The 114,725-nt window shown below is 63.2% G+C and carries 98 protein-coding genes, 1 tRNA gene, 6 rRNA genes and 1 riboswitch (2 of these 106 cut by a window edge); of the genes, 52 read left to right on the top strand and 53 right to left on the bottom strand.

The features are described from left to right. The 3 genes in view from ACSSVG_RS13095 to ACSSVG_RS13085 are tightly spaced (at most 10 nt apart) and all read left to right on the top strand, a layout consistent with a single transcriptional unit that may run on beyond the window. On the top strand, positions 1-140 hold the final stretch of the coding sequence (locus ACSSVG_RS13095) for a rhodanese-like domain-containing protein (protein WP_231338514.1). Its footprint begins 271 nt before the window's first position; only the last 140 of its 411 coding nucleotides appear in the window; the start codon falls outside the window, past its left edge; its stop codon occupies positions 138-140. Then, entirely contained in the window at positions 141-1,349 is a 1,209-nt protein-coding gene (locus ACSSVG_RS13090; protein ID WP_231338513.1) for an O-succinylhomoserine sulfhydrylase, read from the top strand. 10 nt (positions 1,350-1,359) lie between these two features. Beyond that, entirely contained in the window at positions 1,360-1,833 is a 474-nt protein-coding gene (locus ACSSVG_RS13085; protein ID WP_492415142.1) for a hypothetical protein, read from the top strand. Here the strand turns inward: ACSSVG_RS13085 and ACSSVG_RS13080 are convergent. Together ACSSVG_RS13080 and ACSSVG_RS13075 are read right to left on the bottom strand one after the other, a co-directional pair. Continuing rightward, complete coding sequence (locus tag ACSSVG_RS13080; RefSeq protein ID WP_492415141.1) at positions 1,820-3,016, bottom strand: glutamate--cysteine ligase 2; 1,197 nt, start codon at positions 3,014-3,016, stop codon at positions 1,820-1,822. The genes ACSSVG_RS13085 and ACSSVG_RS13080 overlap by 14 nt on opposite strands. A 62-nt stretch (positions 3,017-3,078) precedes the next feature. Continuing rightward, positions 3,079-4,602: a UDP-N-acetylglucosamine 1-carboxyvinyltransferase gene (locus tag ACSSVG_RS13075; protein ID WP_492415140.1), complete on the bottom strand. Its 1,524-nt coding sequence runs from the start codon at positions 4,600-4,602 to the stop codon at positions 3,079-3,081. Positions 4,603-4,812: 210 nt separating this feature from the next. Between ACSSVG_RS13075 and ACSSVG_RS13070 the strand changes: the two genes are divergently transcribed. Both ACSSVG_RS13070 and ACSSVG_RS13065 read left to right on the top strand, forming a co-directional pair. Beyond that, complete coding sequence (locus ACSSVG_RS13070; RefSeq protein WP_231338509.1) at positions 4,813-5,757, top strand: DUF6973 domain-containing protein; 945 nt, start codon at positions 4,813-4,815, stop codon at positions 5,755-5,757. A gap of 125 nt (positions 5,758-5,882) precedes the next feature. Further along, positions 5,883-6,233, top strand: coding sequence for a hypothetical protein (locus ACSSVG_RS13065; RefSeq protein ID WP_492415139.1), 351 nt, complete (start codon positions 5,883-5,885; stop codon positions 6,231-6,233). A 30-nt stretch (positions 6,234-6,263) separates the two neighbouring features. Here the strand turns inward: ACSSVG_RS13065 and ACSSVG_RS13060 are convergent, their stop codons facing one another. Next, positions 6,264-6,998 carry a siderophore-interacting protein gene (locus tag ACSSVG_RS13060; RefSeq protein ID WP_492415138.1) on the bottom strand — a complete coding sequence of 245 codons (735 nt, stop codon included), beginning with the start codon at positions 6,996-6,998 and terminating at the stop codon, positions 6,264-6,266. A gap of 101 nt (positions 6,999-7,099) precedes the next feature. Here ACSSVG_RS13060 and ACSSVG_RS13055 point away from each other — a divergent pair, with 101 nt between their 5' ends. Continuing rightward, entirely contained in the window at positions 7,100-9,223 is a 2,124-nt protein-coding gene (locus ACSSVG_RS13055; RefSeq protein WP_492415137.1) for a penicillin acylase family protein, read from the top strand. Positions 9,224-9,261: 38 nt separating this feature from the next. Further along, the gene (locus ACSSVG_RS13050) at positions 9,262-9,861 is read left to right on the top strand and encodes a GNAT family N-acetyltransferase (RefSeq protein ID WP_492415136.1); all 600 of its coding nucleotides are present in this window, start codon (positions 9,262-9,264) and stop codon (positions 9,859-9,861) included. Between the two features lie 86 nt (positions 9,862-9,947). Here ACSSVG_RS13050 and ACSSVG_RS13045 read toward each other — a convergent pair whose 3' ends face one another. Genes ACSSVG_RS13045 through ACSSVG_RS13035 form a run of 3 tightly spaced genes read right to left on the bottom strand, consistent with a single transcriptional unit; the run spans position 9,948 to position 12,951 of the window. Next, entirely contained in the window at positions 9,948-10,742 is a 795-nt protein-coding gene (locus tag ACSSVG_RS13045) for an energy-coupling factor transporter transmembrane component T family protein (RefSeq protein WP_492415135.1), read from the bottom strand. Beyond that, complete coding sequence (locus ACSSVG_RS13040) at positions 10,739-12,331, bottom strand: ABC transporter ATP-binding protein (protein WP_492415134.1); 1,593 nt, start codon at positions 12,329-12,331, stop codon at positions 10,739-10,741. The genes ACSSVG_RS13045 and ACSSVG_RS13040 overlap by 4 nt, the downstream gene beginning before the upstream one ends. Further along, entirely contained in the window at positions 12,331-12,951 is a 621-nt protein-coding gene (locus ACSSVG_RS13035) for an ECF transporter S component (RefSeq protein WP_492415133.1), read from the bottom strand. Before ACSSVG_RS13035 ends, ACSSVG_RS13040 begins: the two co-directional genes overlap by 1 nt. Before the next feature lie 76 nt (positions 12,952-13,027). Further along, positions 13,028-13,164, bottom strand: a riboswitch (TPP riboswitch). 233 nt (positions 13,165-13,397) lie between these two features. Here ACSSVG_RS13035 and ACSSVG_RS13030 point away from each other — a divergent pair. Beyond that, complete coding sequence (locus ACSSVG_RS13030) at positions 13,398-14,090, top strand: NUDIX hydrolase (protein WP_492415132.1); 693 nt, start codon at positions 13,398-13,400, stop codon at positions 14,088-14,090. 36 nt (positions 14,091-14,126) lie between these two features. Continuing rightward, positions 14,127-14,387 carry a DUF4235 domain-containing protein gene (locus ACSSVG_RS13025; RefSeq protein ID WP_231338500.1) on the top strand — a complete coding sequence of 87 codons (261 nt, stop codon included), beginning with the start codon at positions 14,127-14,129 and terminating at the stop codon, positions 14,385-14,387. 85 nt (positions 14,388-14,472) lie between these two features. On the opposite strand, the gene mnhG is transcribed toward ACSSVG_RS13025, so the two are convergent. From mnhG to ACSSVG_RS12995, 6 genes are read right to left on the bottom strand one after another with little or no spacing between them, the layout of a single operon-like run. Beyond that, a complete protein-coding gene (mnhG, locus tag ACSSVG_RS13020) occupies positions 14,473-14,865 on the bottom strand; it encodes a monovalent cation/H(+) antiporter subunit G (protein WP_231338499.1) in 393 nt (130 codons plus the stop codon). After that, positions 14,855-15,133 (bottom strand): MrpF/PhaF family protein, encoded by a 279-nt coding sequence (locus ACSSVG_RS13015; protein ID WP_159708190.1) that lies wholly within the window; start codon positions 15,131-15,133, stop codon positions 14,855-14,857. Before ACSSVG_RS13015 ends, mnhG begins: the two co-directional genes overlap by 11 nt. Beyond that, positions 15,130-15,696, bottom strand: coding sequence for a Na+/H+ antiporter subunit E (locus ACSSVG_RS13010; protein ID WP_231338498.1), 567 nt, complete (start codon positions 15,694-15,696; stop codon positions 15,130-15,132). The genes ACSSVG_RS13015 and ACSSVG_RS13010 overlap by 4 nt, the downstream gene beginning before the upstream one ends. Then, positions 15,693-17,276 (bottom strand): Na+/H+ antiporter subunit D, encoded by a 1,584-nt coding sequence (locus ACSSVG_RS13005; protein WP_231338497.1) that lies wholly within the window; start codon positions 17,274-17,276, stop codon positions 15,693-15,695. Before ACSSVG_RS13005 ends, ACSSVG_RS13010 begins: the two co-directional genes overlap by 4 nt. Next, a complete protein-coding gene (locus ACSSVG_RS13000) occupies positions 17,273-17,773 on the bottom strand; it encodes a Na(+)/H(+) antiporter subunit C (protein WP_354227402.1) in 501 nt (166 codons plus the stop codon). Before ACSSVG_RS13000 ends, ACSSVG_RS13005 begins: the two co-directional genes overlap by 4 nt. Beyond that, positions 17,770-20,787 carry a Na+/H+ antiporter subunit A gene (locus ACSSVG_RS12995; protein WP_492415131.1) on the bottom strand — a complete coding sequence of 1,006 codons (3,018 nt, stop codon included), beginning with the start codon at positions 20,785-20,787 and terminating at the stop codon, positions 17,770-17,772. The genes ACSSVG_RS13000 and ACSSVG_RS12995 overlap by 4 nt, the downstream gene beginning before the upstream one ends. A 202-nt stretch (positions 20,788-20,989) precedes the next feature. Here ACSSVG_RS12995 and ACSSVG_RS12990 point away from each other — a divergent pair, with 202 nt between their 5' ends. The 3 genes from ACSSVG_RS12990 (at position 20,990) to ACSSVG_RS12980 (ending at position 24,147) form a co-directional block, all read left to right on the top strand. Then, positions 20,990-22,393, top strand: coding sequence for an MFS transporter (locus ACSSVG_RS12990; protein ID WP_231338494.1), 1,404 nt, complete (start codon positions 20,990-20,992; stop codon positions 22,391-22,393). Between the two features lie 66 nt (positions 22,394-22,459). Then, positions 22,460-22,942: a cation:proton antiporter regulatory subunit gene (locus ACSSVG_RS12985; protein WP_089596429.1), complete on the top strand. Its 483-nt coding sequence runs from the start codon at positions 22,460-22,462 to the stop codon at positions 22,940-22,942. 5 nt (positions 22,943-22,947) lie between these two features. Beyond that, the gene (locus tag ACSSVG_RS12980; RefSeq protein ID WP_492415130.1) at positions 22,948-24,147 is read left to right on the top strand and encodes a cation:proton antiporter; all 1,200 of its coding nucleotides are present in this window, start codon (positions 22,948-22,950) and stop codon (positions 24,145-24,147) included. A gap of 82 nt (positions 24,148-24,229) precedes the next feature. Here ACSSVG_RS12980 and dcd read toward each other — a convergent pair whose 3' ends face one another. After that, positions 24,230-24,805, bottom strand: coding sequence for a dCTP deaminase (dcd, locus tag ACSSVG_RS12975; protein WP_011776299.1), 576 nt, complete (start codon positions 24,803-24,805; stop codon positions 24,230-24,232). A 140-nt stretch (positions 24,806-24,945) separates the two neighbouring features. Here dcd and ACSSVG_RS12970 point away from each other — a divergent pair, with 140 nt between their 5' ends. Next, a complete protein-coding gene (locus ACSSVG_RS12970; protein WP_492415129.1) occupies positions 24,946-26,895 on the top strand; it encodes a CAP domain-containing protein in 1,950 nt (649 codons plus the stop codon). Positions 26,896-26,899: 4 nt separating this feature from the next. Here the strand turns inward: ACSSVG_RS12970 and ACSSVG_RS12965 are convergent, their stop codons facing one another. Continuing rightward, positions 26,900-27,343 (bottom strand): SRPBCC family protein, encoded by a 444-nt coding sequence (locus tag ACSSVG_RS12965; RefSeq protein WP_231338491.1) that lies wholly within the window; start codon positions 27,341-27,343, stop codon positions 26,900-26,902. 262 nt (positions 27,344-27,605) lie between these two features. On the opposite strand from ACSSVG_RS12965, the gene ACSSVG_RS12960 reads away from it, so the two are divergent. From ACSSVG_RS12960 to ACSSVG_RS12940, 5 genes are all read left to right on the top strand, one after another. After that, positions 27,606-29,060 carry a M15 family metallopeptidase gene (locus ACSSVG_RS12960; RefSeq protein ID WP_253464734.1) on the top strand — a complete coding sequence of 485 codons (1,455 nt, stop codon included), beginning with the start codon at positions 27,606-27,608 and terminating at the stop codon, positions 29,058-29,060. A gap of 79 nt (positions 29,061-29,139) precedes the next feature. Further along, a tRNA-Gly gene (locus ACSSVG_RS12955) sits at positions 29,140-29,210 on the top strand. A 158-nt stretch (positions 29,211-29,368) separates the two neighbouring features. Next, entirely contained in the window at positions 29,369-29,830 is a 462-nt protein-coding gene (locus ACSSVG_RS12950; RefSeq protein ID WP_492415128.1) for a nuclear transport factor 2 family protein, read from the top strand. A 106-nt stretch (positions 29,831-29,936) separates the two neighbouring features. Then, complete coding sequence (locus tag ACSSVG_RS12945; protein WP_011776304.1) at positions 29,937-30,071, top strand: hypothetical protein; 135 nt, start codon at positions 29,937-29,939, stop codon at positions 30,069-30,071. Further along, positions 30,068-31,225, top strand: a complete 1,158-nt coding sequence (locus ACSSVG_RS12940) for a N(5)-(carboxyethyl)ornithine synthase (protein ID WP_231338488.1) — start codon at positions 30,068-30,070, stop codon at positions 31,223-31,225. The genes ACSSVG_RS12945 and ACSSVG_RS12940 overlap by 4 nt, the downstream gene beginning before the upstream one ends. 68 nt (positions 31,226-31,293) lie before the next feature. Here the strand turns inward: ACSSVG_RS12940 and ACSSVG_RS12935 are convergent, their stop codons facing one another. Beyond that, positions 31,294-32,679, bottom strand: a complete 1,386-nt coding sequence (locus tag ACSSVG_RS12935) for an MFS transporter (RefSeq protein WP_231338487.1) — start codon at positions 32,677-32,679, stop codon at positions 31,294-31,296. A 166-nt stretch (positions 32,680-32,845) separates the two neighbouring features. Here ACSSVG_RS12935 and ACSSVG_RS12930 point away from each other — a divergent pair, with 166 nt between their 5' ends. Then, positions 32,846-33,700, top strand: a complete 855-nt coding sequence (locus ACSSVG_RS12930; RefSeq protein WP_024818365.1) for a LysR substrate-binding domain-containing protein — start codon at positions 32,846-32,848, stop codon at positions 33,698-33,700. Here ACSSVG_RS12930 and ACSSVG_RS12925 read toward each other — a convergent pair. Further along, positions 33,697-34,629 carry an SDR family oxidoreductase gene (locus ACSSVG_RS12925; RefSeq protein WP_492415126.1) on the bottom strand — a complete coding sequence of 311 codons (933 nt, stop codon included), beginning with the start codon at positions 34,627-34,629 and terminating at the stop codon, positions 33,697-33,699. The genes ACSSVG_RS12930 and ACSSVG_RS12925 overlap by 4 nt on opposite strands. Positions 34,630-34,696: 67 nt before the next feature. Here ACSSVG_RS12925 and ACSSVG_RS12920 point away from each other — a divergent pair, with 67 nt between their 5' ends. After that, the gene (locus ACSSVG_RS12920; RefSeq protein ID WP_231338485.1) at positions 34,697-35,053 is read left to right on the top strand and encodes a metalloregulator ArsR/SmtB family transcription factor; all 357 of its coding nucleotides are present in this window, start codon (positions 34,697-34,699) and stop codon (positions 35,051-35,053) included. Positions 35,054-35,213: 160 nt separating this feature from the next. Continuing rightward, on the top strand, positions 35,214-35,987 hold the full coding sequence (locus ACSSVG_RS12915) for a sugar phosphate isomerase/epimerase family protein (protein ID WP_492415125.1): 774 nt from the start codon (positions 35,214-35,216) through the stop codon (positions 35,985-35,987). On the opposite strand, the gene ACSSVG_RS12910 is transcribed toward ACSSVG_RS12915, so the two are convergent. Together ACSSVG_RS12910 and ACSSVG_RS12905 are read right to left on the bottom strand one after the other, a co-directional pair. Next, positions 35,984-36,763: an alpha/beta hydrolase gene (locus ACSSVG_RS12910; protein WP_492415124.1), complete on the bottom strand. Its 780-nt coding sequence runs from the start codon at positions 36,761-36,763 to the stop codon at positions 35,984-35,986. The two genes, ACSSVG_RS12915 and ACSSVG_RS12910, sit on opposite strands and share 4 nt — an antisense overlap. Further along, the gene (locus ACSSVG_RS12905) at positions 36,760-37,797 is read right to left on the bottom strand and encodes a LacI family DNA-binding transcriptional regulator (RefSeq protein WP_492415123.1); all 1,038 of its coding nucleotides are present in this window, start codon (positions 37,795-37,797) and stop codon (positions 36,760-36,762) included. The genes ACSSVG_RS12910 and ACSSVG_RS12905 overlap by 4 nt, the downstream gene beginning before the upstream one ends. Positions 37,798-37,993: 196 nt before the next feature. Here ACSSVG_RS12905 and ACSSVG_RS12900 point away from each other — a divergent pair, with 196 nt between their 5' ends. From ACSSVG_RS12900 to ACSSVG_RS12885, 4 genes are all read left to right on the top strand, one after another. Further along, a complete protein-coding gene (locus ACSSVG_RS12900; protein ID WP_492415122.1) occupies positions 37,994-39,163 on the top strand; it encodes a Gfo/Idh/MocA family protein in 1,170 nt (389 codons plus the stop codon). Then, positions 39,163-40,377 (top strand): dihydrodipicolinate synthase family protein, encoded by a 1,215-nt coding sequence (locus tag ACSSVG_RS12895; RefSeq protein WP_231338481.1) that lies wholly within the window; start codon positions 39,163-39,165, stop codon positions 40,375-40,377. Before ACSSVG_RS12900 ends, ACSSVG_RS12895 begins: the two co-directional genes overlap by 1 nt. Further along, a complete protein-coding gene (locus tag ACSSVG_RS12890) occupies positions 40,374-41,216 on the top strand; it encodes a sugar phosphate isomerase/epimerase family protein (RefSeq protein WP_231338480.1) in 843 nt (280 codons plus the stop codon). Before ACSSVG_RS12895 ends, ACSSVG_RS12890 begins: the two co-directional genes overlap by 4 nt. A gap of 1,266 nt (positions 41,217-42,482) precedes the next feature. Then, positions 42,483-42,656: a hypothetical protein gene (locus tag ACSSVG_RS12885; protein ID WP_231338479.1), complete on the top strand. Its 174-nt coding sequence runs from the start codon at positions 42,483-42,485 to the stop codon at positions 42,654-42,656. 4 nt (positions 42,657-42,660) lie between these two features. Here ACSSVG_RS12885 and ACSSVG_RS12880 read toward each other — a convergent pair whose 3' ends face one another. The 5 genes from ACSSVG_RS12880 to ACSSVG_RS12860 all read right to left on the bottom strand — a co-directional run bounded on the left by ACSSVG_RS12880 (position 42,661) and on the right by ACSSVG_RS12860 (position 46,182). Beyond that, positions 42,661-43,110, bottom strand: coding sequence for a group II truncated hemoglobin (locus tag ACSSVG_RS12880; protein ID WP_492415121.1), 450 nt, complete (start codon positions 43,108-43,110; stop codon positions 42,661-42,663). A 78-nt stretch (positions 43,111-43,188) separates the two neighbouring features. Further along, positions 43,189-43,413, bottom strand: coding sequence for a hypothetical protein (locus ACSSVG_RS12875; protein WP_253464757.1), 225 nt, complete (start codon positions 43,411-43,413; stop codon positions 43,189-43,191). 5 nt (positions 43,414-43,418) lie between these two features. After that, positions 43,419-44,498 carry a YihY/virulence factor BrkB family protein gene (locus tag ACSSVG_RS12870; protein ID WP_492415120.1) on the bottom strand — a complete coding sequence of 360 codons (1,080 nt, stop codon included), beginning with the start codon at positions 44,496-44,498 and terminating at the stop codon, positions 43,419-43,421. A gap of 90 nt (positions 44,499-44,588) precedes the next feature. Continuing rightward, on the bottom strand, positions 44,589-44,921 hold the full coding sequence (locus ACSSVG_RS12865; RefSeq protein WP_253464762.1) for an ABC transporter permease: 333 nt from the start codon (positions 44,919-44,921) through the stop codon (positions 44,589-44,591). A 55-nt stretch (positions 44,922-44,976) separates the two neighbouring features. After that, positions 44,977-46,182, bottom strand: a complete 1,206-nt coding sequence (locus ACSSVG_RS12860) for an ROK family transcriptional regulator (protein ID WP_231338473.1) — start codon at positions 46,180-46,182, stop codon at positions 44,977-44,979. Between the two features lie 143 nt (positions 46,183-46,325). Between ACSSVG_RS12860 and xylA the strand changes: the two genes are divergently transcribed. The 7 genes from xylA (at position 46,326) to ACSSVG_RS12825 (ending at position 55,209) form a co-directional block, all read left to right on the top strand. Continuing rightward, entirely contained in the window at positions 46,326-47,513 is a 1,188-nt protein-coding gene (gene xylA, locus ACSSVG_RS12855; protein WP_231338472.1) for a xylose isomerase, read from the top strand. 89 nt (positions 47,514-47,602) lie between these two features. Then, positions 47,603-49,033: a xylulokinase gene (locus ACSSVG_RS12850; protein ID WP_492415119.1), complete on the top strand. Its 1,431-nt coding sequence runs from the start codon at positions 47,603-47,605 to the stop codon at positions 49,031-49,033. Between the two features lie 69 nt (positions 49,034-49,102). After that, positions 49,103-50,086 (top strand): LacI family DNA-binding transcriptional regulator, encoded by a 984-nt coding sequence (locus tag ACSSVG_RS12845; RefSeq protein WP_253469123.1) that lies wholly within the window; start codon positions 49,103-49,105, stop codon positions 50,084-50,086. 209 nt (positions 50,087-50,295) lie between these two features. After that, positions 50,296-52,017 carry a ribulokinase gene (gene araB / locus ACSSVG_RS12840; RefSeq protein WP_492415118.1) on the top strand — a complete coding sequence of 574 codons (1,722 nt, stop codon included), beginning with the start codon at positions 50,296-50,298 and terminating at the stop codon, positions 52,015-52,017. Beyond that, positions 52,014-52,721: an L-ribulose-5-phosphate 4-epimerase gene (locus ACSSVG_RS12835; protein ID WP_231338469.1), complete on the top strand. Its 708-nt coding sequence runs from the start codon at positions 52,014-52,016 to the stop codon at positions 52,719-52,721. The genes araB and ACSSVG_RS12835 overlap by 4 nt, the downstream gene beginning before the upstream one ends. A 59-nt stretch (positions 52,722-52,780) precedes the next feature. Next, a complete protein-coding gene (araA, locus tag ACSSVG_RS12830; RefSeq protein ID WP_492419200.1) occupies positions 52,781-54,316 on the top strand; it encodes an L-arabinose isomerase in 1,536 nt (511 codons plus the stop codon). Further along, entirely contained in the window at positions 54,313-55,209 is an 897-nt protein-coding gene (locus tag ACSSVG_RS12825) for an aldose 1-epimerase family protein (RefSeq protein WP_492415117.1), read from the top strand. Before araA ends, ACSSVG_RS12825 begins: the two co-directional genes overlap by 4 nt. A gap of 80 nt (positions 55,210-55,289) precedes the next feature. Here ACSSVG_RS12825 and ACSSVG_RS12820 read toward each other — a convergent pair whose 3' ends face one another. Beyond that, positions 55,290-56,306, bottom strand: coding sequence for a LacI family DNA-binding transcriptional regulator (locus tag ACSSVG_RS12820; protein WP_492415116.1), 1,017 nt, complete (start codon positions 56,304-56,306; stop codon positions 55,290-55,292). Positions 56,307-56,432: 126 nt separating this feature from the next. Here ACSSVG_RS12820 and ACSSVG_RS12815 point away from each other — a divergent pair, with 126 nt between their 5' ends. The 7 genes from ACSSVG_RS12815 to ACSSVG_RS12785 all read left to right on the top strand — a co-directional run bounded on the left by ACSSVG_RS12815 (position 56,433) and on the right by ACSSVG_RS12785 (position 64,733). Beyond that, positions 56,433-56,840, top strand: a complete 408-nt coding sequence (locus tag ACSSVG_RS12815; RefSeq protein ID WP_231338466.1) for an L-rhamnose mutarotase — start codon at positions 56,433-56,435, stop codon at positions 56,838-56,840. Further along, complete coding sequence (rhaI, locus tag ACSSVG_RS12810) at positions 56,837-58,003, top strand: L-rhamnose isomerase (protein ID WP_253464776.1); 1,167 nt, start codon at positions 56,837-56,839, stop codon at positions 58,001-58,003. The genes ACSSVG_RS12815 and rhaI overlap by 4 nt, the downstream gene beginning before the upstream one ends. Before the next feature lie 3 nt (positions 58,004-58,006). Then, positions 58,007-60,043 carry a bifunctional aldolase/short-chain dehydrogenase gene (locus tag ACSSVG_RS12805; protein ID WP_492415115.1) on the top strand — a complete coding sequence of 679 codons (2,037 nt, stop codon included), beginning with the start codon at positions 58,007-58,009 and terminating at the stop codon, positions 60,041-60,043. An 8-nt stretch (positions 60,044-60,051) separates the two neighbouring features. Next, the gene (locus ACSSVG_RS12800) at positions 60,052-61,572 is read left to right on the top strand and encodes a rhamnulokinase (RefSeq protein WP_492415114.1); all 1,521 of its coding nucleotides are present in this window, start codon (positions 60,052-60,054) and stop codon (positions 61,570-61,572) included. 173 nt (positions 61,573-61,745) lie between these two features. Then, positions 61,746-63,098: a sensor domain-containing phosphodiesterase gene (locus tag ACSSVG_RS12795; protein ID WP_492415113.1), complete on the top strand. Its 1,353-nt coding sequence runs from the start codon at positions 61,746-61,748 to the stop codon at positions 63,096-63,098. Between the two features lie 92 nt (positions 63,099-63,190). Further along, positions 63,191-63,622: an aspartate 1-decarboxylase gene (gene panD, locus ACSSVG_RS12790; protein ID WP_024818390.1), complete on the top strand. Its 432-nt coding sequence runs from the start codon at positions 63,191-63,193 to the stop codon at positions 63,620-63,622. 184 nt (positions 63,623-63,806) lie between these two features. Then, entirely contained in the window at positions 63,807-64,733 is a 927-nt protein-coding gene (locus tag ACSSVG_RS12785) for an AEC family transporter (protein WP_492415112.1), read from the top strand. Between the two features lie 23 nt (positions 64,734-64,756). On the opposite strand, the gene ACSSVG_RS12780 is transcribed toward ACSSVG_RS12785, so the two are convergent. Together ACSSVG_RS12780 and ACSSVG_RS12775 are read right to left on the bottom strand one after the other, a co-directional pair. Next, positions 64,757-67,393, bottom strand: a complete 2,637-nt coding sequence (locus ACSSVG_RS12780; protein WP_231338460.1) for a trehalase-like domain-containing protein — start codon at positions 67,391-67,393, stop codon at positions 64,757-64,759. A gap of 106 nt (positions 67,394-67,499) precedes the next feature. Further along, complete coding sequence (locus ACSSVG_RS12775) at positions 67,500-68,489, bottom strand: LLM class flavin-dependent oxidoreductase (RefSeq protein WP_492415111.1); 990 nt, start codon at positions 68,487-68,489, stop codon at positions 67,500-67,502. A gap of 281 nt (positions 68,490-68,770) precedes the next feature. Between ACSSVG_RS12775 and ACSSVG_RS12770 the strand changes: the two genes are divergently transcribed. Continuing rightward, on the top strand, positions 68,771-69,769 hold the full coding sequence (locus tag ACSSVG_RS12770; protein WP_492415110.1) for an ABC transporter substrate-binding protein: 999 nt from the start codon (positions 68,771-68,773) through the stop codon (positions 69,767-69,769). A gap of 81 nt (positions 69,770-69,850) precedes the next feature. On the opposite strand, the gene ACSSVG_RS12765 is transcribed toward ACSSVG_RS12770, so the two are convergent. Next, a complete protein-coding gene (locus tag ACSSVG_RS12765; RefSeq protein WP_492415109.1) occupies positions 69,851-70,780 on the bottom strand; it encodes a threonine/serine dehydratase in 930 nt (309 codons plus the stop codon). 79 nt (positions 70,781-70,859) lie between these two features. On the opposite strand from ACSSVG_RS12765, the gene ACSSVG_RS12760 reads away from it, so the two are divergent. Together ACSSVG_RS12760 and ACSSVG_RS12755 are read left to right on the top strand one after the other, a co-directional pair. Next, positions 70,860-71,309 (top strand): GNAT family N-acetyltransferase, encoded by a 450-nt coding sequence (locus ACSSVG_RS12760; RefSeq protein ID WP_492415108.1) that lies wholly within the window; start codon positions 70,860-70,862, stop codon positions 71,307-71,309. A 63-nt stretch (positions 71,310-71,372) separates the two neighbouring features. Then, a complete protein-coding gene (locus tag ACSSVG_RS12755; protein WP_492415107.1) occupies positions 71,373-72,590 on the top strand; it encodes an FG-GAP repeat domain-containing protein in 1,218 nt (405 codons plus the stop codon). Here the strand turns inward: ACSSVG_RS12755 and ACSSVG_RS12750 are convergent. Genes ACSSVG_RS12750 through ACSSVG_RS12715 form a run of 8 tightly spaced genes read right to left on the bottom strand, consistent with a single transcriptional unit; the run spans position 72,587 to position 80,047 of the window. After that, a complete protein-coding gene (locus tag ACSSVG_RS12750; RefSeq protein ID WP_492415106.1) occupies positions 72,587-72,748 on the bottom strand; it encodes a hypothetical protein in 162 nt (53 codons plus the stop codon). The two genes, ACSSVG_RS12755 and ACSSVG_RS12750, sit on opposite strands and share 4 nt — an antisense overlap. Beyond that, complete coding sequence (locus ACSSVG_RS12745; RefSeq protein ID WP_492415105.1) at positions 72,745-74,091, bottom strand: NtaA/DmoA family FMN-dependent monooxygenase; 1,347 nt, start codon at positions 74,089-74,091, stop codon at positions 72,745-72,747. The genes ACSSVG_RS12750 and ACSSVG_RS12745 overlap by 4 nt, the downstream gene beginning before the upstream one ends. 10 nt (positions 74,092-74,101) lie before the next feature. After that, positions 74,102-75,160 (bottom strand): LLM class flavin-dependent oxidoreductase, encoded by a 1,059-nt coding sequence (locus tag ACSSVG_RS12740; RefSeq protein ID WP_492415104.1) that lies wholly within the window; start codon positions 75,158-75,160, stop codon positions 74,102-74,104. Beyond that, a complete protein-coding gene (locus ACSSVG_RS12735; RefSeq protein WP_492415103.1) occupies positions 75,157-75,984 on the bottom strand; it encodes a DUF1684 domain-containing protein in 828 nt (275 codons plus the stop codon). The genes ACSSVG_RS12740 and ACSSVG_RS12735 overlap by 4 nt, the downstream gene beginning before the upstream one ends. Then, positions 75,968-77,134, bottom strand: a complete 1,167-nt coding sequence (locus tag ACSSVG_RS12730) for an LLM class flavin-dependent oxidoreductase (RefSeq protein WP_492415102.1) — start codon at positions 77,132-77,134, stop codon at positions 75,968-75,970. Before ACSSVG_RS12730 ends, ACSSVG_RS12735 begins: the two co-directional genes overlap by 17 nt. Beyond that, positions 77,131-78,132, bottom strand: a complete 1,002-nt coding sequence (locus ACSSVG_RS12725; protein ID WP_231338449.1) for an ABC transporter substrate-binding protein — start codon at positions 78,130-78,132, stop codon at positions 77,131-77,133. Before ACSSVG_RS12725 ends, ACSSVG_RS12730 begins: the two co-directional genes overlap by 4 nt. An 8-nt stretch (positions 78,133-78,140) precedes the next feature. Beyond that, positions 78,141-79,085, bottom strand: coding sequence for an amino acid ABC transporter ATP-binding protein (locus ACSSVG_RS12720; RefSeq protein ID WP_492415101.1), 945 nt, complete (start codon positions 79,083-79,085; stop codon positions 78,141-78,143). Beyond that, positions 79,082-80,047: an amino acid ABC transporter permease gene (locus tag ACSSVG_RS12715; protein ID WP_200846924.1), complete on the bottom strand. Its 966-nt coding sequence runs from the start codon at positions 80,045-80,047 to the stop codon at positions 79,082-79,084. Before ACSSVG_RS12715 ends, ACSSVG_RS12720 begins: the two co-directional genes overlap by 4 nt. A 289-nt stretch (positions 80,048-80,336) precedes the next feature. Between ACSSVG_RS12715 and ACSSVG_RS12710 the strand changes: the two genes are divergently transcribed. The 4 genes from ACSSVG_RS12710 to ACSSVG_RS12695 all read left to right on the top strand — a co-directional run bounded on the left by ACSSVG_RS12710 (position 80,337) and on the right by ACSSVG_RS12695 (position 85,701). Further along, on the top strand, positions 80,337-82,274 hold the full coding sequence (locus tag ACSSVG_RS12710; RefSeq protein WP_492415100.1) for an FAD/NAD(P)-binding protein: 1,938 nt from the start codon (positions 80,337-80,339) through the stop codon (positions 82,272-82,274). Between the two features lie 57 nt (positions 82,275-82,331). Then, positions 82,332-82,850: a GNAT family N-acetyltransferase gene (locus tag ACSSVG_RS12705; RefSeq protein ID WP_492415099.1), complete on the top strand. Its 519-nt coding sequence runs from the start codon at positions 82,332-82,334 to the stop codon at positions 82,848-82,850. A 9-nt stretch (positions 82,851-82,859) separates the two neighbouring features. Then, positions 82,860-84,557 (top strand): helicase HerA-like domain-containing protein, encoded by a 1,698-nt coding sequence (locus ACSSVG_RS12700; protein WP_492415098.1) that lies wholly within the window; start codon positions 82,860-82,862, stop codon positions 84,555-84,557. Between the two features lie 115 nt (positions 84,558-84,672). Further along, positions 84,673-85,701, top strand: a complete 1,029-nt coding sequence (locus tag ACSSVG_RS12695) for a hypothetical protein (RefSeq protein WP_492419199.1) — start codon at positions 84,673-84,675, stop codon at positions 85,699-85,701. 169 nt (positions 85,702-85,870) lie between these two features. Here the strand turns inward: ACSSVG_RS12695 and ACSSVG_RS12690 are convergent, their stop codons facing one another. The 3 genes from ACSSVG_RS12690 to ACSSVG_RS12680 all read right to left on the bottom strand — a co-directional run bounded on the left by ACSSVG_RS12690 (position 85,871) and on the right by ACSSVG_RS12680 (position 90,493). Beyond that, complete coding sequence (locus ACSSVG_RS12690; RefSeq protein ID WP_492415097.1) at positions 85,871-87,844, bottom strand: NHL domain-containing thioredoxin family protein; 1,974 nt, start codon at positions 87,842-87,844, stop codon at positions 85,871-85,873. Continuing rightward, entirely contained in the window at positions 87,844-90,081 is a 2,238-nt protein-coding gene (locus ACSSVG_RS12685) for a bifunctional copper resistance protein CopD/cytochrome c oxidase assembly protein (protein WP_492415096.1), read from the bottom strand. Before ACSSVG_RS12685 ends, ACSSVG_RS12690 begins: the two co-directional genes overlap by 1 nt. 124 nt (positions 90,082-90,205) lie before the next feature. Continuing rightward, complete coding sequence (locus tag ACSSVG_RS12680) at positions 90,206-90,493, bottom strand: HU family DNA-binding protein (protein WP_011776355.1); 288 nt, start codon at positions 90,491-90,493, stop codon at positions 90,206-90,208. A 496-nt stretch (positions 90,494-90,989) separates the two neighbouring features. Between ACSSVG_RS12680 and ACSSVG_RS12675 the strand changes: the two genes are divergently transcribed. After that, positions 90,990-91,979: a patatin-like phospholipase family protein gene (locus tag ACSSVG_RS12675; RefSeq protein WP_492415095.1), complete on the top strand. Its 990-nt coding sequence runs from the start codon at positions 90,990-90,992 to the stop codon at positions 91,977-91,979. 77 nt (positions 91,980-92,056) lie between these two features. Here ACSSVG_RS12675 and rrf (ACSSVG_RS12670) read toward each other — a convergent pair. The 4 genes from rrf (ACSSVG_RS12670) to ACSSVG_RS12655 form a co-directional block, all read right to left on the bottom strand. Then, positions 92,057-92,173 (bottom strand): 5S ribosomal RNA (gene rrf, locus ACSSVG_RS12670). 144 nt (positions 92,174-92,317) lie between these two features. After that, positions 92,318-95,462: ribosomal RNA gene (locus ACSSVG_RS12665) — 23S ribosomal RNA — on the bottom strand. Between the two features lie 550 nt (positions 95,463-96,012). Beyond that, positions 96,013-97,532, bottom strand: a 16S ribosomal RNA gene (locus ACSSVG_RS12660). Together the 16S, 23S and 5S rRNA genes form the textbook arrangement of a ribosomal RNA operon. Positions 97,533-98,006: 474 nt before the next feature. Further along, complete coding sequence (locus ACSSVG_RS12655) at positions 98,007-98,957, bottom strand: RNA polymerase subunit sigma-70 (protein WP_492415094.1); 951 nt, start codon at positions 98,955-98,957, stop codon at positions 98,007-98,009. A gap of 91 nt (positions 98,958-99,048) precedes the next feature. On the opposite strand from ACSSVG_RS12655, the gene ACSSVG_RS12650 reads away from it, so the two are divergent. Further along, a complete protein-coding gene (locus ACSSVG_RS12650) occupies positions 99,049-99,420 on the top strand; it encodes a nuclear transport factor 2 family protein (protein ID WP_492415093.1) in 372 nt (123 codons plus the stop codon). A 127-nt stretch (positions 99,421-99,547) separates the two neighbouring features. Here ACSSVG_RS12650 and rrf (ACSSVG_RS12645) read toward each other — a convergent pair. From rrf (ACSSVG_RS12645) to rpmB, 8 genes are all read right to left on the bottom strand, one after another. Next, positions 99,548-99,664 (bottom strand): 5S ribosomal RNA (gene rrf, locus ACSSVG_RS12645). 144 nt (positions 99,665-99,808) lie between these two features. Then, positions 99,809-102,953 (bottom strand): 23S ribosomal RNA (locus tag ACSSVG_RS12640). A gap of 550 nt (positions 102,954-103,503) precedes the next feature. Then, positions 103,504-105,023 (bottom strand): 16S ribosomal RNA (locus tag ACSSVG_RS12635). Positions 105,024-105,724: 701 nt separating this feature from the next. Continuing rightward, positions 105,725-106,924 (bottom strand): IS110 family RNA-guided transposase, encoded by a 1,200-nt coding sequence (locus ACSSVG_RS12630; protein ID WP_492415046.1) that lies wholly within the window; start codon positions 106,922-106,924, stop codon positions 105,725-105,727. 324 nt (positions 106,925-107,248) lie between these two features. Next, positions 107,249-108,448: an IS110 family RNA-guided transposase gene (locus ACSSVG_RS12625; RefSeq protein WP_492415046.1), complete on the bottom strand. Its 1,200-nt coding sequence runs from the start codon at positions 108,446-108,448 to the stop codon at positions 107,249-107,251. 465 nt (positions 108,449-108,913) lie between these two features. Then, a complete protein-coding gene (rpsN, locus tag ACSSVG_RS12620; RefSeq protein ID WP_011776360.1) occupies positions 108,914-109,219 on the bottom strand; it encodes a 30S ribosomal protein S14 in 306 nt (101 codons plus the stop codon). Positions 109,220-109,223: 4 nt separating this feature from the next. After that, entirely contained in the window at positions 109,224-109,391 is a 168-nt protein-coding gene (gene rpmG, locus ACSSVG_RS12615; protein WP_003798558.1) for a 50S ribosomal protein L33, read from the bottom strand. Next, entirely contained in the window at positions 109,391-109,627 is a 237-nt protein-coding gene (rpmB, locus tag ACSSVG_RS12610) for a 50S ribosomal protein L28 (RefSeq protein WP_011776361.1), read from the bottom strand. The genes rpmG and rpmB overlap by 1 nt, the downstream gene beginning before the upstream one ends. Positions 109,628-110,022: 395 nt before the next feature. Between rpmB and ACSSVG_RS12605 the strand changes: the two genes are divergently transcribed. The 3 genes from ACSSVG_RS12605 to ACSSVG_RS12595 are packed head-to-tail and all read left to right on the top strand — an operon-like array spanning position 110,023 to position 112,767. Next, positions 110,023-111,483, top strand: a complete 1,461-nt coding sequence (locus tag ACSSVG_RS12605) for a ferredoxin reductase family protein (RefSeq protein ID WP_492415092.1) — start codon at positions 110,023-110,025, stop codon at positions 111,481-111,483. After that, complete coding sequence (locus ACSSVG_RS12600; protein ID WP_492415091.1) at positions 111,480-111,992, top strand: FMN-binding protein; 513 nt, start codon at positions 111,480-111,482, stop codon at positions 111,990-111,992. Before ACSSVG_RS12605 ends, ACSSVG_RS12600 begins: the two co-directional genes overlap by 4 nt. Further along, entirely contained in the window at positions 111,976-112,767 is a 792-nt protein-coding gene (locus tag ACSSVG_RS12595) for an FAD:protein FMN transferase (RefSeq protein ID WP_492415090.1), read from the top strand. Before ACSSVG_RS12600 ends, ACSSVG_RS12595 begins: the two co-directional genes overlap by 17 nt. Here the strand turns inward: ACSSVG_RS12595 and ACSSVG_RS12590 are convergent. Next, positions 112,764-113,528 (bottom strand): SGNH/GDSL hydrolase family protein, encoded by a 765-nt coding sequence (locus ACSSVG_RS12590; protein WP_492415089.1) that lies wholly within the window; start codon positions 113,526-113,528, stop codon positions 112,764-112,766. The two genes, ACSSVG_RS12595 and ACSSVG_RS12590, sit on opposite strands and share 4 nt — an antisense overlap. A 53-nt stretch (positions 113,529-113,581) precedes the next feature. Beyond that, positions 113,582-114,061: a MarR family winged helix-turn-helix transcriptional regulator gene (locus tag ACSSVG_RS12585; protein ID WP_091463442.1), complete on the bottom strand. Its 480-nt coding sequence runs from the start codon at positions 114,059-114,061 to the stop codon at positions 113,582-113,584. 69 nt (positions 114,062-114,130) lie between these two features. On the opposite strand from ACSSVG_RS12585, the gene ACSSVG_RS12580 reads away from it, so the two are divergent. Beyond that, positions 114,131-114,418 carry a YciI family protein gene (locus tag ACSSVG_RS12580; protein ID WP_159708912.1) on the top strand — a complete coding sequence of 96 codons (288 nt, stop codon included), beginning with the start codon at positions 114,131-114,133 and terminating at the stop codon, positions 114,416-114,418. On the opposite strand, the gene ACSSVG_RS12575 is transcribed toward ACSSVG_RS12580, so the two are convergent. Then, a protein-coding gene (locus tag ACSSVG_RS12575; RefSeq protein ID WP_492415088.1) for an SGNH/GDSL hydrolase family protein crosses the window boundary here: on the bottom strand, positions 114,394-114,725 show its end. Its footprint extends 493 nt past the window's final position; only the last 332 of its 825 coding nucleotides appear in the window; the start codon falls outside the window, past its right edge — the gene reads right to left on this strand; its stop codon occupies positions 114,394-114,396. The genes ACSSVG_RS12580 and ACSSVG_RS12575 overlap by 25 nt on opposite strands.

The following is a 114,725-nucleotide window of genomic DNA, read 5'->3' as shown; positions in this document are numbered from 1 at the left end:
CCGCCATCGCTGCAACGCAGGCCGGTTTCACTGCCTACAACGTCCTTGAGGGCTTCGAAGGCGAACCGGACCGCTACGGGGAGCGCACGGTCAATGGTTGGAAGAACCGTGGCCTGCCGACGAATCTGGGGACCGAGTAAGTGACGTTCAATCCCGACGCCGCCGGCTGGAGCCCTGACACCCAGGCCGTCCGCGGCGGCCTTGACCGCACAAATTTCCAGGAAACGGCCGAACCCGTGTTCCTGAACTCCGGCTTCGTTTACGAATCCGCCGCAGCTGCCGAACGGGCCTTCACCGGTGAGGACGAACGTTTCGTCTACTCCCGCTATGGCAACCCTTCCGTGGCCACGTTCCAGGAGCGCTTGCGCCTGCTCGAAGGAACCGAGGCATGCTTCGCCACCGCGTCCGGTATGTCCGCAGTCTTCACCGCCTTGGGTGCGCTGTTGGCTGCCGGTGACCGCGTTGTTGCTGCCCGCTCCTTGTTCGGATCCTGCTTCGTGATCCTGAACGAGATCCTCCCGCGGTGGGGCGTCGAGACCGTTTTTGTGGACGGCCCGGACCTGGACCAGTGGCGTGAGGCCCTCTCGGAACCGACCACCGCGGTCTTCTTCGAATCGCCGTCCAACCCCATGCAGGAGATCGTCGACATCGCTGCCGTCAGCGAACTGGCGCATGCCGCAGGGGCGACGGTCGTCGTCGACAATGTCTTTGCCACTCCCCTGCTGCAGCGCTGCGGTGAGCTGGGCGCGGACGTGATCGTCTATTCCGGCACCAAGCACATCGATGGCCAGGGACGTGTGCTCGGCGGCGCGATCCTGGGCACCAAGGAATTCATCGATGGCCCGGTCAAGCAGCTCATGCGACACACCGGTCCTTCGCTTTCCGCCTTCAACGCCTGGGTCCTCACCAAAGGCCTGGAGACCATCGGGCTGCGCGTAAACCACAGCTCGGCGTCCGCTTTGAAGATCGCGGAGTGGCTTGAGCAGCAGCCCGCCATCAGCTGGGTCAAGTACCCCCTGTTGAAGTCACACCCGCAATACGAGCTGGCCGCGAAGCAGATGAAGGCCGGCGGTACGGTGCTGACGTTCGAGCTGCTCCCTTCCGCGGGACGTTCTGCCAAGGATTCCGCGTTCGCGCTGCTCGATGGCCTCCGCGTCATCGACATCTCCAACAACCTTGGCGACTCCAAGTCCCTCATCACCCACCCCGCCACCACCACCCACCGGGCCATGGGTCCGGAGGGCCGCGCGGCCATTGGACTCAGCGACGGCGTCGTCCGTTTGTCTGTGGGCCTGGAGGACGTGGACGACCTCATCCTGGATCTGGAGAAGGCCCTCAAACAGGTCTAGCCTTGCTGCCATGAGCGGGAACCATCCCTATCGCCGTGCCGGAGCGGTCATCGTTGCCGGCACGGTGGTGTGGTTCGTTGGAATCTCGCCGGTCTCCCGCGTCTACATCACCCCGGACGACGCCGAACGCCTGCGCATGCTGACAGCCAGCCAGCGCAGCTGGATTGCGGGGCAGCACCTGACCGCTGTGGGAACCGTCGCAGTCCCGGAGGGACTCGCCTACCGCCGGGGATCCAACACGCCGTTCCTCACGTACTCCGCGCTGCACGTTGTGGCGTTGGCAGCTCTCGGCGGGAGCCTTCTCTCCCTGCCCGTCCAACGGTGGATCGGTGTCACGGCCGCGGCCAGCGCACCTGTCTATGGCGCCATCCTGGTAGCTAAGAAGGACATCCCGCCGCTCTTCTTCTACTTGGTGGAGGGACTGACCGGTGCCTACCTGATGACATGGGAGGAATCCGAAGCCGACAAGCCTAGGGCCGCCTGACCCGGGTCAGCATGGGCGCCGGCTCCCTACGCGCGTCAGCGGCGCAGCCGCGCACCGTCAGCTTCGCAGCATGCCCGACGACGGCGGCCAAGGCTTGGTTGGTGGGCGGACTGCCCGGCTGGCTTTGCCGGTCCCGCTGCCTTTTGTTGTAACGCACCGCGGCTTCGCGTTGCTCATGGGCCCCGTTGCCTCGTTCAAGCAAGGCCGAGATCCCCGCTTTGACCAGCTCCAATTCGCTGTGGTCATCCAGGACCGGGCTCACGTAGTCCACCAGCGCCCACACAACCTCCGACGCCGGCCGGGGACGGAAATCACCGAAGTCCAGGAGATCTCCGCGCAGCCCTGAATTACTGGCTTGCCAGCTCGCCATCCGCAGGAGTGCCGTGGGCACCGCTGTGGGCTCAACTCCGTCGAGCATTTCCAAAGAAGCCGTCTCCACCAAAGCCCGCACCAGCACGGCAATCAATGCCGCGTCTTCGGCGCGGAGGCAGACATCGGCCACGCGGACCTCCACGGTGGGGTGGTTCGTGGAAATGCGGGCGTCAAAGTAGATCATGCCCTCATCCAGGATGACGCCTGTTTCCAGGAGTCGTTTCACGATGCGTCGATAGGCGGTGAGCGAACCGAAAATGGCCGACGGTCCGGAAGTGGGCCACCGGTTCCATGCCTGCGTGCGGTAGCTGTCGAAACCTGTAGGAAGTCCGCGCCAGTACGGCGAGTTGGCGGTGAGGGCCGTGAGCACAGCAAGTTTGTCGCGGATGTGGTCCAGCACCACCACGCCTTCCTCGGGTGACTCCACTGACGTGTGGACATGGAATCCGCACGTCAGTTGTTCCGTGGCAATGATCCCGAAGCGATCCAGCATCGCGGCATAGCGGGGATGAGGAGTGGTGTGCGTGTTCGAGGCCAAGGGAGACGTGGCGATCGCGGCCACCCGGGCTCCGTGCTGGCGGGCGGTCTCGTTGGCCATTGCCCTGCCTCGGTGGATCTGCTGCAGGAGCTCGGTGTAGCTGTGGCAGGGACGGGTCTGGGTTTCGATTTGCTCCAGCTTGAGTTCGTGGCTGAGGCCCGTGGCGGTTGTGGGCTCTTCGTGGCCTGCCAGCAGCGCATCCGCGAGGGCCAAGGGCTCGCCCGTCACAGGATCGACGATGAGCAGCTCTTCCTCAACCCCGAAAGTCCGCATGCTCCATTCTGCGCCCGGCGGCCGGTGGAGGACAGGGCCTGCATGCCTCCACCGGGTGGAGCCTAGTCCTGGAAGTACTCGATCTTCGCGCCGATGGTGTTCAGTCGCTCGGCCAGGTCCTCATAGCCGCGCTCGATCACGTAGATGTTGCGAAGTTCGGAGGTTCCCCTGGCTGCCAGCATCGCCAAGAGCAAGCAGGCGGCAGGGCGCAGGGCCGGCGGGCAGCCGATTTCCGCGGCACGCCACTTGGTGGGCCCGTTGACGTAGATCCGGTGCGGATCGAGCAACTGAACCTGGGCGCCCAGCTTGTTGAGCTCCGTCAAGTAAATGGCACGGTTCTCATAGACCCAGTCGTGGATCATGGTCTGGCCCTCGGCATTGCCCGCAATCACGGCGAAGAACGGCAGGTTGTCGATGTTCAGGCCCGGGAATGGCATGGGGTGGATCTTGTCCTGCGGTGCGCGGAGCTCGGAGGGCTTGGTTGTGACGTCCACCAAGCGTGTCCGGCCGTTGCGAGCCATGTACTCACCGGAGATTTCGAGGTTCTGGCCCATCTGCTCCAAAGTAGCGAGCTCGATTTCCATGAACTCGATGGGAACCCGGCGGATGGTGACCTCGGAGTTGGTGACGATGCCTGCGGTAATCAGGCTCATGGCCTCGATGGGGTCCTCGGACGGGAAGTACTCAATATCGACGTCAATGGCGGAGCGTCCGGTGATCTTCAGCGTCGTGGTTCCGACGCCGTCAATCGCCACTCCAAGCCCCTGCAGGTAGAAGCAGAGGTCCTGGACCATGTAGTTGGGGCTGGCGTTGCGGATCACGGTGGTACCTTCGCGGTGCGCGGCGGCCATGATGGCGTTCTCGGTAACGGTGTCACCGCGCTCGGTCAGGACGAAGGAACGGTCATGGGCGTCAGCCGGAGGCGCAGAAACAGCGTAGAAGCCGGACTTCGCTTCAACCTCAAGTCCGAACTGGCGAAGCGCCTGCATGTGGGGCTCCACGGTCCGCGTGCCGAGGTCGCAGCCACCGGCGTAGGGCAGCAGGTATTCGCTGGTCTCGTCCAGCAGCGGACCGAGCAGCATGATGACGCTGCGGGTGCGTCGGGCGGCATCGACGTCCATTGATCCAAGATCCAGGACCTCGGGGCGGCGGATACGGAGATCGCTGCCGTTGAGCCATGTACATTCCATGCCGATGGAGGTCAGTACCTCGACGATCCTGTTGACTTCCTCGATGCGTGCCAAGCGGCGCAGCGTGGTGGTGCCACGGTTGATCAGGCTCGCGCACAACAGTGCGACGCCTGCATTCTTACTGCTGTTGACGTCCACTTCGCCCGAAAGGGTTCGGCCACCCTCGACGCGGAGGTGGGTCATCTGCGGCTTGCCTACTTTGACGATGGAACGCCCGAAAATGGCCTCGAGCCGTTCGATCATCCGGAGGCTCAGATTCTGTTTACCTTGCTCCATCCGGGCGATTGCGCTCTGGCTGGTTCCCAGCTCGGTAGCCAGCTGCCCCTGCGTCCACCCTTTTTCGCCACGGGCGTTGCGGAGCAGAAGGCCTACGTGTTCAGCGGTAGGTTGAGTCATATCCAAGAAATATCACAGGTGAGCTAGAACTCTCGAACAAAACGCCGTTTGAGCGGCTAACGTCACACCATACCCGTGCCGTGAGATATAGGGCTCGACGGCGGCCACTCATCGCAGGTGAACGCTTTCCCTCAGTCGCCATCGGGCAGTAGTACCCATTGCGGTCCGCGGAGCAATACCAAACCATGGAGGGAAAGCTCAGGGGGAAACATGCCTTTCTACGGCGCCGACGTCGACCAACTCAAAGCACTTTCGAAGGCTTTGGCCAACGGTGCGTCACTGCTGACCAGCCGGGCCCGGGAGCTCGACTCGTTGATCGCCCAAGGCATGACCGGCCAAGGCGGCGGTTGGCAGGGCCAGGATGCCAAGCGTTTTGCCGCAGATTGGCAGGGCCGCCTGAGGCCGTTGCTGCAGACAACCACGCGGGGCCTGGAAGAGGCGTCACAGTCCGTGCTCACCAACGCCGACCAGCAGTCCTCCGCATCCACGGAAGGTGCGGGCAGCGAGGCCACCACCAAGACCACCGCGGCCAATCCGAACCCTGGCCAGCCCACACCGCAGGAAATCCTGGACGAATACCAGGTCAGCGACGCGGAGACCACCAAGTGGCCCGGAGACTGGGATCCCCTGCGCTTCGTCGTTGACCAACGGGAGGTCACCGAGAAGGAAGCGGAACTCCTCAACGGCTTGGGTCCTTTCGAGATGAACGCCTTCAAAGACATTCATGATGACGCTTTCAGCACTGCCGATGACCGCTTCCCCAGCGCCGATCGCAACGATGACCAGAACGACGCCTTCCGCCACGCGTACTGGAACGCGCTCATGGTCAAGGAGTTCGGCGCGGACTGGGCGGAGGACTACGCCACGGCGCACGAGCAGCTCCCCGGCAATCCTGCGCCCCGCGAAGCCATGGATCTGTACAACAATGAGGTGGGCCGCAATGTGGCCATAGCCAACCCGGATGCCAGCGCTGAGGAGCTTGCGGATTTGATCGAGGAAGCCGTGAACAACGGCGACACCGTGGTGGTGGGGCAGGACCTGCTGCCCCACCCGTCCAATGAGGTCCCCATGGACCAGACCGGCGACGCCAACAACGCCGAGCCCGCCCCGGGCGAGGATCCGGAGTTTAACGACGAGTCGAGGACCACCTCATGAGGTTCCCCCACCAAACACAGGCACGACGACGGCCGAGGACTTCCGCCGGCCGCGCCACCCTGGCAGGCTTGCTCACCGTTATCCTGGCCTGCGCCCTGGCCGCCTGTTCACTAGGAGGATCTGTCATGCCCGAATCGAACGAGAAGCTCAATAACCAGGTGCTCGAGTCCGCGCAGAACGGCACAACCTTGAAACTGGCTGACGCCACGGACTTCGAGTGGGACCAAGCGGGTTTCGTAACGGAGGGAACGCCGGCCAAGGACATCGAAGCAGCATTCGGGGAGCCCCTGACCAAGGAGAACCGCTACACGGCCTCGCCCACGTTGTTCGTCTTCCTGAAGGACGGGAAGGTGGCCAAGGCAATCCGCATCGTCCCGGATGCTTTTTTCGGCGCTGACGCACAGAAGAAGTACGGCCGGGACGTGGTCCTCACCCCACCGGAGGGGAAAAAGGGCTTCCTCAACTGGCGCGAGTAACGCCTGAAGGCCGCAGAAACGCTGCGATCCCTAGACGCGCCAGTACCCCAGGGCATCGATCCGGTGTTTGTCCACGCCCAGCGTCTTCCGCAGGTGTTTCACGATTGCCCGGGTGCTGGAGGCTTCGCAGGCAATCCAGAAGAAGTCGCTATCCACGGAAACAGTCTCCGTAGTGAGCGCCCCACAGACCTCCTCCACCAAAGCGGCACCGTCGCGTTTGCGTGGAATCCAGGTGACGACGTCGGAATCCGACGTCCGCACTTCAAGCGAGGGGTCGGCGTCGTGCTGGTATTCAAGCCAGGCACTCACCGGAGCCCCGCCCGCCGCAGAAAGCTGCCGCTCGTCCAGCAACGAATTGATGGCCGGGATGGAGGCGGGGTCGCCCACCACCCAGATCCGGCGCGGAGTCGGTTGCGGGAAGGTGAAGGAACTCCCCTGGACGGTGGCATCGATGGTGTCGCCGGCACTGGCGGAACGGGCCCAACCCGCCGCAACACCGTTATGCATCGCGAAGTCCAGGCTGAACGTGCCTGCCGCCGGGGAGGCATTGACCAAGGTGTAAGCGCGCTGGTGTGCCTTGCCGGAATCGTCGAACCACAGCCGGATCCACATGGTGGGATGCAGGCCGCTGCGCTCCAGGAGGCCGCCGTCGCGGACGTGGACGCGGAGGAAGTCCGGGGTGATCTCTTCCTTCCCTGTGACTTCCAAGGTGAAGTCCTTGGCGCCCATGACTTTGAGGACGACGCCTTCCCAATTGCGCTTCAAGCAACACTCCTTCACGAACGGCCACGATTTGTGAACGGGGCCAAAGCCATTTATCTTGAGCTTAAGTAAGCCTAACCTAAGCTCGAAAGCGGCCAGAGATTATGACGCCTGCCCCGACGCACAATTCCGCCCCGGCAGGCGGCCCCGGAATCTACCGAGACTCGTGGGGAATCCCGCACTTGTGGGCCGATTCCGCCGACGACCTTGCTTTCCTCCAGGGCATGAATGCGGCCACTGACCGCTCCTGGCAGATCGAACTGGAACGGTGGCGCTCCGAGGGACGCACCGCCGAGGTGCTGGGCACGGATGCGGTGGTATGGGACAGGTTCGCCCGCCAAGCCCGGCTTGACGACACCGCGCGGCGCTGCTTTGAAAACCTCGATGCCGCCACCCAGCGTTGGTGCGGACAGTATGTGGCCGGCGTCAACCAGGCCCTGGTGGACGGGCTCCGCGGCGGCCCCGAGTTCGACGAGTCCGCCAGTACCCCGGAGCCATGGAATCCGTGGACGCCGATGGGTGTCTTCCTGGTGCATCACATCCTCTTCTCAACGTTCCCCAACAAGCTCTTCAGGGCCCACGTCGCGCGAACGCTCGGCGATGAAGCCGTGAGCCTGTTCAGCATCGAAGCCCCGGTCTGGTCTGGCAGCAACGCATGGGCCGCGCACGGCTCGACCACGGCCAGCGGCCTCCCCCTGATCGCAGGCGACCCCCACCGCCTCATGGAACTCCCCGGCGTGTACCAGCAACTTCGGCTGGCCTGCCCGGAGTTCGACGCGATCGGCTTCGCATTCCCCGGCGTTCCCGGCCTCCCGCACTTCGCGCACACCGGCCATACTGCTTGGGCAATCACCAACGCCATGGCCGACTACCAGGACCTCTTCGAGGAAGAACTGCGCCGGGTCACCGATGCGGGCGGCGAGCGCGTTGAGGCGCGTGGAGCGGAAGGCTGGGAAACCGCCGTCGTCAGCACCGAAACCATTGCCGTCCGCGATGGCGAGGCGGTGACCGTCGAGGTCATCGGGACGGCGCGCGGTTCGGTGATCTCTGAAGCGTCCGACGGCGACGCCCTGAGCCTGCGTTTCCCGGCCCGGGTTGAAGGGCGGCTGGGTTTCGAGGCCCTCCTGCCGCTACTGCGGAGCCGGAGCGTCTCCGACGTCGAGGTCGCCTTCGATGCCTGGGTGGAGCCGGTCAACAGCGTGGTGGCCGCGGACGATTCCGGGGCCGTACGGCACTTCGTTGCCGGGCTTGTTCCGCAACGAAATCCCGCAAACCGTCGCCTCCCGGCTCCGGCGTTCTCCGCACGCAATGAGTGGGACGGCCAGTATGTGATCCTGCCCCGCACCGAGGTCCAGCAGTTTGCGGTGAGCGCGAACGACCGCGCGGCGGGAGGCGGCGACGCCGTAGCCATGGAGTTCGCGCCGGCGCACCGGGCCTTGCGGATCCGCGATTTGCTGGAGGCCGCCCCGTCCGGGACCTTGACCGTGGATGACATGCAGGCTATCCACACGGACACCTCGCTGGGTCCGTGGCCATTCTTCCGGTCACTGCTTGAAGGGATCGATGCCGACGATTTGTCCCGTGAGGCCAAGGTGTTGCGTTCGCAGCTGTTCGAGTGGGATGGCCGCATGGATGCCGGGAGCCACCGCGCTGCCGTTTTCGCAGCGTGGCGGGGCGCGTTGGTACAGCGCCTCGCGCGGCACTCCGCCCTTGCTCCGCTGAACGAGCCCACCGGCTACTCCCCCTTGTTCGGGCCGTGGTTGTCCGTGGTATCCCGCGTTGGTTTTGCCCTGGAGACCCTCCTGCTCCGCGGCTCAGAGCTTGGCATCAACGTTGGCGTGGAAGCTGCGGCCGGGCTTGAAGACGTTGCGTTGGAGGAAGCCATGCTCAATGGCTCTACCTGGGGCGACCGGCACAAGCTCCTGCCCGTTCACGTCCTCCCCGGCGCCCTCGCGTCATCGGCACCAACGGCCGACCTGAGCGGAGACACCGGGTGCGTCCTCTGCACCGAAAGCCTCCCCGGAGTAGACGACCGAAGTTTCCGTGGGCCCGTGGCCCGTTACGTTTGGGACCTGTCCGATCGGCGAAACAGCCGATGGATTGTCCCCTTCGGCGCCTTGGGTACGCCGGACCACCAGCATTTTGCCGACCAACTCCCCCTGTGGACCGCCGGGCAACTCGCCCCTGTGGTCACTGACTGGTCGGCCCTGGCCAAAGACATTCCCTAACCAACCCCGTTCACCGCATCAGCCCCCCGAAGGAAATCATGACCACCACCACCGAGGACTACTCCGTCCGTACCACCGTCTACTCAGAAGACCTCGAAGGATGGGGTGAGCTGCGCCTGGTTCCGCTGGTTCCCGGCGAGGACATCGACCTCATCTTCGAGTGGGTTACCCAGCCCCGCGCCAAGTTCTGGGGAATGACCGAAAACTCCCGTGAGGAAGTCCTGGGGATCTACGAGTTCCTTGACTCGTTGGAGACCCACCACACGTTCCTTGCCGTCCTTGACGGAGAGCCGTTGGCACTCTTCCAAACGTACGAGCCCCTGCACGATCCCGTCGGCGAGGCCTATCCCGCCCGGGAGGCCGACATCGGCATGCACTTGCTGCTCGCTCCGGCCACGCGGCCCATTCCGCACTTCACGCCAAAGCTCGGCACTGCCCTCATCCAGTACATGTTCACCTTGCCGGGCAAGGACCGGATCGTGGTGGAGCCGGACTCCCGCAACGCCAAAGCCCTGCGCCGCCTGGAAGCCACCTGCTTTGAGCTGGGACCCATCATCCAGCTTGCGGAGAAGGAGGCCCAGTTGGGGTTCCTGACACGGGCAGGCTTTGACGAGATCCAGGAACAGAAGGCTCCCTAGTCCCCCATCACACAAGGCGAAGTGCCGCCGGCGCCCCCAACAGGCCGGCGGCACGCTTGTGCCCAGCTCGTTAGCGCGTGAAAGCGCTAGCGCCAGACAAAACTCCAGGTTCCAGCGCCTACAGCCGTGAGCACTGCACCCGCTGCGATGATCACACCGCCAAGGACCACCCAGGCGTCCAGCATCGAATACGTGGATTCGCGCGCCCACGTTCGCTGACCTCCGCCGAAGCCGCGCGCTTCCATGGTTACTGCCAGCCGCGAAGCCCTCCTTACGGCCTGGACCAAGAGCCCGAAGCTCTGGCCCAGCATGGCCTTCAGCCGCTGGAGCGGGCTGCCCTGCGAACCCACGCCGCGGGCACGGCGGGCCATGCCGATGGTCTGCCACTCCTCCGCCATCAGGCCCACCAGCCGCATTGCTGCCAGGGAGCCCAGGACAAAGCGGTGCGGCAGCTTTGCTTTCTGCGCCAGCGCATCGGCCAGGTCAGTCGGATCCGTGCAGGTCATCAGCAGGATCGCCGGGAGGGCAATCGCCAAACCGCGCAGCATGAAACCCAGCCCCAGCTCCAGGGAACCTTCGCTGATGGACCAGAGTCCGACGTCGAGCAGTACAGCGCCGCTGTCCGCCGCCACAATCGCCGTGCTCCAGCCGCCGATCGCCGCCGCGATGATCAGGGGCCAGGCGCGCTGCCACAAGAGCCGCAGGGTAAGCCCGGCCAGCGGGAACAATGCCAGTTCCGCAACCAGCGCCGTGGACGCCGACACCCAGTCGATGGACAGGGCCAGTACCAGGGAAATCAGGAAAACCGATACGAACTTCGCCAAGGGGTTTGCACGCGTCAGCAGGGCATGGTTTCCGCGGATGTTCAGTGCGTCCCTCATGCCGCACCCGCTTCCTGATGCGCAACATTGCCCTGTGCCACAGGTCCCAGCCGCAGCTCCGTTCCCCCGAGTACTGCACTGAATTCCTGGTCGTGGGTCACCGAGACCACTGCCGTTCCGGCGTCCAACAACTCCGAAAGGAATGACGCCAGCTCAGCCCAGGTGTTGGCATCCTGGCCGAATGTGGGCTCATCCAGCACCAGGACCTTCGGATGCGCCGCCAGAACCGTGGCCACCGAAAGCCGCCGCTTTTCCCCACCGGACAACGTGTAGGGATTGGCGTCCACAAGGTGCGTCAGCCTCAGCCGCTCCAGCAGTTCATCCACGCGTTCCTCGCCATGGCCCAGATGCTTGGGGCCAAACATGAGCTCGTCCAGGACCTTGCCCGTGACAAACTGGTGCTCCGGTTCCTGGAACACCGTCCCGATGCGGGAAATCAACTGGTCAGCTTTCCACGTGAACGGGTCAATACCCGCCCCCTCGGAAAGCTCGACGGCGGCACTCACCGCACCGTCCACCGGCGCCAAAAGGCCGGCCAACGTGAGAGCGAAAGTGGATTTGCCGGCACCGTTCGGTCCCGTGATGGTCAGGGCCTGGCCAGCCCTGACCTGTGCGCTGATGCCCGTTTGCACGGGAACAGGCGGGATGGTCTTGAAGCCTTTGCGCCGCGGTTTTTCCCGGGATACTGCGAGGTCCTGGGCTGCCAGGAGAAGCGTGGAAGTCTGGGGCCGGTTCTGCCGCGTCCGGGTTGCCGGAACGTATCCCGGCACCCACACGCCAGCCGCCATCAGCATGGTGCGTGCCTCGGACAGGACCTGCTCCGGAGGGCCGTCCAAGAGGACTCCGCCCGCGGCCTGCCCGGCGCCCGCAGCCGCGCTCGACCCCGCCACCGACCCTGGCTGCAGGACCACGATCCTGTCCACCAGGTCTTTCCACACAGAAACGCGGTGTTCCACCACAACCAGGGTGGCACCGGTCTTATCGAGGCAGCGCTTCACCGCATCACGGACCTCCAGCACACCCGCCGGATCCAAGTTGGCCGTCGGCTCGTCCAACAGGATCAGCCCGGGTCGCATCGCCAAAATGCCCGCAAGCGCAAGCCGTTGCTTCTGCCCTCCGGAGAGTGCCGCCGTTGGGTGATCCAGGGCCAAACCGCCGCCGGCAGCGGTGCGCAGCCCGACGTCGTCGAGCGCTTCATGGACGCGGGACCAGATCTCGTCCCGCGGCACGGCCAGGTTCTCGGCGCCGAAGGCGACGTCGTCACCCACGCGGGAGAGGACCACCTGGGTTTCGGGGTCTTGCTGCATCAGGCCGGCGCGGCCACGCTGTTCGCGGGGAGCAACGCCGTCGATCAGCAGGGAGCCGGTCTCGTCCGAGTCGTCTTCCTCATCACCCAGCACGCCGGCCAAGGCATGCAGGAGGGTCGATTTACCGGCGCCCGAAGGACCCAGCAGCAACACCCGTTCGCCAGGTTCGATCCGAAGGTCCAGACCCTCAATGGCAGGCTGGGCCCGGCCGGCATGCCGCCACCCCCAGCCCTCGGCTGAGATGGCGGCAGGCCTGACCGTGCCGCTTTGAGTCGCGGACATCAGCTGAAGACTGGCTCCGAAGCGGCCTTGCGCGACGCGAAGGAGCTCAGGACGCCGGTCTTCGCCAGGCCGCGGGTGGCGACCCAGGACAGTGCGCCTGCGATGATCGCGCCGGAAATGGTGGTGAAGCTGATGTAGGCAAGCTTGTCGATTGCCTCGTACGCGATGTTCCAGCCCCACGGAAGGAAGGAGTCGTTCAGGCCGCAGAAGAGGCCTGCGCCCGCGCCGGCGAGGAGGGCCGTGGGCAGGTTGAACTTCTTGTAGCGGAAAGCGGCGAAGATGAGCTCGGCGCCGAGTCCCTGCAGGACTCCGGAGATCAGCACTGTGGTGCCGTACTGCGAGCCCATGATGAGCTCACCGGTGGCAGCGACGGCTTCGCAGAACAACGCTGCGCCCGGCTTGCGGATAATGAGCATGCCCAGGACCGCGGGGATCATCCAGCCACCGGCGATCAGGCCGGTGAGGGGAGGGTACGTCGCGTTCAGGGGAATGGATACCAATGCAGCGCCCTGGGACCAGGCCCAGAAGATCACGCCGCCGGCGATGGCGATCAGAGCCGCCACAACGATGTCTACAACACGCCAGTTATAACTGGTCTTCTTCACGTTTACCGTGGTCATTTTCTGCCTCCTGAGGTACAGGAGGGGAAAGTGCTACCCGGATTCTCCAGCCGGCCTGCGCCGTCCGGATCCGGACACTCTGAGAAGCTCGACTCCCTTGCGCCGGTACTAACCGGATCAGGTTCGAGGGTCTGCGGCTGTCCGCACTCTCAGCGCCCTCGCGTCTCCTGCATCTCTGCAGGGTCCGACGGCGGCGCTCCCCTGTCGTTATCAAATCTGCCCTGATGGGCGGGTTCAGTTTACACCTGCGTCCATGGCGGGCGCTGGCCCGTTGCCCGCCTATGGTCACAATCGGATCAGCGCGCCCCGGGCCGGACGCGTTCCAGGCGTGCGTTGCGAGGCCCGCCCTACACCCCTCCCGCCGGTTTTGGCCTGCACACCAGGCCCCACAACGAGACCTGAGAGAATGATCCAGCAGACTCGACCGCGGCAAAGGGGCATATCTCATGACGGACCTACCCAAGCAGGATCACCCCGCAAGCGACACCACGGCGCCGGAACCTCGCCTTGCCGCCAGCGTCATCCTGCTCCGCAACGCCCCCGGCGGTCTCGAAGCCTTCGTCCAGCACAGGGTCAGCACCATGGACTTCGCTGCCGGAATGGTGGTGTTCCCGGGAGGCCGGGTGGATGCTGCGGACACGTCCGGCTGGGACTACCCCGCGGAGCTGCTCCAACACCACGCGGCCCAGTGGCGCCAAAGCTCCATAGGCGCTAATCCTGCGCAGGCGACCACGAGCGCGGGTACGGTCCTCACAGCCGCACTCCGGGAAGTCCAGGAGGAGGCGGGCCTGAGCATCCACTCCGCCGACCTCCGTCCATGGGCCAACTGGGTCACCCCGACGGACATGCCCAAGCGCTTCGACACCTACTTCTACATCGCCAAGCCTGCGCCAGGGGCTGAGCCCCAGCACCAAACCACTGAGGCCTGGCAGTCTCTGTGGATGCCAGTGGACGGAATTCTGGCGGCAGAGGCGGCCGGAACACTGAAACTGATGCCGCCCACCTATTACCTGCTGAAGGAAATCGCAGGGTTCGGCTCAGTGGAAGCGGTGTGGTCCGCGGAGCACACCGTCGTTCCGGTGCTCGCCCCGGTGGGTTCCATGGCCGCGTTCCTCAAGGAACGGGAAAACCGCCGGTAACAGCGTCCGCCCGGCCTTTACGGCTAGGCTGGGGACATGAACCTCTTCTTCAAGCTGCTGGGTACCGGAGTGAGCCTCGGAGCAGGCTTCGTCGGAACCAAACTCGTCAATAAAGGGTGGGAAAAGGCCACTGGCAACAAGCCACCCACAGGCAACGATGACTTGGAGACGAGCCTGCGCTCGGCCCTGACATTCGCCTTGATCTCTGCGTTCGTGAGCACCCTCATCCAGGTACTCGCCAGCCGCGGGACGCAGCGTGCCATCGCCCGCTTCGCCAAATCCAAGGACATCGTCTAGGCACCACCCGGACAACATGCAAGCGCGGGGCCACCATCAGTGGCCCCGCGCTTTTTGCCTATCAGTCGTTCAGATGAGCAGCCGTTCAGCGGTCGTTGCCAGGCTCTTGCCCGGCGGCCGCCCGTTGAACCACTGCCTCGAGTTCATCTTTGGTGAGCATCTCGCGGTGACCGTGCTTGGTGCGGTAGGCGGAGCGACCCACCATGTGGGCAGAAACGGGCGCCGTCAGCAGCTGGAAGATCCATGCCACCAGCAGGACCGGCCACACCCACCAGGTGCGCATCTGCAGGCCTATGGCGGCAAGCATGAGGAACAAACCCAGTACCTGCGGCTTGGTGGCAGCGTGCATGCGGCTCATAAGGTCCGGAAAACGGAGCAAGCCGATAGCAGCACCCAGGGACATCAGGGCGCCCACCACCAGGAACACGGCGGTCACACCATCGATCACGACATCGACGCCGGTGGGATCAGGACTCATTGTTCTGTTCCCTCCGCTCCGCCACAAACCGGGCAACTGTCACCGATCCGATAAAACCAATCACGGCCAGGGCTACCAGCAGCATCAGGTTGTTGAGGTGCCTGTTCATCGCCATGTCGATCGCGAGTGCAGCACCCAGGATTGCGAGCAGGACGTCCGAGGCCAGCACTCGGTCCAGCAAGGACGGGCCGATGGCTATGCGGACGATCGCACCTGCGGCAGCCAGGCTGAGGATTACAGCCGTGACCACGAGAATGGTTTCCTTCATCGCGTTGCCCCTTCCATTCCCGGACGTATTTCGGCCTTCAATGCTTCGACTTCTTCGCGCGTGCCCATGATCCTGATCAGCCGCGCTTCGATGGTTTGGACTTCGTCGCGAATTTTGTCGATGTCCGCTTCTTCATAGATGTTGAGCGCGTGCAGGTAGAGCGTGGATGTCGACCGGTCCACCTCCACCACAAGGGAGCCCGGTATCAGCGAGATGACGTGCCCGGTGGCCGTCACCATCAGGTCCGAATGGCTCCGCAACGGGACAGCGACGACGGCGCTGCGCACCTTGGGACCTTTTGCCACAGCCAGGAACAGGACCAGGAAGCTCGCTGCCACCACTTTGGCGAGGAACATCAGCGCGAAGGGAATGGCGCGCAGTATGTTGAACCGGCCGCTCAACTCCACGGGCGGGAGGTAGAACAGCTTGGCTACCAACACGGCGATCAGGGCACCGAACAGGAGGTTGCCAGGGCTGAAGTCCCGCCACAGCGCACCCCAGACGATGACCAACCAAATGAGCAGCGGCAGCTCGGTGCGGAACGAAATCGGTTTGCGGCTCATTTGGAACCACCCGTCTGCACTTCATCCGGTTGCGCAAGGGGCGGCACCTCAACGGAATCGCCCAGGACGGAGTGGATATAGGCCGAGCGGTCCAGCATGATTCCCGCGGAACCGTCCGCCACCCGGAAGAGCGGGCCGGCGAAGACCGTCAGGGCGACGCCGAACACCACAAGGCCTGCCGTCGAGCCGACCATGGTCCGCGGCAAAACCCCTACGTTGCCCGGGGTCTGAAGCACGGGATCCGGGTACTCAGCGTCCTCGGGCTTGCGCCAGAAGGCCCTGTTCCAGACACGGGCGATGGCCAGCAGCGTCAGAAGGCTGGTGACCACGCCACCCACCACCAGGGTGATGGCCAGGGGTGTTCCCAGCTCCACGCCGGCCTGCAGGAGGCCCAGCTTTCCCAGGAAGCCCGAGAACGGTGGAATGCCCGCGAGGTTCATTGCCGGGACAAAGAACAGCAGGGCAAGCAGCGGTGAGAGTTTGGCCAGTCCACCCAGGCGGTCAATGGAGGAGCTTCCGCCCCTGCGTTCTATGAGACCTGTGACCAGGAACAGGCTGGTCTGCACGGTGATGTGGTGGGCAACGTAGAAGACTGCAGCGCCCAACCCGGCAACCGAACTCATCGCCAGGCCAAACACCATGTATCCGATGTGGCTCACGAGGGTGAAGGACAGGAGACGTTTGATGTCGCTCTGGGCCAAGGCACCCAATATGCCCACCACCATGGTCAGTAATGCCACCACCATGAGCGGAACATTCAGGGTGTCCCCCGGGAACAAGAGTGTCTCCGTGCGGACCATGGCGTAAACACCTACTTTGGTCAGCAACCCGGCGAACACGGCAGTGACAGGAGCCGGCGCGGTGGGATAGGAGTCGGGGAGCCAGAAGGACAACGGGAACACAGCTGCCTTGATGCCGAAGGCCACCAGCAGCATCACGTGCAGGAGGTTTTGGGTGCCTTGGTCCAGTTCGGCCAGTTTGATGGCAAGGTCGGCCATGGTGATGGTCCCGGTGGCCCCGTAGATCATGGCGATGGCAATGAGGAACAGCACGGACGACACCACGGAAACCACAACGTAGGTGACCCCGGCGCGGATGCGTGGTCCTGTCCCACCCAAGGTCATCAGGACGTAGCTTGCCGTCAGCAGGATCTCGAAGCCTACGTAAAGGTTGAAGAGGTCGCCTGTGAGGAAGGCATTGGACACGCCGGCCACCAGGATCAGGTAGGTCGGGTGGAAGATCGAGACAGGTGCTTCCTGGTCGCCGTCGGCCATGCCCTGGCCGGTCGCATAGATCAACACCGCGAGGCTCACCACGGTGGAGACAACCAGCATGAGCGAGGAGAACTGGTCCACCACCAGGACCACACCCCACGGCGGCAGCCAGCCGCCAAGCGTGACTGACGTTGTGCCGCCATCCCACACTGACATCAGGAGCAGGCATTCGAGCAGAAGTGTTGCACTCAGGATGCCGATGCTCACCACGCGCTGCGCGGTGTGGTGCCGGATCAGCAGGAACGCCAGCGCGGCACCCAGAATCGGTAGGAGGACAGCTAGCGGCGACAGGTTTGCGAGATTCACGCGCTGCCTCCTTCCTGGTTTGGTGCCTTGCTGGGGGTCTCGGTGGCTTCGGGGTGAGTGTGGTCCGAGGTATTGGCAGGGGTGACGGCGAACTCCGAGGTTTCCAACGGCACAATGGCGTCGTCCTCGGCGTCGAAGCTCGGCGTCTCGGCAACGCGGCGGTCCTCAAGGTCGTCCTGGATCTCGTCTTGCCTTGCCAGGACCCAGGTCCGGTAGATGATGCCCAGCATGAAGGCCGTGACTGCGAAGGAAATGACGATCGAGGTGAGGATCAGCGCTTGCGGCAGAGGATCGCTATAGGCGTCCGGGCTGGTTTCCTTGGTGAACAAGGGCGCCAACCCGGCGTATCCGCCGGTGGTCAGGATCAGGATGTTGGTGGCGTTGGCCAACAGCATCAAACCCAACAGCACCCGGGTCAGGCTACGCTCCAGGATCAAGTAGATGCCGCAGGCGTAGAGGACGCCCATGACGATCAGCAGGGTCAGGTTGATGCTCATGCGGTACCTTTCCCGGACGCAGCGGATTCAGCGGCTTCTTCGGCAAGATCGGCGTGCCCGGCGGCATCTTCCTCTGCGAGGGGCGCCCCTTGGCCTTCAAAATGCTCATCGATTTCGGCACCGAGGCTGCGGAGGACGTCGAGCGCCAGGCCCACCACCACGATGTATACGCCGATGTCGAAGATGGTGGAGGTGACAAATTTGACGTCCCCGAAGACCGGCAGCCAGAACTCGATGATCGCGCTCTGGAACACCTGTCCGCCGAGGAAGAGCGGCACCAGGCCCGAGGCGGCCGCCGTCGCAAGTCCCGTCCCCAAGAGGGTTCCGGCACTGACTGTCGCTGCTTCGCTCAACTCGAACCGACCGCCCGCGAGGTAGCGGATTGTCAGGGCGAGTCCCGCGGTCAGGCCGCCTGCGAAGCCACCGCCTGGGAGGTTATGGCCAGCGAGGAGCAGGTAGATGGAGAAGACGATCATCGAGTGGAAGATCAGCCTTGTCACCACTTCGAAGATGATGGAGCGTCGTTCGGGCGCCAGCGTGCGTCCTGCCACCAGCCACGCGTCGCGGCTGACGTCAGTGAACTTTTTGGCCACGGCCAGCGTGGCACCGTCCCGGGAGTCACGGTCGACGCCGGTGCGGCGCCCCACGCTGCCTTCCGGCACTGCCTCTGAGGTCTTGATGCGGTCGCCACGGCTGCGGACGAAAATCAAGCTGGCGACACCGGTGGCGGCGATCGCGAGGACTGAAATCTCCCCGAAGGTATCCCAGGCGCGGATGTCCACGAGGGTCACATTGACCACGTTCAGGCCACCGCCGCCTTCGTAGGCCAGACGCGGGAAGTCCAGTGAGATCGGCGTGGCTACGCGGGCACCCATGGCGTAAATCGCCACGAAAATCATGGTGATGCCGAAGGCCGCGCCGATGATCACCCGGATGACCCGGAGCCTGCCGCCTGTCCGGTCCCTCAGCTCAGCGGGGAGGCTGCGCATGGCGAGGACGAACGCCACCAGCACGATGGTTTCCACCAGCATCTGGGTCAGCGCAAGGTCCGGAGCGCCCTGCAAAGCGAACATGAGGGCAATGCCGTAGCCGGTCACGGACACCATGAGCACAGCGAGGAAACGCTTGTTGGCTCGGACGGCGGCCAAGGCGCCCACCACAATTCCTGCCCCGGCAACCATCTGCAAAGGGGAGTTCGGGTCGATGAAGTAGATGCCTTCCGGCAGTGGCTTGTTGGCCGCGATCAATGCCGCCAGCGGCACCGCGAAGGCAACGGTCAGGATCACCGTGAGGTAGAAGTACAGCGAACCACGCTGCGTACGGCCCGTGACCCAGACAGCGATGTCGTCCAAGGCGCCGATGGTGTGTTGGTAGGCGCGGTCCCCATCCACCCAATCGGGTACCAGGCTCTGCGCCCGCGAAACCAGGTTCCGCCCGTAGAACATCGCAGCACCGGCCGCGAACGTCACCGCAGTCAGGCCCAACGCCGGGGTGATGCCGTGCCACAAAGCCAGGTGTCCGGCGTCGACGGCGTCCGGACGATCGGCGAACAACGCCGCGTAAGGCTGGATCCAGGTGTCCACCGGCGCGGGCCACACGCCGTAAGCGATGGTGAGGACGCTCAAAACGGCCGGCGCGGCAAGGAACGCGGGCTTAATGGGTTTGAACGGCGTGGGTTCCACGCCGGGTTTGGTGGCGAACGCGCCCCACATGAAGCGGGCGCTATAGGCGAAGGTCAGGATGGATCCGATCACCAGGCCTACCAGGATCCAGATGCCCCAGGCAGGTGCGTCATGGCCAGAGCCGTAGTGGACGAACGCTTCGAAGACTGATTCCTTGGCGACAAAGCCAGCCAAAGGAGGCACCCCGGCCATGGACGCTGCGGCGATCGCTGCAACTACTCCAAGGGCGCGAGATGAGCGGAAGACGCCGGAGAGCTTGCGGATATCGCGCGTTCCGGACTGGTGGTCAATGATGCCCACTACGAGGAACAGTGCGGCCTTGAACAAGCCGTGGGCAAGCAGCAGCCCCAGCCCGGCAAGGGCGGCATCCGGTCGGCCGAGGCCCACCACCATGGTGAGGAAACCGAGCTGGCTGACCGTTCCATAGGCAAGGATGAGCTTGATGTCAGTCTGTCGAAGAGCGCGGTAACCGCCTACGAGCATGGTGGCCAACCCGAGTCCCAGGACCACCGGCAGCCAGAAGTCCGACTCGGAAAAGCCCGGCGCAAGGCGCGCGACGATGTAGATGCCGGCCTTCACCATGGCCGCAGCATGCAGGTAGGCGCTCACCGGCGTGGGAGCGGCCATCGCTCCGGGCAGCCAGAAATGGAACGGGACAAGCGCCGATTTGGTCACCGCACCTGCCAGGACAAGCACGACGGCGGCAGTCACCGCTCCCTGCATGGGTCCTGCCATGAGCGTCCCGGCTTGCTCCAGGATGGCCGAAATGCGGTAGGTGCCGGCTGCCTGGCCAAGGATGATGAGGCCAACAAGCATCGCGAGGCCACCGGCGGTGGTGACCATCAGCGCCTGCAGCGCCGAGCGGCGTGCGGCCAAACGGGTGCGGGCATAGCCGATCAGCAGGTAGGACAGGATAGTGGTGAGTTCCCAGAAGATGAACAGCATCATGAGGTCATCGGAAGTCACCAGGCCGAACATGGCTCCGGCAAAGGCGAGGAGTTGGGCACCGAAGCCGCCAAGGTCCGCGTCTGTGTTCTTGAAGTACCGGGCACAATAGACCAGCACCAGTGAGCCCACTCCGAGGATCAGGAGGGACATGACCCACGCCAACGGATCCATGCGGAAGGCCAGCTCCAGCTTCAGGCTGGGGATCCACGGCAGGACTTCTTCTATGCCGCCACCGGAATATACGGGTCCGTACTGGAAGAGGAGCCAAATGAATGCGCCCGCCGGGACTGCTGCCAGTGCGTAGAACGCGTTCCTGCCCAGTTTGCTGAAGATCAAGGGCGCCACAGTTGCCGCAACAAAGGTGATGGCGAGAACTGTGATCACTGTTATCTCCGCAAAGTCAGGAACGAATTGTCAAAAGTTGGAGCAGGCGGTCATACGTTGGGTTCGGTTTAGCTAGTTTATCAAGGGGGACGGACAGTTTTTGGCCAAAGAAGCGGGCTGGAGGTTACGTTTCAATCCCTCTTCTACACAACGCGCTCCGTCATCTGCACGCCGTTCTCCCCGCCGCTATAGCATTCAAGCTATGAACGCGGCCGCAGTTCCCGAAGCCTCCCACCCGACGTCCGAGCTCGCCTCAGGACCTGTTGCCTCCAAGAAGGGCCAGATCCTTGCGTGGGCCTCCTGGGACTGGGGCTCGGCTGCGTTCAATGCGGTCATGACCACCTTCGTGTTCACGGTCTACCTCACCTCCAACGCATTTGGCGGAGAAGATGCCGCCTCGGCCGCACTCGGCGCCGCCCTGGCCATCGCAGGCCTGGCCATTGCGCTGCTTGCTCCGGTGACCGGGCAGCGTTCGGACGCCGGAGGCCGGCGCAAATTGTGGCTCGGAGTCAATACAGCCGCTACGGCCGTGCTCACGGCACTGTGCTTCTTTGTCTTCCCCCAGCCCGAGTTCCTGTTGCTGGGTGTCTGCCTCATAGCGCTGGGCAATGTCTTCTTTGAGTTCGCCGGCGTCAACTACAACGCCATGCTGGCGCAGATCTCCACACCGAAGAACATCGGCAAGGTCAGCGGCTTTGGCTGGGCCATGGGATACCTGGGCGGAATAGTTGCCCTTCTGCTGGTTCTGCAACTGTTCGTCCAGCCTTCCTTCGACTGGTTTGGCGCCTCGACGCAGGATTCCCTCAACATCAGGCTCGTGGCAGTCTTCTCTGCACTGTGGTTCTTCATTTTTGCCCTGCCAGTAATGTTCGCTGTCCCTGAGGTTCCGGCGAAGAAGGCCACCGCTTCCTTGGGGTTCCTGGCCTCCTACAAGTTACTGATCCGGCGCATCGGCGCCATCTACCGGACCAGCCCACACACCATCTACTTCCTGCTCTCCAGCGCCATCTTCCGTGACGGCCTCGCGGCTGTTTTCACTTTCGGCGGTGTCATCGCCGCAGGTACGTTCGGATTCGAGCTCAAGGAAGTCATCTTCTTCGCCATCTTCGGCAACGTGGTCGCTGCTGTCGGCGCCATCATCGGCGGATTCCTGGACGACAGGATCGGACCCAAGTCCGTCATCGTCCTCTCGCTGGTGGGCCTCCTCATCGCAGGCACCTTCATTCTGGTGCTGGGCAACGGTGACTACGTCTTCCTCGGTAATGAGTGGCCCGCGAGCAACACGTTCTGGATCTTCGGCCTGCTGCTCTGCCTGTTCGTAGGCCCTGCGCAATCGTCCTCGCGGGCCTACCTCGCAAGGCTCGCACCGGAAGGCGAGGCCGGCGAACTCTTCGGCTTGTACGCCACAACCGGTCGGGCCGTCAGTTTCCTTGCTCCCACCCTCTTCACCCTGTGCATCGCCATCGCCTCTCCCCTGGTGGCCGAGGGCGAAGCCCAGCGGTGGGGCATCCTCGGAATCATGGTGGTTCTCCTTGCAGGCCTCTTGGTGATCCTGCCCGTCAAGCCGCCGGCGAAAGTGGAAATAGCTGTGGTCCCCGAGCGTTAACTACTAAGGACCGGTTGAAGTGCGAGGGTCGTACCGGACCGGTTCAGGACAGTTTAGGGTGGAGCTATGAACGTGGATGAGACCGAACTCCCGGGCCTTGGGGTCCGCAAGGACTTCGTCACGGCCTCGGGCCGTCGCATCGGTGTAGTGGAGCTGCGGGAAGGCGAAACAGAGCTTTTCGTCTCAACGTGGGACGACCCCGATACCTGTCAGGCGTCCATTCCCTTGACTGCCGACGAAGCCTCGACGCTGGGCAACCTGCTGGGCGGGCAGCACATTGCCATGCGCCTGGCAGAAGAGCATCGCGAGATACCAGGCATTGTCACCCGCCAGTTCTCCATCACTCCTGATTCGCCCTTCGTCAACCAGCCCATGGGCAAGGCGCAGATCCGCACGCGAAGTGGTGTCTCCATCGTGGCCATCATGCGCGAAGGCGAGGTAGTCCCCTCGCCCGCACCCGACGTCGTACTTCACACCGGTGATTTGCTCGTAGCGGTCGGCACCCAGGAAGGTCTTGACTCGGCAGCCGACATCCTTCGCAACGGCTGAGCGGGATGGACCCGCTCGCTCTAGCCCTCGTTGAACTGGGGGCCGTCGTCTTCTGCCTCGGCCTCCTGGCTCGATTGGCGGGTCGAATTGGCATGTCCCCCATCCCTCTTTACCTGGTGGGTGGCTTGGCGTTCGGTGCCGGCGGCTTCGTCAAGTTGGACGGGATGCACGAGTTCGCCCATCTCTCCGGCGAAATCGGCGTCATTCTTCTGCTGCTTATGCTCGGATTGGAATATACGGCGTCGGAGCTGGTCACTGGCCTGCGGCGATCATGGCAGGCAGGTGTCATGGATTTCGTCCTCAACTTCCTCCCGGGCGCAGGGTTGGCAGTCCTTCTCGGTTGGGGACTTGTGGGGGCCATCGTCATGGGTGGCGTTACTTATATCTCGTCGTCAGGCATCGCAGCGAAAGTCATCACCGACCTCGGGCGTATCGGTAACCGCGAAACGCCTGTGGTGCTGTCCATCCTTGTTTTCGAAGATCTGGCCATGGCCATTTACCTGCCGATCCTCACGGCCATCCTGGCGGGCGTTGGCTTCCTCGGCGGTCTGCAGACGGTAGGAATTGCCCTTGCGGTGGTCACCGTGGTGCTGGTCATCGCCCTCAAGCACGGCCACCGGGTTTCGCAGGCCGTTCATAGCGAGAACTCCGAGGTCTTCCTGCTGAACGTGCTCGGGCTCGCCCTGCTGGTGGCCGGTATCGCTTCTGCCCTTCAGGTTTCCGCTGCCGTCGGTGCCTTCATGCTGGGCATCGCCATCTCCGGCGCGACCGCCCACAACGCGACGCGGATCCTCGAGCCATTGCGGGATCTCTTCGCCGCGATCTTCTTTGTGGCCTTCGGTCTCAACACCGACCCCACGTCCATCCCGCCTGTCCTGGGCTGGGCCCTTGTGCTGGCCGTCCTCACATCAGCTACCAAGATGATCACGGGGTTCTGGGCTGCAAAGCGGGCAGGCATCGCCGTGCCCGGACGCTTCCGCGCAGGAGCTGCACTTATTGCCCGCGGTGAATTTTCCATCGTCATCGCCGGCCTTGCTGTTGCTTCGGGCGCTGTTCCGGACGAGCTCGCCGCGCTTGCCACGGCCTACGTCCTCATCATGGCCATCCTTGGTCCCCTGGCCGCCCGGTTTGTGGAACCCGTGGTCAAGGCCCTCCGGAAGACCCCCGGCGCCCCACCGCGGACACCTGAGCGGGCCCCAGCCTAACCCTCGCCGAGGGGCGACATCCCAACCCAAAAGGGCCCACCAAAAAGGGTGAGACCTAACCCCTCGGCGAACAGAAGAAACGCTAGATGGACGTCCGGTGGAAATTCTGGTGGCTACGGCTGGCCGTCGGACCGCGCTGGCCTTGGTAACGGTTGCCGTATTCACCGGAACCATAGGGGTGCTCGGCCGAGGACGTCAGCCGGAAGAAGCACAACTGGCCGATCTTCATGCCAGGCCACAGCTTGATGGGCAGGGTAGCTACGTTCGACAGCTCCAACGTCACGTGGCCGGAGAACCCGGGGTCGATGAATCCCGCCGTGGAGTGGGTCAGCAAACCGAGACGCCCCAAGGACGACTTTCCTTCAAGACGCGCGGCAATATCGTCGGCAAGGCTGACAGTCTCGTACGTGGAGCCCAGGACGAACTCGCCCGGGTGCAGGATGAAGGGCTCGTCGCCTTCCACTTCCACCAACCGGGTCAGCTCAGGCTGTTCCTCGGCGGGGTCGATGTGGGCGTATTTGTGGTTGTCGAACAGCCGGAAGAACCGGTCGATCCGGACGTCCACGGAGGACGGCTGCACCATCGCGGGGTCGTACGGCTCAAGAACAATCCGTTGGGAGTCTATTTCGGCACGTATGTCGCGGTCAGAGATCAGCACAGCATCAAAAATACCCCATGCGTCCAACACCCCATGCATTGTCCGGGCCGCCCCGTGGGACTATAGTTCCCGGACATGTAGAACCGCGCCCGTACCTGGGGGCAACGAGCATTCGCGGGGTAATTGTGAAAAAACTGGCAGTGCCGGCCTCTATTGTGCTGGCCGGAGCGCTGGCCCTCTGTGTGGCCGCCTCCAGCCAGATCCTGCCGGCAAAGGAGGCAGGTCCGGGTGGCAACACCACTCCATCCGCCAGCGTCGAGTCTGGCCTGACCGCGCCTGAGTCAAGTACGACGCCGGACCCCTCACCTTCCGCGGGCGCCCCCGCGGCCGGCCAAGCGTCCGACCCCACCTCAGTGCCGGCCCTGGAACCGGGGACGGAAAGCGAAGCGCCGAGCAGACCCATCGCCGTGGACCCGGTCATCGAGACGCCGCCGCCCGTGCCGAATATCGGGCCGTCGTGGGGGCCTGACGATCCTTCCTCGGAAGACCCGGGCACCAGCAACCCGGCTGTTCCCGATCCCGTGGCCCCGGCGCCCTCGCAGACTGCGTCACCGTCCGCTATCCCGACGCCGTCAGCACCCGCCGTGGGACCACGCCCGTCAGGCACGTCGTCAGGCACACCCTCGGAGTCGCCGACCATCACGCCGACACCGTCGCCCACGGCGTCACCGACCCTCACGCCGTCAGCGGAGCCGGCCCTCACGCCCACGCCGTCGGCAACACCAACCGTCACCCCGAGCACAGCCCCCAGCCCGACAGCGAGCTCAACCCCCTTCCCCGGCAAAGCCCCGAGCGGCGACACCAACCCGGATAACGGCGCCCTCGCGCTCCTCCCGGACAGCAACACAGCGGCAATCCTGACGGTATTCAACGCGATCAACAGCTACCGTGCGTCCCTCGGCCTGGCACCGGTGAAGTACCACGCAACAGTCGCGGGCCTGGCCCAGGAGTGGTCCAACAACATAGCGACGCGCGAGGTGATCCAGCACCGCGCGAATTTCTGGACGGATCCGCGCGCGCTCAATCCGAACAACGGCGCGGGCGAAGTCATTGCCGTCCGCTGGGACCGTGACGCTGCCCAGCTCGTTGAGTGGTGGAAGGGGTCCCCGGGGCACGATGCCCTGCTGCGTGATCCCCGCTTCAACGTCATGGGCATCGGCATCACGTACACGGACGGTAACTGGCAGACCACGCCCAACCGGTACACGCTGTGGGGTGTGGTGAACTTCTTTGGCTACACCACCCTGCCGGCCGGAACCACCACGGCGCCGGGCGGAACGGTCACTCCTCCCACGGATCCTGTGGGAGCCTGCCAACCAGGCGATAAATTCCAACCGCCCACCGTCAACCTCAGCAGCGCCTCGATCAGGAGCGCGGCTGACCTCGTCTCCATCGGGGCGGATGGAACGGTGTATTCCTACCCATCACTGGGGAACGCGAAGTACGGCGCAGCGCGCAAGATCGGCATCGGTTTCACCGGGCTCAAGGAGCTGTTCGTTTCCGATTGGGATCGCGACGGCGTCTTCGATCTCATCGCCCAACGCACCGACGGGGCACTTCTGGTGTACCCGGGCAGGCTATCAGGCGGCTTCGGTTCACCTGGGGTGTTGGGCCACGGCTGGCAGTCCTTGAACATCGCCGTCGGCAACTGGTGTGCCAACAACCGCCTACCGCAGATTGTCGCGATGGATGCATCCGGCGGTCTTTGGTTATACAAGAACGCAGGGATGACGTACATCCGCTCGCAGGCCGCGATTGGTACCGGCAACAGGGCAGCCAGGCTCAGCATGGTGGACTACAACGCGGATGGTTTCCAGGATCTCCTGACCGTGGAGCCCAACGGATCCCTGCGGTTGTACCGTGGCAGCGGGCTGGCGACGCCGAAGCAGGAAGCCAGGCCGGTAGTGGGTGCGGCGTGGACGGACTATTCCGGGCTACGTTCCCTCCAGGGCGTGACGGGCGCGAGCACCACCGGCATCGCCGGCCTGGGCACCAATGGCGTACTGGAGTACTGGGACCTTACCTCTGGAAGGCTGACGACGCCTGTCGCTGTCGGCGGCGGGTGGAGCGGCTTCAAGCTCGCCCAATAACGGCTCACACCACCGAGCGCGACTCCATTACGGTCTTCAGCTGCTCCAGCTGTGCCACTTCGCTTTCCATGGTCTTCTGGATCATGCTGTTCATCAGCTTCTGCAGGCCCTTGGGATGGTATTCGAGGGCGAACCGGAGGCGGGTGGTTTGGCCTTCGGTGCTGAGGTAGTAGCCACCGGTGGGCCGGGCCGGTCCTGCGACGACGGCGAAGCGTACTTCCGCGCCTGGCCGGGCTTCGGTGATCTGGAAATCGGCGGCGATGGGGCGGCCGCCGGGGCCGTTGATGGTCTGCTGGTACAGCGCGCCCTTATGCCCACGGATCCCGGACCGCAATGAGATGCTGCGGATTCCGGAGCGCCAGAGGGAGTTGTTCATGCCGTCCATGAGGAATCCGTAGACGGTCATGGCGTCCCTGCCTATCACCACTTCGTAGTCTGCAAATGCCACGGAAACCTCTTTCGGCGTACGGTTCGAATGTCGTAGCCCGGTTCCCCATACGCTGCAGCTAACACCTTCAGAATAGTCAGCGGGGGCGTTCGGGAACACATCGCGCACGAGCCTTGACCGAATGGTTATCTGGCTCTTCATAAAGTTACGGCTGACACAGTTCTGCCCGCGGGGTAGAGTTCCCGAGGCTGGCAAAAACCGAGTTGGGGGCGTTATGCGGGTTCTGGAACACCAAACTTTTGCAGGGAAAGCACGACGGCGGATGGCGGCGTGCGCTCTTTTCCTCGCCATGGCGGTGGCTGGCGGCGTCGTCGCTGCGGTGCCCGCTGCAGCTGCAGCGCCCATGGCGAAGGCAGCTGCCACCCCGAAGGCAGCTATCCCGGCAACGGTGAATCCGCTGCCGGGCGTGGACCCGATCGGGGACCCGGCCAGCTTCTCCGTCCTGGTCAACAAGTCGCGACCGCTGAACCCGGCGGGCTACGCGCCGTCGGACCTTATCAATGCGCGCGGCTCGGGCCAGTACATGCGGGCTGAAGCCGCCGCATGGCTCAATGGACTGTTCCAGGGCGCGGCTGACGCCGGCACGGGCGGCCTGTCGATCGTGAGTGGCTACCGTTCCTATGACACCCAAAGCCAGGTCTATTGGGGCTACGTCAATGCCTACGGCCAGGCCTATGCCGACACCATCTCGGCCCGTCCCGGTTACAGCGAGCACCAGACCGGCCTCGCCATGGACATTGGCAACGCCGCGGGCTCGTGCGGACTCAGCACCTGCTTCGGCGACACCGTAGCGGGCAAGTGGGTGGCCGCGAATGCCCACAAATACGGTTTCATTGTCCGTTACCCCAACGGCTATACGGGCACCACGGGCTACAGCTACGAGCCATGGCACTTGCGCTATGTGGGCGTTGCCTTGGCCACCGATATGAACAGGCGCGGCTTCCCGACCCTGGAGCATTACTTCGCGGGCAACACGGCGGCCGCGGCCAGCATCAAGTCCGGCGCGGACCTGGTGGCTGCCGACGCCTCGGGCCGTCTGCTGCGCTACCCTGCGACGGCGGCCGGCGGCTATGCGGGTGCTGTCCAGATTGGTTCGGGCTGGTCCGGCTTGAAGCAGGGTTTCGTGGTGGACTGGGACATTGATGGGGTGTACGACATCCTTGCGCAGTGGAACAACGGCGTACTCGGCGTGTACCGGGGCCTCCCGGGCGGCGGTTTCGCCAACCAGGTTGTGGTGGGCAACGGCGGCTGGGATCGCATGACCATCACCGTGGGTAAGTGGACGCACGCGCACGGCCGTCCCGGCGTCGTCGGATACTTCCCGGACGGTGTCCTGCGCTACTACCCCAACACCTTTGGTGGTGCGCTCAGTGCACCGCAGATTATTGGCAAGGGCTGGAACGGCATGGAGCTCACCATCGCCGACTGGGAAGGCGACGGCGCCAACGACATTCTTGCGAGGACGGGTTCCGGCTCGCTCATCAACTACCGCGGCGACGGTTGGGCCGGCTTCTACGGACCGGCCACCACCGTTGGCACTGGCTGGCAGTACATGCGTGTCCTGGCCCCGAGCTTTGGTCTGATGGGGGCCGGTACCCGCGGCATCACGGCACAGACAGCCGATGGCAACCTCTATAACTACGGCCTGGGCCGCGGTCAGTGGACAACGTACCGTCAGGTGGGCTCCGGCTGGAACAGCCTGCAACTGTTCAAGTAGGTGGCCGACGCGCCTGTCATGAGCACCCCCGCATCTGCGCTAAGCTAGGACTCGCTCGGGGCGAATTTTCCCGGGCAGCGCGGGCGTAGCTCAATGGTAGAGCGCTAGCTTCCCAAGCTCGATACGCGGGTTCGATTCCCGTCGCCCGCTCAAGGAAAACCCCGGATCCAAGGATCCGGGGTTTCTTTGCGTCCAAGGCATAAAACGTCCGACGGCGGTACTCGCCAAACAGGGCCGCGCACCCGTCGACCGGGAGGCTTCCCGAGCCTACACTCGTACGTACATCCACCTATCCGGGAGGTCCTCCAATGACTCTCACCGACGATGGTGAGGCGGGTCCACTCGCCGTCATCAACCGCCTGCTGGAAGCCACGAACAAACACGATCTGGAAAGCCTGGCGGCGTGCTTCGCGCCCGGCTACGTCAATGAAACACCGGCGCACCCCACCCGGGGATTCACTGGCCGGGACACCATCCGCAGCAACTGGGAACAACTGTTCACAGGCGTTCCGGACATCAAAGCGCATCTTCTCTCGCACAGCGTCAGCGGCGGCACGATCTGGACCGAACTGCACTTGAAGGGCGCCTGGCGCGACGGCACCCCGCACGAGATGACCGGCGTCATCATCTTCGGCGTGGGCGAGGGCATCATCAGCAGCGCCCGTTTCTACTTGGAGCCGGTGGAGAAGGTTGTGACGGTGGACGACACTGCCGATCGCGTGACTCACCGGGTGACGCATGGACGTCCGGCGGCAGAGCCTGCGAAATGAAGCCGGCCCGCTGACCCCGGCGCAGTGATCAAGGCCACTGCGCCTCGTTGCGAGGTGTATCGTCAGGAGTCAGGAGCCATTTCGGCTCCGCTCTAAGGGAGCCATCATGGGCGACAAATCACCGCGCCAAACCGCATCGAAGAAATCCAGTAAGTCCATCAAGGAAAAGCGAGCGGATAAGCGGGCTTCCGAGTCCTCCGCCACCGAGGCCGCAAAGCCCTCTACCGGCAACAAGAAGTGACCGCGCCAACTGGCCAGCTGAGCATAGGCGTCCTTGCTACCTCGCTGAAACCCAACGAGCGGCGTCTGCCGATCCACCCGCAACACTTGGAGCGGATCGCTCCGGACGTGCGCCAGCAACTACATTTTGAGTTCGGCTACGGCGAACGCTTCGGTGTTCCGGACAGCAAGCTCGAATCGTTGGTGGGCGGGCTTGGCACGCGCCAGGAGTTGATTGCCACCAACGACGTCATTCTGCTGCCCAAGCCGCAGGCCCAGGATCTTGCCGAGCTCCGTGACGGCCAAACACTGTGGGGCTGGCCGCACTGCGTCCAGGACCGGGCCATCACCCAGTTGGCCATCGACAAGAAGCTCACGCTCATCGCCTTCGAGGCCATGAACCACTGGGCCGGTGATGGCGGATTCGGCCTGCACGTTTTCCACAAGAACAATGAGCTCGCGGGGTACTGCTCCGTGCTGCACGCCTTGGCGTTGACTGGTTCCACCGGCGATTACGGCCGCCGCCTGAGCGCTGTGGTGATTGGTTTCGGGGCAACTGCCCGCGGTGCCGTCACGGCCTTGAACGCGCATGGCGTCCATGACGTCCAGGTCCTGACCAACCGGGGTGTGGCAGCAGTCGGGTCTCCGATCCATTCGGTACGGATCGTGCAGTTCGACCATGACAGCAAAGCGCCGTTCCTTAGCGAAGTCATCACGAACAACGGGCGCAAGCCGCTGGCGCCGTTCCTCGCGGCGGCAGACATCGTGGTCAATTGCACCCTGCAAGACCCGAACGCTCCGCTGACGTACCTGCGGACCGAGGACTTGGCTGAGTTCAAGCCGGACAGCCTGATCGTGGACGTTTCCTGTGACGAAGGAATGGGGTTCAGCTGGGCGCGGACCACCACGTTCGACGAGCCGATGTTCCGTGTGGGCGGGCACGTCAACTACTACGCCGTGGACCACAGCCCGTCATACCTGTGGAATTCAGCCAGCTGGGAGATCAGCGAAGCCCTGCTTCCGTTCCTGGACACCGTGGTGGCAGGACCGGCCGCGTGGGATGCCAACGAGACCGTATCCCGCGCCATCGAAATACGCGACGGCGTCATCCGAAACCCGGACGTCCTGGAATTCCAAGGCCGCTCAGCGGAGTACCCGCACCTGGCTACCGTTTAACGGACGCCATCGGCCTAACCAACCCCACATTGCAGCGCCCGCGGTGCCTCCGCGGGCGCTGTCTGTGTCTAGGCCGCCTGCGCCCGGTCCACGATCCGCAGTACCCGCCGCCGGTCGCGCAGGTCCACCTTGAGGTGGAGGGAGGACTTCCGGGCCAGGACCACGGCGACTACCGCAGCTGCGATGGCCGGCACGCCACCGGAGATCAGGACAGCAAGGTGGGGACCAAAGTGCTCTGCCAACCAACCCATCATGGGACCACCAATGGCTTGGCCACCAATGAGCACTACGAGGTAAAGGCTCATGACACGGCCGCGGATGCTCATGTTGGAACTGGTCTGCACCATTTGGTTGGCCGCGGTGAGGAACATGAGGCACCAGAATCCGGCGAGGACCATGGTGACGCTGAACCACACCATGGACGGCATCAGAGACGACGCGCAGAGCATGAGCCCGTACAACCCCGCCGACGTCACCACCGAGCGCAACCGAAGCTGACGACGCCGGGTGGACGCAACTGCTCCCGCGAGTGCACCGAGCGCGACCATGGCGTTGAGGAGGCCGTAGCCTCCGGCGCCGGCGTCGTACACGTGGTCTGCAAAGGCGGCCAGCAGCACTGGCAGGCTCATCGCGAAAACTGCAACGAAGCCGGCCATGAGCCACGGCCAGTAGATAGTGGGCTTGCTGAGCGCATAATTGAGGCCCTCACGCAGCATCCCCTTCTTGCGGGGTGTCGGCTGGCTGAGGTGCAACTGGTCCTTGCGGAGGATCAGCAGCATGGCCACCGTGGAGCAGCATGCCACCGCGTTCGCGGCGAAAGCCCATCCGGCGCCCACAGCCGTCAGAAGTACGCCGGCAAGCGCCGGACCGATCAAGCCTCCCAGCTGGAAGGTTGTGGAGTTCACGCTGATGGCGTTCCGCAGGTACTTGGGGCCGACGAGTTCGTTGACGAAGACCTGGCGGGCCGGCTGGTCCAGGACCGTCACGAAGCCCAGGGCAAGTGCGATGACGTAGACGTGCCACACTTCGACGCGGCCGCTCAAGGAAAGCACTGCCAACAGGGCTGCCAGCACAGCTGCCGCCGATTGGCAGATGATGAGGATCTTGCGCTTGGCAAAACGGTCGGCAATCATGCCGCCCCACGGACCCAGGAACAGTGAAGGCATGAACTGCAGCGCCACGGTAATGCCGACGGCGGTGACGGAACCGGACAGCTGGAGCACCATCCAGTCCTGGGCGATGCGCTGCATCCAGATGGCGATCACGGCAATGAAGTGGCCGATCGCGAAAATCCTGAAGTTGGGGACCTTCAGCGAGATGAAAGTGTGACGCCAGGGCAGCTTTTCACTCACGACGGCGAGTGGCTGGGTGACGGTGTCCGGAGCCGGAGGGGCGGACAGGGAATCGATGACGGGCTGGCTGACGTTTGCCGCTGAAGGCGGTGGGGGTGCCAAAAGTAGTCCTCGGATCGAGAGTTTCGGTGGGATACGTTTAACGCTATGGTTGCCAGCAGCAATTATGGAAGCGTATTGCGCCTATAACTAGCATTGCGGAATGCAATGAGCCCTCTTCATCGGCGTAGTACTCCGGCCCGGCGCTGACCTGCGCTTTAGGAGTTCCGTGTTCGAACCTGTCCAGCTCCGTTCCTTTTTGGCCGTCGCGGAAACCCTGAGTTTCACCAAGGCTGCTGAGCGCCTTGGGCTGGCCCAGCCCACCGTCAGCCAGCACGTCCGCAAGCTGGAAGCCGCCGCCAAACGGGTGCTGGTGGCCCGTGATACCCGCGAAGTCAGGTTGACGGACAACGGTGATGCAATGGCCGGTTTTGCCCGCAGCATCCTTGCTGCCCACGATTCCGCTGCCCGGTATTTTTCCGGCTCGGCCATGCGCGGACGGCTCCGTTTTGGCACCGCAGACGACCTCGCCATCACGGGCCTCCCCCGGATTCTCCGCGAGTTCCGGCAGTTGTACCCGCAGATCAACCTTGAGCTCACTGTCAGCCAAAGCGATCAGCTGTATAAGCGGCTCAACGCCGGTCAACTGGACCTGGTGTTCGTGAAATGGGTGGCCGGCGCCAAGGAGGGCACGGTGGTCCGGCACGACAACTTCGCTTGGGTGGGCGTCGAGCAGACCGTGCTGGAACCGGGCGCACCTGTGCCTCTGATTGCGTACCCGGCACCGAGTTTGAGCCGGAAGCTCGCCATCGATGCCCTGGAAGCGGAGGGCCGGACATGGCGGATCACCTGCAGCACCAAACAGATCAGTGGAGTGCTGGCGGCCGTCCGGGCCGGGATTGGAGTCGCCGTCATGCCGGCGTCGCTGGTACCCGAGGACCTGAAGGTCATCACCCAGCGATTCGGGCTGCCGCCGGTGGGCGACGTGGACTTCACGCTGATCCGGAATCCACTGGCCAACGCCGAGGTGATCGACGCGCTGACGCAGGCCATCATGGGCAGGACGCTCAGTAAGTCGAACTAGTGGACCGGGCGGCTTGACCGCCTGCGGTCCATGCGCCCGTTCCACCACCTCACTACCCGAAGATCGTCCGAAGCGAAGCGGCCTTCCGGTACGGCGGCCCGGATGCGTTCGTCGTCGAAAGGAAGACTGGGACGCAGCTCCGCGGGAAGCCACGGCGCATACGGTAAAGGCTCACTGACCCCCTCGGCGAGCATCTGCGCCTGGGCTTTGGCGACGAGGGGCACCACCATGGTCCACTCTGTCAGCTGCGCCAGCGCGCGAATGGACCAGATGGGGGCTCGGACGTAAACAGGGTGGCCACCCGCCATCCGGGCGATCCTGCGGACAGCCGCTCCAAGTTCGAGCTCTTCGGCTCCGACAACCGCGACGGTCGGGGTGGGCACGCGACCTTCGAGGGCGGCGATCAGGGTGTTGACGGCCTCTTCCACCGGTATGGGTCGAACAGTCCGCTCCCGATATCCGACCGTTGCGAAAACCGGGAAGCTGCGCACCGCACGGGTCACATGGTCCACCATGTGGTCTCCCTTGCCGTAGATCATCCCCGCCTTGAGAATCGTGCGCTCGATGCCCGACTGCCGCAGGAGTTCCTCGGCAGCCCATTTGGTCTCGTGATAGGCGGAGCCACAATCCGGACGGGCGCGAAGGAAGCTCAGCATGACGATTCTTTGGACGCCCGCCCGCCGGGCAGCTTCAATGACGGCGCGGGTGCCTTCAACGTGAACCCGCTGGAAGGTCTGGTCACCGATCTCCCGGTTGATCCCCGCGCAGTGGGCTACGGCGTCGCAACCTGCGAAGGCCTCCGTTAAGGCTTCGACGTCGGTGATTGCGGTCCCTGTCCGACGCGAAATGATGACGGTATCCGGCCTATTGAGTCGTTCCGCGAGGTGACGCCCTACAAAGCCGGTACCGCCGGTAATAGCCACACGCATGATCTAGCTCCTTCGCTTATTAGCAATTAAGCTAAACTTAATATAGCAATTGTGCTATATTGCAAACATGGCAGATGCAGCATCGGATATCTTCGCAGCGTTGGCGCACCCCACCAGGCGGCAAATACTTCAAGACCTCAAGGACGGCGAGTTGGCTGCGGGTGAGATAGCTGCGCGATTCAACGCCACCGGACCCACCATTTCCCGACACTTGAGCGTGCTGCGCCAGGCCGGCCTGGTCGCGGAACGGCGGGACGCCAACCGTATTCTCTACTCGCTCGTGGGTGAGCGCCTGGCCCTGTCGGTGGGAGACTTCCTTTCCACGGTGTGTCCCGAGCAGATCGTATTGCGGGAAGTCCGGAAGCGGAATCCATCCCGCCCCTCAACCAGGACGCCGAAAACGGCCAGGACATCTGAAGCCTGAACCGACGGCCCTAGTACGCTCGCCCAATATTTCAGTCCGGACCTGGGTATCGCTGAGCCGATCCGTCGCTACTGGATCAATCTGTAGATAGTGGCGTTCATTTCTGTTCAGCAGGCGATACGCACTTACCGGGTAAGCGCATTCCCGGTATCCTGTAAGCATGATCGACCTCACCACGCTGGCTGACCTCACGCCTGGCATCTGTTCCGTGACTCTCCGCTCCCACGGGATCGACGACGTCGTGCGAATTTCCTCCGACGCCGGCCTTGCCGGCATCGAGTGGGGCACCGATGTCCACGTCAGCGACGCGGAATCCGCCGGCCTTGCCAAGGCCGCTACGCATGCCGCGGGACTCACGGTCCTCTCCATGGGCTCGTACTACAGGTGCGGGGCCTTCGGGGATTTCGATCATGTCCTGGACCTGGCCACAGGCCTCGGTGCTCCGAGAATCCGGGTGTGGGCCGGGGAACTCGGGTCGGCGGGCGCCAGCCAGAAACACTGGGACGCAGTGGTGAAGGACACGCAGCGGATTGCGGATCTCGCATCCGCCCGTGGCGTCTCCATCGCGTTTGAGTATCACGGCAACACTCTCACCGACTCCCCCGCCACCACCCTGGAGCTACTGACCCGGGTGAACCACGCCAACGTCGGCACCTACTGGCAGCCCGCCGTCGGACTTTCAGACCAGCAGGCGCTTGAGTCCCTCCACGAAGTACTCCCCCACGTGGTGGGCGTCCACTGCTTCTCCTGGGGGCCGGTTGCCGAACGCTTCCCGCTGCGGAACCGGAAATTGCTGTGGCAGACCGTCACCGACGTCCTGCGGGGCAACGGCAAGGACATGGACATCATGCTGGAGTTCGTCGAGGACGACCTTCCGGACAACGTCATCAACGACGCCTCCTTCCTCCACACCATCACCCTCGGCGAGGACTAAGCGGGACGAGGATTAAGCCACATTCGGCTGAGCCAAGCGGCGCACAGTCCAGTCCACTGATCAGCGCCGGCCGTTCCCGAAGCCAGACCAATACCGTGGACGCCGTGCGGGAAGACGTGCAGTTCCACCGGGACCCCGGCCCGACTGAGCGCGCCGGCATAGGCGAGGCTGTGGCCGACCGGGACCGAGTGGTCGTCGGCAGTGTGCCAGAGGAAAGCGGGCGGCGTGGCAGGGGTAACGTGCAGTTCCGCTGACAGCTCCCGCAGTACCTCCGGTTCGGCGCCTGCTCCGGCAAGATTGTCCACGGACCCCTGATGCACCGAGTCCACAAACGAAATCACGGGATAGCAGAGGACACTGAGGTTCGGCAGGGCCCCTGCAACGTCCAGTGAGGGGTCGCCGGTGGACACCCCGACGGACAACGTTGATGCCACGTGTCCGCCAGCCGAAAAGCCCAGGACGCCTACGCGCGATGGGTCAAGGTTCAGGCCATGGTCACCACGACGAATCCACAACATGGCCTGTTTCGCGGCGGCGAGCGGCGCCGGATGCCTGTCCGGAGCCACCGGATATCGCAGGACGAACGCATGGATCCCCAGTGAGGCAAGCCATTCAGCCACCGGTTCCGCTTCGTGGTCGGCCGTTTTGGCGTAGCCTCCGCCGGGAAGGACCAGGACGGCGGGCGCCGCTTCAGTGGAAGGCCCCGCCACACCGGAATGTCCGACGGCGGGAATCACCGTGAGCGCCCGGGGCGCCTGGCCGTGCCGTGGTGTCATACTTGCGATTCAACCGGAGTTTCAGTGCTGCGGCGGAGCTTGACCGCACCGCTGACGGGAGGAGTATCGGGATCGCCTGCAGCGAGCCGTCCAATGTCTTCAAGCGGCAGGTGCACGGTGGAGAGGGCCGGGCGGAAATCGCGCAGGGTTTCGATGTCGTCAAAGCCGGCGATGGTGGCGTCGCGGGGAATCCACACGCCCTCCGGTCGAAGGGCGGCAGTGACTCCAATGGCCATGACGTCATTGACGGCGAAGATGCAGAGCCGCTCCTTTGATGCCTTGATCCGTTCGGCAAGTGCAAGGCCGGCTTCGTACCCTCCGGCGCGGTTGAAGCCGGTGCGGATAACCTCGGCCTGCGGCCTGCCGGCATCCGCGAGCCCTCGTTGGAAGCCGCGGACGCGGTCATCTGAGGTGTACAGGCCTTGAGGGCCGGCGACGATCAGGAACGCACCTTCGTGCGCGGCTGCCAATTCAGCGGCAAGGCCGGCAGAGAGTTCCTCGTTGGGGACTTTCACCACGTGGTAACCCTCCTCCGTGGAGACACCAACAACCGGGTGACCAACCACCCCCACGTGCCCACCATTGCGGCAGTAGCGGTCCAGCTCTGCGGCCAGCTCAGTATTTCCTTGCTTATCCTCGGTCCGTACCGAACGTGAACCGGCAATGACGATCGAGTCTGCGCGACGGGCGGCGAACGCTGCCACGGCCTCTTTTTCATCCGCCGGAGCACCGGACGTGCTGGCCAGGAGAACCATGCGGTTCTGCTGGCGGGCCGCTTCCTGGACGCCGCGGGCAATAGCGGAGAAGTAGGGATCGGCGATGTCGTGGACAATGAGGCCGATCAAGCCCGAACTCGACTTCGCGAGGGCCTGCGCCTGCGCGTTGGGTACGTAGCCGAGTTTGTCTGCCGCCTCGCGGACGCGCTCGGCAATGTCCTCTGCCGGCTTACGGGTGGAGCCGTTGAGTACCCGGGAGGCAGTGGCCAGGGAAACCCCGGCCAAACGGGCAACTTCACTCAGTGTGCTGGCGGCCACGTGGGCCCTCCTTTTCTGCAAGCGTCGGGACTGGCGCTAAGGAAATTATGTCAGTCTTCCGAGAGTTTTGGGAAAGCGCTTGCCAATCCGGCGCGCCATAGTGCATGATCGAATGCAACGGGAATGCGCTTTCCCACATGAACCGTCAAACACCGGTATCCGCAGAGCGACCGGCACACAAGGCACTGGAGAAAACATGGGCTTCGAAACAAAGACGATCCGCATCGCCATGAACGGCATCACTGGCCGTATGGGCTACCGCCAGCACCTGCTGCGGTCCATCCTCCCCATTCGCGACGCCGGCGGCTTCACCCTCGAAGACGGCACCAAGGTTCAGGTTGAGCCCATCCTCGTCGGCCGTAACGAAGCCAAGATCCGCGAGCTCGCCGAGCTCCACAAGGTCTCCGAATGGACCACCGACCTGGACGCAGTCATCGCCGATCCCACCGTGGACGTCATCTTCGACGCTTCCATGACCAGCCTCCGTGCCGCCACGTTGAAGAAGGCCATGCGCGCCGGCAAGCACATCTTCACCGAGAAGCCCACGGCTGAGACCCTCGAAGAGGCAATCGAACTCGCGCAGATCGGCAAGGAAGCCGGCGTCACCGCAGGCGTCGTGCACGACAAGCTCTACCTCCCGGGCCTGGTCAAGCTCCGCCGCCTGGTGGACGAAGGCTTCTTCGGCCGCATCCTCTCCATCCGTGGCGAATTCGGCTACTGGGTCTTCGAAGGCGATGTCCAGGCTGCACAGCGTCCGTCCTGGAACTACCGCAAGGAAGACGGCGGTGGAATGACCACGGACATGTTCTGCCACTGGAACTACGTCCTCGAAGGCATCATCGGCAAGGTCAAGAGCGTCAACGCCAAGACCGCCACGCACATCCCCGCACGTTGGGACGAGGCCGGCAAGGAATACAAGGCCACCGCGGACGACGCTTCCTACGGCATCTTCGAGCTCGAAACCCCGGGCGGCGACGACGTCATCGGCCAGATCAACTCCTCCTGGGCCGTCCGCGTCTACCGCGACGAACTGGTTGAGTTCCAGATCGACGGCACGCACGGTTCCGCCGTCGCCGGCTTGAACAAGTGCGTTGCGCAGCAGCGCGCCCACACCCCCAAGCCCGTCTGGAACCCGGACCTGCCCGTCACGGAATCCTTCCGCAGCCAGTGGCAGGAAGTCCCCGCCAACGCTGAACTGGACAACGGCTTCAAGCTGCAGTGGGAAGAATTCCTGCGCGACGTCGTCGCCGGTCGCGAGCACCGCTTTGGCCTGCTCTCCGCCGCCCGCGGCGTGCAGCTGGCCGAGCTTGGCCTCCAGTCCTCGGCCGAGCGCCGCACCATCGACATCCCGGAGATCACCCTCTAATGACGTCACTCATTCTTCCCACCGACGACGGCGGCACCCGCGAGTACCGCCTTCAGCCCGCCACTGCGTGGGTCAAGCCGACCGCACCACTGACCGCCCGCCGCGCTTACGCCGCTGCGCACGTCATCCCTGAGGTCGCCGCCGACAACACACCCGGCGCTCCGGCGCAGCTCGACTGGGATGCCACCCTGGCGTACCGGCACGAGCTGTGGTCCTACGGTTTGGGCGTGGCCGATGCCATGGACACAGCACAGCGCGGTATGGGCCTTGACTGGGCAGCCACCCAGCAGCTCATCAAGCGCACGGGTGCCGAGGCCGCTTCCGTCGTGGCTGGCAGCAACGCGGCGACGGCAGGCAAATCCGTCCGCGACCTCGTATCCTGCGGCGCAGGCACTGATCAGTTGGACATCGCCACGCTTCCCGAGGGTGCGGCCGGTATCCAGGCCGTCATCGACGCCTACCGTGAGCAGATCGCCGTCGTCAGCGAAGCCGGCCCCAAGGTCATCCTCATGGCCTCCCGCGCGCTGGCCAAGGTTGCCAACGGCGCCGACGACTACCTACACGTCTACTCGACGCTCCTGCAGGAAGTTGACCAGCCCGTCATCCTGCACTGGCTCGGCACCATGTTCGACCCCGCGCTGGCCGGCTATTGGGGTTCCGACGACGTCTCTGTCGCTACGGAAACGTTCCTCAGCCTCATCCGCGAGCATTCGGACAAGGTTGACGGCGTGAAGGTTTCGCTGTTGGACGCCTCGCATGAGGTCGCCCTCCGGGCTGCGTTGCCCTCGGGCGTCCGTCTCTACACGGGCGACGACTTCAACTACCCGGAATTGATCGACGGCGACGAAACCCACCACTCGGACGCCCTGCTGGGCATCTTCGCGGCGATCTACCCGGCCGCTTCGGTGGCCTTGCAGAAGTACGACGCCGGCCAAGGCGCCGAAGGACGCGCGATCCTGGACTCCACGCGTGAGCTCGGAAAGCACATCTTCAGCGCTCCGACGTTCTACTACAAGACCGGAATCGCGTTCATGTCCTGGCTCAACGGCAAGCAGCCCGGATTCCAGATGGTGGGCGGCCTGCACTCCGGCCGTTCCGTCCTGCACCTGGCCAAGACCTTCGAACTGGCCGATCAGGCCGGCCTGCTGAAGGATCCGTCGCTGGCTGCGTTCCGGATGTCGGACTTCCTGCGGATCAACGGGGTAGGCGCATGAGCGCGGACTTCTCCCGGCTTTCGCTGAACAGCGCCACCACCAAGAAGTGGACGCTTGCTGAAGCCGTGGATGGTTGTGCCCGTGCCGGTATCCCCGCAATCGGGCCTTGGCGTGACCGTGTTGCCGAGGCCGGCCTGGACAAGGCAGCCAAGCTGATCAAGGACGCCGGCCTTCGGGTTTCGTCCCTGTGCCGCGGTGGATTCCTTACGGCAGCCGACGCCGAGGGACAGGCCGCTGCGCTGGCCGACAACTTCGAGGCCGTCCGTGAAGCAGTAGCCCTGGACACGCAGGAACTGTTCCTGGTGGTCGGTGGACTCGCTCCCGGTGAGAAGGACGTCGTCGCTGCCCGCCAGCGCGTCGCCGACCGGCTCGAGGAACTGGTTCCGTTCGCTTCCGAGAACGGTGTGCGCCTGGTGCTGGAACCGCTGCACCCGATGTACGCAGCAGACCGCGCACTCATCTCCACCCTCGGCCAGGCACTCGATCTCGCCGCGCCGTACGACGCAAAGGCTGTTGGCGTCGCCGTCGACACTTTCCACGTCTGGTGGGATCCGGAACTGAAGGCCCAGATCGACCGCGCCGGTCGCGAAGACCGCATTGCCTCCTACCAGGTATGCGACTTCAACCTGCCGATCGCCGCGGACGCGCTGTTGTCCCGCGGCATGATGGGCGACGGCGTCATCGACTTCGCGACCATCGGCACCTGGGTCAGGGACGCCGGATACAAGGGCGACATCGAGGTTGAAATCTTCAACCAGGAAATCTGGGACGCAGATGGCGACACCGTTCTGGAGACAATGAAGCAGCGCTACGCGGAGCTCGTCCTCCCGTTCGCCTAACAACGTGATCCTCCCGAGGATGCCCTAAGCTCCGCGGGAGGATCACTCCAAAACCAGCGGGTCCCTGCCAAGGTCACGGCAGGGGCCCGCTTTTGTGTCCTGCTTGCGTGTTCGTCTTGGCAGGGCTGGGAGTACGGCTGACACCCACTTTGATTTCCGAACCGGCCTGACACGCCGCATTGTGGGTGTGTCGCAGGGGCCGTGGCTTCCAAAGTAGGTGGTGGCGGTACACCCGGGCGTTTCACCGGGCTGGCTGGCCTGGGCGTACGGCTATCACCCACTTTGATTTCCGAACCGGCCTGACACGCCGCATTGTGGTGTGTCGCAGGGGCCGTGGCTTCCAAAGTAGGTGGTGGCGGTACACCCTGTTTGCAGCATCGCTTAGCCGCGCCTTGTCTTCGGCCTCACCGCCGCTCAATGTCGATGACACCCGGATTTCCGTGGCTTGCTTCGGCTTCTGGGGCTCAACGGACTTGCGCGGTGCCGTCCCGTCCCGGCAGGGGGAACAGGCTCGACGACGGCGGCCCGCCAGTGCCGCCGTCGGGCGCGTTTCACCGGGCTGGCTGGCCTGGGCGTACGGCTGACACCCATTTTGATTTCCGAACCGGCCTGACACGCCGCATTGTGGGTGCTTCGCGGGGGCCGTGGCTTCCAAAGTAGGTGGTGGCGGCACACCCTGTTTGCAGCATCGCTTAGCCGCGCCCTGTCTTCGGCCTCACCGCCGCTCAATGCCGATGACACCCGGATTTCCGTGGCTTGCTTCGGCTTCTGGGGCTCAACGGACTTGCGCGGTGCCGTCCCGTCCCGGCAGGGGGAACAGGCTCGACGACGGCGGCCCGCCAGTGCCGCCGTCGGGCGTTTCATTGGGCTGGCTGGCCTGGGCGTACGGCTATCACCCACTTTGATTTCCGAACCGGCCTGACACGCCGCATTGTGGGTGTGTCGCGGGGGCCGTGGCTTCCAAAGTAGGTGGTGGCGGTACACTCGGGCGTTTCATTGGGCTTGCTGGCCTGGGCGTACGGCTGACACCCACTTTGATTTCCGAACCGGCCTGACACGCCGCATTGTGGGTGTGTCGCGGGGGCCGTGGCTTCCAAAGTAGGTGGTGGCGGTACACCCTGTTTGTGTCAGCTGTACGTCCTCGAATGCGCAGGTGAGATAAGTGGTACAAAGCTGAAACATTGCGTCGACGCGAGGAAACAATGGCCACTTACATTGGTTTTACCTGGACAAAGACGTCCACGAAACCATTGAAGGGACACCACTATGATGCTCTTGAAGACCCTGACCTTTTTCCTCGACGCCAGCGGCAGCCACAGCGGCCCCACCGGTGATTCCAGCCCCGAGCACGCCCCTGTTTTCGCCACCGAGCGCCTGACCTCCAGCGCTTGGGAGGGCTGGTGGGACGACGCCGACCAAGGCTTCCCGGCCGAAGCCTGAGCTGTCACGTGGCGACGAGTCCACCCCAGGACCACTTGGGAATCAGCAGTCCTGGAGGGACATCATCTGCTGAGCGTTCGTAGCGGGCCATGGTGTTGGTAGTGGCCCAGGCAAAGTAATCGTGAAGTATTCCGCGGAGTCGGGCATCCTCTGGGCCGACGTCCGCCAACGCCTGATCGAAGCACTCAATGGCCCGGAGGTTCATCTCTTCATGGGGACCGTTTCCACTGTGCATCCTCACCACGGATGTTTCGTCACCGTAGGCGCCCGAGTACAGCGGTGGGCCGCCCAGGGCCTCGCTCCAGTAGGCGGCCAGTCGCTGCGTGTGCTCGGGGTGAACGCCGTGCCGGAACGCGTGCCCCACCACCTCGTCCGCCACCACCCTGACATGCCATGCAGCGGCCAGCGCCAGGAAATAGTCGCTTCCACCGGACGCCTCATACACCGTCTCCATGCTGAAACGATGCCACGACGACGGCCGGGCGTGAAGTGCCGAGGGACGGGCCGGCGGGCTGAGGAAGTCCGCGCAGGCTCAGGAAGCTCGGGCAGCGAGCTGCACGCGGGCCTTCGGCAGACCAATAAAGGTGACTGACCCGCCGTCGTGCGCTTGAAGTTCCAGGCTGATGTTCCGCGAGCCGTCCTGTGGCAGCACGGCTCTGACCTGAAAGATTTCACCTTGGATCTGCACCGTGTCGCCGTTCTTGATGGACTTGAGCTTGGCCTTGCGGGTGATGTCACCCCTTGCTGGGATATCCATTCCGGCTACTTGCCCTTGCGCGGTTCGTCGCCGTGGGTCTCGCGGATTTCCTCGCCGTCCCGCATGACTTCGTCTTCTTTTTCCTGCATTTTGTCGCTCTTCTTGGTGTCTCGCGGGGGCAATTGGATGGTCTCTTCGGCCTCAATGCCGCCCTGCAGTTGGCGTCCCCGCTCCATCTCGGCGTCGAATTCCGCGCCGAACAGCAAGGACATATTCAAGATCCAGAGCCACAGCAGCATGATGATGACGCCCGCGAGGGCACCGTATGTCTTGTTGTAATTGCTGAAGTTCGCCACATAGAAGCCGAAACCAAGCGATGCCAGGGCGAAAATTACCAGCGCAATGAGCGAACCCATGCTCATCCAGCGGAACTTGGGCTGTTTGACGTTGGGCGTGAAGTAGTAGAGCACAGCGATGATGGCCACCACGACGACAATGAGGACCGGCCACTTGGCGATGTTCCAGACAGTCAGGAACGCCTCCGACAAGCCGATTGCGCCGCCAATCGCCTCCGCCACAGGGCCGCTCAAAACCAGCATGGCCGCTGCGAGCGCGGCACCGACGACGGCGACAACTGTTACGGCGAGCATCGTGCCACGGAGTTTGATGAAGCCGCGGCCCTCGTCCACTTCGTAGACACGGTTCATGGCGCGGCTGAATGCGGTGACATAGCCGGAGGCTGACCACAGCGCCACGACGATGCCGAAGACCAGCGCAAAGCCGGCCGCATTGGATTGGGTGAGTTCCTCGATGGGCTGCCGCAGCGTGTCAACGCCCGGGCCCGGTGCGAACTGCTGAGCCATGTCCAGGAGGGCCGACGTAGTCTTCCCCGCGTCCCCGAAGATTCCCAGCAGTGAAACCAAAGCCAGGAGTGCCGGGAAGAGGGCAAGGACAGCGTAGTAGGTGAGGCCAGCCGCCGCGTCCGGACATTGATCCTTGATGAATTCGCGCAGGGTCCGCTTGGCGATGTACACCCAGGTGGGCTTCGCGAGGTCGTTTGGGCTGTCAGGTTTACGCGAATCTTCAGGGGACGGAGCGGTCTGCGATTTGGCCGTGCTGGTCTGGGCTGAGTCTTGTGTAGTCATGGGGCACTCGTTCGTGGGGATGGTTTGCGCGAACAACTGATCCATCAATAGTAAGCATACTGATGAATTAATCGAAAGGCCCACACCGATTTATAGCCTGCGACCCCGGAACACTATCGCGGAACCCACCCATCCAGCGAAACCGAGGCCAAGGCACCACGCTGCAGCGAGCCACCCGGAAGCTCCTGCATCCCCGCCCAGCAGGAAAGCCCGCAACGCCTCGGTGACCGGCGTGAATGGCTGGTGCTCAGCGAAGCCCCGCAACCAGGACGGCATGGTTTCCGGCCGCACGAAGGCGCTGCTGACGTAAGGAAGGAAAATCGTGATGCTGGTGAGGCCACTGGCAGCTTCCGGGCTAAGGAGCAGCCCCGCCAAAGTGGACAACCAGGTGAAGGCAAGGATGAAGGCCACAAGCAGCCCCACAGCCGCCATGGTCCGCCGGGATTCCAGCGCCGGCCGCGGCTGAGCGCTGACGGCACTAGGCCAGTTTGCTCGCCAACAGAAACTCAAAAGGCGACTCAATGACGGAACGAATCACCTGGCCGGCAGCGCCGAGGAGCGTGCCCGAATGCTCGAGGCCGGACACTGTCAGGTTGCCCGGCTCCAACAACCCCGGCGCATAACGCTCCAGGCTTGCCAGCAACGCCGGCCTGAGCCACTCCGCCAGCAGGGCGAAATGCCCACCGAGGACCACTGCTTCAATATCCATCAACCGGGCAGAAGAGGCGAGCGCGACACCCAAGTACCGTCCGGCGTCGTGAACTGCCTTGGTAGCCCCCGGATCCTGCACGGCCAAGGCCGCAAGCAGTAGTTCCGTGCGCTCGCCCAGCGAACCTTCCGGGATTCCGGCCGCTTCGAAAATGGCTTCCTGGCCGGCAAAAGTCTCCAGGCACCCGGCCCCACCGCAGGAACAGGCCGGGCCCTCCGGGTGCACCACGATGTGGCCCAGTTCGCCAGCCGAGCCTCCTGGTCCCGTGTAAAGCTCGGAGCCGATGATGACTCCACCACCAACGCCCACTTCGCCCGAGACGTAGAGGAAGTCAGGCCTCCCGCCTCCGTACCAAAGTTCGCCCAAGGCTGCACTGTTGGCCTCGTTGGACAGCCGGACGCCGAGCGGAGCGCCTTCCAGCAGTGACCGTGGATGCAGTTGCACATTCTCCCAATGGAGGTTCGGGGCGGAGAGCACCAGATTGCGCTGCCCGTCCACCAGTCCCGGCACCGCCAGTCCGCCACCCATGATGGCGATTTTTTCGGCCGCCGCAGCGGCCTTCGCTTCGGCAGCCAAGCCCCCCAGGCGTTGCATGACCTTTTCGGGCGCCAATCCCCGGTTTCGAGACTCCACCGATGAATGGAACCGAAGGTTGCCTCCAAGGTCCACCAGCCCTACAGCCAGGTAGTCGACGTTGATCTCCATGCCAATGACACCCCGGCGTGAGCTGAGTTCGAGCCCTTGGCCAGGCCGCCCCCGCTCCCCGTCGCGGTAAAGGCCCACCTCCGAAACCAGCCCCGACTCTACGAGGTCGGCCACCAGGCTGGACACTGCCGCCTTGGTCAGTCCCGTACCGGCGGCAAGCTGCGCGCGGCTGGGCTTGGCATCGCCGGTCCGGGCAATGGAGTCCAGGACCAGCGAAAGATTTCGACGGCGGACATCGCCGACGCGGCCGGGCGCTGTTGACTCGTTCACTGGCGTGGGACTCCCTGCGGATTCGAAGAATTATTGCTGGCTTCCATTGACCATGATCCATCATCCACCATATAGTTCAGATTGAAAACTAATTGGAGGGTTTTTCTTGGCCTTCCTCCCCCAGTGCTTTGCAAAGGAGCAAAATGACCCCGCAGCCCACCCCGCAGGACCGCTTCACCTTTGGCCTTTGGACCGTCGGCTGGACCGGCGCCGACCCCTTCGGTGTTGCCACCCGCCCGGCCCTGGACCCGGTTGAGGCCGTGCACAAGCTCAGCGAGCTCGGCGCCTATGGCATCACGTTCCACGACAATGACCTGATTCCTTTTGACGCCACCGCATCCGAGCGCGACCTCATCCTCAAGAACTTCAAGGCGGCTTTGGCTGAGACCGGCCTGAAGACCCCGATGGTCACCACCAACCTGTTCAGCCACCCGGTGTTCAAGGACGGCGGATTCACGTCAAACGACCGCTCGATCCGTCGCTTCGCCCTGAGCAAGATCCTGCGCAACATCGACCTCGCAGCCGAACTTGGCGCAGAGACCTTCGTAATGTGGGGCGGCCGTGAAGGCAGCGAATACGACGGCTCCAAGGATTTGTCGGCCGCGCTGGACCGCATGAAGGAAGGCGTGGACACCGCAGCCGGTTACATCAAGGAAAAGGGCTATGACCTCCGGATCGCCCTTGAACCCAAGCCGAACGAACCCCGCGGCGACATCTTCCTCCCCACCGTCGGCCACGGCCTGGCGTTCATCGCCCAGCTGGAACACGGCGACATCGTGGGCCTCAACCCGGAGACCGGCCACGAGCAGATGGCCGGGCTGAACTTCACCCACGGCATCGCACAGGCGCTGTGGGCCGGCAAGCTCTTCCACATCGACCTCAACGGCCAGCGTGGAATCAAGTACGACCAAGACCTGGTCTTCGGCCACGGCGACCTCACCAGTGCCTTCTTCACGGTAGACCTGCTGGAGAACGGCTTCCCCAACGGTGGACCCAGGTACGACGGCCCGCGCCACTTCGACTACAAGCCGTCCCGCACCGATGGCTACGACGGCGTCTGGGAATCAGCCAAGTCCAACATGTCCATGTACCTGTTGCTGAAGGAACGCGCCCTCGCTTTCCGGGCGGATCCGGAAGTCCAGGAAGCCCTCGCCACGTCGGGTGTCTTCGAATTGGGCGAGTCCACCTTGAACGCCGGTGAGACCACTGCGGACCTGCTGGCTGACGCCAGCGCGTTCGAAACGTTCGACGCCGACAAGGCCGCCGAGCGTTCATTCGCCTTCGTCCGCCTCAACCAGCTGGCCATCGAGCACCTGCTCGGCTCCCGCTAGGTCACTCCCACCCACCACAGTCCCATCGCCGGGCTCTGCGAGGTTCGCCCTGCAGGGCCCGGCCACGGTTCGCCAAAGGAACAAAACGCATGCCTCTCGTAGCCGGGATCGACAGCTCCACCCAGTCGTGCAAAGTGGTTATCCGGGACTCAGTCACGGGCGCCTTGGTGCGTCAGGGCAGGGCACCCCATCCAGAAGGGACGGAAGTACACCCTGATCACTGGTGGACGGCCCTCCAGGAAGCGATCCAAAAGGCAGGCGGGCTGGACGACGTGGATGCCATTTCCATTGGTGGCCAACAGCACGGCATGGTGTGCCTGGACGAGTCCGGGAGTGTTGTACGCCCAGCCCTGCTCTGGAACGACACCCGCTCCGCGCCGAACGCCGAGGAATTGATTCTTGAAGCCGGTGACGGCGATGCCCTGGCCGGAGCCGCGTACTGGGCAACCAGCACCGGCACCGTACCGGTGGCATCGTTGACTGCCACAAAACTCCACTGGCTGGCCCGGAACGAACCGGAGAATGCTCGACTCACTGCCGCGGTTTGCCTGCCCCACGACTGGCTTTCCTGGCGGCTTGCCGGTCATGGGCCCGGAAGCGGGCCGGCATCGTTGGAGCTCCTCCGCACCGACAGGTCGGACGCGTCAGGGACGGGCTACTTCTCGGCGAGCAGTGGCAACTACTTGCCGGAGGTGCTCGAAAGCACCCTCGGGCATATTCCGGTCCTGCCTGTCGTCGTGGGACCTTTGGAAGCTGCCGGCAAGACGCCCGGCGGTGCCCTTATCGGCCCCGGTGCCGGCGACAACGCCGCAGCAGGCCTGGGCGTCAGCGCCGCCGTCGGGGATGTTGTCATTTCCATCGGAACGTCCGGGACCGTGTTTGCGGTGTCGGACGTGCCGGCACGGGATGCCAGTGGTCTGGTAGCCGGCTTCGCAGATGCCACCGGCAACTTCCTTCCCCTTGCCTGCACGCTCAACGCGACACGGATCTTCGATGCCACGGCCGCGTTGCTGGGAGTGGATTTGGGGGAAATGGGTGCCCTGGCGTTATCCGCTCCCGAGGGGGCTGAGGGGCTGACCCTGGTCCCGTATTTCGACGGCGAACGGACACCCAACCTCCCTGATGCCACTGGATCGCTCCACGGCATCACGGTCTCCAACTACACGCCGGCCAACCTGGCGCGGGCCGCGGTGGAGGGCGTGCTGTGTTCGCTCGCGGACGGTCTCTCCGCGCTGCAAGCCCAAGGCGTGGCTGCCCGGCGCATCATCTTGGTGGGCGGGGGTGCACAATCGGAGGCCGTCCAGCAGGTTGCTGCTTCGGTCTTTGGACTACCGGTATTCGTACCCCACCCCGGGGAATATGTTGCTGACGGCGCTGCACGACAGGCTGCCGGCGTGCTGACTGGGCCACTGCCTGAGTGGTCATTGGAAGGCGTGGATGTGACGCCCGGGGACGTCGCCGGGCCCGCGCCGTTCCTGACGAGATACCGTCAGTACGCCGCCAAGGTGGCTATGGGCTGATCATGGCCGCGGGTGCTCTATCGTGACAGGGTGAGCTCTGATCAATCTGCACCAGCCCGTCCTCCTGTCATGGAGGACGTCGCCCGCGTGGCGGGGGTCTCCCACCAGACTGTTTCCCGGGTCCTGAACAACCACCCCAACGTGAGTTCCAAAACCCGCGAGCGTGTGGAACAAGCCATCACCGAGCTGGGTTATCGGCGAAACACCGCTGCACGCAGCCTGGTGACCCGACGCTCCCAAACCATCGGAGTGCTCGGCAGCGAAATGGCGCAGTACGGGCCGTCCCACACGCTTCTGGGCGTCCAGCAGGCGGCACGGGATGCGGGCTATTTCGTCAGCGTGGCAGGCCTGCGGGAAGTTACCCCGGAGACCATCAAGGACGCTATCGCGCACTTCATGGATCAGGGGGTGGATGGCATTGTCGTCACGGTTCCCCACCCTGGGACATTTGATGTCCTCAAAGACATCACCGCCCAAGTGCCATTGGTTGCTGTCGGGTCCATTGGCGATGAGCACCTCACAGGTGCCACCGTGGACCAGAAGCAGGGAGCCAAGCTCGCCGTCGAACACCTCTTGAGTCTCGGCCACCAGCGGATCGGCCACCTGTCCGGGCCGGCCGATTGGATTGACGCCGCTGCCCGCATTGATGGCTGGCAGGAGGCATTGGCCGAGGCCGGACTTGAACCGGGGACCTTGATCGAGGGCGATTGGAGTGCCGAATGCGGCTACCGCGAAGGCCTTAAAATCGCAGCGGACCGTTCCATGACGGCCCTGTTCGTAGCCAATGACCAGATGGCCCTTGGCGTCCTGCGCGCGTTCAACGAGACAGGCGTGCAGGTGCCGGCAGACGTCAGCGTTGTGGGCTTTGATGACCAGCCGGAGTCGGCCTACTTCATTCCTCCGCTGACTACGGTGGCGCAAGACTTTGAAGAGCTCGGCCAGCGCTGTATCGGTTTGCTCCTGGATCGCTTGGAGAGCGGCAGCACCGTCTCAGCTGCCACGGTCATGCCGGACCTTGTCATCCGCTCCACCACGGCGCCCCTCGCCGACTAAGTAGCAGCAGATGCCGTTTTGAGTGCTCAGAACGGCAACTATTGCGACCTACTTGGGAGCGTTCGGGGCCCGCTTCCTTCGTAAGTGCCCATTCCACGCGAACAGCTCTTGACATCAAAGTTGTGAGCGCTAACAATTACAGCAGACCTTCTTTACTTTTCCACCCCGACCCCCGGCAATGAGGCCCTGGCCAGCCGGATGGAGACCCCATGAATACCTCTGAAAACCTCCCGCTCGATGAGCAGTTCGTCATCGGCGTGGACTATGGCACTTTGTCCGGGCGCGCCGTCGTCGTGCGTGTTTCGGACGGTGCCGAAATCGGCAGCGGGGTGTTCGATTATCCCCACGCAGTCGTGACGGAAAAGCTCCCCGGCACCGGCCAACGCCTGCCGGCCGACTGGGCGCTTCAGGTCCCCAACGACTACCGCGATGTCCTGCGCAATGCTGTACCGGCCGCCGTCGCCGACGCCGGCATCGACCCGGAGAACGTGGTGGGCATCGCCACCGACTTCACGGCCTGCACCATGGTTCCGACGACGGCAGACGGCACGCCGCTGAACGAACTGGGTCGGTTCGCGGACCGGCCGCACGCCTTCGTGAAACTCTGGCGACACCACGCGGCCCAGCCCCAGGCTGACCGCATCAACCAACTCGCCGAGCAACGCGGCGAGTCCTGGCTTCCCCGCTACGGCGGCCTGATTTCCTCGGAATGGGAATTCGCCAAGGGGCTGCAGCTCCTGGAGGAGGACCCAGAGGTCTACGGCGCCATGGACCACTGGGTTGAGGCAGCAGACTGGATCGTCTGGCAGCTCTGCGGAAACTACATCCGCAATGCGTGCACCGCCGGCTACAAAGGCATCTACCAAGACGGAAAGTACCCGTCCGAGGACTTCCTGGCAGCACTGAACTCCGGGTTCAAGGGCTTCGTGTCAGAGAAGCTGGACCATACCATCGGCCGATTGGGCGACGCCGCGGGCTACCTCACTGAAGAAGCTGCCTCCTGGACGGGACTCCCAGCTGGGATCGCCGTGGCAGTGGGCAATGTGGACGCCCACGTTACCGCTCCGGCGGCCAACGCCGTCGAACCCGGCCAACTGGTCGCGATCATGGGTACGTCCACCTGCCATGTCATGAACGGCGACGTCCTCCGCGAAGTGCCCGGCATGTGCGGCGTTGTCGACGGCGGCATCGTGGACGGCCTTTGGGGTTATGAGGCCGGACAGTCCGGGGTGGGCGATATCTTCGGTTGGTTCACCAAGAACGGCGTTCCGCCGGAGTACCACCAAGCCGCCAAGGACCAAGGCCTGGGCATCCACGAGTACCTCACCGAGCTCGCCGGGAAGCAAGCCATTGGTGAGCACGGCCTTATCGCGCTGGACTGGCACTCCGGCAACCGCTCAGTGCTGGTGGACCACGAACTTTCCGGCGTGGTGGTGGGCCAGACCTTGGCCACCAAGCCCGAGGACACGTACCGGGCGTTGCTGGAAGCGACGGCGTTCGGCACGCGCACCATCGTGGACGCCTTCCGCGATTCCGGAGTCCCGGTCAAGGAATTCATCGTGGCCGGAGGATTGCTGAAGAACAAGTTCCTCATGCAGGTCTATGCCGACATCACGGGCCTGCAGCTCTCCACGATCGGATCCAAACAAGGTCCGGCGCTTGGCTCGGCGATCCACGCAGCAGTGGCAGCCGGGAAGTACAAAGACATCCGGGAAGCCGCCGCGTCCATGGCAGCCGCTCCCGGCGCGGTCTACACGCCAATCCCGGAAAACGTCGCCGCCTACGAGGTCCTCTTCCAGGAATACCGCACCTTGCACGACTACTTCGGCCGCGGCACGAACAACCTCATGCACCGCCTCAAGGCGATCCAACGTGCAGCTATCCAGGGATCGGCGAAGCAGGCCACCATCCTCGAAGGAGTCTCCGCATGAGCACCCTCCTGGAATCCATCGCGAGGGTCCGCACGGAAGTCTGCGAACTGCACGCCGAACTGACCCGCTACGAACTGGTGGTCTGGACGGCGGGCAACGTCTCGGGCCGCATCCCCGGGCACGATCTCATGGTCATCAAGCCATCGGGCGTCTCGTATGACGACCTGACCCCGGACCTCATGGTGGTCACGGACCTTTACGGCACACCCGTCAGGGGCACCAACACCGGCAGCGCAGGCACCGTGGACTGGGGCAACCCGGACCTCTCACCATCCTCGGACACCGCCGCGCACGCCTACGTCTACCGGCACATGCCCGAGGTGGGCGGCGTAGTCCACACGCACTCCACCTACGCCACTGCCTGGGCTGCCCGCGGCGAAGAGATCCCTTGTGTCCTGACCATGATGGGTGACGAATTCGGCGGATCCATCCCTGTTGGGCCGTTCGCGCTGATTGGGGACGACTCGATCGGCCAGGGAATTGTGGAGACGCTGAAGAACTCCAATTCCCCCGCCGTCCTCATGCAGAACCACGGCCCGTTCACCATCGGCAAGTCCCCCCGCGAAGCCGTCAAAGCAGCCGTGATGTGCGAGGAAGTGGCCAGGACGGTCCACATCTCGCGCCAACTTGGCAATCCGCTGCCCATTGATCAAGCCAAGATCGAGTCGCTCTACGACCGATATCAAAACGTCTACGGCCGCTGACGCGGACCGCCTCAACCCGCCAGCGTCCCAACCCCGGATCACACCCAGGAGCCATGAAAATGCCCAGCGCCACCAACACATCCGCCAGCAGCACATCTCTTGATCAGTACGAGGTCTGGTTCCTCACCGGCAGCCAGCACCTCTACGGCGAGGATGTCCTCAAGCAGGTCGCAGCGCAGTCGCAGGAGATTGCCAATGCCCTTAACGCCACCAGCGACGTCCCGGTCAAGCTCGTCTGGAAGCCGGTCCTCACCGATTCCGACGCCATCCGCCGCACCGCACTGGAGGCCAACTCGGATGACTCCGTGATCGGCGTGACCGCCTGGATGCACACGTTCAGCCCTGCCAAGATGTGGATCCAGGGCCTCGACGCGCTCCGCAAGCCGTTGCTGCACCTGCACACGCAGGCCAACCGGGACCTGCCTTGGGCTGACATCGACTTCGACTTCATGAACCTGAACCAGGCAGCCCACGGCGACCGCGAATTCGGGTACATCCAGTCGCGCCTCGGCGTGCCGCGGAAGACCGTCGTCGGGCACGTCAGCAATCCTGAGGTCGCCCGCCAGGTGGGCGCCTGGCAGCGCGCATCGGCCGGTTGGGCCGCCGTCCGCTCGCTGAAGCTGACCCGTTTCGGCGACAACATGCGCAACGTCGCCGTCACAGAAGGCGACAAGACCGAAGCCGAGCTGCGCTTCGGCGTCTCAGTAAATACCTGGTCCGTCAACGAACTCGCCGCCGCCGTCCACGCGGCCAGCGAGTCCGACGTCGACGCCTTGGTTGCCGAGTACGAGCGCCTTTACGAGGTGGCCGAGGAGCTAAGAGCAGCCGGCGCCCGCCACGAATCACTGCGCTACAGCGCCAAGATCGAGCTGGGCCTCCGCAGCTTCCTGGAAGCCAACGGCTCCGCAGCGTTCACCACTTCCTTTGAGGACTTGGGCGAGCTGCGCCAGCTCCCCGGCATGGCCGTCCAGCGCCTGATGGCCGACGGTTACGGCTTCGGCGCCGAGGGTGACTGGAAGACTGCCATCCTGGTGCGCGCAGCCAAGGTCATGGGCGGAGACCTTCCTGGCGGCGCCTCACTCATGGAGGACTACACCTATCACCTGGAGCCGGGGAGCGAGAAGATCCTGGGTGCGCACATGCTGGAGGTCTGCCCGTCGCTGACCGCCACAAAGCCGCGCGTTGAGATCCACCCGTTGGGCATCGGCGGCAAGGAAGATCCCGTCCGCATGGTGTTCGACACCGACGCCGGCCCTGGCGTCGTCGTCGCTCTGTCCGATATGCGCGATCGGTTCCGCCTGGTCGCGAACGTGGTGGACGTCGTCGACCTCGACCAGCCGCTCCCCAATCTGCCGGTTGCCCGCGCGCTCTGGGAGCCAAAGCCCAACTTCGCTACCTCGGCCGCCGCGTGGCTCACTGCCGGCGCCGCACACCACACGGTATTGTCCACGCAGGTGGGCCTGGACGTGTTCGAGGACTTCGCCGAAATCGCCAAGACCGAACTCCTCACCATCGACGAAGGCACCACCATCAAACAGTTCAAGAAGGAACTCAACTGGAACGCCGCCTACTACAAGCTGGCCGGCGGCCTGTGAGCACTGAATACACGCTGAGCGCGGGCGGTTACACGGCCGTTGTCACCGCCCAGGCCGCCGCCTTGCGCGTACTGCAGTTCGACGACCGGGACCTTATTGTCCCCTTCGCTGCCGGCGGTCCGATCCCGGATTACCGTGGCATCATCGCCGCTCCGTGGCCGAACAGGATCGCCGACGGCGGGTACACCTTCGACGGCGCTGCGTACCAATTGCCGATCAACGAACCTGAGCGGGCCACTGCGTTGCATGGGCTCGCCTTCCCGCTCGACTGGACCCTGAAGGAGTCCGACGCCGGTTCGCTCACCTTGACGTGCACCGTGGGCCCGACGCCGGGCTACCCCTTCGTCCTGGAACTTGAGTCGCGGTACACGCTGGACGACACAGGACTGCACACCGCCGTCACGGCTCGGAACGCTGCCGAGGTCGCCGCCCCCTATGGTGTGTGCCCCCACCCCTACCTGGTCGCAGGGCCCTCGCCGCTGGACGAGTGGGTCCTCGAGTTTTCCGCGGAGTCGTTCCTTGAAGTCACGCCCGACCGGTTGCTGCCCGTCGGCACCGTGCCAGTGGAAGGTCACGCTTTCGACTTCCGCCCAGCGCGGGCCATCGGCAGCACCGAAATCGACCATGCCTTCACGGACATAGCGTTCGACGGCGGGCTGGCGCGGCTTTCCGTGCGGGACCCGGCGGGCACCGGCGTCGGGATGTCATGGGACGAAAGCTGCCCCTGGCTTCAGATCCATACGGCAGACAAACCGGCACCGGTTCCGGGACGGCTTGGCTTGGCCGTGGAACCCATGACCTGCCCGCCGGATGCGTTCAACAGCGGGACGGACCTGATCCGGTTGGAGCCCGGCGACCAACACACGGCGTCGTGGAGCATCTACGCCCTGTAGCTACCCAACTAAGTAACAGCACATGTCGCTATGGGCGTCCATTGGGACATGTGCTGTTACTCAGTTGGGTGCGCGGGGACTTAACTGCCAGCGCCCGCAGTGCTTTGGCGGACCACCAGCTCGGGAGTGAACACCACAGACCGGTGCTTGGTTCCGCCGCTCTCCTGCTCCTCCGCGAGCAACTCGATGGCCGTCCGGCCAAGAGCCTCGGTGGGCTGGCGAATGGAGGACAACGGCACCACGGCGGAGACAGCGAAGTCGATGTCGTCATAGCCAATCAGGGCGATGTCCTCGGGAATCCGGACGGTCCGCAGCATGGTCAGCGACTGCATGACTCCGAGGGCCAGGAGGTCGTTGGAGCAGAAGACGGCTTCGGGCCGTTCGTCGGGAGTGCGCTCCACCAGGCCGTTACCGACTTGCCGGCCTGCAAGGACCGTCTGCCCAGCGGAGTCCAGAACCTCGACACTCGCCCCCGGCACCTCGGCCACGGCACGCTGCGCGCCCTTGAGTCGGCTGGCCACCTGGCGGATGGACGGCGTTCCAACAAAAGCCAGACGACGGCGGCCCGTGTCCAGCAGGTGCTTGGCGGCCAAATAGCCGCCTTCCTGGTCATCCACGGAGACTGAGCTGCAACGCTCGGTGTCTGCAAGTTCGTCCACCAGGACCGTGGGCACGCCGCGTTCGCGGAGGGTGTCGATCCGTTCCCCCACATCACCCACCGGAGAGATCAGCAGGCCTTGGACCCGCTGCTCTTGGAACAGGTCCATGTAATGGGCTTCGCGGGAAGCGTCCTGGCCGCTGTCCCCCACCAGCACGACACTTCCCAGGGCGGTGGCAGCATCCTCCGCGGCACGCGCTACTGAGGAGAAGAAGGGGTTTCCGACGTCCAACACGATCAGGCCGATCGTCCTGCTTTGGCCGGCGCGGAGCTGGCGGGCGGCGTCGTTGCGCACGAAGCCGAGTTCGGCGATGGATTTCAGGACGCGTTCCTTGGTCCTCTGCGAGACCCGATCCGGATAGTTCAGCACGTTGGAAACAGTTCCCACTGCTACTTGGGCGTGGGTGGCAACGTCTTTGATGCTGGCTGTCTGGGACATGCTTTCCGATCTCCGCTGGCTGACGTCAATGTGTTGGAAACGCCTTGACACCCTCCCGTTTACGAGGGTAATTTGAATCGTAACAAATGAAACGATTCAAAGACGAGTAACCCTGGAGATCCGCACATGAGGGTTTGTTTCCGCTCTTCAGTCCAGCCGGAACTGATGGCCGAGTACAAGCAGCGCCACGCCGCCGTATGGCCGGAGATGCTGTCCGCGCTGAAGAACGCCGGGTGGAACAACTATTCCCTGTTCCTCGCTCCCGACGGCCAATTGATCGGTTACCTGGAGTGCGAAGACTACGAGGCAGCCCAGGCCCGCATGGCAGTCACAGAGGTCAACGCACGCTGGCAGGCCGACATGGCCGCCCTCTTCGCGAACAGCGACGTCCCCCCGGACCAAGGCTTTGAGATCGTCGAGGAAGTTTTCAACCTTGAGGACCAGCTCGCAGCTGCCGGCCTCGTCACAGACGCCACCGGCCCCACACACATAGACAAAGACTCCGCCCACGAATACCAGAAGGAACAAGCATGAACACCACAGAATCGGCCCTGGGCCGTCTAGGGGAACTGGCCATTGAAGTGCCGTCCTGGGCCTACGGGAATTCCGGGACCCGGTTCAAGGTCTTCGGCACTCCGGGTACACCGCGCACCGTTCAGGAAAAGATCGCCGACGCCGCCAAGGTCCACGAACTCACGGGGCTGGCTCCCACCGTTGCCCTGCACATTCCGTGGGACAAGGTGGAGGACTACGCTGCGCTTCGCGAGTACGCCGCAGGACTGGGCGTTGGGCTGGGCACCATCAACTCCAACACGTTCCAGGACGACGAGTACAAGTTCGGCTCCCTCACCTCGTCCAACGAGTCCGTTCGCCGCCGCGCGATCGATCACCACTTGGAATGCATCGGGATTATGCACGCCACCGGTTCCAAGGACCTGAAGATCTGGCTGGCTGATGGCACCAACTACCCGGGCCAGGATGATATCCGCGGCCGCCAGGACCGCCTCGCGGAGTCCCTTCAGGAGATCTACGCGGGCCTCGGCGACGAGCAGCGCCTGGTGCTGGAGTACAAGTTCTTCGAGCCGGCTTTCTATCACACCGATGTTCCGGACTGGGGAACCTCCTACGCCCAGACCCTTGCCCTCGGCGAGAAGGCCTTCGTCTGCCTGGACACCGGCCACCACGCCCCGGGCACCAACATCGAGTTCATCGTCATGCAGCTCCTGCGGCTGGGCAAGCTGGGTTCCTTCGACTTCAATTCCCGTTTCTACGCCGATGACGACCTCATTGTTGGCGCAGCTGATCCGTTCCAGCTGTTCCGCATCATGCACGAAGTCATCCGCGGCGGCGGTTTCGGCAAGGACTCCGGCGTCGCGCTGATGCTGGACCAGTGCCACAACCTCGAAGAGAAGATCCCGGGCCAGATCCGCTCGGTCCTCAACGTCCAGGAAATGACTGCCCGCGCCCTGCTCATCGACACCGCGGCACTCTCCGAAGCACAGCGTGCCGGTGATGTCCTGGCCGCCAACGGCATCTTCAACGATGCCTTCTACACCGACGTCCGCCCGGTCCTGGCCGAGTGGCGCGAATCCCGCGGGCTGCCCGCCGACCCGATGGCCGCCTACAAGGCCAGCGGCTACCAGAAGAAGATCAACGAGGACCGCGCAGGCGGCCAGCAAGCCGGATGGGGCGCGTAAAAGATGACCAGCAAGACTGTTGAAGAGCTCATTTCCCGTTCCAACCGCCTCGGCGCGGACAAGCGGAACACCAACTTCGCCGGCGGCAACACCTCCGCCAAAGGCACCGAGAAGGACCCGGTTACCGGCCAGGACGTCGAGCTCCTCTGGGTCAAAGGCTCCGGCGGCGACCTCGGCACGCTGAAAGCTGAGAACCTCGCAGTACTCCGGCTGGACCGGCTGCAGGCACTCAAGTCCGTTTACCCCGGCGTCGAGCGTGAAGACGAAATGGTGGCCGCGTTCGATTACTGCCTCCACGGCAAAGGCGGCGCCGCGCCGTCGATCGATACCGCCATGCACGGCCTGGTGGACGCTGCGCACGTTGACCACCTGCACCCGGACTCGGGCATCGCGATCGCGACGGCGGTTGACGGCGAAGCGCTGACCTCAAAGGTCTTCGGCGACAAGGTTGTCTGGGTTCCGTGGCGTCGGCCCGGTTTCCAGCTCGGCTTGGACATCGCGGCGATCAAGGAAGCCAACCCGCAGGCCATCGGCACCATCCTGGGCGGCCACGGCATCACGGCGTGGGGTGCCACCAGCGAAGAGGCCGAGGCCAACTCGCTCTGGATCATTGACCAGGCCGAGAACTACATCAAGGACAACGGCAAGACCGAGCCCTTCGGCGCGCAGCTCCCCGGCTACGCCGCGCTTCCCGAGGCTGAGCGCAAAGCCAAGGCAGCCGCACTCGCACCGGTGATCCGCGGCCTGGCTTCCACGGACAAGCCGCAGCTGGGGCATTTCAGTGATGACGCCGTCGTCCTTGAATTCCTCGCCGCGGAAGAGCACCCCCGCCTCGGCGCACTGGGTACGTCCTGCCCGGACCACTTCCTGCGCACCAAGGTCAAGCCGCTGGTCCTGGACCTGCCGGCTGACGCCTCGATCGAAGACTCCGTGGCCCGGTTGAAGGAACTGCACGCCGCCTACCGCGAGGACTACCAGGCGTACTACGACCGCCATGCAGACGAGAACAGCCCGACCCTGCGCGGCGCGGACCCTGCCATCGTGCTGATCCCGGGCGTGGGCATGTTCTCCTTCGGCAAGGACAAGCAGACCGCACGCGTGGCCGGCGAGTTCTACCTCAACGCCATCAACGTGATGCGCGGCGCCGAGGCCATCTCCACCTACGCCCCCATCGAGGAATCCGAGAAGTTCCGCATCGAGTACTGGGCGCTGGAAGAAGCCAAGCTCGCCCGGATGCCCAAGCCCAAGTCCCACGCCACCCGCATCGCACTGGTGACCGGTGCGGCGTCGGGCATTGGCAAGGCGATCGCCACCCGTTTGGCGTCCGACGGCGCGTGCGTCGTCATTGCCGACCTGAACCTTGAGAACGCCCAAAAGGTCGCCGAGGAACTGGGCGGCTCCGACGTCGCCATCGGCGTCCAGGCGGACGTGACCGACGAAGCCCAGATCGCCGCTGCCATCCAGGAAGCCGTGCTCGCGTTCGGCGGCCTGGACCTGGTGGTCAACAACGCCGGCCTGTCCATCTCCAAGCCGTTGCTGGAAACCACCGAGAAGGACTGGGACCTCCAGCACAACGTCATGGCCAAGGGCTCGTTCCTGGTGTCCAAGGCCGCGGCCAAGGTCATGATCGATCAGGGCCTGGGCGGGGACATCATCTACATCTCCTCCAAGAACTCTGTGTTCGCCGGCCCGAACAACATCGCGTACTCCGCCACCAAGGCTGACCAAGCGCACCAGGTCCGCCTCCTCGCCGCTGAACTGGGCGAATACGGTGTCCGCGTCAACGGCATCAACCCCGACGGCGTGGTCCGCGGCTCCGGCATCTTCGCCGGCGGCTGGGGCGCCAAGCGTGCCGCCGTGTACGGCGTGGACGAGCAGGAACTGGGCAAGTACTACGCCCAGCGCACGCTCCTCAAGCGCGAAGTCCTCCCGGAACACGTGGCCAACGCCGCCGCCGTGCTCACCAGCAACGAGCTATCGCACACCACTGGCCTCCACATCCCCGTGGACGCCGGCGTCGCGGCAGCATTCCTCCGCTAGGACCGACAGTGACCAACGGAACCATCGCGAGCACCGTCCCGGCACACGCCGGGGCGGTGTCCGCTCCCGCAGGCCGCAACGCCGTGTTCGCCGCCATCGACATCGGGGCCTCCTCCGGCCGCGTGATGCTGGGCCGCGCCTCCTCGGTATCCGGTGTGTCGCTCGAGACGATCCACCGCTTCCCCAACGGGGTGGTGGAGCTCGACGGCGGCCTCCGCTGGGACTTCAACGCCCTCTTCGCCGAGGTACTCAAGGGTTTGGCTGCGGCAGCTTCCGTGGCGGCCACGAACGGCGAGCGCATCGCCAGCATCGGCATCGACACCTGGGCCGTGGACTACGGATTGGTGAACGACGCCGGCGACCTCACCTCGGTTCCGTTCAGCTACCGGGACGAGCGCAGCCGGGCGACGGTGCAGCGCGTGCATGCAGCAATTCCCCCGGAGAGGCTGTATGCCACCACCGGCCTGCAGTTTTTGCAGTTCAACACCCTCTACCAGCTCGCAGCGGAGCCCACCCTGGACGGGCTGCAGGCTCTCCTGATCCCGGACCTGATCGCGTTCCTGCTGACGGGTGAACGCCGGACCGAGGCCACGAACGCCTCCACTACCGGGCTGTTCGACGCTGTTGCCGGTGAATGGGCCGTCGAGTTCCTTGATGCCCTCGGCTTGCCCCGGAACCTCTTCCCGCCGCTCATCCAGCCCGGCGAAACCGTCGGAACGCTGCTGCCGGGAATCCTTGAACTGACGGGCCTCCCGGCGGACACCACCGTGGTTGCCGTGGGTTCGCACGACACCGCATCAGCCGTTGCCGCAGTCCCCGCAGAGGACCAGGATTTCGCGTATATCTCCTCCGGCACCTGGTCCTTGGTAGGCGTGGAGCTCTCCCGCCCGGTGCTCAGCGAAGCGAGCCGACAGGCCAACTTCACCAACGAACGCGGCGTGGACGGAACCGTCCGGTACCTCCGCAATGTCGGTGGCCTCTGGTTGCTCAGCGAGTGCCAACGTGCGTGGGCCGCTGAAGGCTACACGCAAGCACTCACGGCACTGCTCGACTCGGCGGCAGCACTTCCTGCCGGCGGACCTCAGATCAACGCCGACGACCCCAGCTTCACGGCACCGGACAACATGCCGGACCGGATCCGCTCAGCCGTGCGCAACACTGGCGCGGTGCTCCCGGACCGGCCCGCCGCCGTCGTGCGTTGCATCATGGACAGCCTCGCGGCCGGGTATGCACGGACCTTGGCCGATGCCGAGCGGCTCACCGGCCGCGCTACCGGCGTAGTGCACATTGTCGGTGGCGGTTCGCAGAACCGGCTCCTGTGCCAGCTCACCGCCGATGCCACTGGCAAACCCGTGATCGCCGGACCCGTTGAGGCGACAGCCCAGGGCAATGTCCTGGTCCAGGCACGGGCCGCTGGAGTGGTGACCGGAGGGCTGGTTGAGCTGCGCGAACTCGTGGCTGCAGGAACGGATCTGGTGCGGTACCAGAGCTCCAGGGAACTGGTGCCACAGGAGTCCGGCATGTCCTAGGGAACAGGAGGCCGATGGAAGTACGCTGAGGAATCATGGCCTGATGCCGACAGTCCGGGAGGGCCACACGAAGGGGGACAGATTCGTTGCAGGAGAAAACACTGCCTGAAGGTGGCCAGCACGGCACATTCCACCCAATCGCCTCTGGGTCGGCATAAGACTCCGGGCGCCTGATGTTGTTCAGGAAAGTGCCGGTATGGGCGTGGTTGGCTGCCGCCGCCCTGGTCAACGTGCTCCTGGTACTAATGGTGCGCGTCCCGTCGTGGTTTAACAGGGAACCGAGCAGGCAGTCACTTCCGCAACTGTGGCTGCTTGACCCGCTGATAGTCATGTCGGCAGTAGTACTTCTGTTCTTGCTCGTTCGTGCGGTGACGAAGAAGCTGCCGAAGAAGAGGTCCAGCGAACCACCTCGAAACGCTTCCGAACCAGGCTCCCGGACCATGATGGTGACCAGCAAGGAGTGGCTCTGGGCGGTGGACGCAGCGGGCATCATCACCCACTCCAGTCCAATGTGCCAACAACTGACTGGATATACCCCGGAAGAACTCACGGGAAGCCCCATCAGCCTCGTCCTGGATCCTCGGGACCTTGCCTCGGTGTGGCGTCCCGACGCCGATAACGGTGCCGAATCGTACTTCGACGGCGTGACGTTGGCTTGCAGGCACCGGGACGGCACCCGGGTTGTCATGGACGTCAGCGGGCACACGGTCTATGACGATTCGGGCTTGGCGATCGGATTCGAAGGCCTGGCCCGTCCGAGCACCGCAACCGGCGGCACAGCTCTGGACGCTGAACGCTCCCTTGTCCTGGGCGTCATATCCTCGCAGGCACTTGTCACCGCTTTTCAACCACTTCTGTGCATCAAGACCGGGCGGACCTTGGGGGTCGAGGCACTATCCCGCTTTCCTGATGCGGCCACGACGTCCCCCGAAGCCTGGTTCACCAGAGCTGAAACCGTGGGGCTGGGAATAGACCTGGAGCTGTTGGCCCTGAGAACAGCTCTTCACACCGCCACCAAATTGCCCGGCGAGTTCAGTTTGGCCGTTAATTTGTCTCCCAGCGCCTGCCTCGACCAGCGGATCCAGGACGCACTCGCTGGCGCAGCGATCAACCCGGACAGGCTCAGTTTGGAGCTCACTGAGCGGCAGGAAGTGCTCGACTACGAGCAACTGGCCGCAGCCGTGGCACCCCTGCGCGCCAAGGGCGTCCACCTGGTGGTCGATGATGCCGGCGCCGGGTTCGCCTCCATGAGGCACATCATGAAGCTTGACCCGGAAGTGATCAAGGTGGACCGCAGCATCATCAAAGGGATTGATCGCCAAGCATCCAACCGTGCCCTCGCTGCTTCCATGGTCAGCTTTGCCACGGAGGTCGGCGCATCGGTGACAGCCGAAGGCGTGGAGACAGCGGCGGAGCTTCAGGTCATTACGGAATTGGGCATGTCGGCGGCCCAGGGCTACTTCCTGGGCAAACCTTCCACGCAACCGACGGATTGGATCAAATGGGCGGGGCTGCCTGGAAGCTGACTCCGCCAAGGCGAGCGACGCCCGCCGACGTCCCGCGAACGTCTTGTACGTCACAGCGCTGGATGAGGGTGCCGCGCTAAACTGATCGCATTATGATCCGCACAATGTTCAAGTCCAAGATCCACCGCGCAACGGTGACCCACGCCGACCTCCACTACGTCGGTTCGGTCACTGTCGACCTGGACCTCCTGGACGCGGCCGATATCCTTCCCGGCGAACTCGTCTCCATTGTGGACGTCACCAACGGCGCCCGGCTGGAGACCTACACCATCGCCGGCGAGCGCGGTTCCGGCGTGATAGGGATCAACGGAGCGGCTGCCCACATGGTCCATGTTGGCGACACCGTCATCCTCATCACCTACGCGGAGATGACCACCGAGGAGGCCCGGAGCTACGAGCCCAGGGTGGTCCACGTGGGCAAGGACAACAAGATCCTGCAGCTCGGCAACGACCCCGCCGAAGGCCATACCCCCGGGCTCATGCGCCCGCCGCACGCGCTGAGTAACGCAGCGCACCTCAGCTAAGTCTCCACAGCAACGAACGCGTTTTTGTACAGTTAATGCCGCTAAGACGGCCCTATAAGGTCATTAGCTGTACAAAAACTCCAGTGTCCGCATGCCGGAACTCTGGCGAGAAAACGCTTACTCGCGTGGCAGCGTTGGCTAGGCTGGTGTTCGTGATCCTACGAAACCCCACCCGCACGCTGTCATGATTGGCGTCCTGTCGGGGTTCTTCGTTGTCTGGGCCATCATCCTGGTGGGCATGTTCGTGGGGCGTCGGGAGATCCTCGGCGAGAACGCCCGGTCCGTCCTGAGCTCTCTGACCTTTTTCGTAGCAAGCCCGGCGCTCCTGTTCGAGACGTTGAGCAAGGCCAAGCTGCACGATGTCTTCGCAGCGCCTCTCCTGGTCACCGCTGTGGGCGCCATCATCACCGGCCTTTTGTTCTTCCTGATCGTGAAGTTTTGGCTGAAGCGCGCCATGCCGGAAGCCCTCATGTCGTCCATGAGCTCGTCCCTGGCCAACTCCGCGAACCTCGGCATCCCCATTGCGGTGTTTGTGCTGGGTGACGCGAGCTATGTGGCTCCGTTGCTGATCTTCCAACTGGCCTTCTTCACACCCATGTACCTGATGGCCCTCGATGCCAGCACCAGCACACACCGCACCACTCCACTGCGCTTCCTGCTGATGATCGTGAAGAATCCCATGATCGTGGGCTCGGCACTCGGCCTGCTGGTGGCCGGTACCGGATTCCAGGTGCCAACGCTGATCCTGGAGCCCATCCACCTGATCGGCGGAGCGGCGATTCCGGCCATGCTGATGGCTTTCGGCATGAGCCTCAATGGATCCAGGCCGCTGCAAAAATCCGCTGGACGCAGGGTGGATACGTTGCTGGCGAGCGGCTTCAAACTGGTTGTGCACCCGTTGATCGCCTACCTGTTCGCCCGTTTTGCCCTGGGGATGGACGGGCATGCGCTGTTCGCCGTGGTGGTCACGTCCGCGCTGCCGACGGCCCAGAATGTGTTCGTTGCGGCCAACCGGTACCAGGCAGGAATCACCGTGGCCAAGGACACCGTGCTGATAACCACTATCGTGGCCGTGCCTGCAATGATCGCCGTGGCGCTGCTGCTCGCGTAGCGCTGCCTTACCCAAGGAAGGGCTTACTCCACGTCTGCGCTGGCCAGGTAATGGTCCAGGAGTTGCGCACAGCGTATGAAGCCCAGGTGCGAGTAGGCCTGCGGATGGTTGCCCAGGTGCGTCTCCGTTCCGGGATCGTACTCTTCCGGCAGGAGGCCTGTGGGGCCAAACAGTGCCACCAACTGGTTGAACAGCTCCAGGGCATCGTCCAGGCGGCCAACAGCGAGGTATGCCTCGATCAGCCAGGTGGTGCAGATGTGGAAGCCGCCCTCCAAACCCGGCAGGCCGTCGTCGTACCTGTAACGGAAAACCGTGGGCCCCACACGCAACTCGCGCTCAACGGCAGTAACGGTGTCCAGGAACCGCTGGTCCTGGGCGTCCAACAGGCCGGACAAACCGATGTGCAGGACCGCGGCGTCAAGGTCCGGGCTGTCGTAGGCAACGCTGTAGGAAGCGGCGGACTCGTCCCACCCCTCCCGGAGAACTTCCTCCCGGATGGTTTGGGCATTGGGCGCCCAGTCAGCATGCGCCACCCGCCCATGCAGGGCCGCAGTCCGGAGGGCACGATCCAGCGTCACCCAACACATGACCTTGGTGTACACGTGGTGCCGCGGCGGTCGGCGGGCTTCCCAGATCCCGTGGTCCGGCTCATGCCAGCGGGCAAGCACGGCGTGAGCCATCTGCTCCATGAGGTACCAGTGTTCGTCCGGCAAAAAGCCGCGCCGCTCCGCAAGATCGTGGATGAGCTCGGCGATTGGCCCAAACACGTCCAACTGCACTTGGTGGTCCGCGGCGTTGCCGATCCGCACCGGGCGCGATCCTGCATAACCTGGCAGGCTCTCCACGATGGCTTCAGTGGACAGCGGTGACCCTGTCACCGAATACAAGGGGTGCAGCCATTCGGGGCCGGGAGCGTTCTCCAGGATGCGCCCCAGCCAGCTGAGGAAACCGTCAGCTTCTTCCGTGGATCCCAAAGACACCAACGAGTTCACCGTCATGGACCCGTCCCGGAGCCAGCAATACCGGTAGTCCCAGTTCCTTGTTCCGCCGATGCCCTCGGGCAGGGACGTGGTGGGCGCGGCCAGTACCGCGCCCGTGGGCTCGTGGACGAGCGACTTGAGCACCAGCGCCGAGCGCCGCACCAGCGACGTTTTGATGGTTGGCAGTTGCAGGGCCTTGACCCACTCCCGCGATACCTGCCCGACGGCGGCACGCCGCTGGGGTTCGCCGGTCGGGTCCGGGGGTGGCGGTTCAGTGTCACCGCAGCGCAGATTCAGGACCACGGGCCCGGACTGAAGGGCGACCTGGGCTGTCGCCGTCGCATACTTTCCGTCGCTGGTGATGGTGAAATCAACGCCCGGCGCCGAAAGAATGATCGGATCCGAGGTGCCGATGATGTGGACCTCATCGCCGCGGATCTCCATATTGAAAGGCGCATTGGCGTAGTCGGGCCGTGGTGCGAACACGACGCGCGCATCACCCGTCCCGGACAGGACGCGAACCAGACTGGTGATGCCCTCCGGTGCGGGCTCAAGATAATCGGTCACCGTGACATCCGCCCAGCGGGTTTCGACGATCATGGTGTTATCCACGTAGCGCTGCGCCAGCACCTGCGAGGGCTTCACCGGCTCAATACTGAAGTGGCCGGCGGGGTCGCCGCCCAGGATGTGCGCAAACAGGGATCCGGAATCGGGCAAAGGGTGGCTCATCCAGCAGACTTTTGCATCCGGAGTGAGCAGGGCCGTGGAACTTCCGTTGCCGATCATCGAATGTCGTTCCAGGCCTACTGCGTCCTCGCCGAACAGCCACGCCCGCCGTAGTTCGAACAACAAAGCCAGCACACGCGCAAAGGACTCCGGGTCCGGAATGGTGTGTGCCGCCGTCGTATCCCCCGCGCCGACATGCAACCCAAGGTCCGGGCCGCGCAGGGTGGCGAGCGCCTTTTCATCGCTCTCGGCGTCTCCCGCGTACAGCGCAGCGCTGACCCCAAGCCTCGACCGGAGCTGTTCCAGGGCTTGTCCCTTGGCTGGTTCTTCGACGGTCAGGTCCAGGACCGTTCCGTCAATGATGAAGTACAGACCAAACTCGATGGCGATCTTCTGCGAAGCGAAAATCACCCGGTCCACTACTTCAGGGGTCGCCGGCCGGGTATGCACCGCGACGCCCACTGGTTTGCGGACAATGCTGATGCCTTTTTCGAAACCGACGGCTTCCGTCAGTGCGGTGGCCGCCTGCTGGAGCAGTTGTTCCGTGGCAAGCGAGAGCGTGTAGGCGTAGCCCATGTCGAACTCAACCCCGTGGGAGCCCACCAAGTGCACCTCGGCCGGCAGCCGCGACACTGCGGCCAGATCCCTGAGGGACCGCCCGGAAATGATGGCGGTGTGGGTGTTGGGTAGGGCGGCGAGCGCCCGGAGGGCAACGGCGGCACTGTCCAGGGGCAAGGTCTCTGTGGAAACGCCCTCCGCCGAACACAGGGTGCCGCCATAGTTGCAGGCCACCAACAAACCAGGGACCCGGGCGAGGACCCTGAGCTCCGCGAACAACTGCGGGGTAATGCCGTTCTCCGCGTCGGACTGGAGCACTGTCCGGAGAAGGCCAAGCGGGAGCGATTTCATCAGCAGCGCGGAGTCGGCGACTGATTGGTTCAAATGCGTAGGCATGGCGAATCCTTCCGAAGCGGATAGCTACAGTCTCCGCCCGGACGGTTTCGCTTGACTACCTAGTAGATTGCAAATGCGTAAAGCTATTCCTTGGATTTATGCAGGGTTACGCAGGAACCAGTCCTGCGACCTCGGCCACGAGCTCCACGGACCGCAGGCGTTCTTCGGTTCCGATGCTCTGGTGCGCCACGATCAGCTCGTCGGCATCGGCGAACGCCGCGAACTCATCAAGGTAGTCACGCACCACATCCTTGGTTCCTACAGCGGAGAACTTCATCATCTGGGCGATGTGCTGGCCTTGCGGCGAGTCGAGCACCATGTCGGCCTCGTCATCGGTGAACTCGCGTCCGCCGCCGAAGAACAGGGACACCCGGGCGCGCTTCACGGCGAGGTGGATGGCTTGTGCCTCGGCATTGGAGTCCGCCGCTGTGACGTTCACGCCCGCGATGACGTGCGGCTCCGACAACTGCTCGGACGGCTTGAATTCGCGTCGGTAGACCGCAACAGCGTCCTGCAGGGCTGCCGGCGCGAAATGTGAAGCAAAGGCATAGGGAAGGCCCAACTGGGCGGCCAGCTGGGCTCCGAACAGCGAGGATCCCAGGATGTAGAGCGGCACGTTGGTGCCCTTGCCCGGCGTCGCTTCGACACCCTGGATGCGGGTGGGTCCGGTGAGGTAGCCCTGAAGTTCCAGGACGTCCTGCGGGAACCTGTCCGAGGACGTGTGGTCGCGACGCAAGGCGCGCATGGTGTTCTGGTCACTGCCGGGCGCGCGTCCCAGCCCGAGGTCGATTCGTCCCGGGTGCAGGGTCTCGAGTGTGCCGAATTGCTCCGCGATGGTCAGCGGCGAGTGGTTGGGCAGCATGACGCCACCTGCCCCGAGGCGGATGGTGTTGGTGTGCGCGGCGACGTGCGCAATCAGCACGCTGGTAGCCGAGGAGGCAATGGCGGACATGTTGTGGTGCTCCGCATACCAAACGCGGCGGTAGCCCAGCTCTTCGGCCTTCTGCGCCATGGCCACGCTGCCCGCGAGGCTTTCCGCCACCGTCTGGCCCTTGCCGATGGTTGCCAGGTCGAGGATGGAAAGAGGAACAGTCACGGGAAGGCCTTTCGGTACGTTTGCGGTGCCCGCACTGTTGGTTGCCGGGCACTCTAGCGACAACGACGGCGGCACCCGGCTTATTTCTGTGAGTTGCGTCGCGCTCGGTTTTCCGAAGGTCCCGGGGCAGTTTTGTGACCCCGTTGTACGCCCGATTAACCGCCGTGAACCCCTGTATCCCAGCGTTTCAGGGGGCTTTGACCTGTATCAGCGGGCTGCCGGATAGTTGCAGCCACAAGTACGCATCAGACTTCCCGATTCGGGCAATCCAAGGAGAACAAATGGCACGTTTCGCAGCCAAATCCGGCGTGACCGCGGCGCTGGCCGCTACCGCCCTGTTGGGGCTCGCGGCCTGCTCCGATCCTGGGGCGACAGCGGCAACCAACGCGTCCGCTCCACAAGGGTCGGCAAGCGCGAACGCCTCATCAAGCACCAAGGAATTCAATCTGACCCCGCAGCAGGACCGCATCAAGGTGAGCGTGGACTCCGCGGCGGCCGCACTGGTTCCGGACGCCATCAAAGCCGACGGCAAGCTCACAGTGGTCACCACCGGCGGCACTCCCCCGCTGAGCACCTTCGCTACGGATAACAAGACCCTCATCGGCAGCGAAGTGGATATTGCCTATGCTGTGGGCGAGAGCCTGGGACTGCAGGTCGAGGTGCTGCCGGTGGCGTGGGCTGACTGGCCGTTGGGCGTCGAATCAGGCAAGTACGAGGCCGTCCTGTCCAACGTGACAGTCACCGAAGCACGCAAGGAGAAGTTCGACTTCGCCACGTACCGCAACGACCTTCTGGGTTTCTACGCCAAGACGGACTCGGACATTTCAAGCATCAAGGAAGCGAAGGACGTGGCCGGCAAACGCATCATCGTCGGCTCGGGCACCAACCAGGAAGCCATCCTGGTGCGCTGGGACGAGGAGAACAAGAAGAACGGCTTGAAGCCGGTTGAGTTCCAGTATTACGACGACGACTCCGCCTCCCAGCTCGCCCTCCAGTCAGGCCGCGCGGACCTCACGTTCGGGCCAAACGCTTCGGCCGCTTACAAGGCGGCCAAGGATGGCAAGACCAAGGAGGTGGGCACGCTGGAAGGTGGCTGGCCGCTGAAGGCCGAGATCGCGTTCACCACCCAGAAGGGCAACGGCTTGGCCGTGGCCGCCCAGGCTGCGCTCAATACCCTGATCAAGGACGGCAACTACGGAAAGATCCTGGACCGTTGGGGTCTCTCTTCCGAGGCCATTCCCGCGTCCGAGCTGAATCCGGCAGGCCTGCCCAAGAAGTAGGAACCGCTGACCCGACTGAGTAGCAGCAGATGCCCTTTTGAACCCTCAGGAGGGCATCTGCTGCGACTTACTTGGGTGCGGTTAGAAGTGGGCGGGGTCCGTGTTGGCCCCGCAGAGGATCACTGCCACGGTTTCGCCCGCCCGTGGAGTGTAGGCGCCGGACAGCAACGCCGCGTACGCTGCGGCAGCACCGTGTTCCACGACGATCCGGTGCTTCTCCCAGAGGGCACGGCGCGCCTGGACGATGTCCTCATCCGTGACCAGCACGCTCTGGACACCCGTGCGGCGGGCGACTCCGAAGCCAATCTCGCCGATCCGGCGGGCGCCGAGGGAATCGGCCGCGATCCCGGAGACCGCCACATCCACTGGTTCGCCTTGGGCCAGCGCGGTGTGCAGGGTGGGAACCGTTTCCGGTTCGACGCCCACAACACGCGCCCTGCCCTCTGCCGCCGCCGCGATGCCGCCCATCAGGCCGCCGCCGCCAACAGCAACGAGGATGGTGTCGACGTCGGGCAGTTCATCCAGCAGCTCAAGCCCTACCCCGCCGGCGCCCGCCACGATCTCCGGCTGGTCGTAGGCGTGGCAGTAGACCGCGCCCTTCTCCTCGGCGAACCGTACTGCGGCCGCGTAGGCCTCGGCGTACTCGGCGCCACCCTGGACCACGGTGGCACCAATGGCGTAGAGCTTATGGACCTTGTTTGCCGGGGCAGACTCGGGAACAAAGACGGTGGCGGGGACTCCCAGCTTGGCTGCGGCATAGGCGTTGGCCAGGCCCGCGTTGCCACCGGAAGCCACCACGACGCCCACTTCAGGGTCCAGCTCGCCGTTCTCCTTCGCCGTGAGGAGCCGGTTGAACGCGCCACGTGCCTTGAACGAACCCGTGTGCTGCATGTATTCGCACTTGAACCACAGGTGGTACGGCTCCTGGTCGCCGCTCTCGGCAAGGGGTGTGTGGCGGACCCAACCCGCTGTCCGTGAGTACGCTGCTTCTACTTCTTCGCGTGTGACCATCGTGGCTGCACCTTTCCGTCCGTTTCATCCTATGGTTTGCGAAGACGTCCTGACCGACTGTGCAGCATAGGCTGGATCCATGCCTGCCGATTTTGCCCTCCGCCCTGCCGTTGCCTCCGACGCTGCCTGGATCGCGGAACTCAGGGCCGTGGTGATGCGCCCTGACCTGGAACGGTTGCAGCGATTCGATCCCATCCGCGTCCGCGAGCGCTTCCTGAACGGTTTCCAGCCGGAGTACACGTACATCATCCATACCGACGGCGTGGATGCCGGTGTCATTGCCGTTCGTCCCGAGCCGGACGCGCGGTGGATTGAGCACTTCTACGTTGCCCCGACCCATCAAGGCAGGGGCCTGGGCGGTGCCGTGCTCCGACACGTCTTGGCGGGTTCCGTTGACGAACGCCCGTTCCGTTTGAACGTGCTTCAAGGCAGCGCCGCCCGCCACTTATATGAGCGGCATGGCTTTGTGCTGGAGTCCGAGGACCCGATCGATGTGTTCATGGTGGCCCCAAACCCCAGCGCTTCCTGACTGCCAGCCGCCTGTGCGGTAACGTCAGCACAAACATCAATGCCGGCTTCCGGGGGGAACATCATGGGGAACGTTCGAGCGCGCACCAAGCGGTTTTCAACGCTTTCAGCAATGGCCCTGGCGGCCGGGCTCTTGGCTACCGGGCTCTTGGCTACCGGCGCACCGCCAGCCACTGCGGACAACCAACCAACGCCCATCATCGACGGCGCCGCGTACGTGGGTGCCGAACTGCGCCGACAGTACGACTACAGCTATTGGGGCTGCAGGGATGCGGACGGCTCGGGCGACGCCATTACTTTGGAGTGGTTGCGCGACGGCGAGGCGCTCCCCGAGGAACGGCAAGGGGAAACCTTGCGGATCCTCCCGAAGGACCAGGGCAGCCGAATTTCGATGCGGGTGCACCCTCTGACACCGGGGAGCCAGGGCTGCCCCACCGGCACGCAACTGAGCGCGGAGTCCCTGCCCATCAAGGCATCCAGCCGGGCGATGGGCTGGACCGGACGGGGCAACTTTGAACCGCTCGCCCGGACCAACGACGGCCGGCTCATCCTGTACCCGCGGACATATACCTATTACAAGGGCGCCTGCGAGGGACCCTGTCCTGCGTACTGGGGTTCGTGGGACGAGCCCCAGCAGGTAGGCCAAGGGTGGAACGTCTTCAATATCGTCTTCTCCCCCGGAGACTTCGACGGGGACGGCTTCAATGATCTCCTCGGCAGGGACGCGGCGGGCAACCTGTTCCTCTACCCCGGCGACGGCGAGGGCGGCTGGCTCGACCGCGAGCAAGTTGGCCAGGGCTGGAACGTCTTCAACACCATTGTCGGTCCGGGCGACTTCAACGGCGACGGCACCAACGATGTGCTGGCACGCGACGCCGCGGGCGGGCTTTTCCTTTACCCCGGCGACGGCGAGGGCGGCTGGCTCGACCCGGAGCAGGTGGGCTGGGGCTGGCAGGTCATGAACAAGATCATCACCGGTGGCGACATGAACGCCGACGGTGCCGTGGATATTTTCGGACGCGACCAGCATGGCGACCTGCACCAGTACCCCTCCGACGGCGAGGGTGGCTGGGAGGAGCCTGCACACGTCGGCGTCGGGTGGGCGGCGTTCTCCGACGTGGCCGGGCTCGGCAGTTCCGGCCACTCGAAATACAACGAGCTCTCTGCCGTTGACGCCGACGGCAGCCTTCTCAGTTACATTACGGGCGCATCAAACACAGCGCTGTACGGCCCTTACGGGCCTATCGGCCGGGGTTGGAACGTCTTCAAGGAACTGCTCTAAAGCGGTTGCCCCAACACCGTCAGCTGCAGGCTGACAGTCCCGCGCGAACCGTCGACGACGGCGGCACCCGGCCCGCCGCCGTCGGGCGCTCCGCCGTGCTGGTCCGGCGTGAAGCCAAACCAGCGCCGGCAGAGCTGCACCAGGCGGCCCGTGCTCATGAGACCCGCACCGACTCAGCGGAGCGCACCGGGGTCTCCAGCCCAAGGTTTTCGCGGAGGGTGGTGCCCCGGTATTCCGTGGGATAAACGCCCCGTTCCTGGAGCTCGGGCACCAGGTGGTTCACGATGTCATCCAGGCCAGTGGGGATGAGCCATGGCGAGATGTTGAACCCGTCCACCGCACCAACGCGTGCGTATTCCGCGAGGTGGTCGGCCACGGCGGTGTAGGAGCCGGTGAACGTGGCGTCGACGCGTGCCGTCTTGGACGTGACGAACTGGCGGATGGACAGGCCCTTGTCCTTGGCCTCGGCCCTCCACTGATCGGCGAGCTGCCGGGCCTTGGCGCCGTGGAACCCGCTGCCCCGGGTCTCGGAGGTTTCTTCCACGACGGGATCGATCTCCGGAAGGGGACCATCGGGATCATAGGAGGTGAGCTCGCGGCCCCAGAATTGCTCCAGGTAGGCAATAGCCTGCTGCGGGCCGATCTGCAGGCTGCGGACCCATGCTTTCTTGTCCTGTGCTTCCTGGTCTGTGGCTGCGAGGATGAATTCGCTGGCCGGCATGATCTGCACGGCGTTGGCACCGCGGCCGGCTGCGATGGAGCGGGCAACGATGTCGCGGCGGAATTCCACGGCGTTGTCGAACTTGGGGTGCGCGGAGAAGATCACGTCTGCCTGGCGGGCTGCGAAGTCACGGCCGTCCGGGGAGTCGCCGGCCTGGAAAAGCACGGGGCGGTACTGGGCGCTGCGGGGCAACAACGGGGTGACGTCCACGGTGTAGTGCTGACCCTCGTGAAGAACGCGTCGTGCCGGGCCGGAAGGTGTTTCCCACGAATCCCAGATTCGCTTGGCAGTCTCAACGAAGGCTTCTGCATGCTTGTAACGGTCCGCATGGTCCAGGTAGCCGCCGCGGCGGAAGTTTGCCCCTGTCCAGGCGTTGTCCGTGGTGACGATGTTCCAAGCAGCCCTGCCGCCGGAGATCAGGTCCAGCGACGCCAAACGGTGCGCGAGGTCTGCGGGATCGTTGTACGTGGTGTTCTGGGTGGCCACCAAGCCGATGTTGGAGGTCACGGCAGCCAAGGCGGCCAGCATGGTTTGCGCGTCCGGACGGCCCACCACGTCCAGGGCGTGGGGCCGGCCAAGGTGCTCGCGGAGCCGGAGTCCTTCGCCCAGGAAGAACGCGGCGAACTTGCCGCGCTCGGCGGTCTGGACGATCCGGCGGAACGACTCAAAGTCGGTCTGCGAACCGGATTCGGCGGCTTTCCAAATAGTGCCGGAGTTGACGCCTTGGAAGAAGATGCCGAACTGGATGTGGCCGCTGGGCTGGAAAATGTCGCTTGTCATGATGTTCCCTTTACTTTCCTGCGCCGGAAGCGGTGGTTGCATAGCGGTTCTCCGCCGGTCCGAGGCCCAGCAGGTCGCGGAACGTGCCGTCCTGGATGGGCGCCCGAAGGGAACCGCGGCGACGAAGTTCCGGCAGGACAAGCCGTGACAGTTCGTCCAACCCGGCATCCAGAACATCAGGGTGGAGGCGAACGCCGTCGGCCTCCTGGAGCAGTGCATCGAGAAGGTCGGTGAGACGCTCGGCAGAGCCGACAAACCGCGCCCGTCCAGTTTCCGCATCGGACAAGGATCGCGAGGCTGCAGCTTCGCCGCGCGAGTCCAGGACGACGTCGAGCTCCGCAACAACTGCCACGGAAGCACCCAGGCGGGCACGCACGTCACGAACCTCGGCAGCGAGCAGTTCGGGCGTGGGCGCGGACACCAGGACAGCATCCACGGCGTCGGCCGGAACCAAACCATCGCCTACCAAGGATGCAGCAGCGATCACCGGCAACTGTCCCTGCAGGGGCCTCGGAATAATGGAGGGGCCCTTCACGGAATACCCGGAACCTGCAAAATCAGAGGGCGTTTCGAAATCCGCGTAGTGCAGCTTGTCCACGTCGATGTACCGGCCGGTGGCGACGTCGCGGATCACGGCGTCGTCCTCCCAGGAGTCCCACAAACGGCGCCCGACCTCGATGGACGCGGCAGCCTCCTGGGCCAGCGCGGCACCTTCAACCGAAGAACGTCCGACGGCGGCAGCGGCCTCGGCCGACTCGGCGGCGGTCACGATCCACCCGGCCCGGCCACCGGATACGTAGTCCAGGCTGGCGAGCTGCGTGGAGACGTGGAACGGTTCCGTGTAGACGGTGTCCACCTCGGGGACCACGGCGATGGTACGGGTGACGGGGCCGGCAAAGGCTGCGCGCTGCAGGGCGTTGGTCCGTCCGGCTTCCGGAGTGTCCGTGAAGGTTGCCGCGTGGAAACCGGCGGACTCGGCTGCGAGGACAGCGCGGGCAAGGTTCTGGTACCCGGCACCATCGAGTTCAATGGCCAGGAACCCGGTCTTGTTGTCTTGAGGGGAACTCACTTCTGGTCCTGACGTTCGTAGGGGATCTTTTCGCCGGCTTCGATGGCCACGGTCAGCCGATTTTCAGCCGGCGGGAGTGGGCAGGTAGCGAGGTCGGTATAGGCGCACGGCAGGTTCACGGCCCGATTGAAGTCGAGCTCAACCGAGCCATCAGCGGCCGGGACCACGGACAGGGAGCGGTTGGCGGCGTACGTGGTCTTGCCGGAGGTCTGGTCCGTGAACAGCACCGACAGGGAACCAGGAGCGTGGCCGTTGAACGCGGTCAGCGCCAGTTCCTCGCCGGCCAGCTTGAAGCGGATCTCACCGGGAGCTTCGTACACGTGCTGGATACCCTCGACGGCGGCACCCACGGTGGTGGGGCGGGGCGCCTCGAAAGGTACGAACGTCCCGGCCACGGCAAACGCCGCGTTGGGTGTGTAGGCGGGCGTGCCCTGGTACTCCTGCAACAAGGGATTCGACGGGTTCCGTGGCCGAACGATGTACTCGCCGCCGCGCTTGGCAACCTCGATCACGGTGTCGCCCGAGACCAGGTTGATCCCGCCACGTTCCTCGATCGGCCCAAGCTCCACAGGAGTGCCGTTGTTCAGTTCCACCCCGTCCTGCTGCAGGCTTTCGCCCGGTTCCAGGACAACACGCACGACGTCGGCATCCGCGCTCCAGGTGCCCGGCGCGCCTTCCAGCCGGGTTGCGTCGCTGCTGAGCCAGTGCAGGTGGGTCACGGCGAGGAAGCCATGCGGGTGGGCACGGTGCCGCTCGTGGGCGTCGTGCCACTCCTGCCATTCCTCGTCGAAGGATTCGAGTGCTGTTTCAGTGTGCGTAGACATGTGCGGTATCACTCCTGTTCAATGCGTGGTCGGCTGTGACGGTTGCTGCAGCGTCGGCTTCGGTTGCCCCGGCGAATTCGGGTCGGCCCGCGAAGGGATCCCCGGCGGCCCACAGCGTGCTGGGTGCCGCCGCCCGGATGGCCGGGATAACTTCCAGCGCGAAGCGTTCCAGGATCTCGAGCTGCTGTTCGAACGGCAGCGTAGTAGGCAGGGAGATTGACTGAAGATCGTGGCCGTACAGCGAGTGGTAGCTGAGGATCTTGTCGATGACCTGCTCCGGGCTGCCCACCAATGCCGGCCCCTCCGCCACTGCGTGCTGGATGTCGCGGAACGGCGAGTTGTTGCCGGGAACGTTGCGGCCGGCAGTCAGGCCTTCGTAGACCGGACCGTACTGGCGGATAGCTTCCTGCGTGGTGTCCGCGATGAACACTCCACCGGCACCGCTGCCCGAGCCGAGGTACTGGTGCCGGGGATCATGTCCGTGGCGCTCGTACTCTTCGCGGTAGTGGTCGATCAGGACCTTGTAGTTCTCCCGCGGCTGGATAGCGTTGGCCGTGAACAGCGGATCTCCCCACTTGGCGGCGAGCGCAGCGGAGGTCAGGGTTGTAGCCGAGCCGTGCCAAATCCGCGGCGACCCCGCGAAGGGGCGTGGCGTCGTCGTGGTCGGCTCCGTGAGGGCGGGCCTGAAGCGGCCGGACCAGGTGACGCTTTCCTTGCGCCACAGCGTGCGCAGCAGCGCGTACTTCTCGGCGAGCAGTTCCCATTGCTCGTCCAGGGACAGGCCAAACAAGGGGTACTGGAGCACCTCGTTGCCCTTGCCGATCACGAGTTCCAGTCGGCCACGGCTCAGTTGGTCGATGGTGGCGTAGTCCTCGGCCACGCGCACGGGATCCAGCACGGAGAGCACGGTGACACCGGTCTGCAGGCGGATGCGGCTGGTGACGGCGGCAATCGCGGCGAGGACCGTCGTCGGAGAGGACGACACGAACTCGCCCGCGTGGCGTTCCCCCACGGAGAAGCTGTCATAGCCAAGCTCCTCCGCCCGCCGGGCTGTCTCCACCACCTGGTTCAGGCGGTCAGCGGTGGAGACAATTTTCCCTGTGACCGGGTTCTTCACATGGGGAATGATGTCCAAGACCTGGAACTTCATTTGCCGGCACCAAAGGTTGCTTCAGTGACAGTCTTCGATTCCGTTAAGGCTTCCTCGGAAAGGCCCCAGCGTTCCAGGACTTTGCCGTACGAGCCGTCCTTGATGGTGGAGTTCAGCGCGTCGGTAATGGCCGGAGCCAATCCGTTGCCCTTGAGCGTCGTGGCGGCGACCAGCGTTTCAGCCGGCCAGCCGGCATTGACCTTGCCCACTACTTTGAGGTCGTCACGGGTGTTCTCGCGGTAGGTGACCGACGGGTACGGCGCCAGGTTCAGGTCGGTGCGGCCGGAGGACAAAGCCAGGATGGTGTCGGCGTCCGCGGAGTAGTACTGCAGCGTCGCCGGCGCCTTGCCCTTTTCTTCGAGTTCCTTGTTCCACGCCAGCAGGATCTTCTCCTGGTTGGTGCCCGAGCCCACGGAAATCTTCAGGCCGGAAATATCGTCCGAGCCCTTGATGTCGTAGTTGGAGCTCTTCTTCGCTTCGAAACCCATGTACGCGGCACGGTAGGTGGAGAAGTCGAACAGCTTCACGCGGGCCGCGTTGATACCCACGTTGGAGAACACCGCTTCGAAGTCGCCGGACTGGGTCTTGAGCGGCCAGTTCTCCCACGACGTCACTTGGAGGTCCAGTTCCAACCCCAGTTTGTCGGCCACGAGCTGGGCAATGTCCACCTCCACACCAATGGGAGTCTTATCGTCCGTGGCGTGGAAGGACAGCGGGATGGAACCGGCAGTGGTAGCAACCGTCAGTTTCCCGTCCTTGGCGATGGCTGCCGGAACGGCCCCCGCTGCGGCAGCGTCTTTCTCGCCACGGATCCGGTTCTGGTCGACAGAGGTGTTGTAGACGATGCCATTCCTGGCAGCCTCCGACTCGGGCTTGGCGGCCGATGCCCCGGGATCGGAGCACCCGGCCAGCACGGGAAGCACGACGGCGGGAAGTACAGCGAGTGCCAAAAGCTTGGTTTTGGAAGTGGCGGCGAAAGCGCGGGTGGTGCGAAGCATGGGGTTTCCTAGATGTTGAAAGCTGGTTCGATGACTTTGGAGAAGAAGCTGCGGGTGCGTTCCTCGCGGGGGTTGGCGAAGATGTCCTGGGGTGTGCCGGACTCGACGATCTGGCCTTGGTCCATGAAGACCACGGTGTCCGCAACGTCCCGGGCAAAGCCCATCTCGTGGGTCACGATGATCAGCGTTGTGCCGGACTTGGCGAGCTCCCGGATCACGTCCAGGACCTCGTTGACGAGCTCAGGGTCCAGCGCGGAGGTGGGCTCGTCGAAGAGCAGGATCTTGGGATCAAGTGCCAGCGCCCGGGCTATCGCCACCCGCTGCTGCTGGCCTCCGGAGAGCTGGCGGGGGTAAGCATCGGCGCGGTCCTTCAGGCCCACCCGGTCCAGCAGTTCCAGCCCACGCTTCCGGGCCTCTGCCTTGGAGCGTTTTTGGGCCACGATGGGCGCTTCAATGACGTTCTCCAGGGCGGTGAGGTGCGGGAACAAGTTGAAGCTTTGGAACACCATGCCGATGTTGGTGCGCTGCTTGAGGATGTCTTTCTCACGCAGTTCGTGGAGCTTGTTCCCGCGGACCTCGTAACCCACCAGTTCGCCATCGATGGTGATGTAACCGCCGTCGACTTTTTCCAAGTGGTTGATGGTGCGCAGGAGCGTGGATTTACCGGAACCGGAAGGCCCGACGATCACGGCAACGCCGCCCGGCCGAACGGACAAGGAGACGCCCTTGAGCACCTCGGTGGCGCCGAAGGACTTCCGGACGTTGGTGATGTCCACCTGGCCGCGGGTGACTTTCGTATCCGCAGCGGCGGGTCGGGCCGTCGTCGTGCGTTCCCGCTGGGGAGCACCACCTTGGGGAGCACCACCTTGGGGAGCTGACGGTTCCTCGGCCAGTTTGGCCTCTGCGAGGTGCGCGGCGGCAGCCGCTTCGGAGGAAGAGAAGACGGTGGTCATCGGGTTTCCTTCGTGGGTGTGGCGGCAACGTGGGTGGTGAAGAACTTGCGGGCCTTCTGCAACGGGGTGAGCGGCAGTGTCCTGAGGGCGCCCTTGGAGAAGTGGCGTTCGATGTAGTACTGGAAGACGCTCAGCACGGAGGTGATCACCACGTACCAGAGCGTGGCGACGAGCAGGAGCGGCAGCACCTGCTGGGTCCGGTTGTAGATGACTTGGACCGTGTAGAACAGCTCGGAGTAGGCCAGGACGTAGACGATCGAGGTGCCCTTGACCAAGCCGATGATCTCGTTGAACGCATTGGGCAAAATGGCGCGCATCGCTTGGGGCAGCACGATCCTTGTGGAACGCTTCCACGCCGGAATGCCCAGGGCCGAGGCAGCTTCCAGCTGGCCCTGGTCCACGGAGAGGATGCCGCCGCGGATGATTTCTGCGGAGTAGGCTGCCTGGTTCAGGGTGAGGCCCAGGACGGCTGCAGCGAACTGGCTGATGAGCGTGGTGGTCTGGGCCTCGAAGAAGCGGACGTCCGTGAACGGGATGCCGAGGCTGATCTTTTCGTACAGGTAACCCAGGTTGTACCAAAGCAGGAGCTGGACCAGCAGCGGCGTGGAGCGGAAGATCCAGGAGAACGTCCAGGAAACCGAGACCAGCAGTGGCGAAGCGGACAGCCGCATGAGGGCAAGGATAAATCCGAGGACGAACCCCAGGACACCGGAGATGGCCGTGAGCTTGAGGGTCTCGATGAGTCCGTTGACTACCGACTGGGCGGTGAACCACTCGGCCACCACGCCCCACTCCCAGCGGGGGTTGGTGACCAGGGACCAGGCAATGGCGGCGACGCCGGCGGCAACCAGCACGGTGCCCACCCATCGCCAGGGGTGCCGGGCCGGAACCAGCTTGTACTCGGAGTAATCCGGGGTGGGCGGTGCAGTGTCCGCCGTGGCAGGCGGTGCGATTGCACTCATGCGCCACCTCATTTCATATCGGTTGTTGCCTATCGGATGGCTGCCAATCTAGGGCCGCGCGAAACCCGGCAGCAAGGCAGGAATTTGCACTTCTTCACTGGACTTCGCGGGGCTTCGCAGGAGTTCGCACAGCGTCACAATCACGTTCATGAGCCGCCATATGAGTCGGGATCTTGCGCGGCTTAACGCTCCATGACGCATGGTGAACGGCCGTTACCACCGCCTCGACCGGCGGCCTGCTTCGTCCTTAGATTGGGCATCACCAACCACTGCCGTTTCAGGAGATCCCATGCCGTCACGAGTTCCCGCCATCGCCTTCATTGGCGGCGGCCCGCGCACGGCCGGCGTCCTTGAACGGCTTGCTGCCAACCGCCCGGCATTGTTTCAGGGCCCCCTGCACATCCACGTCGTCGAGCCTCATGAGCCCGGCTCCGGGAGGATCTGGCGATATGACCAGGATCCCGGCCTGCTGCTCAACTCCACCGCCGCCGATGTCACCATGTTCACTGACGCCTCGGTGGCCTGCGATGGGCCCTCTGTTGAAGGCCCAGGCCTCTCCACCTGGGCCGCCGGCGTGTTGGACGGCACCATCCGGGACGTCCCTGCCCTGGAGCCGCACCTTCTCGCGCAACTTCGCTCCCTGACGCCCGAGTCCTTTCCCACCCGGCAACTCCAGAGCAAGTACCTTGAGTGGTTCTTCGGCCGGGCCGTCAACACCCTCGGCCCTGAGGTCACGGTGACGGTGCATCGCGAAACGGCCACCGCGGTCTCAGCTGCGTCCGGCGGCGGGCACGACGACGGTCCGCACCGCGTGCGGCTGGCGTCCGGCGCCGAGGTGCTTGCCGACGTCGTGGTGTACGCGGTGGGCCACACCGATTCCCTGCCGGACCCCGAATCCGTCCGCCTCAGTGAGTTCGCTGCACGGCACGGCGGGTTCCACGCGCCGCCGTCGTACACCACGGACGTTGACTACTCCGGCCTCCAGGCCGGCCAGGACGTGATCGTCTCCGGCATGGGCCTGGCATTTGTGGACCTGCTGGTGCTGCTGTTCGAGGGCCGCGGCGGCCGTTTCGAAGAAAGGCCCGACGGCGAACTGGACTATGTGCCCTCCGGCGCCGAACCCCGGGTCTGGGCCGGTTCACGGCGCGGCGTGCCGTTCCACTCCAAGATCTCCTCCGTTCTCCGCGGCGAGCCGGTCGCCCGTCCGCGATACTTCACCGCAGAGGCCGTTGATGGGCTCCTCACCGAGCACCAGGAACTCGACTTCCGCACGCACCTGTGGCCGCTGATCGCCAAGGATGCCGGCTACGCCTACTATCGGGAACTGTTCACCGGATACCCGTCGCGGGTTCTGGGAACATGGACCAGCTTCGAGTCGCGTTTTGACGCCGTTGATTGGTACAGCACTGCCCGGGAAGAACTGGCGGCCTTCTCCATACCGGATCCTGCCTTGCGCCTGGACCTCGAGAAACTGGACCACCCGCTCAGTGGTTGCGCGTTCGCCGACCATGACACGGTGCAGCGCTCCGTTGCCGCGTACATCCAGAACGACCTCAACCTCCGCACAAGCCCGGACCATTCCGAGACCCTCGCCCTCTTTACGGCTTTGTTGTTCGTCTACATGGACCTCGGCCGGCTGGTCCCGCAGGAGCGACTCAACGCACGCTCCCAGCAGGCGATCCACGGATGGTGGCACGGCTTCTTCAGCTTTGTGGACTCCGGACCGCCGTCGCACCGCCTCCGCGAGATGCTGGCGCTGCACAGGGCCGGGCTCCTGAAGTTCCTCGGTCCTGGCATGTGGGTCCGTGCCGATGATTCCCTCGGTCGGTTCGTAGCCGGCTCATTCCAGTCCCCCGTGGTGGTGGACGCCGCCGCGTACATTGAGGCGCGGCTGCCGTCCGCTTCCGTGGAGCGTTCCGCCAATCCCGCACTGGCCGACCTGCACGACGCCGGATGGGGCACCGAACAACGGCTCCTCACCTCCGAAGGCGCACACTCCACCGGGAAACTCCTGGTCTCCGGGAATCACGAGGTACTCTCCCCTGTTGGTACTCCTCAGAAGGGTTTGTTCGCGGTGGGTCCGTGGACGTCCGGCTGGGGCGCAGGGGCGTTTGCCCGTCCCAACACCAACGCAGCACCCTTCCGGGAGAACGACGCCCTAGCGCGCCGGATCCTGTCCACCGTTGCTGCCGCCCGCCCAACTGAGTCGCAGTTGATGCCGTTTTGAGCCCTCACAACGGCATTAACTGCTACCTACTTGGGTTCCACCTACGAAAGGCCTGACATGACCACCACCCCAACCCTACCGACGTCGGGCCTTACCGTCCTCAGCCTGCCCATGCGCGATCCCCGCGTCCGTCCGCTCCTGGACGAGCTCGCCGTCGAATACGAAACCCGCTACGGGAACCTATTCGGCACCGGGGGCGCAGCCGAGGAACTGAACAGGTACCCGGCAGAGGAATTCGAAGCCCCGCACGGCGCGCTGGTCATCATCCAGGAGAACGGCGAGTCCGTGGCCGGCGGCGCGTTCCGCCGCTATGACGACCACACAGCCGAGCTCAAAAGGATCTGGACCCACTCGGCCCACCGACGCCGCGGGCTGGCCCGCTTGGTCCTGACGGAACTGGAGAATGAGGCCCGACGGCGGGGCTACCGGAAGCTCTACCTCACCACTGGCCCGCGCCAGCCGGAGGCCAAGAACCTGTATCTGGCCACAGGCTACAAAGCGCTGTTCGACCTCGCCGCAGACCCCGAGGAAATCAAGCATTTGGCGTTCAGCAAGGATCTTGCCGTGCACAGCTAAGCTATGCGCATGGCCAACAAATCCACTGCCGAAAAAATCGCCACCATCCAGCAGGGGTACGCCCTGGAGGGTGCCACCATCGAACTCGGCGCCGCGATCGTTGACGGCGAGATCCACAAGGAAGCGCAGGTCAGGCTTCCACTGGCCATGATGAACCGGCACGGACTGGTGGCCGGGGCCACGGGTACCGGCAAGACGGTCACGCTGCATATGATCGCCGAACAGCTTTCGACGGCGGGTGTTCCGGTTTTCCTTGCGGACATCAAGGGTGATCTGTCCGGACTGGCGACGCCGGCCACTGGCAGTGAGAAGTTGACTGCCCGCACGTCGGCGCTGGGGCAGGACTGGCAGGCCAAAAACTTCCCCGTCGAGTTCCTGAGCCTCGGCGGCGACGGCCACGGAATCCCGGTCCGCGCCACTATTACCTCCTTTGGACCCATCCTGCTCTCACGCATCATGGACCTCAACGACACCCAGGAGTCCAGCCTCCAGCTGATCTTCCACTTCGCCGACAAGAACAACCTGGAGCTCATCGACCTCAAGGACCTTCGAGCTGTCATCCAGTTCCTCACCTCGGACGAAGGCAAGGCCGAACTCGCCAACCTCGGTGGGCTGTCCAAAGCCACCGCAGGGGTGATCCTGCGTGAGCTGGTCACCCTTGAAGCCCAGGGCATGGAGAAGTTCTTCGGTGAGCCCGAGTTCGATACCGCAGAGCTCCTCCGCACAGCCCCGGATGGCCGCGGTGTGATCAGCTGCCTGGAGCTCCCCACCCTGCAGACCAAGCCGCTCCTGTTCTCGACGTTCCTCATGTGGCTCCTCGCGGATCTCTTCGAGGACCTCCCCGAAGCCGGCGACCTGGACAAACCCAAACTCGTGTTTTTCCTGGACGAGGCACACCTGCTGTTCAACGGCGCGTCCAAGGCCTTCCTCGAAGCAATCACCACCACGGTGCGGCTCATCCGCTCCAAGGGTGTGGGCATATTCTTCGTCACCCAGACCCCCAAGGATGTTCCCGCCGATGTCCTCGGCCAACTCGCCAACCGAGTGCAGCACGCCTTGCGCGCTTTCACCCCCGAGGATGCCAAGTCGCTGAAGGCCACCGTCTCCACGTTCCCGGTCAGCGACTACGACCTCGAGGAGACGCTCACCTCGGCCGGCATCGGCGAGGCCGTCATCACCGTCATGAACGAGAAAGGCGCGCCCACGCCCGTAGCTCTGACCCGGCTCCGCGCACCCGAGTCCGTGATGGGTCCCAGCACCGACGAGCTGGTTCTCAGCACCGTAGCCGCGTCCTCTTTGTTGGTGAAATACGGAACCGCAGTGGACAACCTTTCCGCCTACGAGAAGTTGAACGGCCAGGCAGCCGTCCCTACGGGCGATGCTGCACCGGGGCAGCCACCAGTGCCCGCTTCGGGCGGCTCCTCCCAGGCAGACATCGACGCCGAAGCCCGCCGCATCGAGGAGGAAATCCTCGGCCGCCCCAGTTCGCGGCCAGCCTCCACACCTGAGTCCTACCCGGCGCCGCCGGCGCCAACTCCCGCTCCGCAATCGTCCCAGCAACAGGACGGCATGTTCGGTGACATCGCCGGCGCCCTTGGTGGGGCGCTGGGCGGAGGGCTCAAGAGCATGGTCCGGTCCATGGGCACGCAGCTGGGCCGCGACCTGCTGCGCGGCGTCTTCGGCACCTCCTCACGGCGGCGCCGCTAGTCCTGGTTGGCTGTCCAAAGCACGACGGCGGGTGGCGGCAAGGCCTGCTGCCACCCGCCGTCGAGCCTTCTCCAATCGGTGGACATACGTCATAACGCGGCCTTCATGCACGGTGATCGCTGCCGCGACAGGTAACGTAAAGGGCGTGCAGTTGAGTCAAGCGTTCGTCAAGACCGCAGCCGGGTGGCTGCTCGGTCTGATGCTTGCTGCCGCCGGGGCGATCGTCTGCATCAACCTGGTGAGCTCTTCCGTGGCCAGTCCCCAACAGCCCGTCAAGGAGTATTTGGCGGCGCTGCAGAAGGGTGAGGGCGAAGAGGCGCTGGGTCTCCTCCGCGCCAAAGTGCCCAACTCAAACGCATCCATGCTCGATGGCACAGCCCTGCAGACCGCCGCTTCCAAGATGACCGACGTCAAGGTGGGAAACCCTGAATCACGCGGCAGCAACCGCGTCGCAGTGCCCGTTGACTACACCTTGGACGGCAGTAAGCTCCACACCGAGTTCCTGATGGAACGGACCGGGACGCAGTGGTTGTTCTTCGCGAAGTGGGCGTTCGTGCCCACCACCCTGCCCACCATTGAAGTCACCGTGGTCAACGCCAGCGAAGCCACCCTCAATGGCGTCCCAGTGAACATGCCCAACGGCCGCAATACCTTCGCCGTGTTCTTCCCCGGCAAGTACGAAGCAAGCCTCAACGGGACATTCTTCGAAGCCCCTGCCGCCTCAGCCCTTGTGTCCACGCGCGACGGCGGCCAAGCACCCTTGAACCTGCAGACCCGCTCCACGAAGTCCATGAACGAGGCGGTCGCAGGGAAGGTCCGGGAGTTCCTGGACAACTGCGCCGCCCAGGCCACCGAGCAGCAGCGGCTCCAGCCGGATTGCCCGTTCTACCACGCCAGCAATGCCCGTGTCGTTGACGGGACCATCAAATGGGCCATCACCGAGTACCCCAAAATCACCATCGAACCCTTTGGCGGCAAGTGGGTGGTAGCTCCCCTCAACGGCAAGGCCACGCTGACCGCCAGGGAGATCAACCTGTTCAGCGGGTTCGTCAACGACCTCAACGTGGAGCACGACTTCAGCTTCACCACCCAGTTGGACGTGGGCAGCGACACCGTGACGGTTACTCCCCTGCTGACCTTCTGAGCTTTCCGCCGACACGGCTGGGCCACACGGGCGGGCTGGGCCACACGAGCGGGCTGGGCCACACGGGCGGGCTGGGCCACACGGGCGGGCTGGGCCACACGAGGTCGACACGAAAATGGCCCGGGCCGTCCCCCGAAGGAGCAACCCGGGCCATCCCGGTCAATCTGATTTAGTCCATGCCACGCAGGTCCAGCACCAGCTCGGACTCACCGTCCGCTTGCAGGACCACCGGAATGCCCCAATCCTGCTGGTAGAGGTGGCAGGCTGCATGGTCCGGGATTTCGCCGTCTTCAGTCTCAGGTCCATCGCATGCGGCCGCGCGGGCGGTGATGTGCAGGATTCCCTCGGGCACATCAGCGGACAGCTCCAGGGTGCGCAGCAGCCCCACAGACGTTCCGCCTCCGGAGACCAGCAGTTCCGGCGGGGTGGAGGAGATCTTCAACTGCGTGGGGTCGCCCCAGCGGTCATCCAGCTTCTGGCCGGTCGGCGCCTTGAAACGGACGGCGAGTTCCAACGTGCCGGGGGTCACCGGACTCTTGGGGCGGTGCGTCTGCGACGCACCTTCATCCACTTGCTGGGCTTCTTTGGGAATCGGTACCAGGACCAGCTGGTGCTTGTTCGATTCCACCACTACAAGCAGCGGCTCGCTGCCTTCAACCTGGACCACGACGACGTCACTCGGCTCCGCGAGGCCCCTCGCCAACGTGGACACGGACTTGGTGGCGGGGTCGTACCGGCGAACGGCACCGTTGTAGGTGTCGGCGATGGCTACGGAACCATCCGGCAGGACAGTAACGCCGAGTGGGTGCTGCAGGCGGGCTTCAGCGGCGTCGCCGTCACGGAACCCGAAATCGAACAGGCCCTTGCCCACGGCGGTTTCGACGGTCACGCCGGAATCGGTGACCACCAGGCGACGCAGCGACGATGTCTCCGAGTCAGCGACCCAGATGTTGCCGTCGGCGTCGATTGCCAACCCTGAGGACTGGGCGAACCAGGCTTCCTCGGCCTTGCCGTCCAACAAGCCTTCAAGCCCGGAACCGGCCAGGATGGAGACCTCATTGCTGAGGGGGTCAAAGGCGAAGATCTGGTGGGTACCAGCCATGGCGATGACAACACGCTGCAGCTTCCCGCTCCACACCACATCCCACGGCGAGGACAAGGACACCCCGGTGCCGAGGCCAAGCGCCCCAACATCGATCGCGTCGGCGGCGAAGTCAGCCGGACCGGCGTCGTGGTGTTCAGACCACGTACCGGCGCCGGTGTCCGTCACGCGGGCGGGACCGGCGTCGAGCAGCCGCTGCACGCCATTGCCCGCAACCGTCTGCACATAACCCGAGCTCAGCGTCACACCGCGGAGTCGGTGGTTGACGGTGTCGGCCACAACAGCGTCGTAGCCAAGCTTCCACGCCAGCTCCGAGGGGAGCAGCGCGACGCCCTGCGGTTCGTTGAACTGTGCGATCTCGGCTTGCCCGTCCAAGTACCCCTTGGTGCCGGAGCCGATGACGCGCTCTACGGTTTCAAGGTCGGGGCGGAGTTCCACGAGCCTGTGGTGGCCGGAGTCCACCACAAGGTAATTGCCGTTGGCCAGCTGCGTGGCTTTACCCGGGAACCGCAAAGTGCCCGACGTCGGCACGGGAGCCACGTACGGGCCGTTACCGCGGTGGAGGGTTCCCTTGGCCTCATGCTCGGCAACGAGTTCTTCCAGCAGGACAGCCAGGCCGTCGGCATGGCCCTCGCCCGAAAGGTGGGCCACGATGTAGCCCTCGGGGTCGACGACCACCAGGGTGGGCCAGGCACGGGCCGTGTACGCCTTCCAGGTGGCCAGCTCCGGGTCGTCGAGGACCGGGTGATGGATTTCGTAGCGCTCAACGGCGGATGCCAGGGCGACGGGATCTGCCTCGTGCTCAAACTTGGGCGAGTGCACGCCGACCGTCACCAGGACGTCCGAGTACTTTTCCTCGAGCGGACGCAACTCGTCCAGGACGTGCAGGCAGTTGATGCAGCAGAAAGTCCAGAAGTCGAGCAGCACGATCTTGCCCCGCAAGGACTCGAGGTCCAAGGATTTGCCGCCCGTGTTGAGCCAGCCGCGGCCCTCCAGTTCGGAGGCCCGGACCCGGAGTTGGGTGCGTACGGTTTCGCTCATCAGCGTCCTTCCAGCTTGGTATTTGTTTCAGTCTGCCCGGCAGGGTCTGTGGTGGGGCGTTCGGCGGTGGTGCGTTCGGCCTGGGCCGTCCTGGATGGCTGGGCAGTGCGGTTCGCCATCTTGGCGTCGCGGTCGGCGAGCCGGGCAAACATATCGTTGTAAGCGCTGAGGTCGGCGTCGTTATTCCTATCAGCGGCACGATCAACGCGGCGGGTTTCCCGCTCGTCCGACCTGGACCACATCACGGCCACCCCGATCGCCACCAGCAGCGTGGGAACCTCGCCGATCCCCCATGCCACGGCGCCGCCCAATTGCTGGTCTCCAATCGCCGACGGCCCCCAAGCCCGCCCCAGGTTCCCGAAGTAGTCAGCAGCGAGCAGCCCGGTTCCACCCATGATGGCGACACCGAAGAAGGCATGGAAGCCCATGGTGGCCAGCAGCAGGAGCAGGCGCATCGGGTACGGAGCACGGCGCGGCAGAGGATCGCTTCCGATCATGCTCAGCACGAAGATGTAGCCCGTCAGGAGGAAGTGGACGTTCATGAGCTCGTGGCCCACGTGCTCACGCATAGCCAGGCCGAAGAGGTCAGAGTAGTAGAAGAGAACGATCGATCCCGCGAAATTCGCTGCGGCGAACAGCGGGTGCGTCACGATCTGCGAGAACCTCGAGTGCACAAACAGCAGCAACCATTCGCGGAGGCCCCGTGAGCCGTGGGCGCCTTCGCCCCTGGACGGCAGAGCCCGCAGCGCCAGCGTCACGGGTGCGCCCAGGACCAGGAAGATCGGTGCCACCATGGTCAGTGCCATGTGGTCCACCATGTGCGCAGAGAACAGCACACGACCGTACACGGCGGGCGGGCCCGAGGTGATGTACGTCAGCACCACCAGGCCGATCAGCCAGTTTACGGCCCGGAACCATGACCATTTGTCTCCACGCTTGCGGACCTTGATGATGCCCATGATGTAGGTAACCGCGCCGAACAACGCCACTCCCACCCACAGCCAGTCAAAGCGCCATTCGGTCAGCCAGCGTTCCGGAGTGAGCTCCGGTGGGAGCTCGTAGCCGGAGAGGATGAACGACGGCGATGCATCAGGTGCGTAAGTGGTGGGCTGCGGCGGAGCCGAGCGTCCGAGCGCCACGGCAAGTCCCGACGTCGCGCCCATGACCAGCAGCTCAACCAGAACCAGCTGCCACAGCACGCGGCGGGCAGACATGGAACCGTTTTTGCCAAGCTGCGGGATGACCCACTGCCGATGCATGAAGCCGATGCCACCCAGCACCAGCGTGGCCAGCGACTTCGCGACGATGAGCTGACCATACGGGGAGCCGAACAGGTCGGCAGGGTTGGTCACCCGGATGGCGGCGTTGATAACACCCGAGGCAAACACCAGGACAAAGGCGAAGCCGGCAAGGGACGAGAAACGCCGGAGGGTTTGCTCGGTGATGTCAGGGGTTGCTTTACTCCGGGACCCCGTAAGGATGCCGGAGAGGACCGCGAGCATGATGATTCCACCCACCCATGTGGAGACCCCCACCAAGTGGAGTCCCAAGGAGTTGATTGCACCTTCGTGGTCGCTTGAGCTTGAAGAGTGCCCGATCAACGCTGTGGGAACAAGGCCAATCAATGCCAGCAGGAGAGTGAAGGCAAGACCGGTCAGGGATCGGACGCCGAACAGGGCCGTAGTCACCACTGCGGCGATGATGGTAACGGCGAGCCAGGCCTTGCCGGTCTCGATGTCCGTCATGAAGTACACCAGCGAACGGGTGAACTCGGCGTCGCCGGAGAGCCCCTGTCCCGCGACGTCTGCGTAGGTGAGGACGAGGACGGCCACAGCGGATAGGGTCCACGCCGCACCCGCTGCGGCGGCAACGGCGAGGGCCCGGGCGAAGGCGGGATGTTCGGGTGCGTCGAGGTCCTTCTCGCGGGAACGCGACCCGCCGAGGTTCTTGGGCAGGATGCCGACGGCGAAGATCAAGCCGCCCACCACCGTGGCCACCGAGACGTTGTGGATGGCCTTGGCGAACGGAAGGCCCCACCGGACCAAGGCGCCTGGGTCCGAAACCTGTCGGGCTGCGGAGGCACCGGAGAAAATGAGTGCCGCGGCCAGCGCGAGGAACAGCGCCGCCAGGCCAGCTAGTTGCCAAGGCAGGGAAATCCCCGCGACTGTAGTGCCTCCCCGCGCTCCCGGCTTGGGAACAGGCGAAGGGGCAGTTGCGGAACTTCTTGCTGATGGCACTTATCCATTGTCCGCTACCTGTCGCCGGGCTGCGAATCGGGACGGCGCTATGTGGATTAACCCAAAGCAAAAGGGACGGCAACCATCAGGTTGCCGTCCCTTCAAGGCATTCGCCGAAGAGTTATTACTTCTTCTTGGCGACAGCAGCCTTCAGCTTGGAGCCAGCGGTCAGCTTGACGCTGTGGCCGGCTGCGATCTGGATGGTTTCGCCGGTCTGCGGGTTACGGCCGGTGCGGGCTGCACGGTCGGTGCGCTCAACTGCGAGCCAGCCCGGGATGGTGATCTTTTCGCCGGCGGCGACAGAAGTCTCGAAAACTTCGAACAGTGCATCGAGCACGGAGTTGACTGCTGCCTGGCTGGTGCCAGCCTTGCCTGCTACCTCTGCAACGAGTTCACTACGGTTCTTAGCCATTTACGTCCTCCTGGACTCATACGTTTTTGAGCTTTCAAGCGGAATGCGAGCAAGCCACTGTTCGAAAACTTACCAGCTTGGACTGGCATGGCCAGCAAATTCCGCGTGTTTCCGCGCCTTTTTGACCAAAATCACCGGATTTTCGGGGTTTTTTGGGGTGCTTTACGCCCTTGGCGTACCCTTCGGCGGTGATCCCGACCTGCGGCCGGGCCCGGGTGGGAACAGAATCCGCAGGACAGTATGTGTGCCCGCCACTCCTTCGGGGACCATTCTTACGGAGCCGCAGTTCATTCCGCCGACCCTACCGGCACCCGTTGCGACAATTGCGCAGAGGGTCAGCGGAGTGATACTTTTCCGGTGATCGTGAACTTTTGGCAGGAGGTGAGACCCATGAACGCAGTATCCACAGTGGGCGCTCCCCTGCAGTCCACGATCTCGCGACTGACCTAGTCGCCATTGGGAGCGCCCGTCACGCACTTCGCGAAAGGCGACTCCCATGAACTCATCATCTTCTTCACCTCTGCACAGCACATCGACGACGGTCACTGAGGGGCCGGGCTCAGACGAGCCTTCGCCTGGAGTCGACGCTTCCACCCGGCTCCACCCCACGGGGCAGCGGGCATTGGTCCTCGGCGGCGGCGGTTCCACAGGCAACGCATGGCTGATCGGCGTGATCGCAGGACTGTTCGACGCCGGGCTGGATGCAACCACGGCCGACCTCACCATAGGAACATCAGCTGGCGCGACGGCCGCCGCCCAGCTGGCCGGTGCGACGCCGGCGGAACTATTTGCTGCCGCCCTTGCACCTGTCCCGCAGCGGGCCGGAGCTCCAGCTGTCACCAACCCACGGAATTCGGCCAAGCCCGTGGTGGACCACTTGGACAGAACGGCCAGGATCATCGATGCTTCCGAGGATATGCCTGATATGCGCCGCAGAATGGGAGCGGCGGCTATCGACATGGCTGAGGCGATGGACGGTGCCAGTGCCCGGTGGCGGGCCACCGTCGCAACCCGGCTGCCCCAACAGTCGTGGCCGGAACGAGCAGTGCTTCTCACCGCAGTTGACGCCCAAACAGGTGAACCGGTGGTATTCGACCGTCACAGCGGCGTGGAGTTGGTGGACGCCGTGGCCGCCAGCTGTGCCAGTGGCTTCGCTTACAGCATTGGCAATGGCCGCTACATCGATGGTGGATACCGAACCAACGCTGAGAATGCCGACCTGGCCGCCGGGCACGCACGGGTGCTGGTGCTGTCACCCTTTGGTGGCCAAACACGGACACCTACAAAATGGCATATGCACCTCGCAGCCCAGATAGACACACTAAGGGGCAACGGCAGCCGTGTGGAAACGGTGTTCCCGGAAGGGGAGTCGGAGCACATGTTCGGCGTCAATGCCATGGATCTGTCCCTGCGACCGGCCGCAGCCCGAGCCGGGTTCGACCAAGGCAGAGCCCTCGCCGGTCAGCTCCGCGAGTTCTGGCAATAACGGCACCAACTCGGCCGTGGTGAATGGTTAAATGTGAAGAGCCCCGACCGTCGTGGTCGGGGCTCTTCTTAATGTGTGTCCGGCGGTGTCCTACTCTCCCACACCCTCCCGGGTGCAGTACCATCGGCGCTGTGGGTCTTAGCTTCCGGGTTCGGAATGGGACCGGGCGTTTCCCCCACGCTATGACCGCCGTAACTTTGTTACCCGTCCGCACCCCGTGGTGGGGTGGGTGGGAAGTGTGGTTACAACTGTGGTGTTGTTATTTTGTTGTGTTTTTGTTCCTGGAACAAGCGGGTTGTTGTTCGGGAACCACATAGTGGACGCGTGCAGTGTGTTGTGTGGTGTAAGTTGTTGGCCTATTAGTACCGGTCAGCTTCACGAGTCTTTAGTCCTCGCTTCCACATCCGGCCTATCAACCCAGTGGTCTGGCTGGGGGCCTCTCACACATAAATGTGTATGGAAATCTCATCTTGAAGCGAGCTTCCCGCTTAGATGCTTTCAGCGGTTATCCCATCCGAACGTAGCTAATCAGCGATGCACTTGGCAGTACAACTGACACACCAGAGGTTCGTCCGTCCCGGTCCTCTCGTACTAAGGACAGCCCTTCTCAAATTTCCTGCGCGCGCAGCGGATAGGGACCGAACTGTCTCACGACGTTCTAAACCCAGCTCGCGTACCGCTTTAATGGGCGAACAGCCCAACCCTTGGGACCTACTCCAGCCCCAGGATGCGACGAGCCGACATCGAGGTGCCAAACCATGCCGTCGATATGGACTCTTGGGCAAGATCAGCCTGTTATCCCCGAGGTACCTTTTATCCGTTGAGCGACGGCCATTCCACAATGTACCGCCGGATCACTAGTCCCGACTTTCGTCCCTGCTTGAGATGTCTCTCTCACAGTCAAGCTCCCTTGTGCACTTACACTCGACACCTGATTGCCAACCAGGCTGAGGGAACCTTTGGGCGCCTCCGTTACTTTTTAGGAGGCAACCGCCCCAGTTAAACTACCCATCAGGCACTGTCCCTGACCCGGATCACGGGCCGAAGTTAGATGTCCAAAGTGACCAGAGTGGTATTTCAACGATGACTCCACCCGAACTGGCGTCCGGGTTTCAACGTCTCCCACCTATCCTACACAAGCCACTCCGAACACCAATACCAAACTATAGTAAAGGTCTCGGGGTCTTTCCGTCCTGCTGCGCGTAACGAGCATCTTTACTCGTACTGCAATTTCGCCGAGTTTATGGTTGAGACAGCGGGGAAGTCGTTACTCCATTCGTGCAGGTCGGAACTTACCCGACAAGGAATTTCGCTACCTTAGGATGGTTATAGTTACCACCGCCGTTTACTGGGGCTTAAATTCTCAGCTTCGCCACAAGTGGCTAACCGGTCCTCTTAACCTTCCAGCACCGGGCAGGAGTCAGTCCGTATACATCGTCTTGCGACTTCGCACGGACCTGTGTTTTTAGTAAACAGTCGCTTCCCCCTGGTCTCTGCGGCCCACACCCGCTCACGGAGAGCAAGTCTCCATCACGGGGCAGGCCCCCCTTCTCCCGAAGTTACGGGGGCATTTTGCCGAGTTCCTTAACCATAATTCTCTCGATCGCCTTGGTATTCTCTACCTGATCACCTGTGTCGGTTTGGGGTACGGGCGGCTAAAACCTCGCGTCGATGCTTTTCTTGGCAGCATAGGATCACCGGATCCCCCCAAACGGGAGTCCCATCAGATCTCAGGATTGTGCTCGAAACACACAGGAACGGATTTGCCTATCCCTGACCCTACATCCTTAGACCGGGGCAACCATCGCCCGGCCCGGCTACCTTCCTGCGTCACACCTGTTAATACGCTTACCTCCCGGGATCAGGTCCCGCGCTCGGCCAAAACCCACAACACCACAAGGGTGAGCGGGCAGGCTCCGGGCGGTTAGTATCCCCCGCTTGGCATGGGCGGTTTTTCGCCGGTACGGGAATATCAACCCGTTGTCCATCGACTACGCCTGTCGGCCTCGCCTTAGGTCCCGACTTACCCAGGGCAGATTAGCTTGACCCTGGAACCCTTGATCATTCGGCGGACGGGTTTCTCACCCGTCTTTCGCTACTCATGCCTGCATTCTCACTCGTGTAGGCTCCACCGCTGGTTTCCACCGCGACTTCACTGCCCACACGACGCTCCCCTACCACTCCACACCCCTGAACCACGAAGGCTAGGGCAATGTGTGAAATCCACAACTTCGGCGGTGTACTTGAGCCCCGCTACATTGTCGGCGCGGAATCACTTGACCAGTGAGCTATTACGCACTCTTTCAAGGATGGCTGCTTCTAAGCCAACCTCCTGGTTGTCTTCGCAACTCCACATCCTTTCCCACTTAGCACACGCTTAGGGGCCTTAGTTGGTGGTCTGGGCTGTTTCCCTCTCGACTATGAAGCTTATCCCCCACAGTCTCACTGCTGCGCTCTCACTTACCGGCATTCGGAGTTTGGCTGACGTCAGTAACCTTGTAGGGCCCATCGGCCATCCAGTAGCTCTACCTCCGGCAAGAAACACGCAACGCTGCACCTAAATGCATTTCGGGGAGAACCAGCTATCACGGAGTTTGATTGGCCTTTCACCCCTACCCACAGCTCATCCCCTCCATTTTCAACTGAAGTGGGTTCGGTCCTCCACGACGTCTTACCGTCGCTTCAACCTGGCCATGGGTAGATCACTCCGCTTCGGGTCTAGATCACGCCACTACACTCGCCCTATTCAGACTCGCTTTCGCTACGGCTACCCCACACGGGTTAACCTCGCGACGTAACACTAACTCGCAGGCTCATTCTTCAAAAGGCACGCCGTCACCAGAATCAGACTGGCTCCGACGGATTGTAAGCACACGGTTTCAGGTACTGTTTCACTCCCCTCCCGGGGTACTTTTCACCTTTCCCTCACGGTACTGGTCCGCTATCGGTCATTAGGAAGTATTTAGGCTTATCAGGTGGTCCTGACAGATTCGCACGGGATTTCTCGGGCCCCGTGCTACTTGGGATCCTCTCCAGGCGGCACACAACATTACGGTTACGGGGCTCACACCCTCTCTGGCCGGCCTTTCAAGACCGTTCACCTATGCTCATGCTCTCACCCCATTGGTCCGGCAGAACCAAAACGGAAAGTCCCACAACCCCGCCCATGCAACGCCCGCCGGCTATCACACATGGAACGGTTTAGCCTCATCCGCGTTCGCTCGCCACTACTAACGGAATCACTCTTGTTTTCTCTTCCTGCGGGTACTGAGATGTTTCACTTCCCCGCGTTCCCCCCACGCACCCTATGTGTTCAGATGCGGGTCACACAATCACCATGACAGCGTTGTGCGGGGTTTCCCCATTCGGACATCCTGGGATCAACGCTCGGTTATCAACTCCCCCAGGCTTATCGCAGATTCCTACGTCCTTCTTCGGCTCCTAATGCCAAGGCATCCACCGTGTGCCCTTAAAAACTTGACCACACAAAGATCAAAAACTTACTCGAGAGAACCACGACCACAAGGGCCAGGTTCATTCATAAGAAATTGCTGTAAGAACACACACACCAACCCCCAAAAGGATCAGCCACGTGCGTGCTCTAGATGCTCGCGTCCACTATGTAGTTCTCAAACAACAACCCCATCAACCAGACCACCACCCACCACAACCCACACAGGGCTGAAAACAGTGACCAGCAGTACCGGAAGCAGGAACAAAAGAAACACCAGAAGTGCCCCCCTGCATTGCTGCAAAAAGGTCCTGTTGCCTCAGGACCCAACAGTGCGCCAAACACAACCCCCACAAACCGCACGCCCCGGCCACGTTCCAAACAACACCACACCCCAAAGAGGCACAGGTCGCCGTACTGGCACCAGGACACAACCGGTAAAGGCCATGCCAAACAAGTTTGATTCGTTGATATTCCACCCATGAGCACCCACCGCAGAACAGACGCCTGCGCAATGGGCAACACTGACAACCACCACCACACCCATGCAGGCACAGCAACCAGTTGCAAGCAGCTCCTTAGAAAGGAGGTGATCCAGCCGCACCTTCCGGTACGGCTACCTTGTTACGACTTAGTCCCAATCGCCGGTCCCACCTTCGACGGCTCCCCCCACAAGGGTTAGGCCACCGGCTTCGGGTGTTACCAACTTTCGTGACTTGACGGGCGGTGTGTACAAGGCCCGGGAACGTATTCACCGCAGCGTTGCTGATCTGCGATTACTAGCGACTCCGACTTCATGGGGTCGAGTTGCAGACCCCAATCCGAACTGAGACCGGCTTTTTGGGATTAGCTCCACCTCACAGTATCGCAACCCTTTGTACCGGCCATTGTAGCATGCGTGAAGCCCAAGACATAAGGGGCATGATGATTTGACGTCGTCCCCACCTTCCTCCGAGTTGACCCCGGCAGTCTCCTATGAGTCCCCGCCATAACGCGCTGGCAACATAGAACGAGGGTTGCGCTCGTTGCGGGACTTAACCCAACATCTCACGACACGAGCTGACGACAACCATGCACCACCTGTAAACCGACCGCAAGCGGGGCACCTGTTTCCAGGTATTACCGGTTCATGTCAAGCCTTGGTAAGGTTCTTCGCGTTGCATCGAATTAATCCGCATGCTCCGCCGCTTGTGCGGGCCCCCGTCAATTCCTTTGAGTTTTAGCCTTGCGGCCGTACTCCCCAGGCGGGGCACTTAATGCGTTAGCTACGGCGCGGAAAACGTGGAATGTCCCCCACACCTAGTGCCCAACGTTTACGGCATGGACTACCAGGGTATCTAATCCTGTTCGCTCCCCATGCTTTCGCTCCTCAGCGTCAGTTAATGCCCAGAGACCTGCCTTCGCCATCGGTGTTCCTCCTGATATCTGCGCATTTCACCGCTACACCAGGAATTCCAGTCTCCCCTACATCACTCTAGTCTGCCCGTACCCACTGCAGAACCGGAGTTGAGCCCCGGTCTTTCACAGCAGACGCGACAAACCGCCTACGAGCTCTTTACGCCCAATAATTCCGGATAACGCTTGCGCCCTACGTATTACCGCGGCTGCTGGCACGTAGTTAGCCGGCGCTTCTTCTGCAGGTACCGTCACTTTCGCTTCTTCCCTACTGAAAGAGGTTTACAACCCGAAGGCCGTCATCCCTCACGCGGCGTCGCTGCATCAGGCTTGCGCCCATTGTGCAATATTCCCCACTGCTGCCTCCCGTAGGAGTCTGGGCCGTGTCTCAGTCCCAGTGTGGCCGGTCACCCTCTCAGGCCGGCTACCCGTCGTCGCCTTGGTAGGCCATTACCCCACCAACAAGCTGATAGGCCGCGAGTCCATCCAAAACCACAAAAGCTTTCCACCCCCCACCATGCGATGAGGAGTCATATCCGGTATTAGACCCAGTTTCCCAGGCTTATCCCAGAGTCAAGGGCAGGTTACTCACGTGTTACTCACCCGTTCGCCACTAATCCCCCAGCAAGCTGGGATCATCGTTCGACTTGCATGTGTTAAGCACGCCGCCAGCGTTCATCCTGAGCCAGGATCAAACTCTCCGTTGAAGTAAAACAAATCAAACAGACACAACCACACCCACCGGAAATAACGGCGAACACGGCTGCACAAAATTCGAAACCAGCTGAAAACCAGCCCACCACACACGGGGGTGCATGACAGAACTGGCATAAATTTCAACCAATCAATAAAACAATCGGTATCAACAAACTTGGCACACTATTGAGTTCTCAAACAACAGACCCCCCAAAACATCACCCCACAGCACACCACAAAAGCAGCACACCAACAAAGGCCATTGGAAAAGAAGAGTTATTTTTGGCCGCCTACCGAACCGTACACACCTTCCGGCTTTCCGTTTCGCACCCGGCGACTCAGAAAACAATACACGCCCCCAACCCCCAACGCAAATCCACCCCAAACCCCCACCCCACACCACCCAAACCCCACCCCAAAACCAAGCGACAGCACGCCGTCGAGCGCCACGAACAGCGGCGCCCCAATCCAGGCAGGACCGAACTTCACCTGCGGGAGTCCGGCATCCCGAAATGCCGATGCAACCCGTCGTCGAGGAACCGCAGGATCGACGAGATCCTGTGCCCTTCCGGGGTCGGTTCAATGACCAGCAGCCCCCGGGGCCGGCCTTCGAGGTAGCAGACGAACCCCGGCCTCCCACCAGCGGTGACAGCCTTCAGCACATAGTGGCCTCCCGGCCGGCCGGCCGCACTAGCGCGCAGGAAACTGCCTACGGCATTCCGACCTGCGTAGCGTTCGCTGGCCGGAGGCATGGCCAACCAGCATTGGTCGGTAAGGAGTTCCAGGACTGCATCGACGTCATCCCGGGAGAAGGCGTCAGCGAACTTACGGGCAAGATCGGAGTGGTCCGCGCCCGGCACCGGCGGCACTGTCGCGGGTCTGGCAGAGCGGGCGCGCTGGAGTAGTCCCTTGGTCGCCGTCGGACCTATCGAGAGCATCTGCGCAACTTCACTGACGGTGAAGTCCAATACGTCACAAAGCATCAGCACCGCGGCTTGGCGCGGCGGCATCCGCTGGAGGGCAACCACAAGGGCGAGCTCGATGCTTTCGCGGGCAATGGCTTGTAAAGCAGGGTCCAGCTCGTTGACCAGCTGGTCAGGGTAGGGCTGTAAATGCGGTTGGTCGAATCGGTCAGTCGGAACCGGTGGCGTGAACGGGGGAACGGGACGAGGACGGCGGCTTTGGTCACGTCGTGCATTGAGCGAACGAGTCGTGGCGATCCGATAGAGCCACGTCCGCAAGGATGACCGCCCGGCAAATCCAGGCAAGCCTTTCCATGCGGCAAGTAAGACCTCCTGCATCACATCGTCTGCGTCGTCAACTGATCCTGTGATCCTGTAGCAGTGCAGATGAAGCTCCCGGCGAAAGGGCGCGACGAGCGACGCAAATGCCTCTTCATCACCGGCCCTGGCGGCCTCCAACTCCGTGGACGTCACGGGTCAATCTTGGCACGCGCCCATCCGGGCGTTCCGATTCTCTTCGTTGTGGTGTCTACATAGACATAACCATCTACGAGAGGAACAGACCATGACTGGGAAAGAGGCCGGCGCAGTGGAGATCGGCGTGGCTTACCACCGTGCGTGGACCACCGGCGACCTGGATTCAGCGGCAGGGCACCTGGCCGAAAGCGTTACCTGCCATGCGCCTTCGGGCACCTTCAATGGCAGGGCAGCTGTCCGGGCGTTCATGGAACCATTCGCTGCGTCGCTTACAAGTTCAAGGCTCCTGGCCGTCCACGGCCAGGACAACGAAGCAATCCTTATGTACGACACCGCCAGTAGGGCAGTGCAGAGCGCCCCCGGTGCGGAGCTGTACCGCGTTCAGGATGGTCAGATCGTGGAAATCCACATTATCTTCGATCGCCTGCCGTTCGCCTTGGCACGTGGCGACGTCCGTTAGGGCGTGACGGGTGATGACCATCCGTCAAAGGCTCCACAGCTCGGTCCAGAGTCGACTCGGGCGGCCGTGGTGGGTGGTTAAATGTGAAGAGCCCCGACCGTCGTGGTCGGGGCTCTTCTTAATGTGTGTCCGGCGGTGTCCTACTCTCCCACACCCTCCCGGGTGCAGTACCATCGGCGCTGTGGGTCTTAGCTTCCGGGTTCGGAATGGGACCGGGCGTTTCCCCCACGCTATGACCGCCGTAACTTTGTTACCCGTCCGCACCCCGTGGTGGGGTGGGTGGGAAGTGTGGTTACAACTGTGGTGTTGTTATTTTGTTGTGTTTTTGTTCCTGGAACAAGCGGGTTGTTGTTCGGGAACCACATAGTGGACGCGTGCAGTGTGTTGTGTGGTGTAAGTTGTTGGCCTATTAGTACCGGTCAGCTTCACGAGTCTTTAGTCCTCGCTTCCACATCCGGCCTATCAACCCAGTGGTCTGGCTGGGGGCCTCTCACACATAAATGTGTATGGAAATCTCATCTTGAAGCGAGCTTCCCGCTTAGATGCTTTCAGCGGTTATCCCATCCGAACGTAGCTAATCAGCGATGCACTTGGCAGTACAACTGACACACCAGAGGTTCGTCCGTCCCGGTCCTCTCGTACTAAGGACAGCCCTTCTCAAATTTCCTGCGCGCGCAGCGGATAGGGACCGAACTGTCTCACGACGTTCTAAACCCAGCTCGCGTACCGCTTTAATGGGCGAACAGCCCAACCCTTGGGACCTACTCCAGCCCCAGGATGCGACGAGCCGACATCGAGGTGCCAAACCATGCCGTCGATATGGACTCTTGGGCAAGATCAGCCTGTTATCCCCGAGGTACCTTTTATCCGTTGAGCGACGGCCATTCCACAATGTACCGCCGGATCACTAGTCCCGACTTTCGTCCCTGCTTGAGATGTCTCTCTCACAGTCAAGCTCCCTTGTGCACTTACACTCGACACCTGATTGCCAACCAGGCTGAGGGAACCTTTGGGCGCCTCCGTTACTTTTTAGGAGGCAACCGCCCCAGTTAAACTACCCATCAGGCACTGTCCCTGACCCGGATCACGGGCCGAAGTTAGATGTCCAAAGTGACCAGAGTGGTATTTCAACGATGACTCCACCCGAACTGGCGTCCGGGTTTCAACGTCTCCCACCTATCCTACACAAGCCACTCCGAACACCAATACCAAACTATAGTAAAGGTCTCGGGGTCTTTCCGTCCTGCTGCGCGTAACGAGCATCTTTACTCGTACTGCAATTTCGCCGAGTTTATGGTTGAGACAGCGGGGAAGTCGTTACTCCATTCGTGCAGGTCGGAACTTACCCGACAAGGAATTTCGCTACCTTAGGATGGTTATAGTTACCACCGCCGTTTACTGGGGCTTAAATTCTCAGCTTCGCCACAAGTGGCTAACCGGTCCTCTTAACCTTCCAGCACCGGGCAGGAGTCAGTCCGTATACATCGTCTTGCGACTTCGCACGGACCTGTGTTTTTAGTAAACAGTCGCTTCCCCCTGGTCTCTGCGGCCCACACCCGCTCACGGAGAGCAAGTCTCCATCACGGGGCAGGCCCCCCTTCTCCCGAAGTTACGGGGGCATTTTGCCGAGTTCCTTAACCATAATTCTCTCGATCGCCTTGGTATTCTCTACCTGATCACCTGTGTCGGTTTGGGGTACGGGCGGCTAAAACCTCGCGTCGATGCTTTTCTTGGCAGCATAGGATCACCGGATCCCCCCAAACGGGAGTCCCATCAGATCTCAGGATTGTGCTCGAAACACACAGGAACGGATTTGCCTATCCCTGACCCTACATCCTTAGACCGGGGCAACCATCGCCCGGCCCGGCTACCTTCCTGCGTCACACCTGTTAATACGCTTACCTCCCGGGATCAGGTCCCGCGCTCGGCCAAAACCCACAACACCACAAGGGTGAGCGGGCAGGCTCCGGGCGGTTAGTATCCCCCGCTTGGCATGGGCGGTTTTTCGCCGGTACGGGAATATCAACCCGTTGTCCATCGACTACGCCTGTCGGCCTCGCCTTAGGTCCCGACTTACCCAGGGCAGATTAGCTTGACCCTGGAACCCTTGATCATTCGGCGGACGGGTTTCTCACCCGTCTTTCGCTACTCATGCCTGCATTCTCACTCGTGTAGGCTCCACCGCTGGTTTCCACCGCGACTTCACTGCCCACACGACGCTCCCCTACCACTCCACACCCCTGAACCACGAAGGCTAGGGCAATGTGTGAAATCCACAACTTCGGCGGTGTACTTGAGCCCCGCTACATTGTCGGCGCGGAATCACTTGACCAGTGAGCTATTACGCACTCTTTCAAGGATGGCTGCTTCTAAGCCAACCTCCTGGTTGTCTTCGCAACTCCACATCCTTTCCCACTTAGCACACGCTTAGGGGCCTTAGTTGGTGGTCTGGGCTGTTTCCCTCTCGACTATGAAGCTTATCCCCCACAGTCTCACTGCTGCGCTCTCACTTACCGGCATTCGGAGTTTGGCTGACGTCAGTAACCTTGTAGGGCCCATCGGCCATCCAGTAGCTCTACCTCCGGCAAGAAACACGCAACGCTGCACCTAAATGCATTTCGGGGAGAACCAGCTATCACGGAGTTTGATTGGCCTTTCACCCCTACCCACAGCTCATCCCCTCCATTTTCAACTGAAGTGGGTTCGGTCCTCCACGACGTCTTACCGTCGCTTCAACCTGGCCATGGGTAGATCACTCCGCTTCGGGTCTAGATCACGCCACTACACTCGCCCTATTCAGACTCGCTTTCGCTACGGCTACCCCACACGGGTTAACCTCGCGACGTAACACTAACTCGCAGGCTCATTCTTCAAAAGGCACGCCGTCACCAGAATCAGACTGGCTCCGACGGATTGTAAGCACACGGTTTCAGGTACTGTTTCACTCCCCTCCCGGGGTACTTTTCACCTTTCCCTCACGGTACTGGTCCGCTATCGGTCATTAGGAAGTATTTAGGCTTATCAGGTGGTCCTGACAGATTCGCACGGGATTTCTCGGGCCCCGTGCTACTTGGGATCCTCTCCAGGCGGCACACAACATTACGGTTACGGGGCTCACACCCTCTCTGGCCGGCCTTTCAAGACCGTTCACCTATGCTCATGCTCTCACCCCATTGGTCCGGCAGAACCAAAACGGAAAGTCCCACAACCCCGCCCATGCAACGCCCGCCGGCTATCACACATGGAACGGTTTAGCCTCATCCGCGTTCGCTCGCCACTACTAACGGAATCACTCTTGTTTTCTCTTCCTGCGGGTACTGAGATGTTTCACTTCCCCGCGTTCCCCCCACGCACCCTATGTGTTCAGATGCGGGTCACACAATCACCATGACAGCGTTGTGCGGGGTTTCCCCATTCGGACATCCTGGGATCAACGCTCGGTTATCAACTCCCCCAGGCTTATCGCAGATTCCTACGTCCTTCTTCGGCTCCTAATGCCAAGGCATCCACCGTGTGCCCTTAAAAACTTGACCACACAAAGATCAAAAACTTACTCGAGAGAACCACGACCACAAGGGCCAGGTTCATTCATAAGAAATTGCTGTAAGAACACACACACCAACCCCCAAAAGGATCAGCCACGTGCGTGCTCTAGATGCTCGCGTCCACTATGTAGTTCTCAAACAACAACCCCATCAACCAGACCACCACCCACCACAACCCACACAGGGCTGAAAACAGTGACCAGCAGTACCGGAAGCAGGAACAAAAGAAACACCAGAAGTGCCCCCCTGCATTGCTGCAAAAAGGTCCTGTTGCCTCAGGACCCAACAGTGCGCCAAACACAACCCCCACAAACCGCACGCCCCGGCCACGTTCCAAACAACACCACACCCCAAAGAGGCACAGGTCGCCGTACTGGCACCAGGACACAACCGGTAAAGGCCATGCCAAACAAGTTTGATTCGTTGATATTCCACCCATGAGCACCCACCGCAGAACAGACGCCTGCGCAATGGGCAACACTGACAACCACCACCACACCCATGCAGGCACAGCAACCAGTTGCAAGCAGCTCCTTAGAAAGGAGGTGATCCAGCCGCACCTTCCGGTACGGCTACCTTGTTACGACTTAGTCCCAATCGCCGGTCCCACCTTCGACGGCTCCCCCCACAAGGGTTAGGCCACCGGCTTCGGGTGTTACCAACTTTCGTGACTTGACGGGCGGTGTGTACAAGGCCCGGGAACGTATTCACCGCAGCGTTGCTGATCTGCGATTACTAGCGACTCCGACTTCATGGGGTCGAGTTGCAGACCCCAATCCGAACTGAGACCGGCTTTTTGGGATTAGCTCCACCTCACAGTATCGCAACCCTTTGTACCGGCCATTGTAGCATGCGTGAAGCCCAAGACATAAGGGGCATGATGATTTGACGTCGTCCCCACCTTCCTCCGAGTTGACCCCGGCAGTCTCCTATGAGTCCCCGCCATAACGCGCTGGCAACATAGAACGAGGGTTGCGCTCGTTGCGGGACTTAACCCAACATCTCACGACACGAGCTGACGACAACCATGCACCACCTGTAAACCGACCGCAAGCGGGGCACCTGTTTCCAGGTATTACCGGTTCATGTCAAGCCTTGGTAAGGTTCTTCGCGTTGCATCGAATTAATCCGCATGCTCCGCCGCTTGTGCGGGCCCCCGTCAATTCCTTTGAGTTTTAGCCTTGCGGCCGTACTCCCCAGGCGGGGCACTTAATGCGTTAGCTACGGCGCGGAAAACGTGGAATGTCCCCCACACCTAGTGCCCAACGTTTACGGCATGGACTACCAGGGTATCTAATCCTGTTCGCTCCCCATGCTTTCGCTCCTCAGCGTCAGTTAATGCCCAGAGACCTGCCTTCGCCATCGGTGTTCCTCCTGATATCTGCGCATTTCACCGCTACACCAGGAATTCCAGTCTCCCCTACATCACTCTAGTCTGCCCGTACCCACTGCAGAACCGGAGTTGAGCCCCGGTCTTTCACAGCAGACGCGACAAACCGCCTACGAGCTCTTTACGCCCAATAATTCCGGATAACGCTTGCGCCCTACGTATTACCGCGGCTGCTGGCACGTAGTTAGCCGGCGCTTCTTCTGCAGGTACCGTCACTTTCGCTTCTTCCCTACTGAAAGAGGTTTACAACCCGAAGGCCGTCATCCCTCACGCGGCGTCGCTGCATCAGGCTTGCGCCCATTGTGCAATATTCCCCACTGCTGCCTCCCGTAGGAGTCTGGGCCGTGTCTCAGTCCCAGTGTGGCCGGTCACCCTCTCAGGCCGGCTACCCGTCGTCGCCTTGGTAGGCCATTACCCCACCAACAAGCTGATAGGCCGCGAGTCCATCCAAAACCACAAAAGCTTTCCACCCCCCACCATGCGATGAGGAGTCATATCCGGTATTAGACCCAGTTTCCCAGGCTTATCCCAGAGTCAAGGGCAGGTTACTCACGTGTTACTCACCCGTTCGCCACTAATCCCCCAGCAAGCTGGGATCATCGTTCGACTTGCATGTGTTAAGCACGCCGCCAGCGTTCATCCTGAGCCAGGATCAAACTCTCCGTTGAAGTAAAACAAATCAAACAGACACAACCACACCCACCGGAAATAACGGTAGAACGCGGCTGCACAAAATTCGAAACCAGCTGAAAACCAGCCCACCACACACGGGGGTGCATGACAGAACTGGCATAAATTTCAACCAATCAATAAAACAATCGGTATCAACAAACTTGGCACACTATTGAGTTCTCAAACAACAGACACAACCGGCACCACCCACACCCCACAGGGTCCAGGATCGCTCCGGAGCAACTTTTCAAACTTACCCGATCAACTGGATCTTGGCAAATCATCGTTTCCGCGATTTTCGATCCAATCTTCGGCCCCACCCTGCACAGGCACGCTCAAAAGCGGGCCGTTTTTCAGGCTGTTATCAAGGGGGTCGGCCTCCGCGGTTCTCAGCTCGAGGCTGTCTCACTCGCGGCGACTCAGAAGACATTACACGTCCCCAAGCCTCGGCACAAATCCACCCCAACACCACCCAAAACCCCGCAACCACAGGCCAAACGGTGTCACAATGCGGTCGAATCACTCTCAATCGAACGAAATTGGGCGAAGTGAAGCCCATCACAGAGTGACTGCGGGCGGGGGCCGACGGGATCTTCCAGGGCGACTGCCCCCCACACACACATGACGGTAACTGCCGTCGTCGAGGGTGCGCCAAGGAGCGTTGCCGCAAGGGGTGAGAGTGTCCCTATGTTTTTCGTCAAGCGGTTTTGGGTGTTGGGGGTTGGTAGAGGGTGCCGTCGCGGAGCATGGCGTAGAGGGTGTCGCAGCGTCGTCGTGCGAGGGCGATGAGTGCTTGGTTGTGGCGTTTTCCTTCGGCTCGTTTGCGTTCGTAGTATGCCCGGGACGGCGGGTCTTTGAGCGCAGCGAATGCGGAGAGGAACAGGGTTCGCTTGAGGACTTTGTTGCCTTTTCTTGAGGAATGGTCGCCGCGGATGGAGGACCCGGATCGCCAGGTGACGGGGGCCAGCCCGGCGTAAGAGGCCAGGTGCCCGGCGGTGGGGAACTCTTTCCCGGCGACTTCGGTGAGGATTCGTGCGGCGGTCCTGATGCCCACGGCCGGCAGAGACATCAGGACCGGGTGAAGAGGGTGGGCCTCCACGAGAGCTTCGACCTGGGTGAGGACCGTGGCGCGGCTTTCGTGGAGCCCGGCGAGCATGGCCGCGAGCTGGGGCAGCACGATGGTCGCGGCGTTCGTTCCCACGACAGTGACTGTTTGCCGGCCCAAGGCCTCGATGATGTCATCGGCAAGACGTTCACCCATCCGCGGCGCGAGTTTGCTCAGCCGGGTCCCGATCCGGCGCCGGCCCGCGTGACGGAGCGCTTTAGGGGTAGGCCAGGTCCGCAGCAGGTCATGCACCGCCGGGTGGTCCATGTAGGGTCCCAGCACCCTTTCCAGAGCTGGGTGGATCTGGGTGAGCAGCCCGCGGATCCGGTTCGAAGTCGCCGTGGCCTGCTTGGCCAGATCCTCGTCGAACCCGCAAAGCATGCTCAGCTCAGCGAGCTGCTCATCGACCAACTGAACCGAGCGCAGGGCATGCGGCATGGTCCTGGCGGCCTCGGCGATGATGAACGCGTCCCGGGCATCGGTCTTCGCCTCTCCGGGGTGAAGATCCGCGATCCGGCGCATCGCCAGCCCCGGCAGGTAGCCGACCAGCACCCCGGCGGCCTGGGCAACGGCTACCGGCAACGCGCCGATAGTCGCTGGCTGGTCAACGACCAGCAACACACGTCCGGCGTCCACAAGTTCGGCGATGATTTCCCGGATTTTGGCTTCATCGTTGGGCAGCGCCCGGTCCAGTAATTTCCTGCCGGCCCGATCCACGGCAACGGCATGATGGACGCCCTTGCCAACATCCAGCCCAATAAACACCTCGACACCGTCGTGGTTCGTGATCATCTGGCACCTCCAGTCGTAGTCAACTACCTCCACTGGCCCACCATCGGTGTCAGGACCCGGCACCCACGTTACGCACGACGTTCCCGAACTGTCCTGCCCCTATCAGCGGTCTCCCGGCACCTACCAACCCCGGTGACAACACTCTCAAGATCATCGACTGACAGAGCGTCACAATCATGCCGGGATCAGCAGGCCAGCACACCCATATCCTGCACCAGGAAACAGGCTACGAAAAAGGTAACGAGCGTCGACCCCAAGCGTGGAATACGTGAGAGAACGTTGCTTGAAAACGGCGAAAAGATGAGAGTGTCCCTATGTTTTTCGTCAAGCGGTTTTGGGTGTTGGGGGTTGGTAGAGGGTGCCGTCGCGGAGCATGGCGTAGAGGGTGTCGCAGCGTCGTCGTGCGAGGGCGATGAGTGCTTGGTTGTGGCGTTTTCCTTCGGCTCGTTTGCGTTCGTAGTATGCCCGGGACGGCGGGTCTTTGAGCGCAGCGAATGCGGAGAGGAACAGGGTTCGCTTGAGGACTTTGTTGCCTTTTCTTGAGGAATGGTCGCCGCGGATGGAGGACCCGGATCGCCAGGTGACGGGGGCCAGCCCGGCGTAAGAGGCCAGGTGCCCGGCGGTGGGGAACTCTTTCCCGGCGACTTCGGTGAGGATTCGTGCGGCGGTCCTGATGCCCACGGCCGGCAGAGACATCAGGACCGGGTGAAGAGGGTGGGCCTCCACGAGAGCTTCGACCTGGGTGAGGACCGTGGCGCGGCTTTCGTGGAGCCCGGCGAGCATGGCCGCGAGCTGGGGCAGCACGATGGTCGCGGCGTTCGTTCCCACGACAGTGACTGTTTGCCGGCCCAAGGCCTCGATGATGTCATCGGCAAGACGTTCACCCATCCGCGGCGCGAGTTTGCTCAGCCGGGTCCCGATCCGGCGCCGGCCCGCGTGACGGAGCGCTTTAGGGGTAGGCCAGGTCCGCAGCAGGTCATGCACCGCCGGGTGGTCCATGTAGGGTCCCAGCACCCTTTCCAGAGCTGGGTGGATCTGGGTGAGCAGCCCGCGGATCCGGTTCGAAGTCGCCGTGGCCTGCTTGGCCAGATCCTCGTCGAACCCGCAAAGCATGCTCAGCTCAGCGAGCTGCTCATCGACCAACTGAACCGAGCGCAGGGCATGCGGCATGGTCCTGGCGGCCTCGGCGATGATGAACGCGTCCCGGGCATCGGTCTTCGCCTCTCCGGGGTGAAGATCCGCGATCCGGCGCATCGCCAGCCCCGGCAGGTAGCCGACCAGCACCCCGGCGGCCTGGGCAACGGCTACCGGCAACGCGCCGATAGTCGCTGGCTGGTCAACGACCAGCAACACACGTCCGGCGTCCACAAGTTCGGCGATGATTTCCCGGATTTTGGCTTCATCGTTGGGCAGCGCCCGGTCCAGTAATTTCCTGCCGGCCCGATCCACGGCAACGGCATGATGGACGCCCTTGCCAACATCCAGCCCAATAAACACCTCGACACCGTCGTGGTTCGTGATCATCTGGCACCTCCAGTCGTAGTCAACTACCTCCACTGGCCCACCATCGGTGTCAGGACCCGGCACCCACGTTACGCACGACGTTCCCGAACTGTCCTGCCCCTATCAGCGGTCTCCCGGCACCTACCAACCCCGGTGACAACACTCTCAAGATCATCGACTGACAGAGCGTCACAATCATGCCGGGATCAGCAGGCCAGCACACCCATATCCTGCACCAGGAAACAGGCTACGAAAAAGGTAACGAGCGTCAGAAGGGGGCTGCGGTTTTCCGGCGGCGCGTCCACAGTAGGAACGACCGAGCGCGCAGAGGATGACCGCGGCAACCACACCACGCCAACCACACGCGCCAACCACACGAACCAACCACACGCGCCAACCACACGCGCCCCGGCTGACGGTAAGCACGCTTTAACGCAGAAAGGACCGGCAACCATAACGGTTGCCGGCCCTTTCAGAGCTTCGTGATTACCAGGAAGACTTGGTGATGCCCGGGAGCTCACCGCGGTGAGCCATGTCGCGGAAGCGAACACGGGAGATACCGAACTTCTGGAGCGTGCCGCGGGGACGGCCGTCGATCTGGTCGCGGTTACGCAGACGGATCGGGGAGGCGTTGCGGGGCAGCTTCTGCAGGCCGAGGCGTGCAGCTTCGCGTGCTTCGTCAGTCGCGTTGGGGTCAACCAGGGTCTTCTTCAGTTCGAGACGCTTGGCAGCGTAACGCTCAACAATGACCTTGCGCTGCTCGTTGCGAGCAATCTTGGACTTCTTTGCCATGTGTTTAGCGCTCCTCTCGGAATTCGACGTGCTGGCGGATCTTGGGGTCGTACTTCTTCAGGACCAGGCGGTCCGGGTCGTTACGACGGTTCTTGCGGGTTACGTAGGTGTAACCCGTGCCCGCGGTGGACTTCAGCTTGATGATCGGACGTACGTCCTTGTCCTTTGCCATTAGAGCTTTACTCCTCGTGCCAGGATGTCGGCGACGACTGAGTCGATGCCGCGTACGTCAATGGTCTTGATGCCACGGGCTGACAGGGTCAGCGTGACATTACGGCGCAGGGACGGAACCCAGTAGCGCTTCTTCTGAATGTTCGGGTCGAACCGACGCTTGTTGCGACGGTGCGAGTGCGAAATGCTGTGTCCAAAGCCCGGCTCGGCTCCGGTCACTTGGCAGTGTGCTGCCATGACTCTCCTCCAAAGATTGAATGTAACGGCGTGCAGATGTTCCTGCGTTACCGTGCGACAGGCAGCGTCCGCATCCGGGTCCAAACCATTTCGGTAGTTTCCGCAGCAAGTGCGGCGAAGAAGGTTGGCCTCAGGACCGGGCAGTGATCAACACTGGAACAAGTCCTGGGATACCGGGCGAATACAGGAATGCACGCAACTTGAGCCCCTAACTACCGGCCAACGGGATGTCGGAAAACCGACAGTCACCACCAACCGGAGCAATTGCACACGAACCGCACTACCTAGCGCCTAACTATTCTACGGGCCAGGCCAAATTAAGACCAATCCGGCATCATACGCCCCTTAAAGCTCTTTCACAGCAGAACGAAAGGATGCTCGGTGAGTCTTAGGTCATGACCTCGCTATTGACCCCGGATTCGCCGCTGGAAACCGCCCCGGCAACGGCCTCGCGAAAGCGGCCACCCGCCGTCGAACGCTTCCGTCCCCAGGCACGAAGGCGACTTGCCCGGGCAGATTTACTCGGGGCCGTGGGGTGGTTGTCGGGTGTGGCGGCGGTGGCACTGTGGCTGGCCGACGGCGGTGCCAGCGGCTTCTCAAGCTTCGCGGGGACCATGACTGCCCTTGGCATCGTCGCCGGACTGATCGGCATGGATCTGGTTCTGCTGATGCTGCTGCTGGCGGCAAGGATTCCGGTGGTCGACAACGCAATCGGACACGATCGTGCCTTGGAGATCCACAAATCCCTCGGGAAGCCGGCACTGTATCTGCTCCTGGCGCACGGGCTGTTCTTAGCTATTGGATACGGCGCCGCGGAGGGACTGGACCCGTTGAGCGAGTCCATCTCACTCTGGGTCAACGTGCCTGACATGTGGTTGGCATTTGTGTCCATGGCACTGTTTATTGCCGTGGTGGTGACGTCCCTGGTTGCAGTCCGCCGCAAGTTCCCTTACGAGTTCTGGTATGTGGTGCATTTGCTGACGTACGCGGCCGTTGGGACGGCTATCCCGCACCAGTTCAGCGTAGGCGGGCTATTTGCCGAGGGAACGTGGCAGCGCTGGTATTGGCTGGCCCTGTGCATCGGCACGGGCGTGGCGCTGGCCTGGTTCCGCATATACCAGCCCCTCGCGGCAAGCTTCAGGCATCAACTCACCGTCAGCCGGGTGGTCCGTGTGGCACCGGATGTCTTCAGTATCGAAATGACGGGACGGAACCTTGAACGGTTGGCCGGCTCTGGCGGGAGGTTCTTCTTGTGGCGATTCCTGGCACCTGGCCAATGGTGGCGGCCGCACCCGTTCAGCCTTTCCGCGGAACCAGTTCCCGGAGGCCGGAACCGACCCGGCAAGCTGCGCATCACTGTCCGCAACCTGGGAGAGGGTTCTGCCAGCCTGGCCCACATCAGGCCAGGCACCAAGGTGGCGATCGAAGGTCCTTACGGCTTGTTCAGCACAGCCGCCCGATCCCGCGAAGACGTGGTCATGATTGGTGCCGGCATCGGGATCACGCCCTTGCGGTCGCTGTTGGAAACCACGCCGTTTGACCCTGGTCACGCGATCGTCCTGCTCCGCGGCCATGACGAATCCGAACTCTTCCTTGGCCAGGAAATCATGGCCCTCTGCCAGGCGCGCGGTGTCACGCTCTACCACCTGACCGGGCCAAGGTCCTCCGGAGACCATTCCTGGCTACCCCGCAACGCGGTCAACGACGGCTTCACGCTCAGCTCCTACGCACCCGCAATTGCCAATGCCGACGTCTACGTTTGCGGCCCTGCCCTCTGGGCCTCCTCCGTGATCCGGGACGTACAGGCGGCCGGTGTCCCGGCGGAACAACTCCACAACGAAAGGTTTGACTGGTGAGAATTCGAGCAGCACTGGCAACCGCCGTCGCGTCGGCCGGTATCCTTCTGGCCGGCTGGCAGTCAGGCGCGCATATCGCCGAGACCGGCACGGCGACCACCACCAGCCTGGGTAGCAGCGCAACGAGCGGCGGCACCGCCTCCGGCGGTACAAGTTCCGGCGGAGGCACCACTACCGGGTCTTCTTCCGCAGGGTCCGGAAGCAGTTCCGGCAGCAGCACTGGAAGCACGACGGCGGCAACGTACGACGGCGCGTCCGTCCAGACCCGCTTCGGTACAGTCCAAGTGCAAGTGACGATCCAGGGCGGCAAAATCACGGAAGTCACGGCGTTGCAGCTCACCGATGCTGAACGGAAGTCAGCTCAGATCAGCAGCCGCGCGGCACCGGTTTTGCGGTCCGAAGTACTCCAAGCCCAGTCCGCCAACGTCCAGACCATCGGCGGCGCGACCGTCACCAGCGACGCCTACCTCACCTCGCTTCAGGCAGCCCTCGATGCAGCCAACTTCTAACGGACAACAGCTCCGTGCCCGCACCTTCCGCAGCATGGGCACGGTGGTGAGCCTGACAGTGGCGAGCAACACCTACGCCGATACCGCCGTGGACGAGCTCGAGTCCGCCGTCGAGGTTGTTGAGGGCGTCTTCGTGAAACTGGACCACGCGTTCAGCCTGTACCGTCTCGGCTCCGAAGCGAGTCGACTGGCCCGCGGCGAGCTGACGTTGGCCTATGCCTCGGAGACCATGCGGGACCTTTACGCTGAGGCATCCGAGTGGCGGCTCGCGACAGAAGGTGCCTTCACTGCGGAGCGCCCGGACGGCCGACTGGACCTGTCCGGGATCGTCAAAGCCCATGCCGTGCGGGAAGCGGCGCTGTCCCTGCGGGCACTCGGGCTTCAGGACTGGTGCGTGAATGCGGGCGGTGACGTGCTGGTAAGCGGGTCACCCGGGCCCGCCACGAATGACCCCTGGCTCGCCGGCATCCTGGACCCCCTGGATCGCCAGGCGTTGCTGGGCGCGTTCCCGCTGCAATCCATGAAGGCACTGGCAACGTCGGGGTCTGCCGAACGCGGCGACCATATTTGGGCCGTAGGAGGGGCCAGGCCGGAGTTTGTCCAAGTCTCCGTCGCGGCAGCGGACATCGTCACGGCTGACGTCCTGGCAACGGCCATTGTCGCCGGCGGAACCCGGACGTTGGATCAGGCCGTTGCCGGATGGGGCGTTGAGGTGCTCGCTGTGCGGCCCGGCGGTGAACTGCTGGCCACACCGGAATTCCGGTCCGCCGCCTAGAGCGGCCTGATCAGTTCGGGGTATTTAGGACTCAAGCCGTCGCCGGAGGACACGCCGCGTACACGGCGGGCAACCCACGGCGCCGCTGATTCCCGGAACCAGCGGGCGTTGGACTTCAGGACCTCCACGCGGTTCATCAAACGGACGGGCGCGAGTTCGGGAATCTCGATCACGTGCTCATGCTCGAGGACGTCGAGCACGCGCTTTGCCATGTTGACGTGGCCGGCGGTGGACATGTGCATCCGGTCCTCACCCCAGAGGCGCCAATCGTCGTACTCGTCGAACCGCCAGTAATCCACCAGCAAAGCGCCATGGTTCTCGGCAATTTCCCGCACCAGTTCGTTGTAGATCGCAGTCCGGCCGCGCATGGCGCTGAAGACCTTGGAGCTCTTGGCATCAAAGCCTGTGAAGAGGACCACGGTGGCGCCCGTCGCGCTCAACTTGGCGATGCCGGCGTCGTAATCCCCAAGAAGGGAGTCAATATCGATCTTGGGCCGCAGGATGTCGTTCGCCCCTGCATACAGCGTCACCAAGGTTGGCTTCATCTCGACGGCGGCATCCACCTGTTCGGCCATGATCTGGCGGAGCTTCCGGCCACGGATTGCGAGGTTGGCGTAGCCGAAGTCGGCATTGCTGCGAGCCAGTTGCCCGGCCACCACATCAGCCCAGCCTCGAACGCCATTGGGACGGTGGGGATCGTCGTCGCCGACGCCCTCAGTGAACGAGTCCCCCAGGGCAACGTAACGGGCAGAAAAATCCATGCCGCCAGTCTGCCACTTGAACGCTCAGGGCCACAAAGCCCGCGGCGGGAGCGCTACGAGTCGCGAAGGATCCAGTGGTTGTTGTCCAGGCGGGCAACGATCTTCTCTCCGATGCGTGCGAGGTCGGACACGTCTTCCGGGCTCAACGAATCCAGCATCAGGGTTCGCACGGATTCCACGTGTCCCGGAGCGAGGGAAACGATGGTGGACATACCGGCGTCGGTCAGGTGGGCCACCGTGACACGGGCATCACCGGGGTGTGCCTGCCGTTCAACCCAGCCACGTTTCTGCAGCTTGGTGACCACGTGCGAAAGGCGCGACAAGGAGGCACTCGTGCGCGCAGCAAGCTCACTCATGGGAAGGTAACGGCCCTCGGTTTCGGAAAGCATCGCCAGTACGTTGTAGTCGAACAGGGACAATTTTCCGGCCGACTGAAGCTGGGTATCCAGAGCCGAGGGAAGCAGGGTGTTGATGCTCAGCAGGGCCAGCCAAGCACGTCGTTCGTCGGCGTTCAGCCAGCGGGGTTGAGTCATGCATCCATCTTATGAGAATTCGCTGCTTCATTTGGGTGCCGGCCACGGCACAGGCGATAGGCTGGCGGCATGTTTGTCGTCTCATTGACCTACAAGGTTCCCGACGAAATTGTCGACTTCCACCGCCCGGGCCACATGGCCTGGCTTAAGGACGCGTTCGACGCCGGGATCTTCCTTGCGTCGGGACGTCGCGTTCCAGCCACCGGAGGCGTGCTGCTCTCCAAAGTGGACAGGGCTGCGCTGGATGCCTCGCTGGCCGAGGACCCGTTCTACAGCAACGGAGTGGCCGAGTTCGAGATCATCGAGTTCACGGCCACGAGTGTCGCCGAGGGCTACGAAAACCTGCTGGACAGCTGAGGCTTCTGCGCTTTAGCAGTTCCCAGCCTCTCAGGCAGCACCACCGGCATGAGCCCGGGCCAGCGCGCCCCCAGGTGGTCTCCGCTCGAAACGCCGCGGAGCCGGCGCGAAAGCCAAGGTCCGACGTCGCGCCTGAGCCAGGCGACGTCGTCGGCGATGTTTTCGGTGCGGGTCCGTGGACGGGGAGCTGCAAGCGTGGGCGACTGGAGTGAATGCGGCTCCCTCAGCACCTCCATGACCTTCTTGGCCATATAGCCATGCCCCGGAGTGGACATGTGCAGGCGATCCGGAGCCCACATCCGCGGGT

The organism is Paenarthrobacter sp. E2MeOHC11, from assembly GCF_058744955.1.
The sequence above is the reverse complement of the archived record's forward strand: the minus strand, read 5'-3'. Positions and strand labels throughout refer to the sequence as shown.

Excerpts from the sequence above, each read along its gene's own strand:
- ACSSVG_RS12590 (WP_492415089.1), bottom strand. The coding sequence starts at position 113,528 with ATGGATTTTTCTGCCCGTTACGTTGCCCTGGGGGACTCGTTCACTGAG.
- ACSSVG_RS12675 (WP_492415095.1), top strand. The coding sequence starts at position 90,990 with ATGAACTCATCATCTTCTTCACCTCTGCACAGCACATCGACGACGGTC.
- ACSSVG_RS13055 (WP_492415137.1), top strand. The coding sequence starts at position 7,100 with ATGACGCCTGCCCCGACGCACAATTCCGCCCCGGCAGGCGGCCCCGGA.
- ACSSVG_RS12815 (WP_231338466.1), top strand. The coding sequence starts at position 56,433 with ATGAGGGTTTGTTTCCGCTCTTCAGTCCAGCCGGAACTGATGGCCGAG.
- ACSSVG_RS13080 (WP_492415141.1), bottom strand. The coding sequence starts at position 3,016 with ATGCGGACTTTCGGGGTTGAGGAAGAGCTGCTCATCGTCGATCCTGTG.
- ACSSVG_RS13035 (WP_492415133.1), bottom strand. The coding sequence starts at position 12,951 with ATGACCACGGTAAACGTGAAGAAGACCAGTTATAACTGGCGTGTTGTA.
- ACSSVG_RS12770 (WP_492415110.1), top strand. The coding sequence starts at position 68,771 with ATGGCACGTTTCGCAGCCAAATCCGGCGTGACCGCGGCGCTGGCCGCT.
- ACSSVG_RS12835 (WP_231338469.1), top strand. The coding sequence starts at position 52,014 with ATGAGCACCCTCCTGGAATCCATCGCGAGGGTCCGCACGGAAGTCTGC.
- ACSSVG_RS12850 (WP_492415119.1), top strand. The coding sequence starts at position 47,603 with ATGCCTCTCGTAGCCGGGATCGACAGCTCCACCCAGTCGTGCAAAGTG.
- ACSSVG_RS13040 (WP_492415134.1), bottom strand. The coding sequence starts at position 12,331 with ATGTCCGCGACTCAAAGCGGCACGGTCAGGCCTGCCGCCATCTCAGCC.
- ACSSVG_RS12700 (WP_492415098.1), top strand. The coding sequence starts at position 82,860 with ATGGCCAACAAATCCACTGCCGAAAAAATCGCCACCATCCAGCAGGGG.
- ACSSVG_RS13045 (WP_492415135.1), bottom strand. The coding sequence starts at position 10,742 with ATGAGGGACGCACTGAACATCCGCGGAAACCATGCCCTGCTGACGCGT.
- ACSSVG_RS12705 (WP_492415099.1), top strand. The coding sequence starts at position 82,332 with ATGACCACCACCCCAACCCTACCGACGTCGGGCCTTACCGTCCTCAGC.
- ACSSVG_RS12915 (WP_492415125.1), top strand. The coding sequence starts at position 35,214 with ATGATCGACCTCACCACGCTGGCTGACCTCACGCCTGGCATCTGTTCC.
- ACSSVG_RS12715 (WP_200846924.1), bottom strand. The coding sequence starts at position 80,047 with ATGAGTGCAATCGCACCGCCTGCCACGGCGGACACTGCACCGCCCACC.
- rpmB (WP_011776361.1), bottom strand. The coding sequence starts at position 109,627 with ATGGCAGCACACTGCCAAGTGACCGGAGCCGAGCCGGGCTTTGGACAC.
- ACSSVG_RS13070 (WP_231338509.1), top strand. The coding sequence starts at position 4,813 with ATGCCTTTCTACGGCGCCGACGTCGACCAACTCAAAGCACTTTCGAAG.
- ACSSVG_RS12980 (WP_492415130.1), top strand. The coding sequence starts at position 22,948 with ATGGACCCGCTCGCTCTAGCCCTCGTTGAACTGGGGGCCGTCGTCTTC.
- ACSSVG_RS12690 (WP_492415097.1), bottom strand. The coding sequence starts at position 87,844 with ATGAGCGAAACCGTACGCACCCAACTCCGGGTCCGGGCCTCCGAACTG.
- ACSSVG_RS12910 (WP_492415124.1), bottom strand. The coding sequence starts at position 36,763 with ATGACACCACGGCACGGCCAGGCGCCCCGGGCGCTCACGGTGATTCCC.
- ACSSVG_RS13085 (WP_492415142.1), top strand. The coding sequence starts at position 1,360 with ATGAGCGGGAACCATCCCTATCGCCGTGCCGGAGCGGTCATCGTTGCC.
- ACSSVG_RS12845 (WP_253469123.1), top strand. The coding sequence starts at position 49,103 with ATGGAGGACGTCGCCCGCGTGGCGGGGGTCTCCCACCAGACTGTTTCC.
- rpmG (WP_003798558.1), bottom strand. The coding sequence starts at position 109,391 with ATGGCAAAGGACAAGGACGTACGTCCGATCATCAAGCTGAAGTCCACC.
- xylA (WP_231338472.1), top strand. The coding sequence starts at position 46,326 with ATGACCCCGCAGCCCACCCCGCAGGACCGCTTCACCTTTGGCCTTTGG.
- ACSSVG_RS12630 (WP_492415046.1), bottom strand. The coding sequence starts at position 106,924 with ATGATCACGAACCACGACGGTGTCGAGGTGTTTATTGGGCTGGATGTT.
- ACSSVG_RS12710 (WP_492415100.1), top strand. The coding sequence starts at position 80,337 with ATGCCGTCACGAGTTCCCGCCATCGCCTTCATTGGCGGCGGCCCGCGC.
- ACSSVG_RS12780 (WP_231338460.1), bottom strand. The coding sequence starts at position 67,393 with ATGCCTACGCATTTGAACCAATCAGTCGCCGACTCCGCGCTGCTGATG.
- ACSSVG_RS12885 (WP_231338479.1), top strand. The coding sequence starts at position 42,483 with ATGATGCTCTTGAAGACCCTGACCTTTTTCCTCGACGCCAGCGGCAGC.
- ACSSVG_RS12720 (WP_492415101.1), bottom strand. The coding sequence starts at position 79,085 with ATGACCACCGTCTTCTCTTCCTCCGAAGCGGCTGCCGCCGCGCACCTC.
- ACSSVG_RS12730 (WP_492415102.1), bottom strand. The coding sequence starts at position 77,134 with ATGAAGTTCCAGGTCTTGGACATCATTCCCCATGTGAAGAACCCGGTC.
- mnhG (WP_231338499.1), bottom strand. The coding sequence starts at position 14,865 with ATGAGTCCTGATCCCACCGGCGTCGATGTCGTGATCGATGGTGTGACC.
- ACSSVG_RS12725 (WP_231338449.1), bottom strand. The coding sequence starts at position 78,132 with ATGCTTCGCACCACCCGCGCTTTCGCCGCCACTTCCAAAACCAAGCTT.
- ACSSVG_RS12960 (WP_253464734.1), top strand. The coding sequence starts at position 27,606 with ATGGCGGCGTGCGCTCTTTTCCTCGCCATGGCGGTGGCTGGCGGCGTC.
- ACSSVG_RS12605 (WP_492415092.1), top strand. The coding sequence starts at position 110,023 with ATGACCTCGCTATTGACCCCGGATTCGCCGCTGGAAACCGCCCCGGCA.
- ACSSVG_RS12870 (WP_492415120.1), bottom strand. The coding sequence starts at position 44,498 with ATGACTACACAAGACTCAGCCCAGACCAGCACGGCCAAATCGCAGACC.
- panD (WP_024818390.1), top strand. The coding sequence starts at position 63,191 with ATGATCCGCACAATGTTCAAGTCCAAGATCCACCGCGCAACGGTGACC.
- ACSSVG_RS13030 (WP_492415132.1), top strand. The coding sequence starts at position 13,398 with ATGACGGACCTACCCAAGCAGGATCACCCCGCAAGCGACACCACGGCG.
- ACSSVG_RS12950 (WP_492415128.1), top strand. The coding sequence starts at position 29,369 with ATGACTCTCACCGACGATGGTGAGGCGGGTCCACTCGCCGTCATCAAC.
- ACSSVG_RS12650 (WP_492415093.1), top strand. The coding sequence starts at position 99,049 with ATGACTGGGAAAGAGGCCGGCGCAGTGGAGATCGGCGTGGCTTACCAC.
- ACSSVG_RS12760 (WP_492415108.1), top strand. The coding sequence starts at position 70,860 with ATGCCTGCCGATTTTGCCCTCCGCCCTGCCGTTGCCTCCGACGCTGCC.
- ACSSVG_RS12735 (WP_492415103.1), bottom strand. The coding sequence starts at position 75,984 with ATGTCTACGCACACTGAAACAGCACTCGAATCCTTCGACGAGGAATGG.
- ACSSVG_RS12580 (WP_159708912.1), top strand. The coding sequence starts at position 114,131 with ATGTTTGTCGTCTCATTGACCTACAAGGTTCCCGACGAAATTGTCGAC.
- ACSSVG_RS13000 (WP_354227402.1), bottom strand. The coding sequence starts at position 17,773 with ATGAGCATCAACCTGACCCTGCTGATCGTCATGGGCGTCCTCTACGCC.
- ACSSVG_RS12755 (WP_492415107.1), top strand. The coding sequence starts at position 71,373 with ATGGGGAACGTTCGAGCGCGCACCAAGCGGTTTTCAACGCTTTCAGCA.
- ACSSVG_RS12985 (WP_089596429.1), top strand. The coding sequence starts at position 22,460 with ATGAACGTGGATGAGACCGAACTCCCGGGCCTTGGGGTCCGCAAGGAC.
- ACSSVG_RS12990 (WP_231338494.1), top strand. The coding sequence starts at position 20,990 with ATGAACGCGGCCGCAGTTCCCGAAGCCTCCCACCCGACGTCCGAGCTC.
- ACSSVG_RS12595 (WP_492415090.1), top strand. The coding sequence starts at position 111,976 with ATGCAGCCAACTTCTAACGGACAACAGCTCCGTGCCCGCACCTTCCGC.
- ACSSVG_RS12785 (WP_492415112.1), top strand. The coding sequence starts at position 63,807 with ATGATTGGCGTCCTGTCGGGGTTCTTCGTTGTCTGGGCCATCATCCTG.
- ACSSVG_RS12680 (WP_011776355.1), bottom strand. The coding sequence starts at position 90,493 with ATGGCTAAGAACCGTAGTGAACTCGTTGCAGAGGTAGCAGGCAAGGCT.
- araB (WP_492415118.1), top strand. The coding sequence starts at position 50,296 with ATGAATACCTCTGAAAACCTCCCGCTCGATGAGCAGTTCGTCATCGGC.
- ACSSVG_RS12900 (WP_492415122.1), top strand. The coding sequence starts at position 37,994 with ATGGGCTTCGAAACAAAGACGATCCGCATCGCCATGAACGGCATCACT.
- ACSSVG_RS12945 (WP_011776304.1), top strand. The coding sequence starts at position 29,937 with ATGGGCGACAAATCACCGCGCCAAACCGCATCGAAGAAATCCAGTAAG.
- ACSSVG_RS12745 (WP_492415105.1), bottom strand. The coding sequence starts at position 74,091 with ATGACAAGCGACATTTTCCAGCCCAGCGGCCACATCCAGTTCGGCATC.
- ACSSVG_RS12895 (WP_231338481.1), top strand. The coding sequence starts at position 39,163 with ATGACGTCACTCATTCTTCCCACCGACGACGGCGGCACCCGCGAGTAC.
- ACSSVG_RS13015 (WP_159708190.1), bottom strand. The coding sequence starts at position 15,133 with ATGAAGGAAACCATTCTCGTGGTCACGGCTGTAATCCTCAGCCTGGCT.
- ACSSVG_RS13075 (WP_492415140.1), bottom strand. The coding sequence starts at position 4,602 with ATGACTCAACCTACCGCTGAACACGTAGGCCTTCTGCTCCGCAACGCC.
- ACSSVG_RS12625 (WP_492415046.1), bottom strand. The coding sequence starts at position 108,448 with ATGATCACGAACCACGACGGTGTCGAGGTGTTTATTGGGCTGGATGTT.
- ACSSVG_RS12925 (WP_492415126.1), bottom strand. The coding sequence starts at position 34,629 with ATGCGTGTGGCTATTACCGGCGGTACCGGCTTTGTAGGGCGTCACCTC.
- araA (WP_492419200.1), top strand. The coding sequence starts at position 52,781 with ATGCCCAGCGCCACCAACACATCCGCCAGCAGCACATCTCTTGATCAG.
- ACSSVG_RS12890 (WP_231338480.1), top strand. The coding sequence starts at position 40,374 with ATGAGCGCGGACTTCTCCCGGCTTTCGCTGAACAGCGCCACCACCAAG.
- ACSSVG_RS12805 (WP_492415115.1), top strand. The coding sequence starts at position 58,007 with ATGACCAGCAAGACTGTTGAAGAGCTCATTTCCCGTTCCAACCGCCTC.
- ACSSVG_RS13025 (WP_231338500.1), top strand. The coding sequence starts at position 14,127 with ATGAACCTCTTCTTCAAGCTGCTGGGTACCGGAGTGAGCCTCGGAGCA.
- ACSSVG_RS12920 (WP_231338485.1), top strand. The coding sequence starts at position 34,697 with ATGGCAGATGCAGCATCGGATATCTTCGCAGCGTTGGCGCACCCCACC.
- ACSSVG_RS13050 (WP_492415136.1), top strand. The coding sequence starts at position 9,262 with ATGACCACCACCACCGAGGACTACTCCGTCCGTACCACCGTCTACTCA.
- ACSSVG_RS12585 (WP_091463442.1), bottom strand. The coding sequence starts at position 114,061 with ATGACTCAACCCCGCTGGCTGAACGCCGACGAACGACGTGCTTGGCTG.
- ACSSVG_RS12820 (WP_492415116.1), bottom strand. The coding sequence starts at position 56,306 with ATGTCCCAGACAGCCAGCATCAAAGACGTTGCCACCCACGCCCAAGTA.
- ACSSVG_RS13065 (WP_492415139.1), top strand. The coding sequence starts at position 5,883 with ATGCCCGAATCGAACGAGAAGCTCAATAACCAGGTGCTCGAGTCCGCG.
- ACSSVG_RS12765 (WP_492415109.1), bottom strand. The coding sequence starts at position 70,780 with ATGGTCACACGCGAAGAAGTAGAAGCAGCGTACTCACGGACAGCGGGT.
- ACSSVG_RS12875 (WP_253464757.1), bottom strand. The coding sequence starts at position 43,413 with ATGGATATCCCAGCAAGGGGTGACATCACCCGCAAGGCCAAGCTCAAG.
- ACSSVG_RS12880 (WP_492415121.1), bottom strand. The coding sequence starts at position 43,110 with ATGGAGACGGTGTATGAGGCGTCCGGTGGAAGCGACTATTTCCTGGCG.
- rhaI (WP_253464776.1), top strand. The coding sequence starts at position 56,837 with ATGAACACCACAGAATCGGCCCTGGGCCGTCTAGGGGAACTGGCCATT.
- ACSSVG_RS12795 (WP_492415113.1), top strand. The coding sequence starts at position 61,746 with ATGTTGTTCAGGAAAGTGCCGGTATGGGCGTGGTTGGCTGCCGCCGCC.
- ACSSVG_RS12750 (WP_492415106.1), bottom strand. The coding sequence starts at position 72,748 with ATGAGCACGGGCCGCCTGGTGCAGCTCTGCCGGCGCTGGTTTGGCTTC.
- ACSSVG_RS13010 (WP_231338498.1), bottom strand. The coding sequence starts at position 15,696 with ATGAGCCGCAAACCGATTTCGTTCCGCACCGAGCTGCCGCTGCTCATT.
- rpsN (WP_011776360.1), bottom strand. The coding sequence starts at position 109,219 with ATGGCAAAGAAGTCCAAGATTGCTCGCAACGAGCAGCGCAAGGTCATT.